At 41.8% G+C, this 115,343-nt stretch carries 100 protein-coding genes and 1 tRNA gene (2 of these 101 only partly in view); 80 read left to right on the top strand and 21 right to left on the bottom strand.

The window, feature by feature from the left end; all coding sequences use genetic code 11:
• The 3 genes in view from EHS13_RS27035 to EHS13_RS27025 are tightly spaced (at most 50 nt apart) and all read left to right on the top strand, a layout consistent with a single transcriptional unit that may run on beyond the window.
• A protein-coding gene (locus tag EHS13_RS27035; protein WP_155703362.1) for an L-fucose isomerase crosses the window boundary here: on the top strand, positions 1 to 1,614 show its 3' portion. 174 nt of this gene lie to the left of the window's left edge; only the last 1,614 of its 1,788 coding nucleotides appear in the window; its start codon lies beyond the left edge, outside the window; its stop codon occupies positions 1,612 to 1,614.
• Between the two features lie 23 nt (positions 1,615 to 1,637).
• Entirely contained in the window at positions 1,638 to 2,297 is a 660-nt protein-coding gene (locus tag EHS13_RS27030) for a class II aldolase/adducin family protein (RefSeq protein WP_155703361.1), read from the top strand.
• A gap of 50 nt (positions 2,298 to 2,347) precedes the next feature.
• Positions 2,348 to 3,838: a rhamnulokinase gene (locus tag EHS13_RS27025; RefSeq protein WP_155703360.1), complete on the top strand. Its 1,491-nt coding sequence runs from the start codon at positions 2,348 to 2,350 to the stop codon at positions 3,836 to 3,838.
• A gap of 70 nt (positions 3,839 to 3,908) precedes the next feature.
• On the opposite strand, the gene EHS13_RS27020 is transcribed toward EHS13_RS27025, so the two are convergent.
• Entirely contained in the window at positions 3,909 to 4,700 is a 792-nt protein-coding gene (locus EHS13_RS27020) for an alpha/beta hydrolase (RefSeq protein ID WP_155703359.1), read from the bottom strand.
• Positions 4,701 to 4,758: 58 nt separating this feature from the next.
• Positions 4,759 to 5,175 carry a hypothetical protein gene (locus EHS13_RS27015; RefSeq protein WP_155703358.1) on the bottom strand — a complete coding sequence of 139 codons (417 nt, stop codon included), beginning with the start codon at positions 5,173 to 5,175 and terminating at the stop codon, positions 4,759 to 4,761.
• A gap of 286 nt (positions 5,176 to 5,461) precedes the next feature.
• On the opposite strand from EHS13_RS27015, the gene EHS13_RS27010 reads away from it, so the two are divergent.
• The 8 genes from EHS13_RS27010 (at position 5,462) to ndk (ending at position 14,864) form a co-directional block, all read left to right on the top strand.
• Positions 5,462 to 7,531 (top strand): bifunctional aldolase/short-chain dehydrogenase, encoded by a 2,070-nt coding sequence (locus EHS13_RS27010; protein WP_155703357.1) that lies wholly within the window; start codon positions 5,462 to 5,464, stop codon positions 7,529 to 7,531.
• Positions 7,532 to 7,651: 120 nt separating this feature from the next.
• Complete coding sequence (gene rhaB / locus EHS13_RS27005; protein WP_155705525.1) at positions 7,652 to 9,124, top strand: rhamnulokinase; 1,473 nt, start codon at positions 7,652 to 7,654, stop codon at positions 9,122 to 9,124.
• A gap of 271 nt (positions 9,125 to 9,395) precedes the next feature.
• Positions 9,396 to 10,193, top strand: a complete 798-nt coding sequence (locus tag EHS13_RS27000; protein WP_155703356.1) for a DeoR/GlpR family DNA-binding transcription regulator — start codon at positions 9,396 to 9,398, stop codon at positions 10,191 to 10,193.
• A gap of 2 nt (positions 10,194 to 10,195) precedes the next feature.
• Positions 10,196 to 10,924, top strand: coding sequence for a (Fe-S)-binding protein (locus tag EHS13_RS26995; RefSeq protein ID WP_155703355.1), 729 nt, complete (start codon positions 10,196 to 10,198; stop codon positions 10,922 to 10,924).
• The gene (locus EHS13_RS26990; protein WP_155703354.1) at positions 10,921 to 12,375 is read left to right on the top strand and encodes a LutB/LldF family L-lactate oxidation iron-sulfur protein; all 1,455 of its coding nucleotides are present in this window, start codon (positions 10,921 to 10,923) and stop codon (positions 12,373 to 12,375) included. The genes EHS13_RS26995 and EHS13_RS26990 overlap by 4 nt, the downstream gene beginning before the upstream one ends.
• On the top strand, positions 12,372 to 13,151 hold the full coding sequence (locus tag EHS13_RS26985; protein ID WP_155703353.1) for a LutC/YkgG family protein: 780 nt from the start codon (positions 12,372 to 12,374) through the stop codon (positions 13,149 to 13,151). Before EHS13_RS26990 ends, EHS13_RS26985 begins: the two co-directional genes overlap by 4 nt.
• Positions 13,152 to 13,310: 159 nt before the next feature.
• The gene (glpX, locus tag EHS13_RS26980) at positions 13,311 to 14,276 is read left to right on the top strand and encodes a class II fructose-bisphosphatase (RefSeq protein WP_155703352.1); all 966 of its coding nucleotides are present in this window, start codon (positions 13,311 to 13,313) and stop codon (positions 14,274 to 14,276) included.
• 144 nt (positions 14,277 to 14,420) lie between these two features.
• Positions 14,421 to 14,864, top strand: a complete 444-nt coding sequence (gene ndk / locus EHS13_RS26975; protein WP_155703351.1) for a nucleoside-diphosphate kinase — start codon at positions 14,421 to 14,423, stop codon at positions 14,862 to 14,864.
• A gap of 71 nt (positions 14,865 to 14,935) precedes the next feature.
• On the opposite strand, the gene EHS13_RS26970 is transcribed toward ndk, so the two are convergent.
• The gene (locus tag EHS13_RS26970) at positions 14,936 to 16,186 is read right to left on the bottom strand and encodes a Stk1 family PASTA domain-containing Ser/Thr kinase (protein WP_155703350.1); all 1,251 of its coding nucleotides are present in this window, start codon (positions 16,184 to 16,186) and stop codon (positions 14,936 to 14,938) included.
• A 220-nt stretch (positions 16,187 to 16,406) separates the two neighbouring features.
• On the opposite strand from EHS13_RS26970, the gene EHS13_RS26965 reads away from it, so the two are divergent.
• A complete protein-coding gene (locus EHS13_RS26965) occupies positions 16,407 to 17,762 on the top strand; it encodes a hypothetical protein (protein WP_155703349.1) in 1,356 nt (451 codons plus the stop codon).
• 179 nt (positions 17,763 to 17,941) lie between these two features.
• Here EHS13_RS26965 and EHS13_RS26960 read toward each other — a convergent pair whose 3' ends face one another.
• On the bottom strand, positions 17,942 to 18,253 hold the full coding sequence (locus EHS13_RS26960; protein WP_155703348.1) for a Dabb family protein: 312 nt from the start codon (positions 18,251 to 18,253) through the stop codon (positions 17,942 to 17,944).
• Between the two features lie 63 nt (positions 18,254 to 18,316).
• Complete coding sequence (locus EHS13_RS26955; protein WP_155703347.1) at positions 18,317 to 19,195, bottom strand: AraC family transcriptional regulator; 879 nt, start codon at positions 19,193 to 19,195, stop codon at positions 18,317 to 18,319.
• A 133-nt stretch (positions 19,196 to 19,328) separates the two neighbouring features.
• Here EHS13_RS26955 and EHS13_RS26950 point away from each other — a divergent pair, with 133 nt between their 5' ends.
• From EHS13_RS26950 to EHS13_RS26940, 3 genes are read left to right on the top strand one after another with little or no spacing between them, the layout of a single operon-like run.
• Entirely contained in the window at positions 19,329 to 20,387 is a 1,059-nt protein-coding gene (locus EHS13_RS26950) for a Gfo/Idh/MocA family protein (RefSeq protein WP_155705524.1), read from the top strand.
• Positions 20,384 to 21,241: a sugar phosphate isomerase/epimerase family protein gene (locus tag EHS13_RS26945; protein ID WP_155703346.1), complete on the top strand. Its 858-nt coding sequence runs from the start codon at positions 20,384 to 20,386 to the stop codon at positions 21,239 to 21,241. Before EHS13_RS26950 ends, EHS13_RS26945 begins: the two co-directional genes overlap by 4 nt.
• Before the next feature lie 13 nt (positions 21,242 to 21,254).
• Positions 21,255 to 22,133 carry a sugar phosphate isomerase/epimerase family protein gene (locus EHS13_RS26940; RefSeq protein WP_193571447.1) on the top strand — a complete coding sequence of 293 codons (879 nt, stop codon included), beginning with the start codon at positions 21,255 to 21,257 and terminating at the stop codon, positions 22,131 to 22,133.
• Between the two features lie 653 nt (positions 22,134 to 22,786).
• Here the strand turns inward: EHS13_RS26940 and EHS13_RS26935 are convergent.
• Positions 22,787 to 22,859 (bottom strand) — tRNA-Lys (locus tag EHS13_RS26935).
• A 144-nt stretch (positions 22,860 to 23,003) separates the two neighbouring features.
• Here EHS13_RS26935 and EHS13_RS26930 point away from each other — a divergent pair.
• Positions 23,004 to 24,854 carry a glycoside hydrolase family 9 protein gene (locus EHS13_RS26930; RefSeq protein WP_155703344.1) on the top strand — a complete coding sequence of 617 codons (1,851 nt, stop codon included), beginning with the start codon at positions 23,004 to 23,006 and terminating at the stop codon, positions 24,852 to 24,854.
• Positions 24,855 to 24,859: 5 nt separating this feature from the next.
• Here EHS13_RS26930 and EHS13_RS26925 read toward each other — a convergent pair whose 3' ends face one another.
• Positions 24,860 to 25,744: a helix-turn-helix domain-containing protein gene (locus tag EHS13_RS26925; RefSeq protein WP_155703343.1), complete on the bottom strand. Its 885-nt coding sequence runs from the start codon at positions 25,742 to 25,744 to the stop codon at positions 24,860 to 24,862.
• Positions 25,745 to 25,862: 118 nt separating this feature from the next.
• Between EHS13_RS26925 and EHS13_RS26920 the strand changes: the two genes are divergently transcribed.
• A complete protein-coding gene (locus tag EHS13_RS26920; protein ID WP_155703342.1) occupies positions 25,863 to 27,365 on the top strand; it encodes an L-fucose/L-arabinose isomerase family protein in 1,503 nt (500 codons plus the stop codon).
• Positions 27,366 to 27,434: 69 nt separating this feature from the next.
• Here EHS13_RS26920 and EHS13_RS26915 read toward each other — a convergent pair whose 3' ends face one another.
• Positions 27,435 to 28,547 (bottom strand): glycoside hydrolase family 172 protein, encoded by a 1,113-nt coding sequence (locus EHS13_RS26915; protein ID WP_155703341.1) that lies wholly within the window; start codon positions 28,545 to 28,547, stop codon positions 27,435 to 27,437.
• 305 nt (positions 28,548 to 28,852) lie between these two features.
• On the opposite strand from EHS13_RS26915, the gene EHS13_RS26910 reads away from it, so the two are divergent.
• The 6 genes from EHS13_RS26910 to EHS13_RS26885 all read left to right on the top strand — a co-directional run bounded on the left by EHS13_RS26910 (position 28,853) and on the right by EHS13_RS26885 (position 35,419).
• Complete coding sequence (locus tag EHS13_RS26910; RefSeq protein ID WP_155703340.1) at positions 28,853 to 31,210, top strand: glycoside hydrolase family 95 protein; 2,358 nt, start codon at positions 28,853 to 28,855, stop codon at positions 31,208 to 31,210.
• A gap of 137 nt (positions 31,211 to 31,347) precedes the next feature.
• Positions 31,348 to 31,776 (top strand): L-fucose mutarotase, encoded by a 429-nt coding sequence (gene fucU, locus EHS13_RS26905; RefSeq protein WP_155703339.1) that lies wholly within the window; start codon positions 31,348 to 31,350, stop codon positions 31,774 to 31,776.
• Positions 31,773 to 32,429, top strand: a complete 657-nt coding sequence (locus EHS13_RS26900) for a bifunctional 4-hydroxy-2-oxoglutarate aldolase/2-dehydro-3-deoxy-phosphogluconate aldolase (RefSeq protein WP_227013533.1) — start codon at positions 31,773 to 31,775, stop codon at positions 32,427 to 32,429. Before fucU ends, EHS13_RS26900 begins: the two co-directional genes overlap by 4 nt.
• Positions 32,426 to 33,421 (top strand): sugar kinase, encoded by a 996-nt coding sequence (locus EHS13_RS26895; RefSeq protein WP_227013532.1) that lies wholly within the window; start codon positions 32,426 to 32,428, stop codon positions 33,419 to 33,421. Before EHS13_RS26900 ends, EHS13_RS26895 begins: the two co-directional genes overlap by 4 nt.
• A gap of 123 nt (positions 33,422 to 33,544) precedes the next feature.
• Positions 33,545 to 34,315 (top strand): sugar phosphate isomerase/epimerase family protein, encoded by a 771-nt coding sequence (locus EHS13_RS26890; protein ID WP_319633394.1) that lies wholly within the window; start codon positions 33,545 to 33,547, stop codon positions 34,313 to 34,315.
• 15 nt (positions 34,316 to 34,330) lie between these two features.
• Positions 34,331 to 35,419 carry a Gfo/Idh/MocA family protein gene (locus EHS13_RS26885; RefSeq protein ID WP_155703338.1) on the top strand — a complete coding sequence of 363 codons (1,089 nt, stop codon included), beginning with the start codon at positions 34,331 to 34,333 and terminating at the stop codon, positions 35,417 to 35,419.
• Between the two features lie 238 nt (positions 35,420 to 35,657).
• Here EHS13_RS26885 and EHS13_RS26880 read toward each other — a convergent pair whose 3' ends face one another.
• Both EHS13_RS26880 and EHS13_RS26875 read right to left on the bottom strand, forming a co-directional pair.
• A complete protein-coding gene (locus EHS13_RS26880; protein WP_193571446.1) occupies positions 35,658 to 36,512 on the bottom strand; it encodes a helix-turn-helix transcriptional regulator in 855 nt (284 codons plus the stop codon).
• 35 nt (positions 36,513 to 36,547) lie between these two features.
• The gene (locus EHS13_RS26875; protein ID WP_155703337.1) at positions 36,548 to 37,549 is read right to left on the bottom strand and encodes a DoxX family membrane protein; all 1,002 of its coding nucleotides are present in this window, start codon (positions 37,547 to 37,549) and stop codon (positions 36,548 to 36,550) included.
• A gap of 189 nt (positions 37,550 to 37,738) precedes the next feature.
• Between EHS13_RS26875 and EHS13_RS26870 the strand changes: the two genes are divergently transcribed.
• Positions 37,739 to 40,075 carry a sensor domain-containing protein gene (locus EHS13_RS26870; protein WP_155703336.1) on the top strand — a complete coding sequence of 779 codons (2,337 nt, stop codon included), beginning with the start codon at positions 37,739 to 37,741 and terminating at the stop codon, positions 40,073 to 40,075.
• A 51-nt stretch (positions 40,076 to 40,126) separates the two neighbouring features.
• Here the strand turns inward: EHS13_RS26870 and EHS13_RS26865 are convergent, their stop codons facing one another.
• Positions 40,127 to 40,561 carry a DUF2621 family protein gene (locus EHS13_RS26865; RefSeq protein WP_155703335.1) on the bottom strand — a complete coding sequence of 145 codons (435 nt, stop codon included), beginning with the start codon at positions 40,559 to 40,561 and terminating at the stop codon, positions 40,127 to 40,129.
• A 142-nt stretch (positions 40,562 to 40,703) separates the two neighbouring features.
• On the opposite strand from EHS13_RS26865, the gene EHS13_RS26860 reads away from it, so the two are divergent.
• From EHS13_RS26860 to ppnP, 4 genes are all read left to right on the top strand, one after another.
• Entirely contained in the window at positions 40,704 to 41,813 is a 1,110-nt protein-coding gene (locus tag EHS13_RS26860; protein WP_155703334.1) for a deoxyribonuclease IV, read from the top strand.
• Between the two features lie 39 nt (positions 41,814 to 41,852).
• Positions 41,853 to 42,725: a formyltetrahydrofolate deformylase gene (gene purU / locus EHS13_RS26855; protein WP_155703333.1), complete on the top strand. Its 873-nt coding sequence runs from the start codon at positions 41,853 to 41,855 to the stop codon at positions 42,723 to 42,725.
• Between the two features lie 95 nt (positions 42,726 to 42,820).
• Positions 42,821 to 44,842 carry a transketolase gene (gene tkt / locus EHS13_RS26850; protein WP_155703332.1) on the top strand — a complete coding sequence of 674 codons (2,022 nt, stop codon included), beginning with the start codon at positions 42,821 to 42,823 and terminating at the stop codon, positions 44,840 to 44,842.
• A gap of 54 nt (positions 44,843 to 44,896) precedes the next feature.
• A complete protein-coding gene (ppnP, locus tag EHS13_RS26845) occupies positions 44,897 to 45,214 on the top strand; it encodes a pyrimidine/purine nucleoside phosphorylase (protein WP_155703331.1) in 318 nt (105 codons plus the stop codon).
• A 516-nt stretch (positions 45,215 to 45,730) separates the two neighbouring features.
• Here the strand turns inward: ppnP and EHS13_RS26840 are convergent.
• The gene (locus EHS13_RS26840; RefSeq protein WP_155703330.1) at positions 45,731 to 46,948 is read right to left on the bottom strand and encodes a hypothetical protein; all 1,218 of its coding nucleotides are present in this window, start codon (positions 46,946 to 46,948) and stop codon (positions 45,731 to 45,733) included.
• 156 nt (positions 46,949 to 47,104) lie between these two features.
• Here EHS13_RS26840 and EHS13_RS26835 point away from each other — a divergent pair, with 156 nt between their 5' ends.
• The 6 genes from EHS13_RS26835 (at position 47,105) to EHS13_RS26810 (ending at position 51,129) form a co-directional block, all read left to right on the top strand.
• Positions 47,105 to 47,545, top strand: coding sequence for a MarR family transcriptional regulator (locus tag EHS13_RS26835; RefSeq protein ID WP_227013531.1), 441 nt, complete (start codon positions 47,105 to 47,107; stop codon positions 47,543 to 47,545).
• 3 nt (positions 47,546 to 47,548) lie between these two features.
• On the top strand, positions 47,549 to 47,986 hold the full coding sequence (locus EHS13_RS26830) for a pyridoxamine 5'-phosphate oxidase family protein (RefSeq protein ID WP_227013530.1): 438 nt from the start codon (positions 47,549 to 47,551) through the stop codon (positions 47,984 to 47,986).
• 13 nt (positions 47,987 to 47,999) lie between these two features.
• Entirely contained in the window at positions 48,000 to 48,752 is a 753-nt protein-coding gene (locus EHS13_RS26825) for an alpha/beta fold hydrolase (protein ID WP_155703329.1), read from the top strand.
• A gap of 22 nt (positions 48,753 to 48,774) precedes the next feature.
• Positions 48,775 to 49,815 (top strand): hypothetical protein, encoded by a 1,041-nt coding sequence (locus tag EHS13_RS26820; protein WP_155703328.1) that lies wholly within the window; start codon positions 48,775 to 48,777, stop codon positions 49,813 to 49,815.
• Positions 49,816 to 49,825: 10 nt separating this feature from the next.
• Complete coding sequence (locus EHS13_RS26815; RefSeq protein ID WP_155703327.1) at positions 49,826 to 50,629, top strand: helix-turn-helix domain-containing protein; 804 nt, start codon at positions 49,826 to 49,828, stop codon at positions 50,627 to 50,629.
• Positions 50,630 to 50,718: 89 nt separating this feature from the next.
• Positions 50,719 to 51,129, top strand: a complete 411-nt coding sequence (locus EHS13_RS26810; RefSeq protein ID WP_155703326.1) for a VOC family protein — start codon at positions 50,719 to 50,721, stop codon at positions 51,127 to 51,129.
• 77 nt (positions 51,130 to 51,206) lie between these two features.
• On the opposite strand, the gene EHS13_RS26805 is transcribed toward EHS13_RS26810, so the two are convergent.
• Positions 51,207 to 52,490, bottom strand: a complete 1,284-nt coding sequence (locus tag EHS13_RS26805) for an NAD(P)-binding domain-containing protein (protein ID WP_155703325.1) — start codon at positions 52,488 to 52,490, stop codon at positions 51,207 to 51,209.
• Positions 52,491 to 52,624: 134 nt separating this feature from the next.
• Between EHS13_RS26805 and EHS13_RS26800 the strand changes: the two genes are divergently transcribed.
• Genes EHS13_RS26800 through EHS13_RS26785 form a run of 4 tightly spaced genes read left to right on the top strand, consistent with a single transcriptional unit; the run spans position 52,625 to position 55,078 of the window.
• The gene (locus EHS13_RS26800) at positions 52,625 to 53,980 is read left to right on the top strand and encodes a glucose-6-phosphate isomerase (protein WP_155703324.1); all 1,356 of its coding nucleotides are present in this window, start codon (positions 52,625 to 52,627) and stop codon (positions 53,978 to 53,980) included.
• A gap of 1 nt (position 53,981) precedes the next feature.
• Entirely contained in the window at positions 53,982 to 54,623 is a 642-nt protein-coding gene (locus EHS13_RS26795; RefSeq protein WP_155703323.1) for a YigZ family protein, read from the top strand.
• Positions 54,624 to 54,628: 5 nt separating this feature from the next.
• Positions 54,629 to 54,859 (top strand): DUF1128 domain-containing protein, encoded by a 231-nt coding sequence (locus EHS13_RS26790; protein WP_155703322.1) that lies wholly within the window; start codon positions 54,629 to 54,631, stop codon positions 54,857 to 54,859.
• Positions 54,860 to 54,886: 27 nt separating this feature from the next.
• Positions 54,887 to 55,078, top strand: coding sequence for a YjfB family protein (locus tag EHS13_RS26785; protein WP_162463269.1), 192 nt, complete (start codon positions 54,887 to 54,889; stop codon positions 55,076 to 55,078).
• A gap of 6 nt (positions 55,079 to 55,084) precedes the next feature.
• Here EHS13_RS26785 and EHS13_RS26780 read toward each other — a convergent pair whose 3' ends face one another.
• Positions 55,085 to 55,954 carry an RluA family pseudouridine synthase gene (locus EHS13_RS26780; RefSeq protein ID WP_155703320.1) on the bottom strand — a complete coding sequence of 290 codons (870 nt, stop codon included), beginning with the start codon at positions 55,952 to 55,954 and terminating at the stop codon, positions 55,085 to 55,087.
• A gap of 146 nt (positions 55,955 to 56,100) precedes the next feature.
• On the opposite strand from EHS13_RS26780, the gene EHS13_RS26775 reads away from it, so the two are divergent.
• Genes EHS13_RS26775 through EHS13_RS26765 form a run of 3 tightly spaced genes read left to right on the top strand, consistent with a single transcriptional unit; the run spans position 56,101 to position 60,215 of the window.
• Positions 56,101 to 56,679, top strand: a complete 579-nt coding sequence (locus tag EHS13_RS26775) for a nitroreductase family protein (RefSeq protein ID WP_155703319.1) — start codon at positions 56,101 to 56,103, stop codon at positions 56,677 to 56,679.
• Between the two features lie 27 nt (positions 56,680 to 56,706).
• The gene (locus EHS13_RS26770; protein WP_227013529.1) at positions 56,707 to 58,461 is read left to right on the top strand and encodes an ABC transporter ATP-binding protein; all 1,755 of its coding nucleotides are present in this window, start codon (positions 56,707 to 56,709) and stop codon (positions 58,459 to 58,461) included.
• The gene (locus EHS13_RS26765) at positions 58,458 to 60,215 is read left to right on the top strand and encodes an ABC transporter ATP-binding protein (RefSeq protein ID WP_155703318.1); all 1,758 of its coding nucleotides are present in this window, start codon (positions 58,458 to 58,460) and stop codon (positions 60,213 to 60,215) included. The genes EHS13_RS26770 and EHS13_RS26765 overlap by 4 nt, the downstream gene beginning before the upstream one ends.
• 335 nt (positions 60,216 to 60,550) lie before the next feature.
• Here the strand turns inward: EHS13_RS26765 and EHS13_RS36935 are convergent, their stop codons facing one another.
• Positions 60,551 to 60,763, bottom strand: coding sequence for a hypothetical protein (locus EHS13_RS36935; RefSeq protein ID WP_155703317.1), 213 nt, complete (start codon positions 60,761 to 60,763; stop codon positions 60,551 to 60,553).
• Positions 60,764 to 61,207: 444 nt separating this feature from the next.
• Between EHS13_RS36935 and iolD the strand changes: the two genes are divergently transcribed.
• The 15 genes from iolD to EHS13_RS26685 all read left to right on the top strand — a co-directional run bounded on the left by iolD (position 61,208) and on the right by EHS13_RS26685 (position 79,891).
• Complete coding sequence (iolD, locus tag EHS13_RS26755; protein WP_155703316.1) at positions 61,208 to 63,070, top strand: 3D-(3,5/4)-trihydroxycyclohexane-1,2-dione acylhydrolase (decyclizing); 1,863 nt, start codon at positions 61,208 to 61,210, stop codon at positions 63,068 to 63,070.
• Positions 63,071 to 63,087: 17 nt separating this feature from the next.
• Positions 63,088 to 63,990: a myo-inosose-2 dehydratase gene (iolE, locus tag EHS13_RS26750; RefSeq protein WP_155703315.1), complete on the top strand. Its 903-nt coding sequence runs from the start codon at positions 63,088 to 63,090 to the stop codon at positions 63,988 to 63,990.
• A gap of 5 nt (positions 63,991 to 63,995) precedes the next feature.
• Positions 63,996 to 65,003: a 5-dehydro-2-deoxygluconokinase gene (gene iolC, locus EHS13_RS26745; RefSeq protein ID WP_155703314.1), complete on the top strand. Its 1,008-nt coding sequence runs from the start codon at positions 63,996 to 63,998 to the stop codon at positions 65,001 to 65,003.
• A 27-nt stretch (positions 65,004 to 65,030) separates the two neighbouring features.
• On the top strand, positions 65,031 to 66,485 hold the full coding sequence (locus tag EHS13_RS26740) for a CoA-acylating methylmalonate-semialdehyde dehydrogenase (RefSeq protein ID WP_155703313.1): 1,455 nt from the start codon (positions 65,031 to 65,033) through the stop codon (positions 66,483 to 66,485).
• Positions 66,486 to 66,500: 15 nt separating this feature from the next.
• A complete protein-coding gene (gene fba, locus EHS13_RS26735; protein WP_155703312.1) occupies positions 66,501 to 67,361 on the top strand; it encodes a class II fructose-1,6-bisphosphate aldolase in 861 nt (286 codons plus the stop codon).
• A gap of 14 nt (positions 67,362 to 67,375) precedes the next feature.
• Entirely contained in the window at positions 67,376 to 68,407 is a 1,032-nt protein-coding gene (iolG, locus tag EHS13_RS26730) for an inositol 2-dehydrogenase (RefSeq protein WP_155703311.1), read from the top strand.
• A gap of 4 nt (positions 68,408 to 68,411) precedes the next feature.
• The gene (gene iolB, locus EHS13_RS26725) at positions 68,412 to 69,230 is read left to right on the top strand and encodes a 5-deoxy-glucuronate isomerase (RefSeq protein WP_155703310.1); all 819 of its coding nucleotides are present in this window, start codon (positions 68,412 to 68,414) and stop codon (positions 69,228 to 69,230) included.
• 113 nt (positions 69,231 to 69,343) lie between these two features.
• Complete coding sequence (locus EHS13_RS26720) at positions 69,344 to 70,360, top strand: LacI family DNA-binding transcriptional regulator (protein WP_155703309.1); 1,017 nt, start codon at positions 69,344 to 69,346, stop codon at positions 70,358 to 70,360.
• Between the two features lie 18 nt (positions 70,361 to 70,378).
• Positions 70,379 to 72,166, top strand: a complete 1,788-nt coding sequence (locus EHS13_RS26715; RefSeq protein ID WP_155703308.1) for a sensor histidine kinase — start codon at positions 70,379 to 70,381, stop codon at positions 72,164 to 72,166.
• The gene (locus tag EHS13_RS26710; RefSeq protein WP_155703307.1) at positions 72,159 to 73,574 is read left to right on the top strand and encodes a response regulator; all 1,416 of its coding nucleotides are present in this window, start codon (positions 72,159 to 72,161) and stop codon (positions 73,572 to 73,574) included. The genes EHS13_RS26715 and EHS13_RS26710 overlap by 8 nt, the downstream gene beginning before the upstream one ends.
• Before the next feature lie 337 nt (positions 73,575 to 73,911).
• Positions 73,912 to 74,820 (top strand): ABC transporter permease, encoded by a 909-nt coding sequence (locus EHS13_RS26705; RefSeq protein ID WP_155703306.1) that lies wholly within the window; start codon positions 73,912 to 73,914, stop codon positions 74,818 to 74,820.
• Positions 74,820 to 75,749 (top strand): carbohydrate ABC transporter permease, encoded by a 930-nt coding sequence (locus EHS13_RS26700; RefSeq protein WP_155703305.1) that lies wholly within the window; start codon positions 74,820 to 74,822, stop codon positions 75,747 to 75,749. Before EHS13_RS26705 ends, EHS13_RS26700 begins: the two co-directional genes overlap by 1 nt.
• 103 nt (positions 75,750 to 75,852) lie before the next feature.
• A complete protein-coding gene (locus EHS13_RS26695; RefSeq protein WP_155703304.1) occupies positions 75,853 to 77,526 on the top strand; it encodes a type 2 periplasmic-binding domain-containing protein in 1,674 nt (557 codons plus the stop codon).
• Between the two features lie 83 nt (positions 77,527 to 77,609).
• On the top strand, positions 77,610 to 79,322 hold the full coding sequence (locus EHS13_RS26690; RefSeq protein WP_155703303.1) for an alpha-1,3-galactosidase-related protein: 1,713 nt from the start codon (positions 77,610 to 77,612) through the stop codon (positions 79,320 to 79,322).
• A gap of 26 nt (positions 79,323 to 79,348) precedes the next feature.
• Complete coding sequence (locus tag EHS13_RS26685; protein WP_227013528.1) at positions 79,349 to 79,891, top strand: HAD family hydrolase; 543 nt, start codon at positions 79,349 to 79,351, stop codon at positions 79,889 to 79,891.
• A gap of 64 nt (positions 79,892 to 79,955) precedes the next feature.
• Here EHS13_RS26685 and EHS13_RS26680 read toward each other — a convergent pair whose 3' ends face one another.
• Complete coding sequence (locus EHS13_RS26680; RefSeq protein WP_155703301.1) at positions 79,956 to 80,162, bottom strand: hypothetical protein; 207 nt, start codon at positions 80,160 to 80,162, stop codon at positions 79,956 to 79,958.
• A 55-nt stretch (positions 80,163 to 80,217) separates the two neighbouring features.
• Here EHS13_RS26680 and EHS13_RS26675 point away from each other — a divergent pair, with 55 nt between their 5' ends.
• Together EHS13_RS26675 and EHS13_RS26670 are read left to right on the top strand one after the other, a co-directional pair.
• Complete coding sequence (locus EHS13_RS26675; RefSeq protein WP_155703300.1) at positions 80,218 to 81,201, top strand: ABC transporter ATP-binding protein; 984 nt, start codon at positions 80,218 to 80,220, stop codon at positions 81,199 to 81,201.
• The gene (locus tag EHS13_RS26670) at positions 81,198 to 82,295 is read left to right on the top strand and encodes an ABC transporter permease (protein ID WP_155703299.1); all 1,098 of its coding nucleotides are present in this window, start codon (positions 81,198 to 81,200) and stop codon (positions 82,293 to 82,295) included. The genes EHS13_RS26675 and EHS13_RS26670 overlap by 4 nt, the downstream gene beginning before the upstream one ends.
• A 72-nt stretch (positions 82,296 to 82,367) precedes the next feature.
• On the opposite strand, the gene EHS13_RS26665 is transcribed toward EHS13_RS26670, so the two are convergent.
• On the bottom strand, positions 82,368 to 83,198 hold the full coding sequence (locus tag EHS13_RS26665; RefSeq protein WP_155703298.1) for a phytanoyl-CoA dioxygenase family protein: 831 nt from the start codon (positions 83,196 to 83,198) through the stop codon (positions 82,368 to 82,370).
• Positions 83,199 to 83,288: 90 nt separating this feature from the next.
• Between EHS13_RS26665 and EHS13_RS26660 the strand changes: the two genes are divergently transcribed.
• On the top strand, positions 83,289 to 84,185 hold the full coding sequence (locus EHS13_RS26660; RefSeq protein WP_227013527.1) for an AraC family transcriptional regulator: 897 nt from the start codon (positions 83,289 to 83,291) through the stop codon (positions 84,183 to 84,185).
• On the opposite strand, the gene EHS13_RS26655 is transcribed toward EHS13_RS26660, so the two are convergent.
• Positions 84,175 to 85,047, bottom strand: a complete 873-nt coding sequence (locus tag EHS13_RS26655) for an AraC family transcriptional regulator (protein ID WP_155703296.1) — start codon at positions 85,045 to 85,047, stop codon at positions 84,175 to 84,177. The genes EHS13_RS26660 and EHS13_RS26655 overlap by 11 nt on opposite strands.
• Before the next feature lie 173 nt (positions 85,048 to 85,220).
• On the opposite strand from EHS13_RS26655, the gene EHS13_RS26650 reads away from it, so the two are divergent.
• Positions 85,221 to 86,279: a glycoside hydrolase family 172 protein gene (locus tag EHS13_RS26650; protein ID WP_227013526.1), complete on the top strand. Its 1,059-nt coding sequence runs from the start codon at positions 85,221 to 85,223 to the stop codon at positions 86,277 to 86,279.
• Positions 86,280 to 86,345: 66 nt separating this feature from the next.
• Here the strand turns inward: EHS13_RS26650 and EHS13_RS26645 are convergent, their stop codons facing one another.
• On the bottom strand, positions 86,346 to 87,359 hold the full coding sequence (locus tag EHS13_RS26645) for a LacI family DNA-binding transcriptional regulator (RefSeq protein WP_155703294.1): 1,014 nt from the start codon (positions 87,357 to 87,359) through the stop codon (positions 86,346 to 86,348).
• Between the two features lie 359 nt (positions 87,360 to 87,718).
• Between EHS13_RS26645 and EHS13_RS26640 the strand changes: the two genes are divergently transcribed.
• The 16 genes from EHS13_RS26640 to EHS13_RS26565 all read left to right on the top strand — a co-directional run bounded on the left by EHS13_RS26640 (position 87,719) and on the right by EHS13_RS26565 (position 107,447).
• On the top strand, positions 87,719 to 88,777 hold the full coding sequence (locus EHS13_RS26640) for a glycoside hydrolase family 130 protein (protein WP_155703293.1): 1,059 nt from the start codon (positions 87,719 to 87,721) through the stop codon (positions 88,775 to 88,777).
• A 24-nt stretch (positions 88,778 to 88,801) separates the two neighbouring features.
• The gene (locus EHS13_RS26635) at positions 88,802 to 89,755 is read left to right on the top strand and encodes an ABC transporter permease (protein WP_155703292.1); all 954 of its coding nucleotides are present in this window, start codon (positions 88,802 to 88,804) and stop codon (positions 89,753 to 89,755) included.
• Between the two features lie 26 nt (positions 89,756 to 89,781).
• Entirely contained in the window at positions 89,782 to 90,675 is an 894-nt protein-coding gene (locus EHS13_RS26630) for a carbohydrate ABC transporter permease (protein WP_155703291.1), read from the top strand.
• Positions 90,676 to 90,753: 78 nt separating this feature from the next.
• Complete coding sequence (locus tag EHS13_RS26625; protein WP_155703290.1) at positions 90,754 to 92,439, top strand: DUF3502 domain-containing protein; 1,686 nt, start codon at positions 90,754 to 90,756, stop codon at positions 92,437 to 92,439.
• 117 nt (positions 92,440 to 92,556) lie between these two features.
• The gene (locus EHS13_RS26620) at positions 92,557 to 93,342 is read left to right on the top strand and encodes a phytanoyl-CoA dioxygenase family protein (protein ID WP_227013525.1); all 786 of its coding nucleotides are present in this window, start codon (positions 92,557 to 92,559) and stop codon (positions 93,340 to 93,342) included.
• Between the two features lie 13 nt (positions 93,343 to 93,355).
• Positions 93,356 to 94,357 carry a Gfo/Idh/MocA family protein gene (locus EHS13_RS26615; RefSeq protein ID WP_155703289.1) on the top strand — a complete coding sequence of 334 codons (1,002 nt, stop codon included), beginning with the start codon at positions 93,356 to 93,358 and terminating at the stop codon, positions 94,355 to 94,357.
• A gap of 44 nt (positions 94,358 to 94,401) precedes the next feature.
• Positions 94,402 to 95,346: a DUF1861 family protein gene (locus tag EHS13_RS26610; RefSeq protein ID WP_155703288.1), complete on the top strand. Its 945-nt coding sequence runs from the start codon at positions 94,402 to 94,404 to the stop codon at positions 95,344 to 95,346.
• A complete protein-coding gene (locus EHS13_RS26605; protein WP_155703287.1) occupies positions 95,343 to 96,206 on the top strand; it encodes a protein phosphatase 2C domain-containing protein in 864 nt (287 codons plus the stop codon). Before EHS13_RS26610 ends, EHS13_RS26605 begins: the two co-directional genes overlap by 4 nt.
• 125 nt (positions 96,207 to 96,331) lie before the next feature.
• Positions 96,332 to 98,116 (top strand): sensor histidine kinase, encoded by a 1,785-nt coding sequence (locus EHS13_RS26600; protein WP_155703286.1) that lies wholly within the window; start codon positions 96,332 to 96,334, stop codon positions 98,114 to 98,116.
• Complete coding sequence (locus EHS13_RS26595) at positions 98,109 to 99,683, top strand: response regulator (RefSeq protein WP_162463268.1); 1,575 nt, start codon at positions 98,109 to 98,111, stop codon at positions 99,681 to 99,683. Before EHS13_RS26600 ends, EHS13_RS26595 begins: the two co-directional genes overlap by 8 nt.
• On the top strand, positions 99,680 to 101,005 hold the full coding sequence (locus tag EHS13_RS26590; protein WP_155703284.1) for an ABC transporter substrate-binding protein: 1,326 nt from the start codon (positions 99,680 to 99,682) through the stop codon (positions 101,003 to 101,005). The genes EHS13_RS26595 and EHS13_RS26590 overlap by 4 nt, the downstream gene beginning before the upstream one ends.
• 84 nt (positions 101,006 to 101,089) lie before the next feature.
• Positions 101,090 to 102,406 (top strand): ABC transporter substrate-binding protein, encoded by a 1,317-nt coding sequence (locus tag EHS13_RS26585; protein WP_155703283.1) that lies wholly within the window; start codon positions 101,090 to 101,092, stop codon positions 102,404 to 102,406.
• Positions 102,407 to 102,492: 86 nt separating this feature from the next.
• The gene (locus EHS13_RS26580; protein ID WP_193571445.1) at positions 102,493 to 103,374 is read left to right on the top strand and encodes a carbohydrate ABC transporter permease; all 882 of its coding nucleotides are present in this window, start codon (positions 102,493 to 102,495) and stop codon (positions 103,372 to 103,374) included.
• Positions 103,375 to 103,390: 16 nt separating this feature from the next.
• The gene (locus tag EHS13_RS26575; RefSeq protein ID WP_193571444.1) at positions 103,391 to 104,206 is read left to right on the top strand and encodes a carbohydrate ABC transporter permease; all 816 of its coding nucleotides are present in this window, start codon (positions 103,391 to 103,393) and stop codon (positions 104,204 to 104,206) included.
• 20 nt (positions 104,207 to 104,226) lie between these two features.
• Positions 104,227 to 105,321 (top strand): glycoside hydrolase family 172 protein, encoded by a 1,095-nt coding sequence (locus EHS13_RS26570; RefSeq protein WP_155703282.1) that lies wholly within the window; start codon positions 104,227 to 104,229, stop codon positions 105,319 to 105,321.
• Positions 105,322 to 105,383: 62 nt separating this feature from the next.
• The gene (locus EHS13_RS26565; protein ID WP_155703281.1) at positions 105,384 to 107,447 is read left to right on the top strand and encodes a glycoside hydrolase family 183 protein; all 2,064 of its coding nucleotides are present in this window, start codon (positions 105,384 to 105,386) and stop codon (positions 107,445 to 107,447) included.
• 233 nt (positions 107,448 to 107,680) lie between these two features.
• Here EHS13_RS26565 and EHS13_RS26560 read toward each other — a convergent pair whose 3' ends face one another.
• Positions 107,681 to 109,912 carry a helix-turn-helix transcriptional regulator gene (locus EHS13_RS26560; RefSeq protein ID WP_155703280.1) on the bottom strand — a complete coding sequence of 744 codons (2,232 nt, stop codon included), beginning with the start codon at positions 109,910 to 109,912 and terminating at the stop codon, positions 107,681 to 107,683.
• 268 nt (positions 109,913 to 110,180) lie between these two features.
• On the opposite strand from EHS13_RS26560, the gene EHS13_RS26555 reads away from it, so the two are divergent.
• The 4 genes from EHS13_RS26555 (at position 110,181) to EHS13_RS26540 (ending at position 114,940) form a co-directional block, all read left to right on the top strand.
• Complete coding sequence (locus EHS13_RS26555; RefSeq protein WP_155703279.1) at positions 110,181 to 111,104, top strand: ABC transporter permease; 924 nt, start codon at positions 110,181 to 110,183, stop codon at positions 111,102 to 111,104.
• Positions 111,105 to 111,119: 15 nt separating this feature from the next.
• Entirely contained in the window at positions 111,120 to 112,010 is an 891-nt protein-coding gene (locus tag EHS13_RS26550; RefSeq protein WP_155703278.1) for a carbohydrate ABC transporter permease, read from the top strand.
• 62 nt (positions 112,011 to 112,072) lie between these two features.
• Positions 112,073 to 113,692, top strand: a complete 1,620-nt coding sequence (locus tag EHS13_RS26545) for an extracellular solute-binding protein (RefSeq protein ID WP_155703277.1) — start codon at positions 112,073 to 112,075, stop codon at positions 113,690 to 113,692.
• A 108-nt stretch (positions 113,693 to 113,800) separates the two neighbouring features.
• Complete coding sequence (locus tag EHS13_RS26540) at positions 113,801 to 114,940, top strand: DUF2264 domain-containing protein (RefSeq protein WP_155703276.1); 1,140 nt, start codon at positions 113,801 to 113,803, stop codon at positions 114,938 to 114,940.
• 22 nt (positions 114,941 to 114,962) lie between these two features.
• On the opposite strand, the gene EHS13_RS26535 is transcribed toward EHS13_RS26540, so the two are convergent.
• Positions 114,963 to 115,343 carry the 3' portion of an AraC family transcriptional regulator gene (locus EHS13_RS26535; RefSeq protein WP_162463267.1) on the bottom strand. 498 nt of this gene lie beyond the right edge of the window, so only the last 381 of its 879 coding nucleotides appear in the window; its start codon lies beyond the right edge, outside the window; its stop codon occupies positions 114,963 to 114,965.

The following is a 115,343-nucleotide window of genomic DNA, read 5'->3' as shown; positions in this document are numbered from 1 at the left end:
GAATGTGTAATCGCCGATACTTGTATTGGTGGTGTTGCTGAAGCAGCAGCGGCTGCGACTAAATTCAGGGCTTCCAATGTAGGCGTTTCCATTACGGTAACTTCATGTTGGTGTTATGGGACAGAAACCATGGATATGGATCCAGCTATACCTAAAGCCGTTTGGGGCTTTAACGGAACAGGGCGTCCTGGCGCTGTATACTTGGCTGCTGTATTATCCGGACATGCGCAAAAAGGCTTGCCTGCTTTTGGGATTTACGGTAAGGATGTTAAGGATGCAGGGGATGATTCAATCCCAGAGGATGTTCAAGAAAAGCTACTCCGCTTTACCAAAGCTGCTTTGGCTGCTGCTAATCTTCGCGGTAAATCTTACTTAGCAATGGGTTCAGTATCCATGGGTATCGCAGGCTCAAGTATTAACGAAGCATTCTTCCAAGAATATCTTGGCATGCGCAATGAATATATTGATATGACTGAATTTACACGCCGAATTGAAGAAGGTATTTATGATCATGTTGAATTCGACAAAGCGCTTGCATGGGTAAAAGAGAACTGTAAAGAAGGCGTCGACAACAATTCAGTACAAACTCAAACCTCACGTGAACAAAAAGATAAAGATTGGGAAACGGTTGTCAAAATGACGATCATCGCTAGAGATTTGATGATTGGCAACCCGCGTCTGGCTGAGCTAGGCTTTGGCGAAGAGGCACTTGGTCATAACGCGATTACTTCCGGTTTCCAAGGTCAACGTCAGTGGACCGATCATTTCCCTAATGGAGATTTCATGGAATCCATTCTGAATTCATCCTTTGACTGGAATGGGATTCGTTCTCCCTTCATGGTTGCTACGGAAAATGACAGCTTGAACGGGATAAGCATGTTGTTTGGTTACTTGTTGACTAATACTGCACAAATCTTTGCCGATGTTCGTACTTATTGGAGTCCGGATTCTGTAAAACGTGTAACGGATTATGAGCTTGAAGGAGTAGCAGCTAATGGCCTGCTGCATCTTATCAATTCAGGATCAGCTACACTTGATGGAACCGGTGAACAACAGCAAGATGGCAAGCCAGTTATGAAGCCTTATTGGGAAATTTCTGAAGCTGAAGCTCAAAGCTGTTTAGATGCTACTTCATGGAGACCTGCTTCGCTTGAATACTTCCGTGGAGGCGGCTATTCTTCAGACTTCCTAACTCGCGGCGGTATGCCAATGACCATGTCCCGAATTAACTTGGTTAAGGGGATTGGACCTGTTCTGCAAATTGCTGAAGGTTACTCCGTTGATCTTCCAGATCAAGTTCATGAGACCTTGGATCAGCGTACAGATCCAACCTGGCCGACAACTTGGTTTGCACCAACGATTACGGGAAAAGGCGCATTCAAAAGCGTTTATGATGTAATGGACAATTGGGGAGCGAATCATGGTGCTATCAGCTACGGACATATTGGATCCGACCTTATTACATTAGCTTCTATCCTGCGTATTCCAGTTAATATGCACAATGTACCTGATGAACAAATTTTCCGTCCGCGTGCTTGGGGACTTTTCGGTACAGAAAGCTTGGAGTCAGGCGACTATCGTGCTTGCGCAACTTTCGGACCGCTTTATAAATAAACAAAGAAAAGGAGGGGCTAGGCATGGAAAGTTTAGAAATTCGCAATGAGCTTTGTAAATATGCGCTTAAAACTGTTCGAGATGGACTTGTAGTTGGACCTGGTGGAAACATCAGTGCACGTTTCGGCGATAAAATGTATCTCTCACCAAGCGGCTTTGCCATTGAAGAAATTGCTCCAGAGCAATGGGTAGAAGTTGATATCCCAACTGGAGAAATTACCGATATTGGTTTGCGTCCATCATCTGAGGTGTTAATGCATCTTTTCTGCTATCGGAAGAACCCGAATATAGGTGCGATTGTGCACACGCATCCTTCTAACTGTATTGCCTTTACATTAGTGGCTACAGAGCTTCCTGTCATGTTCCCCGATCAGGCGGCACTTGTAGGAAAAACACTTTATATTCCTTATGTTTTGCCTACAACGGATTTGTTGGCTATTGCAGTTGCAGATAAGGTGAATGAGGCGAGCTCGCTTTTGTTAGGGAATCATGGGTTGGTAACTACTGGCCGCAATTTGCGTGAAGCTTATTACCGTACTCAGGTTGTTGAAGAAAGTGCGAAGGTTTATATGATCGCTAGCGCTGTCGGCAAGCTTAAGGTTCTAACCGATGAAGAGTATGCAGAGATCGCTTCGTTGGAAAGCGAAGATTATCGGATTAAGCTTCTACAGCAGATGAAATAAATTATATTAGCATAATGAAATTATTATAAAGATAAAGGCGGTAGGCTTGAGTGAATAAAACCGCGAGTGTTTTGGCGTTTGACTTAGGTGCTAGCAGTGGTAGAGCATTAATTGGCGAGTTGACTCCCGCCCAGGGCGGAAATCCAGAGCTGAAAATCACAGAAATCCATCGTTTTTCGAATGGACCTGTACACATCGGAAACCATCTGCATTGGGACATTTTGCTGCTTTTGCAAGAGGTGAAAGCGGGTATTCGAAAAGCTTTTCAAGCCGGGTTTCAACCGGAAAGCTTCAGTATTGATACTTGGGGAGTGGATTTTGGCTTGTTGGATCGCAATGGAGAATTAATGGGCAATCCCTACCATTACCGCGATTCACAAACAGAAGGTTTAATTGAAGAAGTGAACGATTTAATTGGAAAAGAAAAGCTCTTCCTGCAAAGTGGACTGCAATTTATGCCATTTAATACGCTTTATCAGCTTTATGCAATGGTAAAGGCTAAATCACCTAAGCTAGAACAAGCAGAAACATTGCTTTTGACACCTGATTTATTGATGTATTTTCTCACAGGTGAGAAGGTTTGCGAGTTCACGATGGCAACTACCACACAGCTGTTTGACCCTACAACTAGAAGCTGGAATACGGGACTAATGGATCAATTGGGAATTCCATCATCTATGTTACTGAAACCAATATTACCAGGAACACAATTTGGCCAATTGACGGATGCAGTATGTGAAGAGCTGGATGTACCTGCGATTAAAGCAGTTGCTGTAGGCTCACATGATACAGCATCTGCCATAGCAGCTGTGCCGACACGTTCTGCGACCTTTGTTTATTTAGCTTGTGGAACATGGTCATTACTAGGCACTGAACAACAGCAAGCTTCGTTAACGCTGGAAACCTTGGAGAATAACTACTCTAATGAGGGTGGCGTTGGCGATACTTATCAGATGCTTAAAAACATCATGGGACTATGGCTGTTGCAGGAGTGTAAACGGGAATGGGAAGCGAAGGGGAATAACAAATCATTCACTGAATTAGTTGAGCTTGCAAAGGGAGCAATAGCTTTCCGCAGCTTGATTGATCCAGATGATTTGCGGTTCATGAGTCCTAAAGATATGCCAGAAGAAATACGAGCTTACTGCAGAGAAACAAAGCAATTGATTCCGCAATCTGAAGGTGAAGTTGTAAGATGCATTCTTGAAAGCTTAGCTTTACGCTATCGGGCATCGGTTGAACAAGCTGAGAAAATAACGGAATCTGTTTATGAGGGGCTGCATATGGTAGGCGGCGGAATACAGAATGAGCTGCTCTGCCAATTCACCGCGAATGCAATTGGTCGTCCTGTTTGGGCAGGTCCTATTGAAGCTAGTGCAATTGGCAATATGCTGGTGCAATTCACAGCAATTGATCGTTTGGCTGACATGGGGGAAGCAAGGGAGTTAGTAAGGCGTTCATTCCCAGTATTGACTTACGAGCCAAAGGAATTGGCTGTTTGGGAAGAGGCTTATAACCGTTTTACGGCTTTAGCTAAGTAATACAATATAAAAACACGCAGTCGTTTTTCATAACCGGCTGCGTGTTTTTATGTTGTGATTTTGATAAATATTATCTAAATTCGTTCCGTTTTAACCAAATGGAGCAAAGATTAGTCCAAGTGCCGACGTGTTCATCATTCTCAGCCATGCCGAGACCATGACTACCTTTCTCATAAACATGCAAATCAAACGGGACTTTATGGCGACTAAGCGCAGCAGCGTAAAGCAGGCTATTCTCAACAAAGACAGGATCATCGGAAGTATGCCAAAGAAAAGTTGGTGGACTATCGGCAGTGACCTGCAGTTCATTGCTCATTAAGTTAATCAGCTCAGGCGTAGGTTTAGGTCCTAACAAATTTAAACGAGAACCCTCATGTGTGTAAGGGGAATTCATCGTAATCACAGGATAACAAAGGATAAGCAAGTCAGGACGGCTGGATTCCTGCTCAATTATATCAATTGCGTTCGGGTTACCTTGATCATAATGAGTGCTTGCGCTTGCAGCGAGATGACCACCAGCTGAGAACCCAAGAATCCCAATTTTCTCTGCGTTGATTCCAAAGGATGCAGCATTGGAGCGTACATATCGAATAGCTCTCTGTGCATCAAGCGAGGCGCATGGATAAGAATAAGGAGCAACACGATAGCGCAAGACAAATGCATTAATACCTAATGTATTCAACCATAGGGCAACATCGTCACCTTCATAACCACTTGCACGCATTCCATAACCCCCGCCAGGACAAACAATGACAGCAGCCTTATTATTTCCCTCGATTAAGAAGGGGGTTAAAGCTGGACAATCCTCATCACTAATTCCTTTTGCATATGGTGCACCATCGGGCCATAACAGATGTATCATTTCTCTAAATCCTCCTATAAAAAATAATAGCCCTGATTTCGCAGGGCTCATAAATCAACTATTCATAAGCATTTCTTTTTAGGCGGTCTAGTTCTAATTTGAATAAGGAGTTTTCTTTAACAGTGAATTCGATATCTTGACGAAGGCTGTCTATATCGGATTTCTTGGCGGTGTCTTCAAGCTTTTGGTCCATTAATCGTATTACCGAAACTATGTTTTCTTGTTGTGAAACTTCAATGCGATCAACCGATTCCTGGAGAGTTACGAGAGTAGCATCGACTTTCTCGAACCGTTCATTCATATCACTCCGAAGCAAGCCCACTTCACTCTGAAGTGACCCAACCTCACCCCGAAGTGACCCAACCTCACCCCGAAGTGACCCCACCTCACCGCCAAGCGAATTCAAACCGTGATCCACCTTCTGTTCCAATTGCTCAAGCTTGTCTAGAATTTTGTTTAAAATTTCATTTTCCATACTTCACCATCCTTAATATGTAATGTTCTAATCATACCAAACATACGTTCTAAAATACAGGTAAAATATTACAAATAATAATATATTTTGAGTTATCCCGCTTTAAAGTTGTCTGTTAATTATACATAAATTTAAGCTGAATAACCATTGAAATTTATGCTCTAATACAAGGCAGCAGCGCTTTAAACAAATTTACTCAAAAGTTATATTCAAAGAAAAACAAATGTGATATACTAAAATTCAAATAAAAACAAAAGTTAATCCAAAACAATACGGAGGTCATGACATGCCAAAAAGCTTATGGAACCAAGAAAAGGCACAAGCATTAACACCAGGATTAGATGAATTAGCGTACCGTTCAAACCTATTAGGAACAGATCGCGCAGTTTGTAATTGGGGTGGCGGTAACACTTCAATGAAAACTACGATTACAGATTTCCGTGGTCGCGAAGTTGAAGTTATGTGGGTTAAAGGCAGTGGTTCAGATCTAGGAACTATGCAAGCTAAGCATTTTACAGCATTGAGAATGGATGATGTACGTCCATTATTCGAACGCGATGTTATGCCTGATGAAGAAATGGTGCCATACTTGGTCAACTCCATGGTGGACGGTAAGCATCCTCGTGCCTCTATTGAAACTTTGCTTCATGCATTCTTACCATATAAACATGTTGATCACACACATCCTGATGCTATTATTTCAATTTGTTGCGCAGATAACGGTAAAGCAGTAGCCGATAAAATTTATGGCAATCGTTATGTTTGGGTGCCTTACATACGCCCTGGGTTCACATTATCCAAGATGATCGCAGAAGGCGTTCGCAACAATCCAAACGCTGAGCTTGTATTGATGGAGAAGCATGGTTTAGTAACTTGGGGTGAAACTTCAAAAGAAGCTTACGATAAAACAATCGCTATCATTCAAGAAGCGGAGTCTTATATTGAAACACAAGTAAACGAAGCTACTTTGTTCGGTGGCACTAAATATAGCGAGATTGCAGAAGATGTACGTAAAGAAATTGCTTCACAAATTATGCCAGTTCTTCGCGGCGCAGTAAGCAAACAAAAGAAAATGATTCTTACTCATGATGATAGTGCGGATGTATTGCAATTCGTTAACAGTGCTAATGCAACAAAATTGACATCAGTTGGCGCTGCTTGCCCCGATCATTTGGTTCATACTAAGATGCTGCCGCTTTTCATTGATTGGGATCCACAAACCAATGATGTTGATGCTTTGCTTGAAAAAATCCAAGCTGGAATTACACAATTCGAAACGGAATATAAAGCTTACTTTGAAGCTAATAAAACCGAAGGCGATGTAATGTTTGAAGCTGCGCCCCGCGTAATCCTAATTCCGGGAATTGGGATGATTAACACTGGTAAAAGCTGGACCATGTCCCAATTGAGCGGCGCGTTATATCACCGTGCGATTGCTGTTATGCGTGGAGCTACAGCACTAGGCGAATTCGTATCCTTAAGTGCAAATGAATCCTATAATGTTGAGTACTGGCCTTTGGAATTGTACAAATTGACTTTAGCACCAGCTGAAGCTGAATTTTCACGCAAAATTGCATTTGTAACAGGTGGAGCAGGCGGTATTGGGAGCGTGACTACACGTACATTGGTTTCCCAAGGAGCTCATGTAGTTATTGCCGATTTGAATTTGGAAGGCGCAGAAAAGGTTGCCCAAGAAATCAATGCACAATATGGCGAAAACCGCGTTATAGCTGTTAAAATGGATGTAACTAGCGAAGAAGCTGTAATAGCTGCATTTAAAGCAACTGCATTAGCTTATGGTGGTGTAGATATCGTAGTAAACAATGCAGGATTAGCTACTTCCTCACCTTTCGATAAGACTTCATTGAAAGAATGGAATCTGAACATGAATGTACTAAGCACAGGTTATTTCTTAGTCGCTCGTGAAGCCTTTATCGTCATGAAAAAACAAGCTATTGGTGGAAATATGGTATTTGTAGGCTCGAAAAACTCGGTTTATGCAGGTAAGAATGCATCAGCCTACAGCACGGCTAAAGCAGCGGAAATTCATTTGGCCCGTTGTATTGCAGCAGAAGGCGGAGAATTCGGAATTCGCGTTAACTCCGTACTTCCAGATGCGATTCTTCAAGGATCAGCGATTTGGAATTCTGGCTGGAGAAATGAAAGAGCAGCCGCTTACGGAATTGCTCCTGATCAATTGGAAGAATACTACCGCAAACGTACAACATTGCTTGTTAATATTTTCCCACAAGATATTGCAGATGCAATCACTTATTTCGCTTCCTCCAAATCGGAGAAAACAACAGGCTGTATGCTTACTGTTGACGGAGGAGTTCCAGCAGCTTTCACACGTTAATTAAATGGTTTGCCCCAAACGTCCTTCCTATTACCTAATAGGGAGGGCATTCCCTTAATTAGCTACAATCAGACAATATGGACTCTTCAAAAGGAGGGTAAACAGATGACATCAGCAGTGATAAGCGTTTTAGCATTTGATCTAGGGGCCTCTAGCGGCAGGGCGATGATCGGACAATGGGATGGAGAGCTTTTGAAATTGGAAGAAATCCATCGTTTTCCTAACGACCCTGTTCTAGTGGGCGAACGGCTGCAATGGGATATTTTGCGATTGTATCATGAAATTAAACAAGGGATATTAAAAGCCAAGATGAAGCAGATACCAATCCAAAGTCTAGGGATAGATTCATGGGCTGTGGATTTTGGAATTATTGGTGCACAAGGCGAGCTTATCGAGAATCCAACACATTACCGGGATAGACGAAATAATGGTGTGATGGAACAAGTAACACAACAGCTCGGAAAAGAAAGAATATTTACGCGGACGGGAATTCAATTCCAACCCTTTAATACGCTTTATCAGCTTGTTGCGATGAAGCAAACCGATTCCTTTGCGCTTAAATATGGCAAAAAACTTTTGATGATCCCTGATCTATTGCGATATTTTTTAACGGGTGAGATGCATAGTGAATTCACCAACGCAAGCACAACTCAAATGTACAATCCAATTTCAGGTAACTGGGATCGGGATTTATTGGATATTCTAGGTTTGCCCAGTGAATTATTAGTTGATATTGTTGCCCCAGGTTCCACCGTCGGTAAGCTGCAAGCATCGGTATGCGAAGAATTAGGTGTTAATTCTATCCCAGTAATTGCAGTTGGTGAGCATGATACCGCTTCCGCTGTTGCTGCAGTCCCTGCTTTAACCAAGGATTTTGCCTATTTAATTTGCGGAACCTGGTCCTTGCTTGGAACTGAGCTAGAGAAACCGGTACTGGAAGAATTGGCATTAAAACATAATTTCACCAATGAGGGTGGAGTAGAAAATACATTCCGCCTGCTCAAGAATATAATGGGCTTATGGCTCTTGCAGGAATGCAAGCGGACATGGGATAAGGCGGGAAATGTACATTCATTCGCTGATTTAGTTAAACAAGCTGAACAAGCTGAGCCTTTTTTGTGTCTGATCAATCCAGATGATGCGATGTTCTTGAATCCGACAGATATGCCTGCACAGATTAAGCAATATTGTAAGGCAAGCAATCAGTCAGTTCCACAAACGGAAGGTCAAATCATCCGTTGTATCCTAGAAAGCTTAGCCTTAAAATATAAAATGGATCTCGGTCTTACTGAAATCTTAGCCCAAAAATCTTTCACCGGCCTCCACATGACTGGCGGAGGAATCAATAATACTTTATTGTGCCAATTCACAGCGAATGCGATAGGCAAAACCGTTTGGGCCGGCCCAACAGAAGGCAGTGCAATCGGAAACGTCCTAATGCAGCTAATCGCTGCTGGTGCGTTTACTAATCTTTCCGAAGCCCGTGCAGCCGTCCGAAACTCCTTCCCAATCGAAACCTACGAGCCGGACGCTTCCACTCAGTCTGCGTGGAACGAAGCCTACGCGCGATTCTTGCAGTTATTCTCAGCTTGAGGATTTGATATATATAATTAAAGATTGGATGAATTGATTATATATCAAGAAAAGTGTAAGGGAGTGATGGGTGTGCCTGGAAAGTTTACGTGCCGCCTTTGAAGATTGCATCCTTACCACCTGATTTATTTCAATAAAAGAGGATGCAAATTCAAGAGTGGCTGGAAGGCACATCTATTGCGCACTGAAGCGCTATTCTATTAGAATTTCTGCAATTCATTAATATTTCAATTATAATTGTTTAAAAACCAAGCCAGAAAGAAGGGCAAGTATGCTCGTAGCGGAGAGACTGAAAAGAATCGAGCACCTAGTCAACCAAAGAGGCAGCATTCGTGTCACGGAACTGAGTCAATTATGTGAGGTTACGGAAGAAACCATCCGCAAGGATTTGGATCGACTGGAAAGCGAAGGCAGGCTGCTCCGTAATCATGGCGGTGCAGTTAGCGTCAAAACAGGTCAGCAGGAAATCCCTTTTTTCGAACGCGAATCGGAAAATAAGCAGCAAAAACAGAATATTGCGCTAGAAGCGGTTCGTCATATTCAAGAACGGGATACCATTGCTTTGGATGCAAGCACAACAGCTTGGTATATGGCTAAATATATGCCTGATATCCACATAACGGTATTAACCAACTCCATCAAGGTCGCTTTAGAATTGAATCAAAAACCCAACATTAAGGTTATTTCAACCGGCGGTGTACTTTCCTCCAACTCGTTTTCATTTGTTGGGCCTTTGGCTGAAAGCGCTTTGAGCCAATTCCATGTGAATAAAGCATTTGTTTCCTGCAAAGGTGTGCATATGGAGCGTGGAATCAGCGAATCTAATGAGCTGCAAGCCTTGGTTAAACAGAAAATGATTCATTCAGCAGATGAAGTTTATTTACTCTCGGATTATAGCAAGTTTGGTGCCCAAGCTTTTGCTTTGGTAGCGCCTTGGACACGAATTCATCATGTGATTACAGATGATAGAACAGATAATAGCTACTTAGATCGACTACGTGAGATGTCTGTGAAAGTAACTCAGCTAACACAATCATTGATTTCTCCGAGCGAGCAGAAAGAAGGTTGAGCATGAAGGTATCTTTATTCATTACTTGCTTAGCGGATCAAATGTATCCGGAGGTTGGTGAAAGTGTTGTGCGGATTTTGCATAAATATGGCTGTGAGGTTGACTTTCCCGCTTCTCAAACCTGCTGCGGCCAGCCAGCATTCAATAGCGGTTATCAAGATGAAGCACGAGAGGTTGCCCGTAATTTAATCCGTGCGTTTGAGCATAGTGATTATGTGGTTTCACCTTCAGGCTCCTGTACAGGGATGGTCCATCATTATTACCCGCATTTATTTAAAGATGAGCCCGATTGGTTGTTGAAAGCAGAAAATCTAGTTAATAAAACCTATGAATTTACGCAATTTGTCGTGAACATTCTGGGCATTACCGACATGGGTGCGGTTTTTAACGGCAAAGTTACCTATCATCCATCGTGTCATGCGATGCGTTTGTTGGGTGTCAAGGAAGAGCCTTTAACGCTGCTAGCTAATATCCAGGGATTAGAATATATTGATTTGCCCAAAAAAGAAGATTGCTGTGGTTTTGGCGGAACGTTTGCTGTAAAAATGGCAGATATGTCCGAAGCCATGGTTTGCGAGAAAGCAGCACATGTACTGGAAACAAATGCTGAGGTTTTGGTTGGCACGGATATGGGCTGTTTAATGAACATTGGCGGTCGTTTGAATAAAGAAGGCAAGCCTATCCGGGTGCTTCACTTATCGCAATTGCTGGAAGGCGGGCATGTCCGATGAATCCAACAGATGAATTAGCACTTATTGGTTCAGGCTTGAAAAGACGAACTGAGCTTGCTCTAGCAGATGAATTCTTGCGCAAAGCAGTAGCTTACACGACGGATAAACTAAAAAGCGGTAAACTAAAAGCAATGGAAGATTTTGGTGATTGGGAAGCTTGGCGTGAGCAAGGAAAAGCCATTAGAACCCATACGGTTTCAAATATAGATTATTATCTCAATCAATTCGCCGACAATGTAAGCAAAGCAGGCGGGCATGTGCATTTTTGTACCACTGGAGCGGAAGCTACTCAGGTATTCATGCGTATAGCTGAGGCAAAAAACGCTAAGCTAGTTGCTAAGGGCAAGTCGATGGTTTCGGAAGAAATTCACTTGAATCATCATCTAGAAGACGCTGGTATTGAAGCGATCGAGACGGATCTAGGGGAATATATTCTCCAGTTAGCTAAAGAAACACCATCTCATTTAATTATTCCTGCCATTCATAAAAACAAACAACAAATTGCCGATCTTTTTACAGCAGAATCAGGTGAGCATTTTGAGCCGAATACCAGAATACTCGCAGATTATGCTAAAAAGAAGCTGCGGAATTATTTTCTGGAAGCGGATATTGGTTTAACGGGCTGTAATTTTGCGATTGCTGAATCAGGTTCGATTACATTGGTTTCTAATGAAGGTAATGCACGTATGGTCTCGACGTTGCCGAAGACCCATGTTGTAATTATGGGTATGGAGCGGTTGGTTCCGAGCTTTGCTGACGTTGAGGTTATGCTTAACTTACTCGCTCGCAGTGCAACAGGGCAAAAGCTAACTACCTATACTTCGTTCATAACAGGACCGAAGCAGCAGGGGGATTTAGATGGTCCTGAAGAGCTGCATGTAATTGTTTTAGATAATGGCCGTTCATCGCAGCTGGGCGATCCTATTTTTCAAGATGTATTGAATTGTATTCGTTGTGCCGCCTGCTTGAATGTTTGCCCGGTTTATCGTCATGTAGGTGGGCATGCCTACGGCACCGTTTATAGCGGACCGATTGGCGCTGTGCTATCCCCTCTGCTCCAACAGGATATGAAGGAAGCCGGCCAGCTAGCGTATGCTTCAAGCTTATGCGGAGCATGCTATGAAGCCTGTCCTGTCAAGATTCCTTTACACGATATGCTGGTTCATCTTCGCCATCGCAAGGTAAAAATGAAAATGACACCGATGCTGGAACGAATCGCTTTTAAAAGCTTTGAATTGGGTTTTGGCAGTGTAACAGTGTACAAAATTGCAACGAAAACCGCTTATTATTTGCAAAAGCCATTTGTGAAAAACGGCAACATTCAAAAAGGCCCTGGACCATTAGCAGGCTGGACTCAATCGCGGTTTTTCCCAATGAAGCCAAAGCGTTCTTTCCGTGATAAATGGGAGGATTTGCAAAAGGAATTAAAGAAGGGGGATAAACAGCCATGAGTGTAAAACCAGGTGCCATTGTAGGAAGAGAAAGCTTTATTAGCCGCTTGTCGAAGAATTTAGGGCGAAGTGAGCTTGCTGCAACTCCCCCACTTAGAATCGAAAAAGGCGTGCCGGCGTTTTATGCGGATAGGCATTTGAATAAGCAAGAGATGCTGGACCTGTTCATCCAGCATTGGACAACCCTAACAGGCAAGGTTCTGTTGGTTAGTGAAGAAGATGCCGGGCCGGCAACTAGTGCTTATTTGGTTGAGGTTTGTAAAGAGCTTGAAGTCGGGGGTGTAGTGCGTTGGGAGCATGAAGGTCTGATCCAATTGGGCTTGGATGCATATTTGGAGGAGCATGGAATTCGTGTTGTACCGTGGAAAGCAGAATCAGAGCAAGCCGAAGCACCCATATCCAATGAAGATCCTGCTGCTTCCAACTGGAGTCAACGTAGTCCATTGCTGCAAGCTGCTGAGCAATGCCGACTTGGTGTGGTTTGGGCAGATTTTGCATTAGCTGAAACTGGATCCGTTGTACTTTGTGCCCAAGGTGGAAATGGCAGATCCGTTTCCTTGCTGCCGGAGGTTCTATTTGCCGTATTCCGTGCAGATCAATTAGTGCGGCGTATGGGGGAAGTTTTCTCAGCGATGGCAGCAAATGAACGTTACTCCAACAATTGGCCTTCTTCCGTTAATATCATTACAGGTCCAAGCCGAAGCGCCGATATCGAAAATGATTTGACGATTGGGATTCATGGTCCAGGCAAAGTATACGCTGTAATTATTGAATAATACGTACTAATAAACGCTAATAAAGCGTTTATTCTTATATATGTTACATTAAATGTTTGAAAATTAGTCATACTCTCTATGAGCCAAACCAAAAAACATGTTGTATACTAAAAGAGGTCGGTCTTTTTTGCAAGTTTTTTAATTAAGGGGGCGGGGATTCTGGAAAGAGAGCTAGCATTAGAGGTTGTACGTGTAACAGAATTAGCAGCATTGGCATCAGCACCTTGGATGGGTAGAGGCGATAAGATTAATGCAGATGATGCGGCAACGTCTGCGATGCGTGCGATGTTCGATTCCGTTTCCATTACAGGAACCGTAGTTATTGGCGAAGGCGAAATGGACGAGGCTCCGATGTTGTATATTGGAGAGAAGCTTGGAAACCGTCAAGGTCCAGAGGTGGATGTAGCGGTAGATCCACTTGAGGGTACAGCGCTGGTAGCAAACGGACTTAACAATGCATTATCCGTAATTGCTATTGCCAATAAAGGGAACTTGCTTCATGCTCCAGATATGTACATGGAAAAGCTGGCTGTTGGACCTGCACTTGCAGGAAAGCTAAGTCTGCTTGATCCTGTAGATGTAACTTTATTAAAAGCTGCAGAAATTCTCAACAAAAAAGTAGCAGATCTTACAGTAATGGTTTTGGATCGCGAGCGTCATCAAAACTTAATTCAAACCTTGCGGGATGTAGGCGTACGGATTAAATTTCTCTCAGATGGTGATGTAGCAGGAGCGATTGCACCTGCATTTCCAGAAACGGGAATTGATTTGTATGTAGGCTCTGGTGGAGCACCGGAGGGTGTTCTAGCTGCTGCAGCACTAAAATGTCTAGGTGGAGAATTCCAAGGAAGACTTATTCCAGAAGATCATTCCCAATTCCAACGTTGTATTGAGATGGGGATCTCTGATCCGTTGAAAGTACTAACGATGGAAGATTTAGTAGGCAATGAAGATGTTATTTTTGCAGCAACTGGTGTGACAGATGGGGAATTCCTAGGAGGTGTCCGCTATTTACCCAATCAACAAGCGGAAACACATTCCATGGTCATGCGCGCTAAGACGAGAACGATTCGTTTTATTCGCACGATTCATTATCTGCCTAACAAACCCTTTTTAAAACAATAAGAATGTATAAGTTTATTTACTTATACTGATCTTATTATTCTGGACAAACGCCCTGTCTTCTTTCAGAAGGACGACTCAGCCGTTTATCCTTGGGCAAAACTAATAAAGAAAATATCAGATAATAAGAAGGAGCGAGTATTTAAAATGGAAAAAACGTATATTATGATCAAACCTGATGGTGTTCAAAGAGGATTAATCGGTCAAATTCTGCAAAGATTTGAAGCAAAAGGCTTGAAATTGGTTGCAAGCAAATTAATGGTAGTAAGCAAAGCTCAAGCAGAAAAGCATTATCAAGAGCATGTGGAAAGATCATTTTTCCCGGAGCTATTGGGCTTCATTACTTCCGGTCCTGTGCTTGCTATGGTTTGGGAAGGCGATCAAGCTGTTGTTACTTGTCGCAACTTGATTGGTAAAACCAATCCAGTAGAAGCGGCTCCAGGAACGATTCGTGGAGATCTTGCCCTACATACAGGGATGAACTTAATCCATGGTTCAGATTCAGTTGAAAGCGCAGAAAGAGAAATCGCGATTTTCTTCGAACAGTCCGAAGTGCAGAGCTACACTAAAGCAGCAGATCAATGGGTTTAGAATAAAAGCAATACAAAAAAAGGCAGCCCCTTGGATTTCTTGGGGGCTGCTTTTATTATATTGCTATATCGTCATCTACTAATCCAAAATACAACCCTATCACCTTGAGCAGCTTTAGTTTCTGGAGGAATATCCTGCTTATAAATAATTCCGATTGGTGTCTCTTTATTAACTTCTTTATGAAAATCATAATGAAGCCTCAAGTGTATTAACACCTTATCTGCTTCTTCAAGCGTCAATCCAATAAGGTTGGGAATTACAATCTCTTCTCCTGGTTCGACCACCGAGTTATCCTCAGTTGGAGTAGGCTCTGGCGTTACAGTCGCTGTAGGCGCAATTGTAGCTGGGATACTAGGCGTTGGTTCAACTTTGCTTGGTTTGTTTGAAGAGTGTAAGGCAGGCCAAATCATCCATATTACGAATATCACGAGGATTACTCCTATGACCGCAAAAGTTTTTCTTTTGTAGAAAGGGACTCTAGTATCATCAAAGTCTTCATCCTCATCGTCATCCTCAGGAGGAACGATCTCAATATTGTAGGTTGCCGGAGGTTTTGGTTGAATTGGAGCTCTAGTTAAAGGCACAGCTGCAGGAATTGGCTCGGTAGTCGAGAATAAATCCTCCGTTTGTGGTTTAATATGCAATAAGCCTTGGAGTCCAATGACTAATGAAGATAAAGAAGCCTGTCCATGATAAGCTCGCCTGACTAGCTTAATCAGTACGCTCTTTTGCTCTGGAGATGCTGGAAGCTGATCAATTTGTAATAGATAGCTATCTAATGCTTTAAAAGGATCTGGAATCTGAGTGGAACCGGTAGAAAGCTGAATAATTAAACTGCACAAGCCCAATGGACCTGTGAATTGCGGTTCGCCATCCTCCCAGAAATTAATAAACGATAGCCGATCATCCTCGCTTAACCATAAATTATCAGCCGCGACTGAAAAACCAGTGATTTGTTCTTCCATCCCATCCAGCATGGATACTCCCAAATCAGAGATCATAGTAATAATCCGGTTAAATACCCAATCTTGGTTTTTTAAGTACTGCAGCAGTGGTTTGCCAGATTTATGTTCAAGCACAATAAAGATGGAATGATCTTCGATGGAAGTATCGAGAATATGTTGAAAGCCAGCATGAACGAAAGCGGAAGCCTTTTTAAACTTACGTATATATTCATTATAGTTATCGTTATTTAGATTATTAATCGTATATAGCATGACTTCTCGTTTTAAGGATAAATCGTCTCCATAGAATAATTGTTTTTTGGATAAGGTTTGAATTTGTGATGAAATCACATATCGTTCTTCCATGGATCGGTTCATTTTAGATTTCCTTCCTCTCCTGGATACGTTGCATCTAGTAAATTATAGTATACAACTGAAAAACAATGCAAATATAAAGTTCCTTTCATTAAGATGTCAAGAATTCACTCTATGATAAATTTCGGTTGACATGTTGGTTTTTAGGGTGTTATGATATTAAAAATTATATATCCGATTATACCAGTCGGAATTATATACAACATCATAGGAGGGATTTTTCATGACCAGATTACAAGCTTCATCTACAAAACTGATAGCTGCTTTGCTATTAACCCTAATTTTTGTGTTTACACAAACGGTAGCTCATGCGGCCCAACCAAACGCTCTTATTTCTCAAGAGGATAGTGCTGCAGAATATAAACAGTATATTAAAGAAAAGTTCAATGTTAGTTTTAATGGAGCGTCAACGAAAGGGCAATTCATTGAAGCCGTGGCTACTATACTCAGCTACAAACCATCAGGTAAAGATATTGCTTTTACAGATCTCAAAGCAGATAATAAGCTATTTCCAGCTGCTGCCTCCTTATATGAGAATGGAATTTTAGGAGGGCCTGGTGTCCAAGCTGAGCAGCCATTATCTAGTATTGTAGCCGTTTCTATTGCAGTAAGGGCAGCTGGATTAAAGGAACTTGCGTATACATATCCGACGGACAAGGTAGCTTTGGTGCTTAAGTCTATTAATCAAAAGAATAACAACTTAGCAATAAAAACGGCACAAGAGCTTGCGGCAGCAGCAGATGCCGGGTTGATCCCAGCTGAGTTGTTAAGCACCTTTCAACCTAATAAAGCAGCAGATGCACAGCTTATTAATACATTACTAGGCAAGATTCTAGTTACCAAAGGGCTTTACAAGCATTATATTGGTTATGTCAACGACGCAGATATCTTTGCAAAGCTTAGCAATGCCTTTGTAACCTCAGATATTATTCATGCCCCTAAGCTGCAATTACTTGTAAATACAGCACTTGAGCAGAATCTTATAACAGGCTACAGCTTGAAGGATTCTCGTTTTAATCCTAATTTTATAAGTTCCTTGTCGCTGATTTACGGACATTCTGATTTAAATCATGCTGTTCAGCTGATTGGACTATTACGTAGTGAGGGGCTTAATGCTAAGGTGCAATTTGAGCCTAAGACATCTGCTTTCATCTTCTTAAAAGAGTGGGGCGAGCCAGGACCGGATGTGGTACAGATTGCTAATGGTAATTTTATTTCCTACGCTAAGGAATTTGATCTTGAATTCGAATTCTCAAGTAAAGAACAAAAGGCTGCTTTTCAAGGAGCAATTCTGGCATATGCTAAGAAAAATGTTAAGGATCAATCTGGCCTGATTGCGAGCTCGTGGTTTCAGCCCTTATACTATTCTTCTACAGAATTAAAAGATTATGAGGTCATAACAAACAATTATATTACAGACAAAGATAGTACGTTCACGGTTAATCCTTTTTCTTTAAATGAAGATTCAGCCAAGGTTGTAGCTGGCTTTAAAGCTATTGATCCCAATGCGATAGTGACCCCGTATCAATTCTGGGTTGATAAGCCCTTCTTTAATTACCTGCATGGTGAACCTCTATAAGCTGTCGATTAAGCCTTCAATTTCACTAGAAATAGTGGAGCTGAAGGTTATTTTTTTTTGTAAATTTTTCAAGCGGCATAATGCTCGCAAAAACAGCCTGCGGCTATGCTCATGCCTTCTTTCTGCTTTAAGCAAAAAGGGATCTAGCATAAAAACACGCAGACTTGATTTGTGCTAAATCATTCGTGAGCAGCTTGAAAATCAATTTCTAGAAAACGAGAAACTTCCTTTAACCAACGATTTTCAACAAAATCCACATGCTTCGGATGCTCATTATAGAAATCATATGCGGCTTGGTCTGCGAAATCCATGGAAAAACCGTAGTCGTAATCATTCTTTGGACTCACTTGGTTAAAGGCTTGGAAATTTGCAACGGTTGGAATAGAGCTAAGAATATCACGGCCATCTTTTAAGAATTGTGCGGCTTCGGCAGAGCCTATCTCGTGCTTTAAACAAAAAATAACCATATGTTTGACTGCCTGTTTGCTCATATTAATCAGACTCCCTATATAGTAGTAAGTTAAACACCATTATAACAGTTTTTCACTAAAATGCTAAATCAGAGTGGATCGGTTCTTGCGCATATCCGTTGGAGTAACGTGTTTGTATTGTTTAAATATCCGGCTGAAATAATAAATATCATGAAAGCCTGAGGCAATCGCAATTTCGGAAACGGTCATAGCTGTGTTGTAGAGTAAGTATTCGGCGCGACCAATTCGGATTCCATTGACATATTCAGTTACCGTTTTGCCCGTTAATTCTTTGAATAATCGACTAAAATGAAAACGGCTTAGACCAGCCATATCAGCTAGTAAATCAATAGTTAATTCTTCTTGATAGGACTCTTCAATGCATTGGAGTATAGGGGCGAAGCGATTAAGATTCTTCATTCGAATGGTATGGTCATTTACGGTTAGAACCTGTGCCACATAATTACGCAGCAATAAGGTCAAGATTCTAAACAAGTAAGATTTAATCGATAGTTCATAGCCAAGCTGCTGGTCTTTGAGCTCTTTAACAATGGCAAGAAAACAGCTTTTGAGCTCCAAATCACAGGTGATTTTATGCGAAAACATAATTAAATTTTGCATGATGGGTGTAATGAATTTAGTTTCTGTAGCGTCAAAAAAAGGGCTATGTAGAATTTCGGGATCGAATATCAGCGCATAATAGAACAAATCTGTTGAGGCACTAACACCTGCATGCAGGTCATTGCTGTTTACAACGATAAGATCATCCGTTTCCATGGTAAAAGGTACTGAATTACATTCAATAATCGCTTTTCCAGAAAGGCAAAATAAAAATTCTATATGCTTGTGCCAATGATTCGGAAATAATAGTTTACCATATTCATCTATTGTGGTTCGATGTACTTTTACTGGGAAATGTGGATTTGGCATGTCCATAGGTTCGAGTAAAGCAGCAGGCTTCATAATTATCCCTCCCATTAAATAGCACATTTGTCCAAATTAATAGCATCCTGCTTCATGGTTATAATATCTGTACCTATTATAATACAAGAGAGAAGATTAGCCTATATGGAGTTGTACAAAGGAGCAGAAAATGATGAAGAAAATTAAAGTTGCTGTAATTGGTGTGGGATCTATTTCTAAAGAGCACTTAAGATCTTATACTAATCATCCAGAAGTTGAGCTTTATGCGGTATGTGACATAAACGAAGAGCGTGCTAATCGTATAGGTACGGAATACGGTGTTTCAAAAATATACTATAGTTATCAAGAGGCATTGACCGATCCGGAGATCGATGCAGTAAGTATTTGTACTTGGAATCAAACACATGCAGAGATTAGCATAGCCGCATTAGATGCTGGCAAGCATGTGCTGGTGGAAAAACCACTTTGCAAAACAGTTGAAGAAGCATTACGCATCCAGGAAGCCGTGAAGCGCAGCGGTAAAATACTGCAGGTTGGTTTTGTGCGGCGTTATGATAACAATGTGCAGATGCTGCGGACATTTGCGGAAGCTGGGGAGTTTGGCGAGATTTATTATGCTAAAGCTTCCGCTATTCGCCGACTTGGCAATCCAGGTGGATGGTTCGCTGATGTAGAACGTTCAGGCGGCGGGCCGCTAATCGATATTGGTGTTCATATGATTGATCTTTGTTGGTATATGATGGGTAAGCCTAAGGTGAAGTCCGTAAGCGGCAATACTTATCGCAAGCTTGGAAATCGTGCGCATATTGAGCATCTTTCCTTCTATAAAGCAGCAGATTGGGATCCAAGTTTAAATACCGTTGAAGATCTGGCAAACGCTATTATCCGTTTTGAGAATGGCGCTTCTTTAATGGTAGATGTTAGTTTTTCCCTTCATGCTAAAGAAGATGAAATGAAAGTTAAGTTATATGGAGATAAAGGCAGCTATGAGATCGATCCAGAGATTGCGATTGTAACGGAAAAACATAATACGATTTTGAATATCACACCGCAAATGGACCACAAAGGCTTTCACTTTGATTCTTCCTTCCAGAATGAAATCAATCACTTTGTTCAATGCGTCCAAACGGGTCAACAACCGCTTAGCCCAGTAGAAGATGGCTTAGAGATTATGAAAATTCTTTGTGCAATTTATGAATCTGCGGCCAAAGGTGTGGAGGTCAGCTTATGAAAATAGGGGTAAGCACGTATAGTTTATCGCGGGCTATTCAGTCTGGTGAGATGAGCGTAATAGAGGCGATTGCTTATATTGCTGAAATTGGTGGGGAGCATGTAGAGATTGTGCCAATCGGCTTCAATCTGACAAAGAATCCTGAATTAATCTCAGAGATTCGGCAAAAGGCAGTGGAGTCAGGGATTGAAATATCCAATTATGCAATTGGGGCTGAATTTTCCGGTCTAACAGAGGAAGCATTCGAGCTTGAGATAAGCCGAGTGAAGAAAGAAGTAGATATCGCTGCACAGCTCGGGATTAAGCTCATGCGTCATGATGTAGCCAGTACCGCTGACATATCCATTCAGAATTTTAATTTACAGCTTCCTAAGCTTGCAGAAGCATGCCGTCGAGTAGCTGAGTATGCAGCAACATTCGGAATAACGACCAGTATTGAAAATCATGGTTATTTCCTGCAAGCCAGTGATCGAGTTCAGGCATTAATCCATGCAACTGATAGAGCCAATTTTCGAACAACCTTAGACATTGGCAATTTTATGTGTGCAGATGAGAATTCAATAGTAGCCGTGAAGAAGAACATCTCCTACGCATCTATGGTTCATATTAAAGATTTCTATCTTCGATCATTCGCACAAGATCCAGGAGAAGGCTGGTTTCCAACAGCTCATGGCAATCATTTGCGTGGTGCGATAATTGGAAACGGTGATATTGATATGCGCAATGTGCTAAAAGTAGTCAAACAATCCGGTTTTGATGGCTTTTTATCAGTCGAGTTTGAAGGTATGGAAGAGTGTAAGCTAGGTACTAGAATTGGCTTAAATAACTTAAAGCAATTATGGAACGAAATATAAGGAGGCGTTGGACATGGTGCTTGTTCCTAATAAAATTGGTGTGATCGTAGATAGCTTTCGAGTTGGTGTGCGAGAAGGTTTAATAAAATCTAAAGAGGTTGGCGCGGATGGTGTACAAATTTATGCCGTTAATGGAGAATTTGCTCCGCAAAATCTTACTTCAGCAGCACGTAAGGAATGGAAGGAATTCATTGCTTCGCTTGGACTGGAAATCTCTGCACTTGTTGGCGATTTAGGGGGTCATGGCTTTCAAGATAAACTTGTCAATGCTGAGAAAATTGCTAAGTCCAAACAAATTCTCGATCTAGCTGTGGAGCTTGGAGTTAATGTAGTCACAACGCATATTGGGATAGTGCCAGAGGATAAGAACAGCGCTAATTATGAAGCGATGCATTTGGCTTGTGACGAGCTCAGTGCTTATGCTAATAGCCTGAATGCCTTTTTCGCTATTGAAACTGGACCCGAGACGGCAATAACCTTAAAAGGCTTTCTCGATGGGCTCAGCTCCAAAGGAGTCGCGGTTAACTTCGATCCAGCTAATATGGTTATGGTTACGGGCGATGATCCTGTTCAAGGTGTCTATACCTTGCGTGATTATATCGTGCATACCCATGCGAAAGATGGCATACGGCTGCGTGAAGTAGATCCACGTCTGGTTTATGGCTCACTTGGCTTTAATCCACTGGATCACGAAAAAATGGCAGAGGCTGCCGAATCAGGTGATATTTTTAGAGAGGTTCCCCTTGGTGAAGGCGGAGTAGACTGGAATGGCTATCTGCAAGCGCTGGTTGATATTGATTATAAGGGCTACTTAACTATTGAGCGTGAAGTAGGGACTAATCCTGAAGAAGATATCAGGAAAGCTGTACAGTTTTTGAAGGATTTTAGATAAGGGTTAGCTAAAATATGAAAAACCAGGCCGACACTAAGTGTTAGTCTGGTTTTTAGTGGTTCCTAAGTCTACATTATATAGAAATGTTGGTAATAGCGTCATTTTGGGCGGAATAGAGTCCGTGCCGCTTTAGATGGGGCGGTGTTTCCGCAAAAGAGAATAAAGCGTCCTCGCCGCTTTAGATGGGGCGGAGCCTCCGCAAAAGAGAATGTAAAGCGTCCTCGCCGCTTTAGATGGGGCGGAGCCTCCGCAAAAGAGAATGTAAAGCGTCCTCGCCGCTTTAGATGGGGCGGAGCCTCCGCAAAAGAGAATGTAAAGCGTCCTCGCCGCTTTAGATGGGGCGGAGCCTCCGCAAAAGAGAATGTAAAGCGTCCGCGCCGCTTTAGATGGGGCGGAGCCTCCGCAAAAGAGAATGTAAAGCGTCCGCGCCGCTTTAGATGGGGCGGAGCCTCCGCAAAAGAGAATGTAAAGCGTCCGTGCCGCTTTAGATGTTGCGGAGCCTCCGCAAAAGAGAATGTAAAGCGTCCGCGCCGCTTTAGATGGGGCGATGTTTCCAGCATATGTATAGAAATGCGGTCTAAAAGGTAGCTAACTAATCATAAACAAATAAAAAACCTCGCATCTCTGCGAGGTTTGAAGGTTATATAAGAGTATGGATCCGGGGGGGCTCGAACCCCCGACCAGATGATTAAGAGTCAACTGCTCTACCAGCTGAGCTACAGATCCATAAGACACAAAAAGTATTGTATCATCAATAAGATATAAAAGCAACAGAGAAAAGAAGATAAGTTAACACACACGGAAGGATGGACGATTAGTCCGATTAACTTTACAATAGAGGATGAGTCATATTTGAGGAGGCTTTCATCCATGAGCAAGTATAAGCGAGTTAGTCTGATAGCATTCTCAGCGATTGTATTAGTTGGTATAGGCATTATTATATTTAATAAAAAAGAAACAGTTGAAGTGATTACAAAACCCATTCAGACGCCAATAGCTACCACGGCAATTGTGACACCATCCCCTCAACCTCAACCAACTATAGTGAAAGATCTGAATGAGCCGGGTTCAAAAATCCGCATAGATCAGGTTGGTTATCTGACAACAGCTCCCAAAATCGGGTTGGTAATAGAAGGAACTACAGATGTATTCGAGGTATTCGATGTAAACACGAAGCAATCTGCTTTTACTGGTAAGCTATCCGCTCCAGTCCAGGATGTTAACTCTGGAGATACAGTGCGAAGTGCAGATTTCACCACAATTGATAAGCCTGGGACTTATATTCTACGTGTAGCGGGTGCAGGTGATTCTTATCCGTTTGCAATTGGCGATAATGTCTACAACAGTTCCTTACTAAATGCAGCACGTTCGTATACACTTGGGCGTTCGGGAGTTGCAATGGATGACCCCATAACGGGACTTAAGCATGCGGCTTCTCATACTCAAGATGCAAAAGCGACGATGTTCTTTAGTGACAGCTATCATAAAAAAGGTGACATACTTGATGTAAGCGGCGGCTGGTATGATGCTGGAGATTATGGGAAATATATACCTACAGCAGCAGTCAGCTCAGCACAGCTATTGCTTGCCTTCGAAATGAATCCCAATAAATTTACGGCTGGTCAAATGTCGATTCCAATAGATTTAATTGCAAAGGATGAGGTCAGCAAGCTGCCTGATCTATTAGCTGAAGTGAAGGTTGAGTTGGATTGGATGCAGAAGCTGCAACGGCAGGATGGAGCCATTTATCTAAAGGTCTCAGGTGCAGCTTGGACGAGCTTTGTGCTGCCTGAATCAGATACACAGGATCGGTATGTTTATGGGCTTTCAACTTACGGGACTGCACAATATGCAGCTACTTTGGCTATGGCCTCACGTATTTTTAAAGAATACGACCCTGCTTATGCAGATCAGCTATTAAAAAGCGCTTTAAAATCGCAAGCTTATCTGGAGAGGCATCCGGATCCGGAATTTCGCAAGGATGAGGGCCAGGACGCAGGTTCAGGACCCTATTTAAAAACAACAGATACAGAAGAGCGATATTGGGCAGCTGCGGAGTTATTAAAAACAACAGGTGATGCTCGTTTTGACTCCTATATCCAATCCGATTTAGCGGAGCAGCTGGTGAAGAAACCGGTTGCTGTATCCTGGTCCAATGCGATAATGCTTGGAGATTGGGCTTATTATACAAGTGAACAGGGAGATCCCCAAAGGAAAGAGGATGTGAAAGCGGCTGTTACAGGTTATGCGGATGATTTATTGAAGCTAATTGAAACAGATGGCTATCGAGTAGCGTTGCAAGCTGAGGATTATCAGTGGGCTTCGACTAAGGAAGATGTTTCACGCGGGCAGGTACTGATTTTTGCTAATGCGATGAATCCTAAACCAGAGTACGTTAACGCTGCGTTGGATCAAGTGCATTATCTGTTTGGCCGAAATACAACGGGTTATACTTATATGACGGGGGCAGGCACTCAAATGCCGCTCATGCCGCATAACCGTATTGCTGCGAGCACAGGAACCTATATACCTGGGCTGGTTGTAGGCGGACCAAATAAGAATGGCGGCGATCCGACAATAGATTTGATTATCAAGGAAGCTAAAAGCCCAATCCCACCAGCGAAAACGTATGTGGATAAATCAGACTCTTTTGCGACAAATGAATATGCGATTGATTATACGGCTCCTGTGTTGTTCGTGTTAGCTTATTTTAGTAAATAAGCCAATCATTTGGGACGCTGCCACACTTTGCGAAAGCTTAGTGGGGTAGCGTTTTCTTGTTTTTTAAATTGATTAATGAAATGGCTGACATTGTCAAAACCAACCTTGCTGGCAATTTCTTGCACAGGTATTTCCGAGTATTTGAGCAGCTCTTTGGCTTTGTTAATACGGAGATTGATTAAATATTCGTTGGGAGTTAGACCCGTATATTTTTTGAATTCACGGGCTAAGTGAAATTTACTGATTGAAAATTGAGCAGACAGTCGATCTAAAGATATTTTCTCATGCAGTTGATCTTTAAGGAAGAGCTGGGTCTGGAGAATAGAGTCCGGTAAAAATCGAGTTTGCGACTCTTGATTCCTATTTAAAGTATGCAGCAATAGGTCGGTTAGTATTTGAACAATGGCTTGCGAGCTTAGCAGCTCGGTTCGTGCATCTTGGTGGATTTGGAGCTCGAGCAGCTCATTTATAAGTGTGGGTACTGGTGAATGTGCGTTCAATGTAAGGATTGGGTCTCTAGCAAGATGAAACTGCTCATAGAAAGCTCTGCTGGAACCTCCGTCAAAATGCACCCACAGCAGCTCCCAGAGCTCATCTGAGTCCGTTTCATAGTATTGATAATCCATACAGGATATAAAAAAAACTTGTCCTTGCTGGAGAGTATGACGCTTCTCGTTATATTGCAGGTATCCTTTTCCGGAAATGGTATACACAATTAAATAAGAAGCTAAATTTGCTCGCTCTGTAAAATAAGAGGCAAGGCAACGATAATGCCCGATCTCTTGCACATAATGAAGATTAGCTTTTGCGGTAAGGCTTGGTGTGACCATAATGTCGTATGAGTCATCTGTCCAATCACGAGCAGCCCTTAAATAGAAATCTTTGTTCATGTTTTCACCTCAGCAAGATACTATTATTTATTGACACTATTCTTGGATGAAAGTAGAAATAGTAGCTGTTACAATTGTAACATGATTTGATTATTTATTCATTTGAGGGAGCGAATATATGAATGCACTTAGTCCGATAAAAGACACGAAAAAGGCTAGAGTAGGTTTTTATTCGATTGGTTTGCAGGCTTATTGGCCGCAATTTCCAGGATTACAGGAACGATTAACCGAATACGGCCAATTTATTGAACAGAAAATGAGTGCTTTTGGAGAAATATATAATTACGGAATTGTCGACTCAGAAGCAGCAGGCAGAAAAGCTGGTGAGTGGTTTAATGAAAGGAATGTCGATATCATCTTTTGTCATTCAGCCACTTACTCGACTAGCTCTAATGTTCTGCCTGTTCATCAAATTTGTAAGAAGCCAGTGATTATTCTCAATATGCAGCCTACGAATCGAATGAACTACGAACAAACGACTACAGGGGAGTGGCTGGCTCATTGCGGTGCTTGCCCAGTACCCGAGATATCTAATGCCTTTCAACGGGCAGGAATTGTTTTTCGGGTGATCAATGGTTTGCTTGGTTTGAGCTATACTCCTGCAATTTCATTAACAAACGAAATTACGGCAGATCGAAAAGAAGCCAAACGAGCGTGGAAATCAATTGAAGAATGGATTCGCGCAGCCGGAGTTGTTCGGACACTTCAGCATAGCCGATTTGGCTTTTTGGGTAACACTTATAGTGGCATGCTTGATATGTACAGTGATTTCACGATGATTCAAGCTCAGATGGGCATTCATGTTGAAGTACTTGAAATGTGCGATGTCCATGACTTGCTGAAGTCGGTGACTCCTGATGAAGTCGAGGCTAAGCTAGCCGAAGTTGGAGCTATGTTTGAAATTAGTGATCAAGCATCCTCCGATCCAATTGCTAAGAAACCAACGGATGAGCAGCTGCAATGGTCAGCGAAAATTGCGGTCGCTCAGGAGAAAATGGTGCGCAAATTTGATTTAGATGCCTTGACCTATTATTATCATGGAGCTCCTGGAAGTGAATATGAGCAATTGCAAGCAGGGTTTATTCTGGGACATTCGCTTTTAACGGCTAGAGGTATTCCTTGCTCAGGTGAAGGTGATCTGAAAACGGCTTTAGCGATGAAAATATGCGATATTCTTGGAACAGGGGGCAGCTTTTCGGAGATTGTTGTAGTTGATTATGAGGATGAGACTATCCTGCTAGGGCATGATGGACCCTTCCACACTGCGATCTCAGAAGGAAAGCCGATCCTACGCGGAATGGGTTTATATCATGGTAAACAGGGAACAGGAATTTCCGTAGAAGCCAAGGTAAAAAGAGGGCCGATCACAACGTTGAATGTAACCCAAACGTTTGAAGGCAAGCTAAAGCTGATCATTAGCGAAGGAGAGTCTACGGATGGACCCATAATGAGAATTGGCAATACGCAGACACCGGTTCGATTCAACAAACATCCGGATGATTATATGGAGATGTGGTTTGCTGAAGCCCCAACTCATCATTGCGCCATCTCGATTGGTCACAACGCATCACTATTTCAAAAGGTTGGAGAGCTGTTGAACTGTGCGCATGTGACATTATAAAAAAAGAAACGTAGATGTCCAAATGGGCATCTACGTTTCTTTTTGCGTTAAAATTATTTTATTACTACTTTATTCTTCGTTGCCCCAAAGTGTCCCACTATTGCCTCTGGCTTTGCGCCATTCATGCCGCCATTTATGGACATCTGCAACACCGATTTCTGGCATATTGCTGCGTTGCTCTTTGGCTGGCAGCTCTGGATAAGGCTGGTGAGGTTCAGTTTGATACCAATAGGCAACCGTAGATAAATCCAATGCCAGACTGTTATCGTGGCCGTGTTCAATACTGGCATGCAGCGATTTATCAAAATAGACCGGATCTTGCAGAAAGAAACGATAACAATGGGTACGGCCCATCCAGCCTAATTTATCTGGTACTCGAGCATAACCGAAAAATGGGTGAGCATAGAGCTCGTTGGGACACCAGGAGCTGTTAAAGAAATCTTCGGTTCCAGTGCCATGCAGAGAACCTGGCCAATCCTCGCCATCTATCAGCCACATGTCGTCTCCCTCTCCATACCACATGGGTCCAGGACTATCGACATAATAGTTGATGCCAACAAAATGTCCAGTTCCAACGATATCGGCGAACACATAGTTGTGCTCAACGCTTGGATTTGGCTCCTGCGGTGATATAGTCCCCCACTCGTTTTCTCCGGATTCTGGATGTACACCAGTAAGTTCACGTCTCCATGAAGCGTGGAACCGCCCCATCGATGCAGGCATTTCCGGATGGACTTCGTAATCAACATAATAATAAAAGCATCTTATAGGTGCCTCAGAGGATTGGTTTTCTATCGTAATTCTCGCGCCATTTCCATAAGGCATCGCAAAATAACTATTCAATGCTTTACCCTTTAGAGGGGCTGCTGCAAGCGGAAGTGAGATGAAGCTATATTCTTCACCCCAGCCTTGTCCAAAAAAATCGCCAATCGGAGATTCCACACTTGGATGCTCTTCACCATCCCAGTACATGCGAATAATGGCGTTGCGTCGAATGAATGTATCCTCACAGCTAATCGTAATCCAGATATGCTTAACAATACCGGCACCCTCCATAACAGCAATATCAGCGGTTTCCCCAATCCCAATGGTAATATAATCAGCATTTCTCCCAGTTCGATCATAACTGGATATTCGTTTGGTTTTTATTCCTGGTTGGATCCGGCAAATGTCATTCAGCATTTTCTTAGCTCCTTATTCAAATTTGTCTCTATTATAGCGAATGTCCTTACAGATAGATTTAGTCAAAACTGTTAAGTTTTTAACACTTATTGCTCTATATTTAGGAATTCAGCCGTGCATTTAAATCTGTAAAAGGTGTTTTGGCATCCCAATGTAGCATATTAGTTTTGACCTTATAATTCTTAATTTTGTGCTAGCCAATGATATTGAATGGTCTAACAAAAACATGCATAATAAAACTTGTGTTTGTTAGCCAGGTTAGTCTAGGTAGAGTTTAATATATTTAATTAGGGGGATAATTTACGATGAAGCTTCAATATAAAGCACCAGCTAATGAATGGACGGAAGCGCTCCCTATAGGGAACGGCCGCCTTGGAGCCATGGTTTTTGGAGGAGTGGAGAACGAACATCTTCAGCTCAATGAAGATACTTTGTGGTCCGGTCCACCGAAGGAATGGAATAATCCTCGAGCATTGGAAGTGCTGCCTGAGGTTCGCAGTCTGCTTGGTAAGGGAAAGTTTGCAGAAGCAGAGAATCTAGCGAGGGAAATGATGGGGCCTTATGGTCAATCCTATTTGCCATTAGGCGATCTTCATCTTCGATTTGATCATGGTAATATATTTAGTTCCTACAGCAGGGAGCTGCATATAGGAAATGCTTTAGCTTCAGTTAGCTATAAGATAGGGGAAGTAACCTACACTCGCGAAGTACTAGCTTCACAACCTGACCAGGTTATTGTCATCCGTTTAACGGCGAATAAACCGGGGATGCTGAGCTTTCATGCTAAATTGGATAGCCCGCTTCGTTATCAAACTGCCCAAGAAGGGGACTTTTTGGTCCTTAATGGCTTTGCACCTGAGAATGTAGATCCCAGCTATTTTTCAACTGATAATCCGATTGTATATGGTGACCCAGAAACAACGAAAGCAATTCGCTTTGAAGGACGTTTAGGGGCTACACTTGAGAATGGAAGCTTGCAGCTTGATCAGAATGGATTGCACATTATTGGAGCAACAAGTGCAACTCTGTTTTTTAGCGCTGCAACAAGCTTTTACGATCAACAAGATCCTGCAACCAAGCTGAATGAGACTTTAATCAGAGCAATGGGCAATACCTATGCTGAGCTTCGTGCTCGCCATATCACGGACTATCGTGCTCTTTTCGATCGAGTAGATTTACAGTTGGCTAGTGACGATAAGGTGCCTGTGGATTTGTCAACAGATCGCTGGATTGCAGAGCATGGTGCCAATGATCCAGGACTCGTAAAGCTGCTTTTCGACTACGGTCGTTACCTGATGATCGCAAGCTCACGTCCAGGAACGCAAGCAGCAAATTTGCAAGGAATTTGGAATAAAGAAACGCGAGCGCCTTGGAGCAGTAATTATACGATAAACATCAATACCGAAATGAACTATTGGCCTGCGGAAACATGTGGTCTTGCTGAATGCCATGAGCCATTTCTCGATTTAATTGAAAAGTTATCTGTTAATGGTAAAGAGACAGCTAGAATAAATTATGGAGCACGCGGATGGACGGCCCACCATAATACGGATTTATGGGGCCAAACTGCTCCTGTCGGTAATTTTGGCGATGGTGATCCGACCTGGGCGCTCTGGCCAATGGGTGGACCGTGGGTAACTCAGCATGTCTGGGAGCATTATGCTTTCGGGAAGAACGAAGCCTTTTTACGGGAGAAAGCCTATCCCATTATGCGGGATTCTGCACTCTTTGGTTTGGATTGGTTGTATGAGGATGCCAAAGGCAGATTAATTACTGCGCCATCCACTTCGCCAGAGCATAAATTCAGATCAGGTGACGGTAATGTGGTAACAGGAGTTAGTATTGCCTCAACGATGGATTTGGCGATTCTCTGGGACCTATTCACGAATACTATAGAAGCAACGGAAATTCTGGACCTTGATCAAGAGTTACGCAGACAGCTGACCGATGCACGCGCTAGTCTATTCCCGATGCAAATTGGTAAATACGGGCAGCTTCAAGAATGGTCGGAGGATTTCGAGGATGAGGATATCTATCATCGTCACGTTTCCCATCTATTCGGCGTATTCCCAGGCCGTCAATTGACGAAGCTGCAGACGCCAGAGCTGTTCGATGCTGCTAGAGCATCGCTGGAAAGACGCGGCGATGGCGGAACCGGATGGAGTCTTGGCTGGAAAGTAAGCTTATGGGCTCGCTTCGGGGACGGCAATCGGGCACTCCTCTTAATAAACAATTTATTGCAATTAGTGAGAGAGAATGAGCCGGAAAACTATCATAAAGGCGGGGTGTATCCGAATCTGTTTGATGCACATCCACCATTCCAGATCGATGGAAATTTCGCAGCTACTGCAGGAATTGCTGAGATGCTGCTGCAATCACACCAAGGCTTTATTGATTTGCTGCCGTCACTGCCAGATGCATGGTCGACAGGCTTGATTAAAGGATTGCGTGCACGTGGTGCGTTTGAAATAAATCTAAACTGGAAGGACGCTGTATTAACGCAGGCTCAGATCATTTCACATGCAGGCGGCAAATGTATAGTTCGTTCAGCTGCTCCAATAAGCGTACTCTTGAACGGTGAAATCATTCCGACGGATGCGTTAGAACAAGGCTTAATTAGTTTTGATACCGTCGAGGGCGGCCTTTATTTGCTTCAAGTATAAGACGATCTTTAAGCAGCTCAGTCATAACCTGATTGGGCTGTTTATTTTCTCCTAAAGCTTTTTTCAATAACCTAAAAAGTGGTATGATAAGAAAAGTGTTTTAACTATTTTTTCAATAGAGAGGAAGCTGGTTGATTATGTTAAAAGGAATATCCAAGCTAATTTCACCTGAATTAATTAAGATTTTGATGGAGATGGGGCATTCGGATGAAATCGTAATTGCAGATGGAAACTTCCCTGCTGCAAGCCATGCCCAAAGATTAGTACGCTGTGACGGCCTTAATGTACCTGAATTGCTTGAAGCGATTTTGCCGTTATTCCCTCTAGATACATATGTAGATCACCCTGTAGCTTTAATGGCAGTAACCCCTGGAGATCCAGTAGAAACCCCGATTTGGGATCAATATCGGTACACGATAGCTAAGCATTTTACTGCAGCCGATCCTATTGAAGAGGTAGAGCGTTTTGAGTTCTATGAACGGACTAAGAAAGCTTATGCCGTTATCTCTACTAGCGAGGCTGCACTTTACGCTAATATTATTCTTAAAAAAGGTGTCATATCATGACTATGAATAAGCAGGCTACCTTAATGGATCAATTGAAGATGACCCCGATTATTGCGATTCTCCGAGGGATTGCAGAAACGAAAGCAGACGCTACAGCACAAGCTTTGGCGGATGGCGGCATTGTGTTCCTTGAGGTAACGTTGAACACGGAGGGAGCTCTCCAAATGATTGCGCGCATTAAAGAAACTCAGGGCCAACGAATGCGTATTGGAGCAGGAACTGTATTGAATTTGGCGATGGCAAAAGAAGCAGCAGCAGCTGGAGCTGAATACTTTCTCTCGCCAAACTTAAATGAAGACGTTATCTATTACGGACTTGAACACGGAATTGATGTTTATCCAGGTGTCATGACTCCAACTGAAATTGTCCGAGCATTTGAAGCCGGAGCGCCTGCAGTCAAGGTATTCCCAATGGGCTCGTTAGGTCTTAATTATCTAAAAGAAATTCGAGCACCATTAAACCATATTCCAATGATTGCAACAGGAGGAGTTGATCTTAATAACATCAATGAATTTCTTGATGCAGGGGCGATTGCAGTTGGTTTAGGCAGTAATTTAATGGATAAAAAACATCTGCAAGCAGGTGACTTTGAGGCTATCGAGCAGCGTGCGCGTGCATTTGTAAACAAAGTCAAAGGAGTGAAGCTAGCTTGAATCCATCCCCACAAGTAGATGTTGTTACGATCGGTGAAAGCATGGTTTTGTTCCAGCCTATGACTGGCGGTTCTTTAACTTACGTCCCTTTATTTACAAAATCGATAGCTGGAGCTGAGTCCAATGTAGCTGTTGGGCTTACTCGTTTAGGCGTTAAGACTCGTTGGATAAGTCGATTAGGCACAGATCCTTTTGGTGATCAGGTGCTGTCTACTTTAGCGGGTGAAGGCGTGGATGTATCGGCAGTTACTAGAGATGCTGAATCACCTACGGGCATTTATTTTAAAGAGTTTAAAGGCTTAGGAGATCCCACTGTTTATTTCTACAGGAAGCTTTCAGCAGCTAGCCTTTTCACACCAGAATCACTAAACCCACAATGGTTTGCTGGAGCCAAGCATCTTCATATAACAGGTATACTTCCAGCTTTAGGCGCACATACTGCGGAAACAGCTCTAGAAGCGATGAGAATAGCTCGTAAGCAAGGCATGACTATATCCTTTGACCCGAATTTACGGCGAAAGCTGTGGAGTGAGGAGCGAGCACGTGAAGTCCTGCTTGCGATGATCCCGCTATGCGATTATTTTCTGCCTGGTTTGGAAGAAGCCGAGTTTCTAGTAGGTGAACATACTGAATCGGACTATGCAAAGATATTTCTGGATCAAGGTGTAAAGGTAGTGGCTATGAAGCTTGGAGAACGCGGTTCTATGGGCTTCTATGAGCAAGAGTGCATAAAAGCAGAACCTTATAAAATTTCTACAATTGTCGATACGGTTGGAGCGGGAGATGCCTTTGCAGCAGGCTTCCTATCTGTCATGCTAGACCAGAGCCTATCCGACAAATCGACAGCAATAGACACAAAGCTCAAGCTTGCTTTAGAAAGAGCCAATTTACTTGGTGCACTTGCTACGCAATTTAAAGGAGATTGGGAAGGTTTGCCTACGCTTGCTGAGGTTGAACGTATTCTATCTGGAGCTAAAAACATTACTAGGTAATCATGAATTCTTACTAGAATTTAAACTTAGCCAGATTGTTCATCTTTATACTAGATTGTTCATTTGCTCTGTAAGCGTTCTATGATATAACAGAGTTAGATAGGACAGGGGAAGTGAGGGTGGATGAAATTGGCAAAAATGAATGTTGGATTACAGATGTATACGTTGCGTGAAGAAACGGCTATTGATTTTGTTGGAACCTTACACAAAGTGGCTAAAATTGGCTATGAGGGTGTCGAATTTGCAGGCTATGGTGGATTAACGGCAGTTGAGCTTAAGGAATTATTAGAGCAGCTGAAAATAAAGGCTATAGCAAGCCATGTCAGTTTAGCGCAATTAACGACTCATCTTGACGAAGAAATTGATTATAATTTAACCATCGGGAGCCGTTATATAGTTTGTCCTTATGTAGCTGATGATGATCGTCAAACAGAAGCACAATGGCTAGCTATTATCCAGCAATTGCAAGTAATCGGTCAAAGATGCGCTGAACGCGGTATTGGCTTTGCGTATCACAACCATGATTTTGAATTGCTGCAGCAGGTTAATGGTGTTTTTGTATTGGATGCCATGATGAAAGAAGTGCCGGAAGCTGCATTACTGATGGAATTGGATTCATGTTGGGTGCATCATGCAGGGCAGAATCCTCAGGCTTATATTGCACAATATTCAGGCAGAATTCCATTGTTACATCTGAAGGATATGCAAAAGCTGCCAAGCGGGGAAACGCTAACAGTTGAGCTAGGCCGTGGAGAAGTAGATTTAATTGCAATTATAGAGGCATCTGCTAAGGCAGGCGTTGAGTGGCTTATAGTGGAACAAGATAAATGTACGAATCCACCGTTTGAGAGCATAGAAGAAAGCTATAACTGGGTTGTTAAAAATTATAAGTAGAGGGGTATTAGGAACATGTCTGAAACAAAAATTAAAGTAGGTATTATTGGTTGTGGTGGAATAGCAATGGGGAAGCATTTACCAAGCTTGTCTAAATTACTTCAAGTGGAGATAGGCGTGTTCTGTGATATTGATGAAAACAAAGCTCATATTGCTAAAGAGAAATATGGTAATGCAGCTTCTACAATAACGCTAGACTATCGTACTATATTGGAAGATGCTTCAATAGATGTTGTACATGTTTGTACGCCTAATTCTTCCCATGCTGAAATTACAATTGCTGCTTTAGAAGCAGGCAAGCATGTCATGTGTGAAAAGCCAATGGCTATTACTTCAGCGGATGCTAAAGCTATGGCAGATGCGGCTAAGCGAACAGGCAAGAAGCTTTCGATTGGTTACCAAAACAGATACCGTGCAGACAGCCAATATTTAAAGCAGCTTTGCGAAGATGGAGAATTTGGCGATATTTATTATGCTAAAGCTTTAGCTATTCGTCGTAGAGCCGTTCCTACATGGGGTGTATTCTTGGATTTGGAAAAACAAGGCGGCGGACCGCTAATTGATATTGGTACGCATGCTTTGGATTTAACGCTTTGGTTGATGGATAATTATAAGCCTGTTAGCGTTACAGGATCGGTTTTCTACAAGCTGGGAAGTCGTCCGAATTCAGCGAATGCATGGGGTCCTTGGGATCCAGAGAAGTTTAAAGTCGAGGATTCCGCAGTTGCTTTTATCAAAATGGAAAACGGGGCAACCATCGTTTTGGAATCAAGCTGGGCTATTAATCTTGTTAATATTGGTGAAGCTAAAACGATTCTTTGCGGAACTGAAGGCGGCGCAGATATGGAAGATGGCTTGCGTATCAATGGCGAGCACAAAAGCCGCTTATACGATAAGGTAATTGACCTTAAAGCGGGTGGAGTTGCTTTTAACGAAGGAAGCTCCAATGAGACCGATTCAGAGCTAGAAGCTCGTTTATGGATTGAAGCGATTCAAAACGATACAACACCTTTGGTAACTCCAGAGCAAGCTTTTGTTGTTTCGCAAATCCTAGAAGCCGTTTACGAATCCGCCCGCACTGGCCAAACGGTTTATTTTAACTAGTTTCGACTGTTAATAGGTTGTCTAATATGTTTTGAGAACCCAGAAGTGGAAGGTGTGTGTGTCGAGTGGAAAGTTTACGGGTTACATCAGGAGTTTGCGTTAGCAAGCTCACACTACTTGATATTGCATCCTTACCACATGTTTTATTTGATTTAAATAAGACAATTTCGAGTTGGCTGGAACTGATACACACACCTGTAACGTCCCAGGTTTCTCAATCGTCGTATTAGCTAACCTTTTACCGTTCCTGTAAACGATAATCCTTAGGCGATATGCCAAAATGCGATCGGAACATGCGATGAAAATAGGAATAGCTTGCGTAACCGCAGCTTTCAGCAATTTGCTCAAGTGTGAATGAGCTGTACAGAATGCGTTCCTTAGCGATAGCTAATCGAACTTCAATGGCATGCTGCATAATGCTCTGATCAAAAACAGACTTGAACAAATGAACGGCGCGTGAAACACTTAAATCCACGTGTCGTGCTACCTGTTCTAGAGTAAGAGCAGTTGTAGAATGCTCTTCAATAAAATGCTTCATCCGGTAAGCCAGATAAGAATTAGCCTCTAGCGGATGAGCAGTTTGCTCCATAATATGGCGATCAATATGCAAACAAAGGATGCGGAGATAATAATCCAGCATCTCTTTGTTTTGTTGACTGTGTTTGGCTAGCTCGATATTTAGCTGTCTCCAAATGGTTAGAATTCCTTCATGAAGCGGGATTCTAACTTTTGTAGGCTTCTTGGAGCGCCTCCACCAGTCATCTACCCATTCCCCTGTACAAAACAAATAATAATCCCCACTAGAGATAGCCTCTCCGTATAAAAGATAAGGTTGTTTGGAGGATGAAATGATCTTATCTGCCTTCAAATTAGCTTCAATTAATAGTTCATAAGCTTGGCCAGGCTGATATAAAAGGAGATCACCGGACTCAATCAATGACATTTTTCCTTCTACTAATGCTGAGCTTAGACCTTCAGTCTGTAAACGAAACAAATAATATTTCAAGCTTTCGTCACGACCGTAATGAAATTTTTTATTATGATAGGAGTAACCAGCGGATAGAATTTCGCTAGTTAATAAGTTTTCAGACATCAGTAAGGAGCCTCCATAAATTTAATTCCATTCTTTTAAGCAAATCGGTAATAAATGAGAACAAATGTCGATAGCACAAAAATGAAATTCAAGGAGATGAATACCATCTGGTTGAGCTTCGATTGATGCATCGAAAAGGGAGGTTTGTAGAAGCTGACCCCTTCAATGATAAAAATCAGCAGCACTATGTGAATCATGAAATGCCCAACAAGCTCGGTCATACCGAATAACATCGTCGTTGAAACAAAAATCCCAGTTAGAACAACAGCAAGCAAGCGATTAAGAATACCCACTACAAGTAAATAACCAACTACAAACTCAATGAATGCAGCCATCACGACAAAGCTTTCTGGAGCAAAGCCGAAGGTAGGTACATGATGCGTATGTACAACATCCAAAACCATATTCGGAAATACCCATTTTTCCACAGCTACCCAGCATAAAGATAATCCTGTACCTAAGTAAAGGAAAGGGAAGCCCCATACTGCTTTTTTCGTTTTTTCTAATAATAACACCCCAGCGATAGCCCAGTAAAATCCGTAATCCAGCATATGAAAGATGCCATAATGGATTGTTAAATGTATGAGCAGCCAGAGCATTATCACTGCTCCTGCTTTGGTAAACCAATGATTGGGAATGAGCATTAGAGCGACTGTAATCCAACCAAGAATAGTTTCGGTGGAGGAATCGATTTCAAATTCAGGTGCAAATAAAGTGCCGGCAAGCAATTGAATTACCAAGGCAAAAGCTGTTCCAAGCTTGAGTACGATAAAAGAATAGGGGCGAAGCTGATCTAGCTTCGAATCAATCGTTTGCGCAAGCTTCCAGCGAGATAAAGCAGGTAGAGCTTGTGTTAGGAATGCAAGGAGGACCGCAACAAACAAGGCAATAAAAATGAAAAACGGAGAAAGAATATTGGGAATGGTGGCTTTCTCTGGGACTATGCCGGTAAACCATTTTACATGTGCTTCAGCAATTGTTGGAACGATTAATAAGGAAGCCATAAAAATAAAAATACGAGTATACATATTCTTCATTGTTTTTTCTCCCTAATCTTAGATTATATAGTTCATTACTACTATATCACGGATGGATTTTACTGCACACCCAGTTATATTATAATATATATTAGTTCCTTTGTAGGATTTTAGCGATTTATGTCGAATTAAAAAGAAGTATTTAAACTCCTGATTCGCAGCCCGCTACCTACTAAATGGAGGTTCCAAATGGCATTGTTTTTGCTATCGATATTCTTATATGGTTTTCCAATTATAATGTTGGTATATATGGCATTAGAAATTTACTTTCGCAACAAAGCAAATCCGCTGAACAGGATTACAGCTTTATTATTGCTTATGCTAACTTTCTTGATTTTTGGTTTGTTCTTCTCCAAGCTGCTTCCAGATGAGTATATTGTGTCCTTAACCTTTTATATTAAATATGTACCGATGTTCATAGTCATGTCCATTGCGCTTCATTTTTTCTCTTTGCTCACCTCACGTTTTGTGAAAATTCCGAGTTACCTTCTTCTTTCCATTTGTTATGCACCGCTTTTAGCTATTATAATTCTAATTTACCAGCAAACATGGATAAAAAGCGAGTTTGTTATTAAAGGTTATTGGAAATATGAATATCCCTCTGAAATGCTAGTAGGGATTTCTTTTCTAGTCGCTTTTTATACAATTGTAGTGGGTAGCTGTTTTTTGGTTTTGGGACTCCGCCATGTTTCTCAGAAAGAGCATCTAGCTAAGAAAAAGAAGCAAATTCAATTTATTTTACTTGGGTTACTTTTGGCAGGATCATGGGCATTTAGTGGTAATTTTATCCCTCATTTAGATGTTGGTATTGGCCAGCTTAATTATCCGGAATTTAGCGCTTTTGGCATTGTTATTTTTGCATTTATTGTGCGCGTGGCTATGACGCGTTATGCATTTTTACCTTCCTTTGAACACAAATATCAAATTTTGCATGAGCTTTCCTCTCTATCTATTATTCTGTTAGATCATGATTTGGTGATTCAGGATGTTAATCCAGCTGCATTGAAATTATTTGGGTTAAAAGCAAGCGAGATTCGCAGACGGACGTTTAATTCATTATTGATCCAGCCGGAGCATGAGGGAAATGACTTTTCAGGCGAATATGCGATTATACAAGCTAATCAAGAGCGACGCTTGGTTTATGCGGAAAGCAAAAGCTTGTTGTTTAATGAAGAGAACTATCAATATATTATTTTAGAGGATATCACTGAGAGACGGGCCGCGGAGCAGCGGATAGCATTCTTAGCTTATAAGGATGAGCTTACAGGATTGTTAAATCGGGTTAAGTTTCAGGAAGTGGTTGCAGACGCATTAGAATGTGTACATATAGAAAATGAGAATCAAACGGCTGTAATTATTATAGACTTAGATCGTTTTAAAATGATTAATGAGTCGAAGGGGCGACACGTCGGTAATCTATTCTTGAAGCAAGCTGCAGATTTTTTGAGTGAACAAGCCTCGCAGTATTTAAAAGTGGCACGTATAGGAAGCGATGAGTTTGCTTTGCTGCTAACGGATTATACGGATGATGAGCATTTAGATCGGCTGTTAAAAACTATTTTAGAGCATTTTAGAATGCCATACATTTTTGAGAATACTCCCTTTTTCATAGCCGTAAGCATAGGTGTTAGCTTTGCTTCTCCATATGGCAATACTGCGGAGGAATTATTAAAAAATGCAGGAATAGCGATGAACCATGCTAAGAATAATGGCGGTGATCGTTATCAAAGATACGCCAAAGATATCAAACATCCCGACTTAGAGCGCCATGTTATGGAAAACCGCATGCGAAAAGCACTTGAGCTGGGAGAATTTGTGCTTCATTATCAACCGCAAATTGATATGAATAGGGGAACCATTACTGGAGTGGAAGCATTGATTCGTTGGAATTCCCCAGATTTAGGTCTGGTGAGTCCAGGCGAGTTCATTCCATTAGCAGAGAAGTCAGGGTTAATCATACCTATTGGGCATTGGGTATTGCAGCAGGCATGTAAAGACAGGAAAAGCTGGTTTGCACAGGGAATCGAGGAGCTAACTGTTTCAGTCAATATTTCGTTATTTCAATTTAAGAACGAAAATTTTATCGAGGAGCTTAAACTAATTTTGTTTGAAACTAAGCTTGATCCAAGACTGCTATGTTTAGAGATCACGGAAAGCACAGCTATGGAAAATCAAGCCTATACCATGAAGGTCTGCGATGAGCTTGTCGGTCTAGGAATTATACTTTCCATTGATGATTTTGGCACCGGATATTCATCGTTCTCTTTGTTAAAGAGCTTAAAATTTAAAGAGATCAAAATTGATCGTTATTTTATTCAGGGAATTGTGGACAATCCCTATGACCATATGATCATCAAAGCTATTATTGCTATGGCCCACGGTTTGAAGCTCAAAGTAGTTGCAGAAGGCGTGGAGGATGTTGAACAATTGGAGATTCTAAAAGATATGCTTTGCGATCAGATTCAGGGCTTTTATATCAGTAAAGCGTTGGCTGAGTCGGAGTTGATCCTGTTTCTACAAGGATAAAAAAATCAGCCCAATCCATTAGATGATGGACTAAGGCTGATTTTTTTATTTTCATTTGTTAGTCTGCAGCAAATGACTAAAAGGGCTATAATCAATTTGATGCTGTGTAAGAAATGTAATTAAACTGGGATAATCCCGTGGTGGAGTCGCGAGAATATAACCGTGAATACAATGGGATCTCGTTACTTCAGTTGCATTATTCTCTAAGGCGACTTGACCAATTTTGGCAGCTATCGAGTGGCGAGCAATATCTCGAAATGGTCCAGGAACAGGGCTGACAAGTGTTTCAAGAAATGATTTAGCATCGTCTGACCAGAGATGCCGCGAAGCATCCACATAATGATTCTGCCAATCCAGCTTGGATTTCCCATCTGCCATAGGGAGGACTTTCATAAACTTGCGGAACATAAAAAAACCGCCAACGGACATAAATGCTAAGAGCACGAATGCCCAAAACACGAGAAACCACATGAAAAAAGTATTCATAATCTTCACCTCTTATTGAAATTATACTGCATTCCTAGATTTATTTCGAGTTTGTTAGTAAAATAGATAGATACGGATAAAGGGGAGTAATAATCAGCATGCTGCCCATTCATTTTGATCCAAATCGGAAGGGGTTTACAGAATGGTGAAAATTGGTTCACACGTTTCATTTTCAGAAACTGGCTTATTAAATGCAGCAAAAGAAGCAGCAACCTATGGTTCGGGTACTTTTATGATTTATACAGGGGCACCGCAAAATACGCGAAGAAAGCCAATTGAAGAGCAATACATTGAAGAGGGCAAAGCGGTCATGGCCGAGCATGGTATGGAAGATATCGTCGTACATGCACCTTATATCATTAATTTAGCTTCCTATAAGAAGGATACCTTTGAATTAGCTACTCGTTTCCTTCAGGAGGAAATGCGCCGTACTGATTATATTGGAGTTCGTAATATCGTGCTTCATCCAGGTGCCTATACAGATAAAGATGCAGAATATGGGATAGCGAAAATTGCAGAGGGCTTAAACGAAGTGTTGCGTGGAGTTAAGGATACAAAAGTAAATATTGCTCTTGAAACGATGGCTGGAAAAGGCTCTGAGCTTGGCCGCAGCTTTGAAGAGCTAGCTGCTATTATTGAAAAAGTCGAGGATAATGCTCGGCTGAAGGTTTGTATGGATACCTGTCACATTCATGATGCAGGCTATGATATTGTCAATGATTTTGATGGGGTATTGGCTCACTTTGATCGAGTTGTTGGATTGGACCGTTTAGCAGTGCTTCATTTAAATGATAGTAAGAATATGCGAGGCGCAGGCAAGGATCGCCATGCTCCTATAGGTGCAGGGATGATCGGCTTTAAAGCGATACAAGCGATCGTTCAGCATGAGAAGCTCGGCCATATCCCAATGATTCTTGAAACACCTTGGATTGGCAAGAATGACAAAACACAGCGTCCGATGTATGAAACAGAAATTGCCTTATTGCGTGGAAATACAGAAGCGCGTTTTGGAGTTGAGTTTCTCGATCAAGTAGAGCGGTTGGATCATTTCTTTAGTAAACAATCTATCGATCATCGTGAGTTTGTATTAAATACTTGGGACCTGCTCAAAAATGACGAGAAAGCGAAAAAAGTGGACAAGCGTGAACCTATGGAACGTTTATATGATTTGATTGAAGCTGAGCAGTTATTCAAGGAATTGTCGGAAGAACAGATTAATCAACGATTGACGGCTTGGTTTGCAAGTAAATAAGCTTATAAATGAAGGATATATAGAGGAGCGTAGCAAAAAATGAGTCGAAATGAATGGGGAAACCGGGCCCGAATGCTCATAGCTTGTCCGGATCAGCCAGGGATTGTTGCAGCTGTTTCTAGATTTTTGCATGAGCATGGGGCCAACATTGTGCAATCGGACCAGTATACGATGGATCCGGAAGGCGGAATGTTTTTTATCCGAATTGAGTTTGACTTGAATGAACTAGAAAAGCGATTGGAATCACTAGAGATTGATTTTGCCCAGGTTGTTGCGGCTAAATTCCAAATGGAATGGAGTGTTTCGCGTGCGAGTCAAGTTAAACGATTAGCTGTAATGGTTTCCAAGGAAGATCATTGCATGCGAGAGCTTCTTTGGCAGTGGCAGGCAGGAGACTTAAATGCAGAAATTGCTATGGTTATAAGCAACCATCAGGACATGCGTCCCTTGGTGGAATCATTCGGCATCCCCTTTCACTATGTTCCCGTAACGGCCGATACTAAACAAGAAGCAGAGCATCAGCACATGGAGCTCATCAAGGATAAAGCGGATGTAATTGTTTTGGCGCGATACATGCAAATTATTTCACCACAATTTATTACGCATTTTGCTAATCGGATTATCAATATCCATCATTCCTTTCTACCGGCTTTTGTTGGCGGTAAACCTTATGCACAAGCCTATAATCGTGGTGTGAAAATTATTGGGGCTACCGCTCATTATGTCACTGAAGAATTGGATGGAGGACCGATTATTGAGCAGGATGTTCAACGCGTCAGCCACCGTGATAATGTCAATGATTTAAAGAGAATTGGTCGACACATTGAACGGATTGTATTAGCTCGTGCAGTTGCTTGGCATGCAGAGGATCGAATCTTGGTTCATCATAATAAAACGGTTGTTTTTAATTAAATTAGTTGAATGTGTTATGGCAATACATACTAGCTAATGGTAATATAAAAAAAGATATTAAATGTACTTGTATGTACAAGGAGGAGTTTTTCTTAATGACAGTCATTAACAAATCTATTGAACAGCTAGCTATTGACACTATCCGTACTTTATCGATCGATGCGATCGACAAAGCTAAATCAGGCCATCCTGGGATGCCAATGGGGAGTGCGCCGATGGCGTATGAGCTTTGGTCCCAATTTATGAATCACAGTCCTGCTAATCCCAAATGGATCAATCGTGATCGTTTTGTATTATCAGCAGGTCATGGCTCCATGCTGCTTTATAGCATGCTTCATTTGTCAGGCTATGATCTTCCTCTAGAGGAATTGAAAAAATTCCGTCAATGGGGCAGTTTAACTCCCGGTCATCCAGAGTATCACTGGACAGCTGGTGTAGATGCCACAACAGGTCCTTTGGGACAAGGTATTGGAATGGCAGTTGGTATGGCGATTGCTGAAGCTCATCTTGGAGCTACTTATAATCAAGCGAACTATTCAGTAATTGATCACTTTACTTACGCGATTTGCGGTGATGGTGATTTAATGGAAGGTATTTCTAGTGAAGCGGCTTCACTTGCTGGCCATCTTAAGCTGGGCAAATTAGTCTTGTTATATGATTCCAATAATATTTCCTTAGATGGTGATTTGGATATGTCCTTCTCAGAAAATATTCAGACTCGATTTGAAGGTTATCAATGGCATGTGCAAAAAGTATTGGACGGCAATAATTTGCAGGAGATCCACGCGGCAATAGCTGCAGCTCAAGCCGATCCTCGCCCTTCCTTAATTGAAGTGAAAACAACAATTGGTTATGGTAGCCCGAACAAGGGTGGTAAAGGCGGAGAGCATGGCTCACATGGTTCTCCATTGGGTCCGGATGAAACTATTTTAACTAAAGCATTTTACGGATGGTCAGCTGAATATCCTGCCTTCTATATCCCAGAAGAAGTTAAAGCACATTTTGCAGAATTGAAAGCTAAAGGAATAGCTAAGGAACAAGCTTGGCAAGAGCAATTAGCTCAATATATTAAAGCTTATCCTGAATTAGGCAAGCAATTTGAACAAGCTGTAGCTGGAGAACTTCCAGAAGGCTGGGATGCAGATTTACCTGTTTATTCGCCGGATGATAAACCACTTGCTTCACGTATCGCTTCCGAAAAGGCTTTAAATGGTATTGCGAAAAACTTTCCTTTCCTTATGGGCGGTTCTGCAGATTTGGAAACTTCCACTAAAACGAATATTGCTGTATCTACAAGACTTACACCTGAAAACTATGGCGGTCGTAATGTATTCTTCGGCGTACGTGAGTTCGCGATGGCTGCGGCTGGCAATGGCTTAATGCTGCATGGGGGATTGCGTCCATTTGTTTCAACATTCTTTGTATTCTCGGATTATATGAAGCCTGCTATTCGCTTGGCCAGTATAATGAGTCTTCCTTTGATTTATGTGTTTACACATGATTCTATTGGCGTCGGTGAAGATGGACCTACACATGAACCAATTGAACAACTGGCGGCACTTCGAATTATTCCACATATGACGGTTATTCGTCCGGCAGATGGCAATGAAACGAGTCAAGCTTGGCGTTATGCTGTAGAGCAAAAGGAAGGTCCAGTTGCCTTGATCTTCACAAGACAGAACCTGACAAATCTCGAAGGTACGGCAGAGCTTGCCAAAGAAAATCTTGCACGTGGTGCTTATGTACTTGTTGATGCGCCTGATGGTAAGCCGCAGGTTCAATTATTAGCGAGTGGTTCTGAAGTAGGGTTAGCGGTTGATGCTCAGAAGAAGCTAGCTGAAGAAGGCATTAATGCTCGTGTCATCAGCATGCCAAGCTGGGAGCTATTCGAGAAACAACCTAAGTCTTATAGAGACTCCGTTATTTTACCAGAAGTTAAGGCTCGTTTGGGGATTGAAATGGCCGTTTCCTTTGGGTGGGATCGTTATGTTGGTGAACAAGGTGATGTGTTAGCGATTGATCGTTTCGGCGCTTCTGCACCTGCACCTACTGTAATTAGAGAATATGGCTTTACAGTTGAGAACGTTGTTGCTAAAGTAAAAGCATTACTTCAATAAAAATTACGATGCTAGCTTTTTAAAGCGAGATCTACTAAGGAGATAATAAACAATATGTCACAATTTGATAATGTAAGCGTAGTGCGTCAAGCGAATGTGTATTTTGGCGGTAATGTAACCAGCCGTGTTGTATTGTTTGCAGATGGAACCAAAAAAACGCTTGGTATCATGATGCCTGGTGAATATGAATTCGGTGCAGATGATAAGGAAGTCATGGAGATTCTATCTGGGCATTTAAAAGTATTACTACCAGGTAAAACTGAATGGTTAGAAATTAATGGGATTGGCGTATTCACAGTTCCTGCCAACACCAAGTTTAAACTAGTTGTTACGACCGTAACGGATTATTGCTGCTCTTATATTGCGGAGTAAATGAATTTGTTTAGATAAAAATCAGGTTCTGTTCTCTTAGGAGGACAGAACCTGATTTTTTTGGAATGCCAAAAAGTAAATAATAATGGGTTTCGCAATTCGGAACCCGAGCATACACTCCTTGCACCCGAGCTACTTATTACTTTCACAAATCCATTCTCCAGAGCTATTTTGCGAATTATCGCTCATTTTTGTTGCTCTAACTGGAAAAGCTCCCGTTAATATTACATTATTCGAGCAAATTCAGTGAATAACTGGAAAAGCTCCATGTAAAACAGGCATTTAGCTGTTTCAAGTCTATTGCAGCTGAATTATCTGGAGGAAATCCATCTAAATTGTAAAAACCTATCTGAATCCATTTATTAACGTGAGAAAATCCAGATAAATCATCTGAGCGGTAGGAGTAATGATCCCTTTACAATAACTTTCTCAACAGCCTAAACACCATGAATTAATATGAGAAAAAGACCGCCTGCTAGAGTCTACTAGAGGCGATCTTTTGACAATTATGTGTAATTAAGTAGCAGATGTTGCAGTCGGGGCTGTTGTAGATGAAGTGCTGGAATCCGCAGGTGCTTGACCACTTGGTGCTTGACGGTTTTTCCCACCAGGTCCACCTTTTCCTCCACGGCCACCACGTTCACCAGGACCGCCTTGTCCATCGTGCTTATCATTGATTATGTTTGTAGCCTCAGTGACTGCGCCTGCTTTTTTCTTATCATATTCTGCTTGAGTGAGCTTGCTGCTTGCTAAATCTGCATCTAAGCTTTTTGTAATTTCTTTTACTTGTAAATCAATTAGGCTTTGTACAGTTACATTTTTAGCCGATGCCAAGTCAGCAATAGATTTACCAGAAGTTAATGCTGTTTTCAATTCAGCTGTCGTTGCATAACCCAAAGCTGTTGCTACGGAAGTTAAATCTGTTTTTACGGGACCGCCGCCAGGTCCACCTTGCCCACCAAATTCACCGCGGCCATTATGCTTGTCATTTAATTGATTAGTTGCGATGTTCGTGCTGTCTGCCTTTAGCTTATCATACTCGGTTTGGGTGATTTTGCCGTCGGCTAGCTGTTGATCTAGATTTTTGACAATTTGCACAACCTCTAAATCAATTAAGGTTTGGAGAGTCACTTTTTTCTCAGTTGCTAATTCTGCAATAGACTTGCCCGTTTCTAACGCAACTCTTAATTCGTCCTCAGTAGCGTAACCCAATGCTGTTGCTATTGTTGTCAGGTCGATTTTCGCTCCACCGTGCTTGTCGCCACCTCTATCGCCAGGTCCACCAAATCCACCTCCATGTCTGCCATCAGGACCAAATCCTTCTCCACCTCTACCTGCCGGTTGAACCGCATCAACTGTTTTATCAAGATTAAGCACGAAATCTGCTTTTTCCTTGTCTAAGCTGGCTGTTACTTCCTTGGTCAATTCAGCTTTAAGGGCATCGCGGGAAATACCTTGTTCTGTAGCAATTTCAGCTAACGTTTTGCCACTGGCGATTTTTTCTTGGTAGCTGCTCTTTTCTAATTTCAAAAAGGCGATCAATTCGTCGTTCACTCTTTTGACGATTCCAAAGGAGTTGTTGATCAGAGGTTTATCGGATGCTTTAGCATTATCTGTAGTTGTCGCTGTTGTTGCAGCGAAAGCATCTTGTCCCTTTAAGATGTAGCCTCCTCCGGCTACTAATGTTAATGCCATCGTTCCGAGGATGATTTGCTTTGCGAATGGTTTCTTCATTTGGATCACTTCTCTTTTCTATGTTTTATTTGGGTACATCCCTAATATAGTGAGTCAACCTGAATCCATCTTGAGTGTTTGCTTAAGGTTTGCTGAAAATTTTCCCAGCTTGATAATAGTACTATATGGTACTATACTATATAGTGAGGTGATCAATTGATTGAAAATACTTACGGCGGGTTTTACATTTCACAAATCAAACAACTCCAAAGTCGGATATTTGAAAAGCTTCTAAAAGTGAATGGGATAGCTGATTTTAATGGTGCTCAGGGTCGGATCTTGTACGTGCTGTGGCAAGAAGATAATTTAACGATAAGCGAGCTTGGGCAAAGAACCTCGCTAGCCAAAACAACCTTAACCAGCATGCTTGACCGAATGACGGAGCAGGGACATGTCCAGCGAAGCTATGATCCAACAGATCGAAGACAAATTAGAATTACATTGACCGAATCGGCCAAAGCTTTAAATGACAGCTATAAAGCTGTATCAGTACAGATGAACGAACTCTTTTATAAAGGGTTCTCAGATGATGAAATACTCCAGCTTGACGGCACACTTGAAAAAATCCTCAATAATCTAAAAGAATGCGAGGGGTAAGTCATGGCTGCTGCAGTTAAGCTCCAAGCTATTGATGATGAAACCATGCAACAAATAATGGCTCTAGTTGAGGATACCGTCGCGATTGTCGTGAATTCAATTGATGACCAAGGCTATCCCAATTCTAAGGCGATGTTTAAAATGGAGCACGATGGCCTACAGACCTTCTTATTCTCGACCAACACATCTTCTATGCGCGTTCAGCAATTTCTGGCTAATCCCAAAAGCAGTCTTTACTTTAAAGGACAGAACAGAGGACTAATGGTAGTTGGGAAAATGGAGGTTTGTCTGGATCAATTGAACAGAGAGAGGCTTTGGTTTGAGGGAGCAGAGAAATATTACCCGCTCGGGGTTAATGATCCTGATTACTGCGTACTTAAATTCACTTCAGAAACAGGCAATTATTATTTCAATTTGCAGAAGCACGTTTTTGAACTCTAAGAGGAGGCAGCACATGCCGTATATACAACTTAAGGATTTGGATATCTTCTATGAGAAGATGGGGGTAGGCGATCCAATTATATTTTTACATAGTGGCTACTCAAGAGGGATCTTAGCTTTTGCCAGTCAAATGCTTGATTTTCAGAGGAAGTTTACCTGCTACTTTCCAGATTTCAGAGGACATGGACGTACAAAATCGCAAAGTCTGGAATGGAGTACCTCGCAGCTAGCAGAAGACATTATTGGTTATATGGATGGTATGCAAATCTCAAAGGCTCATTTTATTGGCTATAGCCTTGGTGCAACAGTTGGGCTTTATTGTTCGATAAATCATCCGCATCGAGTAGCAACGCTAACTACTATTGGCACAAGCGGGTTTGCAGACCCATCGGGTGCTGATGAATTCGAACCGGAAAGGCTGATAGAAACCGGTAACCATGAGATGATCAACCAAATGATTGAAAGGCATCAGGATGCACACCAAGGAAATTGGCAAGAGTTCATGCGGCAGAGCGCTAAGGATTGGCGTTTGTATCCGCAGCTTACTGAAGAGCAGATTAGCAGGATTAGCTGTCCGTCTTTGTTTATTTCAGGTCAACATGATCCGTTTGTTGGTGAAGAAAAGGTGAAGTTTTTAAGCACTCTTGTTGATCGGGCGCAGTATCTTAGTGTGCCAGGTGGCAGTCATCGTCCGCATATGCTGAGAGAGAGTCCTGTTTATGTGAATGATTCAATTCTTGAGTTTTTAAATTCTAATTCTATCTGAATGATTAATTAAGGAGGCAATTATGTCGAAGCAAAGCTGGAGTCTATCAGATAATTTAGAGCTTTTTGAATTAAGTAATGCTCATGCGCATTCTGCTGTATGGAAAGATGAACAGGCGTTATACATAGATAGTGAAACTGGAATTGGTACATCTGTTTTATTACGGGATGAAGTCAGCTTTGAAAGCTTCCGTCTTGAGGTTGAAATCGCGACTCCTCACTCTTTCGCCTTTATTGGAATTGTTTTTGGAGCAACGGATATTAATAATTATGAACTGGTTTATGTTTCACCAGGCAGTGATTCAACTGCAGGAGAGATCCAATATGATCCCATTATGAATGGCTCTAGTACTTGGCAAATATACCACGGTCCCAAATATCAGGCACCAGCCCCCTTTTTCCCAGGTGAATGGACGAAGCTTGCCTTAGTTGTACACTCTAATTCGGTAGCTATCTATGTTGGAGATACAGATGTGCCTCAGCTCATAATTCCCAACCTACAAAGTGGATCGCTAGGCAAAATCGGAGTATGGGGTTACTTACCTAGTTACCTGCGTAATTTTTCAGTAGAGCAAATTCAACCTTCAATCTTTTCAAGCAGCCCAACAGATTTAAAACAGCTCGCTGAAGAAGGTTTTATAACGGAATGGGAAATATCACAGCCCTATTTAAAAAATGGACAGTCTGTTCCCAAGGATAATTGGAGCTATGCAGCTGTTGAAGAGAATGGTACGCTTAATCTCAATCGGCCTTTTACATCAACAAAGGATTCAGCTGTTCAAGTTCAATGCAAATTTACTTTAGCGGAGGAAAAAGAAACTTGGCTAACCTGGGGCTTTAGTGATCGACTGAAATTGTGGGTAAATGATATAGAAATATATCAAGGAGAGTGGAAGTGGGATCCACCACATAGTGATGGGCGGATACGGTTTGATTTTGCTAGCACCGCTGTATGTTGGAATGCTGGGCTGAACACAATTCAGGCTGAAGTTGCTAGAGATGAGGTGGCCTTTGGTTGGGGATTGAGCGTGAAAACAGGCTTGTCAGCTGACGAAAGGAGTTGAGTAGAAACTTATGCTGTTGCGTACTTATATACCCCGCGCTCCGTTATCCATGTTCGTCGACTATTTCTGGTACATCGAAGGTTATAATCCAGCTCATTCCAAGGAGTTGGCTTTACCGGATGGTTCGGTAGAGGTTGTCATAAATCTAATGGATGATTCCATCCGTTTGTATAATCTAGCTGGTAAAGAGCTGAATTATGGAAGCTCTGTGCTTTGTGGTCCACATTCCGAATATTTTCTAATAGATAATGGCAATGAATCCAAGGTGTTAGGCATACATTTTAAACCAGGCGGGCTCCGTCCTTTCATAAACGAGCCGCTTGATGAAATTCTAAATATACATGTTTCATTAGATTTACTTTGGGGATTAGAGGCTCACAGATTGCGTAATGAGCTGCTGGAAGCAAAGATTCCTGAAAGGATGTTCCCGGTGCTTGAACGAAGATTGATAGCTTTGGCAGTACAGCCTTTTGAACAGGAACCAGCAGTGCTTTATGCATTACATGAGCTGCATCACTTGCAGGTATCTGAGGTAATAGATAATACAGGCTGGAGTCATAGAAGATTTAATCAGCTTTTCAAAGAGAATGTCGGTATGCCACCTAAACGCTTAAGCCGTATTTATCGATTTCAGAATGCCTTACATTTCATCGACTCACGAGAGCATATTTCATGGTTAGATATTGCTATTGCGTGCAATTATTATGATCAAGCTCATTTCATTAAGGACTTTCAAGCTTTCTCCGGGTTAAACCCAAGCTTATATAAGCCTATTGACGGCAGACATCATAATCATGCGGAGCTGTCCATGTAAGGTCAGAAATTTACAATACATCTGGAGATGCTTTGTTTAGAATGAAGGTTATAGTTGTGCTAAACACTAGCTGAAGGAGGAATTTAAACATGACTGAAAAATATGCGCCACATGGTTATCAATCCGTAACTCCTCATTTTTCCTTAAATAATGCGAGCAGTTTAATCGAGTTTTTAAAGAAGGTATTTGGTGCAGAGGAATTAAATCGAGCTGTAAACGATCGGCTAGAAATCTCGCACGCTGAGGTTAGGATCGGGAATACCATTATTGAATTATCAGACGCTAACGAAAATTATCCGCCGAGGCCGGGTACAATGCATATTTTTGTCGGCGATGCAGATGAGTGTTACAATCGGGCGCTGGCAGCAGGGGCTAAATCTCTTTATGAACCGGCAGACATGCCCTATGGTGAGCGCAGTGGAGGGGTAGAAGACGCTTTCGGTAATCATTGGTATATCGCGACCTTTACTGGTGGAGCGGGGAAAGGATATTACTCATAAGGTATCGCTTGATTACGATCTAACTACAGCAAAGAGCTTTCCACAAGGGAAAGCTCTTTGCTGTATGTATGGAGAGATTAATCAAGATCGGCTTCAGCACGTTTCACATCAATATATTCCTCTAGCTTAATACGTACATAGGGAGGTAACCCGGAAAGCATGCAGCCATAGCGGAATTCATTTGTCTTCGGCTCGATCCGAATGATTTTTCCTGTAATTGGAGGCAGGTCTGCTTCCTGAGGAAAGTGAATGACGATGAACATTTCTTTGGCTAGCGGGAAGCTTGAGGCAATTTGCAAGCCATTCTCAGATAAATCATATAAGACACCTTTAATGTTCTGTCCAGAGAATGAACCTTCTTGCTCCCATTGATACACGGATAGCTGGAGACTGATATTCATCGGTACCCGATTATTACGTCTGCGGTTGCTTTCGGCTTCGGAGACCTTGCGATCAAAGTTAGGCTGAGTTGGACGCTTCTTCACTTCTTCATGCATCCAATCTTCATAACATTGAATGATCGCTGATAAATCCTGATCTCCAAATCCCTTGCTTAAACCAATTTGATAGAGATTGGTTGCTGCATTCAATAAGGGTGAAGGGAATTTAAAATCCTGTGATAGCTTGGAGGCTAATAATAAATCCTTAAGCATGAGCTTGAGTGAGAATTGATTGCTAAAGTCGCGTTCCAATATTTTGGTAGCTTTCAGTTCGGCTTGCTTGCTATTAGCACCACCGCTTTGCACGATTTCTAAGAATTGTGCAGGATCTAGTCCAGCCTTTACTGCAAGAGCTACACCTTCAGCCAAAGCAGCTGAGTTAATTCCGACAATCGTGTTATGAGCCAGCTTAGCATAAGAGCCAGAACCAGATGGACCCATATATAATGATTTGCTGCCTAAAGCTGCGAATAATTCCGCTTGGTCGGTAAAAACCTCTTGATCGCCGCCAACCATGAAAACCAAGCTGCCACTTTCAGCAGCAGGCTTACTGCCAGTAACTGGAGCATCTAGAAAGTCAGCATAATGAACGGCTAGCTCCTGAGCAATTTTACGGCTTGTCTCTGGAGAAACCGTACTGCAATCAATCACTGTTAATCCAGGGTGAATGCCTTCCAAAATGCCATCTACACCATAAAAAACATCTAATAAAGCTTGGTCATCACTTACATTTGTGAATAGAACATCAACAACCTTGGCTACTCTGGATGCGGAAGAAACAACTTCAGCACCTAAATTAATCAATTCATTTGCTTTAGCAGTTGTGCGATTGTAAATAGTAAGCGAATAGCCTTTTTTTAACAGGTTCATTGCCATTGGAGCACCCATAGTGCCAAGTCCGATAAATCCGATTGATTTCATCCTTCTCACCTCTATTATTATATTACCATGTTCTAAATACGCTGTGAATGGCTTGACTTGCATTTCCTGCCTTAAGTCAGTATCCTAAAGTTAATAAAGAGAAATTATAGGCTAAAAATGGAGGGAAATCGATAATGACTAATAAATTAAAGTTTGATTACAGCAAGGCTTTATCTTTTGTGCACCAACATGAAATTGATTATTTTGCAGAACCAATCCGCTTGGCACATGACCAGCTGCATAACAAAACAGGTACAGGCTCCGAATACTTGGGTTGGATTGATCTTCCGATTTCTTATGATAAAGATGAATTCGCTAGAATCCAAAAAGCAGCTAAACAGATCCAATCCGATTCAGATGTTCTAATTGTAATAGGAATTGGCGGGTCCTACTTAGGAGCTCGTGCAGCTCTTGAAATGCTTTCGCATTCATTCTATAACCTGCTTCCAAAAGAAAAACGGACAACACCAGAAATTTATTTTGTCGGCAATAATATCAGTTCTACCTATGTAACCCACTTACTACAATTAGTAGAGGGTAAAGATATCTCGGTTAATGTCATTTCGAAATCAGGAACAACTACTGAACCAGCGATTGCTTTTCGGATATTCCGTGAGCTGTTGGAGAAGAAGTACGGTAAAGAAGCTGCACGCAAACGGATTTATGCCACTACGGATCGTGAACAAGGTGCTTTGAAGAAGCTGGCTACAGAAGAAGGGTATGAATCCTTTATTATTCCTGACGATGTGGGTGGCCGGTATTCCGTGCTTACACCAGTTGGATTGCTGCCGATTGCTGCAGCGGGTATTGATATCGAGGCTATCATGCATGGAGCAGCGGAAGCGAGTATGGTTTATGCTAATCCCAATGTCCAAGATAATGAATGCTATCAATACGCTGCAGTGCGTAATGCGCTCTACCGTAAAGGCAAAGCAACGGAGATTCTAGTCAATTATGAACCATCTCTGCATTTTGTATCGGAATGGTGGAAGCAGCTTTTTGGTGAAAGCGAAGGCAAAGACAACAAAGGGATTTTCCCAGCTGCAGTAGATTTTTCAACAGACCTGCATTCTATGGGCCAATTTGTTCAAGAAGGCTCACGCAATTTGTTTGAAACGGTGATTCAAGTCGCAGAGGTTACCGAACAAATCGTCATTGGTACGGATGCTGACAACTTGGACGGACTTAATTTTCTGAGCGGCAAGACGATGGATTTTATTAATAAAAAAGCGTTCCAAGGTACCATGCTTGCCCATCTTGACGGTGGAGTACCTAATTTAATTGTCACCATTCCAGATATTTCAGCTTATTCTTTTGGCTACTTGGTCTATTTCTTTGAAAAAGCCTGTGGAATCAGCGGTTATTTGCTTGGAGTCAATCCTTTTGATCAGCCTGGAGTTGAAGCCTATAAGAAGAATATGTTTGCCTTATTAGGAAAACCTGGTTATGAGAAAGAAAAAGCGGAGCTTGAGGCAAGGTTAACGGAGTAAGATGCTGGCTGAATTTAAAACCGTTCAGCAGTATGGCAGCACTGAAATTGTCATCAGACGTTCAAGATTTATTGGGCATGCCATATCTATTGCTTCCGAGCAAGAAGCAATTGCCTTTATTGAGCGGATTAAAAAAGAAAATAGTACAGCCACTCATAATTGTTCAGCTTATATTTTCGGTGAAAGTGATGAGTTTCAGAAGCAGTCGGATGATGGTGAGCCAAGCGGTACAGCAGGCAAGCCAATTCTAGAAGTAATCAAGCATCAAGGATTGAAGAATATAGCTGTAGTGGTTACTCGATATTTTGGTGGAATCATGTTAGGTGCGGGTGGTTTAATTCGTGCTTATACGGATGGAGCGGTAGCGGGAATTGATGCTGCTTGCCCCATTCGGCAGGTTTTACATCAAGAGGTTTGGGTACATATCGATTATACCTGGCTTGGTAAAATCGAGAATGAGCTGCGAAATCGGCAAATCCTTATGGGTGAGACCCAATTTACCGATAAAGTAATTGTAAGCTGTTTACCGTTCTATACAGATAAGGATACTTTTGTTGCGTGGATGACCGATTTAACGCAGGGTCAAGCGTTGATTGATCTAGGCGATGCTCTCTACAAGGAGCACCCCATAACGAAAGGGTGAGCAGAATGGATTTAACAGAAAATACGCTTGAAAATGCGGACTATATTATCGATGCTATCAAAACTAAGCTGCGTATGGCTTCAGGAGCAGCGCTTTCAGCTAAGCAGTTTGATCTTGAAATGTATGAGGATTTAAAGGACATTTACGATTTGGTCAAAAGTAAGCCTTATTTTAGCGTAAGTGAAATGGATGCCATAGTATTAGAATTAGGCAGATTGCGTAAAGTGACTATCTAAATTACAACATGATTGGAGATGCTGAAGATGGAAGTGAGCAACAGTGTGTATGCTGCTGCAAGTGGTTCGGATGCGTTACAAGCTGCAGTAGGAATGAAGCTATTAAGTAACGTGAAGGATATTCAGACGGCACAGGCTGCAACCTTGCTGCAAGACTTTGCTAACTCGCAGCCGGCACCACATCCTCATTTGGGGAAAAGCCTCGATATCCGTGGATAAGAATTCTTAAAACATACGTGTGAATTTTTCAGGAGTCTTACTTTCAAAATGCATTTCTTTCCCAGTTCCTGGATGAGTAAATGCAAGTATACTGGCATGTAAACCGAGTCGTCCGAGTGTGTTGCGGGCGGCTCCATATTTTTTATCGCCCATTACAGGATGGCCAATATCCTCCATGTGGACACGAATCTGATTCTTACGACCCGTTTCCAAGCGAAGCTCAAGCAAGGAGCAGTTGGATGATGTTTTTAAGGTTTTATAGCGAGTGATCGCTTCCTGACCACCATTAGGTGTAGGGCTTGAATAGACTTTGAAGGTTTTACTCTCCGTTAACCACGATTTAATCATACCTTCGGGTTTACGGACCTTGCCTTCAACAACGGCAATATATACGCGGTCTGACACCGTTTCCTGCCAGGTGCTTTGCAGCTTTTCTTTAATTTCCTCTGTTTTGGCAAACATCATAACCCCAGAAGTATCGCGGTCTAACCGATGAACGACGAATATACGGTTTTTAGCATCTTTGCGTTTCACATGATCTGTCAGCTGACGGTAAGCGGTTTGTTCCTTTTCTTCCTCTGTTGCTACGGATAGTAGACCAGCTTGTTTTTCGATAATAATTAGGTCTGCATCTTCATAAATAATGGAGAGTCCAATCATGGGCGGAGCTTCTTCAACGCGTGTCCATTCAATTACGATCTCTTGGCCTTGCTTCAGAGGATGATTAAACTGCGTAATGGCCTTACCGTCGATGGAAATTTGTTTATGGGAAAGCAAGGCTTTGATTGCATTGCGTCCTTTTTCAGGGAATTCGGCGATCAGCCATTTCATTAACTCATTAGGTTCATTCACCGTAAATCGGGTTTGTTTGCTCATGGTAGTTCCTTTCGCTTGCTGTTTGTAATAAACATTAATCATACTATAAATTAGGCTTTAAATAAATTATCAAATGATTTTTTCTCTAGTTAAGGGCAATCTGTTATAATTTTAGAACAAATTGGTTTAAAACGGAGGCAATAATAATGAACTTAGAAGAAGCTATTCGTGGAAGAAGAAGTATTGGAATGGTTAAACCCGATGAGGTTGATCAAGCTCTAATTGAGAAGCTGCTAGAAGCGGCTGTCTATGCACCTAACCATCACATGACGGAGCCTTGGCGTTTTTATGTATTACAAGGGAATGGTCGAGCTATTTTGGGGCATGCTTATGCGGATATTGCGGGTGAGTTTTTAGATGAGCCATTTAGTGAAGTTAATATAGAGGCACTAAAAAAACATTATAATAAAGCATTTCGTGCACCAGTAATTATTGTTGCTGTCAGTGAAGCTACTGATTCACCTAAAGTCGATCGCCGTGAGGAAATTGCGGCTGTTCATGCTGCAGTGCAGAATTTGCTGCTGCAAGCGCATGCGTTGGGATTAGGAGCTGTTTGGCGGACTGGCGCTCCAGCTTATCATCCTTTTATGAAAAATGCGTTTAAGCTGAAAGACGAGCATGATATTGTAGGATTTATTTATGTAGGTCACCCAGTTCAATTGCCTACAGTCCGGACACCGGCTTCTTTTGCATCCAAAACGGTTTGGCTAAATGAAGAAGATTGAGTGAGTTGAAAGCTGGAGGGGCATGTTTTGAATACAACTAAAATTCCGATACGCCAATATACGCAATTGCTGCAAAACTATTTAAAGCCGCAGCGTAAAAGTATTGTCTGGTTAGTAGTATTGCTGTTGGCAGGAATTGCTATGCAGCTAATAAATCCGCAGATTATTCGTTATTTTCTGGACAGCGCTAAGACAGGGGAAGAAACCCGCTCTTTATGGATTGCCGCGGGTTTATTCATTGGCGTCACTTTACTGCAGCAAATTATTACTATTATCGCTACATACATCAGTGAAAATGTCGGCTGGATTGCTACTAATAAGCTGCGCGGCGATGTAGCTGAACATTGTATGAAGCTGGATATGTCATTTCATAAGTCGCATACGGCAGGCAGTATTATTGAACGGGTGGATGGAGATATCAACAATTTGGCCAATTTCTTTGCCAACTTTGCTGTAAGCTTACTCAGCAACATGGTGCTGATGTTCGGGATAATTGTCCTGCTCTTTTTTGAGGGCTGGCTCATTGGAACGGGCATGCTGCTTTTTACGATTTTTGCGATTTGGATGATCCAATACATACGTAAGTTTTCGGCTCCTTATTGGGTGAAAATGCGACAGATGAGCACTAAGTTTTATGGCTTTCTCGGAGAGCACTTGGAGGGTACGGAAGATACTCGGGCTAATGGGGCAACTAACTATGTCATGCATCGTTTCTATATACTGATGAGGGAATGGTTCCCGATTCGGATGAGGGCTTTTTTGGGGTTTGCCACGATGTGGAATACGACGCTGATCGTATTTGCCATTGGTAATGGTGTTGCTTTTGCGATTAGTGCGATTTTATGGAAAAATGGCACGATAACATTAGGTACGGTTTATATGATTTTCTATTATACCGAGCTGATGGTAAAGCCTATTGAAAAAATCCGCACGCAAATGGAAGATTTACAGAAAGCGGATGCGAGTATTACTCGTGTGCGGGAGCTGCTGCAAACCGAGTCTCGGATCAAGGATGGTCCAGGTATTGTGTTGTCGGATGGTGCATTGTCAGTCAGAGTAGACGGAGTTAGCTTTGGCTATGAAGAGAACGGCGACACCCTGGAGGAAATTAGCTTCCATTTGGAACGTGGAAAAGCGCTTGGATTGCTTGGAGCTACTGGTAGTGGTAAAACGACTTTAGCACACTTATTGCTGCGTTTCTATGATCCGCAAAATGGTGGGGTTTATCTGGATGGGGTTGATATTCGCCAGCTGACGCTGCATCAATTGCGGAGCAAGGTTGGTTTAGTGACCCAAAATATTGAGATTTTTCAAGGCAGTGTCCGTGACAATGTCACGATGTATGATGCTGAGGTATCGGATGAAAGAATTGTAGCAGTGATTGAGCAGCTTGGGCTCCTCCATTGGTTCCATTCCTTGCCGCTTGGGTTAGATACTCAGCTTGAATCTGGTGGTGGCGGGCTATCAGCAGGTGAAGCACAGCTGTTGTCCTTTGCGCGTGTCTTTCTAATGAATCCAGTGTTGGTCATCCTTGACGAAGCTTCTTCGCGTCTAGATCCAGCAACAGAGCATCATATTGAACAGGCAATTAGCCGCATGCTGCAAGGACGAACCTGTATCATTATTGCCCATCGCTTAACCACGATAGCTCGTGTGGACAAGGTGTTAGTTTTAGATCAAGGCCGCATCATCGAGTTCGGCAATCGGGGGGAGCTGGCTCTAGATACAAGCTCACGCTTTAATCGGATGCTGAATGTGGGAATGGAGGAAATCAGTCAATGACCTTTCGTTTATTCTGGCGACTATTTCGCTTTCGTCCCTGGTTGTATACGCTCAATGCTATAATGTGGACTTTAATTACTTTGGCACCGATATTAGGGGGGATGGTGACGAAGCTATTCTTCGATACACTGTCAGGGAACTCATCCTATAAATTTGGAATCACAGCAATAGTTGCTTTATTGCTCGCTGCTACTCTAGCACGGGTAATATTAATTTTCATAGGATTTATCACGGATGTTCACTTTCGTTTTCGGATTGCATCCTTAATGCGTCGTAATATGCTGCATCATATTCTTATGGAACCCGGAGCGCGTGCCATTCCTTGCTCACCGGGCGAGGCAATCAGTCATTTCCGCGATGATGTCGAGCATATAGAAGAAACGATCAGCTGGTCGGTTGACGCTTTTGCGATGACAATTTTTGCAGGGGTTTCTTTTACTATTCTTTATAAAATAAACCCGCAAATGACGCTTTGGGTTTTTCTGCCGCTTGTGATTGTCGTTTCTATAGCTCAATTATCAACTAGCTGGCTTCAGAAATATCGCTCGGCCAGCCGCGAAGCAACCACTCAAGTAACGGGTGCGATCGGCGAAATGTTCGGCAATGTGCAATCCATCCAGGTAGCGGGAGCCGAGGAGCGAGTCATTGATCGTTTCCGTAAGCTGAACGACACTCGCCGCCACGCAGAGATTAAAGACAAATTATTCTCGCAAATCCTAGATTCTATTTTCTCGAATGCTGTTAATCTTGGAACAGGCATGATTTTGCTGCTTGGTGCGGAAGCTATGCGCAATGGCAGCTTTACAGTTGGTGATTTTGCCCTGTTCGTTTATTATCTAACGTTCGTCACTCAGTTCATTCAGAATTTCGGTAAATTCATCACCTTATATAAACAAAGCACTGTAACTCAAGAACGGCTGAGCAAGCTGATACAAGGTGCGGATCCAAATCTGATTACAGAGCCGCAAGAGTTATATCTTAGGAGCTTACCGCCAGAGCCGGAAAATATGATGAAGCTGCCTGAGGATGAGCTTCAGCTCTTGGAGGCGCGTGGCTTATCATATCGTTATCCCGAAAGTGGACGGGGGATCGAGGATGTTACACTGCGGATTCCTAAGCATTCGTTTACCGTTGTTACTGGCAGGATTGGATCAGGCAAAACGACCCTGGTGCGCGCTTTGCTAGGGTTGCTGCCGCTGGATCGCGGCAATATTAGTTGGAACGGAGAGGCGGTGAGCGCACCGGGCGACTTTTTTGTTCCGCCGCGAAGCGCATATACGCCGCAGGTACCGCGGCTTTATAGTGATACGCTGCGGCAGAATATTTTGCTTGGCCTGCCGCAGGCAGATGCTCCTCTTGCGGAGGCGATTCACTCCGCCGTGCTGGGCACGGACATCGCACGCTTGCATGACGGTCTGGAGACCGTCATTGGTCCGCGCGGTGTCAAGCTCTCAGGCGGGCAAGCGCAGCGTGCAGCGGCCGCCCGCATGTTCGTCCGCGAAGCGGAGCTGCTCATCTTCGACGATCTCTCGAGCGCGCTCGACGTCGAAACGGAGCGGCAGCTCTGGGAGCGGATGTTTGCGCAGCGACAGGCAACCTGCCTGGTGATTTCGCACCGCAAAACGGCGCTTAGTCATGCCGACCACATCATCGTCCTCAAGGATGGACGAGTGGAAGCGGAAGGGACCCTGGAGCACCTCTTGAAAACGAGTGAAGAGATGCGTCTGCTCTGGGATCAGGAATTGGAGAAGTAGAGTCATTGTAACCGTTAGTTTAGCTCGACTCAATCAAGCGTATCGCAGCCGAACTTAGCGATCGCAGAGTCGCAAGCTACTCGATACGCTGAAAAACCATCTAACAGCAGGTTACTCCAACAAACTAAGTCACCATGCGCTGATATACAGCGTATCGCAGCCGAACTTAGCGATCGCAGAGCCGGAAAATTCTCGATACGCTGAAAAACCATCTAACAGCAGGTTACTCCAATAAACTAAGTCACCATGCGCTGAAATACAGCGGATCGCAGCTGAACTCAGCGATCACAGAACTGGAAGCTACTCGATACGCTGAAAAACCATCTAACAGCAGATTACTCCAACAAACTATACCACCATGCACTGAAATCCAGCGTATCGCAGCCGAACTTAGCGATCGCAGAGCCGGAAGCTATTCGATACGCTGAAAAACCATCTAACAGCAGGTTACTCCAATAAACTAAGTCACCATGCGCTGAAATACAGCGTATCGCAGCTGGGCATAGCGATCGCAGAGCCGGAAGATGCTCGATACGCTGAAAAACCATCTAACGATGAATTATTGCAAAGAGTTATTTTTTATCTAGGGTATGCGCTTAACCAAAAATAATTAAACTATTGATTATTTTTGAATCAAGATGCATAATAAAGTGAGGTTAAGCGCTTACCCTTACTTGTACGCATTTAATCCATATTGCACTAATTTCTCAAAATATGAGATAAACCTATATCGAGGTCTTTCGAAGATGCGCGACCGCGTTTATAGGTAGGTTTATTCGCCAATCAGAAAGTACCGTCCGCTTTTGCGCTTTGACGTAGTTAAACTTTCCGATGTGGTAAGAAAGTATAAGTTTCCCATTATACAAATCTTATATTTCCGGACAAACGTACCGTCTTCTTGCAATGCTAACGAGTAACAATATTTGTTGCTCGTTAGCATTGCAAGAAGACGTAGTCGTTTATCCTTGTAAATAATTTTAGGAGGACAGAGCATGCAAAAGATAAGACTAACAACCGCGCAAGCTTTATTGCGTTTTTTGGACAATCAATATGTAAGTGTTGACGGAGAAGAAACGAAATTTGTTAAAGGCGTGATGGGGATTTTTGGTCATGGTAATGTGACGGGCCTTGGCGAGGCTTTAGAATATAGCGCTGGAGATTTAACATTCATTCAAGGCAAGAATGAGCAAGGCATGGTTCACGCCGCTGCCGCATACGCCAAACAGAAAAATCGCAAACAGATCTATGCTTGTACAACATCAATCGGGCCTGGGGCATTGAATATGGTGACTGCAGCCGCTACGGCAACCGTTAATCACATTCCTGTTTTATTGCTGCCAGGAGATAATTTTGCTTGTAGACAGCCTGATCCCGTGCTTCAACAATTAGAAATTAAACATGACTATACCGTTTCCGCAACGGATGCTTTTAAGTCTGTGAGTAAGTTTTGGGATCGCATTGAGCGTCCGGAGCAGCTGATGAGCTCATTGCTGCAAGCGATGAGAGTGCTAACAGATCCAGCAGAAGCAGGAGCAGTTACACTCGCTCTTCCACAAGACGTGCAAGCAGAAGCCTATGATTATCCAGCAGCTTTCTTTGAGAAAAGAGTTCATTATATCGAAAGAAGACCGGCATCCTCTGAAGCTATACAAAGAGCGATCGCGCTCATCCTCGCAAAGAAGAAACCTTTGCTAATCGTAGGAGGCGGCGTTCATTATTCAGGAGCTATCATCGAGCTTCTTGCATTCGCAGAAGCTTTTCAAATTCCGCTTGCAGAAACACAAGCAGGGAAAAGCGCAGTTGCTTGGAATCATCCCTTATACGTAGGCGCAATTGGTGTAACAGGTGCTTTAGCGGCTAATCGCATTGCCAAAGAAGCTGATTTAATTATTGGCGTCGGAACCCGCTATTCTGACTTTACGACAGCTTCTAAATCAGCTTTCCAACATACAGATGTTCAGTTTTTAAACATAAATGTAAATGGTTTTGATGCGATTAAATTAAATGGGGTCTCCGTAGTAGCGGACGCCAAAGAAGCACTAGTTGCACTTCAAACCGCACTTACAAAAACCAACTATCAATCCGCTTACGAAGCTGCTCAAATCAGCGAGCTCAAAGCTGTATGGGACCAAGAAGTAGATCGATTATACGGTATGGAATTAGCTGATGGATTATCCCAAACTCGAGTGCTTGGTGAAATTAACAGGTTCCTAAGTCCACGGGATGTAGTTGTTTGTGCGGCAGGAAGCTTGCCAGGTGACTTACACCGATTATGGCGGAGCTCAGAGCCGAGAACTTATCATATGGAGTATGGATTTTCTTGTATGGGCTATGAGGTTAGTGGAGCATTTGGAGCTGCTTTAGCTGAACCTGATCGCGACGTTTACACTGTTGTAGGGGACGGCAGTTATTTGCTGCTACATTCGGAATTGCTTACTAGTCTGCAGGAGCGGACTAAAATTACCGTGCTGCTATTTGATAACCATGGTTTCCAATGCATACATAATTTGCAGCGTGGTCATGGTAGTCAGGGCTTTGGCAATGAGTTTCGCTATCGTTCAGAGGAAACAGGAAGATTATCAGATGGCTATATGCCAATCGATTTTGCAGCACATGCTCGCAGTCTTGGGGCAAAAGCTTATACCGCTACATCAGTCAGCGAGCTGCAGGAAGCATTAAAGCAAGCTAAGGAAGAAACAATTTCTACATTGATTCATATCCCCGTGATTCCCGGAACGAACTCAGACGGCTACGATTCATGGTGGAGAGTAGGGGTACCTGAGGTATCGAACAGCGAGGATGTACTCAAAGCTCATAACAAAATGGATGATGAAATTAAAGCCATAAAACTATAAACAAAGGAGGCAAGCAGGTGAGCAAATTACCGTTTAAATTAGGGATTCATCCGATTAATTGGGTCGGTGAAGATGTGAAAGAGCACGGGGATACCTGTACTTTTGAGCAGATTATGAACGAAATAGAAGCTTTGGGCTTGAAAGGCACGGAGATGGGGCGCAAATATCCAACCGATATTAACCTCCTCAAAAAGGAGCTTGCTGCAAGGGATATTCAACTAGTATCGCAGTGGAAATCGGTATTTTTCTCAGAGCCGTCACGGCGTGAAGCTGAATTAGAAGCTTATCGAGAGCATGTACTCTTTCTAAAAGAAATGGGAAGCAATGTTATCAGTACAGCGGAAATTGGCGGTTCTTTACATTGGGATCCTAGAAGATCAGCAAATGAAACGGAAGTAGCGAGATTGGATGAGGCTGGCTGGTTGAGCTTAGCAGAAGGCTTGAATCAAGCAGGTGCAATAGCCAAAGAGCATGGGCTAAAGCTGACTTATCATCATCATGGCGGGACCGTTGTAGAACGACCTGAAGAGATTGATCGTCTGATGGAGCTAACAGATCCTAGTCTGGTCTATCTGCTTTTTGACACAGGGCATGCTTACTATGGTGGAAGCGATCCTCTGACCGTACTTAAGAAACATTACGATCGTATTGCTTACGTTCATCTTAAGGACATCCGCCAAGAGGTACTGGATGAGGCGAGAGCAGAAGGTGTGGATTTTGCAACCTGCATTCGTAAAGGGGTTTTTACTGTACCGGGTGACGGCTGCCTTGATTTTAAACCGATATTCAATGAGCTTATCCAGAAAGGATATTCCGGCTGGGCTTTATTAGAAGGTGAGCAGGATCCAGCATTACACCCCGCATACGACTATGCCAAACGCTCGCTAGCATTTATAGAAGATTTAATAAAGGAGGGATAACCCAGATGAATGCCCTTAAATTTAACGAAACAAAAAGCATGGATTTTATCGCAATTGGCAGATTGTGCATCGATCTAAATGCTAACGAAATCAATCGACCGATGGAAGAAACAATGACTTTTACTAAATATGTAGGTGGATCACCAGCTAATATTACGATTGGAATGGCACGAATGGGCATGAAAGCAGGCTTTATTGGTAAAGTGGCCAATGACCAAATGGGTCGTTTTATCGTGGATTATTTGCAGAAAAATCAAATAGATACGAGCAATGTGGTAACTGATCAAACGGGCGCGTTAACAGGTCTTGCCTTCACGGAGATCAAGAGTCCAACGGATTGCAGCATCCTGATGTATCGTGAAAATGCAGCGGATCTTAAGCTAGCACCCTCTGAGGTTTTGGAAGAATATGTAGCTCAGTCTAAGGTTGTATTAATCTCAGGAACGGCATTGGCACAAAGTCCTTCACGCGAAGCTGTATTCCTTACTCTGGATTATGCACGCAAGCATGGTGCAATCATTGTTTTTGATATTGATTATCGGCCCTATACATGGACGTCGCGTGAAGAAACCGCGGTTTACTACAACCTTGCAGCAGAGAAATGCGATGTGATTATTGGCACACGTGAAGAATTCGATATGATGGAACGTTTCGAAGGAAATGTAACTAATGATGGAGCTACCGCAGGCAAATGGTTTGATTATCAGGCGCAAATTGTTGTGATTAAGCATGGGAAGGATGGCTCCATTGCTTATACCAAGGATGGAGAAAGCCATAAAGGCGCGATTTTTCCTGCCAAGGTAATTAAGACGTTTGGTGCAGGAGATTCTTATGCAGCTGGGTTTCTATATGGATTAATGCAAGGCTGGGAAATCTCGGAAAGTATGGCATTTGGCGGTGCAGCAGCTTCTATCGTAATATCCAGCCATAGCTGTTCGGATGCAATGCCGACAGTAGATCAAGTCAAAACATACATCGACAGGTGCAACAATGGGGAAATCGTCAGCTCATAAGTAATAAACAATAAGGAGAATAAACCTATGTCTAATGAAATCATAGCTTTGAAAAATTTTATCAACGGTGTTTGGGTGGAATCCAGCTCGAGCAAAACGGAGCCTGTTTATAATCCAGCAACAGAGGAAATTTTGGCTTATGTACCGTTATCCTCACGGGAAGATCTCGATTCAGCGGTAGACGCTGCGGCAGAAGCTTTTAAAACATGGAGCAAAACTCCTGTCCCGCGCAGAGCACGCATTTTATTTAAATATCAGCAATTGCTGGTCGAGCATTGGGAAGAACTAGCTGCAATTGTTACAGAAGAGAACGGAAAAAGCTATCATGAGGCGCATGGTGAAGTGCTTCGCGGTATTGAATGCGTCGAGTTTGCAGCCGGAGCGCCAAGCTTGATGATGGGCAGACAATTGCCTGATATAGCAACTAATGTGGAGTCGGGGATGTACCGTTTTCCGATTGGCGTTGTCGGTGGAATTACACCGTTTAACTTTCCAATGATGGTGCCTTGCTGGATGTTCCCGTTAGCGATTGCTTGCGGCAATACATTTGTGCTTAAGCCATCGGAACGTACACCTTTGCTGGCGAATCGATTGGCAGAGCTATTCCAGTTAGCGGGCTTGCCTAATGGAGTGCTTAATCTGGTGCATGGTGCACATGATGTTGTGAATGGTTTATTGGAGCATCCTCAGGTTAAAGCAATATCTTTTGTCGGGTCCCAACCGGTAGCGGAATACGTTTATAAAACAGGCACCTCATTCGGCAAAAGAGTGCAAGCACTGGCGGGAGCGAAGAATCACTCGATAGTTATGCCGGATGCTGATTTGGATAATACGGTGCAACAAATCTTCAATGCTGCGTTTGGATCAGCAGGAGAGCGCTGCATGGCTTGTGCGGTTGTAGTTGCTGTAGGTGATATTGCCGATAAATTAGTAGCCAAATTAATCGAAGCAAGCGATCAGATTAAAATCGGCAATGGTATGGAGCCTGATATTTTCTTAGGTCCAGTCATTCGTGGTTCTCAAAAAGAAAGAGCGATTAAATATATTGAAATTGGTGAAAATGAAGGCGCGATACTGGTGCGTGATGGTCGCAAAGACGCGGCAGCTGCAGAAAAAGGTTATTTTATCGGACCATCGATTTTCGATCATGTGCAGGTTGGCATGAAAATTTGGGAGGATGAAATTTTTGCTCCTGTGTTATCGATTATTAGAGTTGCTAGCTTAAACGAAGCAATTGAGCTAACTAATCAATCTGAATTTGCTAATGGCGCTTGCCTATTTACTCAGGATGGCAGTAATGTACGTCAGTTCAGAGATCAAATCGATGCAGGCATGCTAGGGATTAATTTGGGAGTACCTGCACCGATGGCATTCTTCCCTTTCTCAGGCTGGAAAAATTCGTTTTATGGCGATTTGCATGCAAACGGAACGGATGGCGTTGAATTCTATACTAGAAAGAAAATGGTTACTGCACGCTGGTAATCACGAGGGAAACCGATGGCACTTGTACCGATGAAGTCGATGCTTCAGCAAGCCGTAAAAGGCAAATATGCAGTTGGTCAATTCAATCTTAATAATCTTGAGTTTACCCAAGCGATTCTGCTTGGAGCTCAAGAGGAGCAAGCCCCAGTTATTCTTGGACTGAGCGAAGCCTACATTCCTTATATGGGAGGGTTACCTTGTGTAGCAGCTATCGTCAAAGAGCTTATCCTGCATAATAAAATCAATGTGCCTGTTGCCCTTCATTTAGATCATGGATCATCCTTTGAGATCTGTATGCAAGCGATTCATGCTGGATTTACTTCTGTGATGATCGATGCATCGCATCATTCACTTGAAAAAAACATCGAGCTTACTCGAAAAGTAGTGGATGCGGCACATGCTCTTGGCGTATCTGTAGAGGCAGAGCTTGGTAGAATTAGCGGCCGCGAGGATGATTTGGTCGTGGATGAGCTGGAAGCCATGTATGCCTTAACTGCGGATTGTGTAAAGCTGGCGGAAGAAACGGGAGTTGATTGTTTAGCTCCAGCTCTCGGCTCTGTCCATGGACCTTACAAAGGCGAGCCGCATATCGGCTTTGCCCGCATGGAAGAAATCCAGCAGCTTACAGGGCTGCCGTTAGTGCTTCACGGTGGAAGCGGTTTGCCTGATGAAATTATTCGTAAGGCGATTTCACTCGGTACTGCCAAAATTAATGTAAATACAGACAATCAAATCGCTTTTACCAATATAGTCAGAAAGTCTTTAGCGGAAATGCCCAATGAATGGGATCCGCGTAGATATTTAGGGCCGGCAAGAGAAGCGGTTAAGCAATCGGTTCGCCAAAAAATTCGCCTATTCGGTTGTTCGGGAAAATGAAAGGGAGCATGCATATGAAAACAATCCAAGTAGGTATTATCGGAGCAGGCAGAATTGGCAAAATCCATGCAGATAATTTAATGAAATTAGCAAATGTTGAAGTTAAAAGCATTGCTGATTTGTTTGCGGACGAAGACTTGAATGATTGGGCCGCAGCAAGAGGTATTCTAAACGTCACAAAGAATAATTTAGAGGTTATTCAGGATCCCGAGATTGATGCCGTCTTTATTTGCTCGATCACTGATACACATGTGCCACTTATTATGGAGGCTGCTAAAGCTGGCAAGCATATTTTCTGCGAGAAACCAGTCAGTATGGATATTACACAAACGATGCAAGCAGTGGAAGCTGCTCGAATAAATGGAGTAAAGCTGCAAATTGGCTTTAATCGTCGGTTTGACCATAATTTCAAGCGGATTGAGTCAGGCGTTAAAGCTGGAGAAATTGGCAATCCGCATATCATCAAAATTACTTCACGGGATCCAAACCCGCCACCGGAGTCATATATTAAGAGCTCTGGGGGGATTTTTATGGACATGGCGATTCATGATTTTGATATGGCACGGTTTATTTGTGGAAGTGATGTGGAAGAGGTTTATGCACGGGGAGCTGTGCTGATTGATCCGATTTTCGGCAAGTACGAGGATGTGGATACCGCATTGATTACTTTAACCTTTGCCAATGGTGCGCTAGGTATTATTGATAATAGCAGACAAGCGGTTTATGGCTATGATCAGCGAGTTGAGGTATTTGGCTCCAAGGGCAATATGGCTGCAAATAATGATTATCCGAATACGGTTGAAATCAGTACAAAAGATAGTGTTTATCGCGATAAGCCACTTCACTTTTTCTTGGAACGTTATAACGCGGCCTATATGGAGGAAACGTCTTTATTCATTCAAGCGATTCGAGAGGATAACCAGGTAGCAGTTGATGGGAATGATGCTATACAAGCTGAGCTTATTGCTTTAGCTGCCAAGCTTTCGATTAAATTAGGCAAGCCAGTGAAGCTGAGTGAAGCTTTAGGCTTAGCTGAAGGAGGATAAATAGATGCCGGATTTAATCGTCTCAGGGCAGAAAATTCCCGATGAGCAAGGCAATATAATTACGATAACACCTGAATCAGCAGGCTGGAAGTATGTTGGTTTTCAAACCTATTCGCTTAAAGCGGGTCAAGAGCTTAAGCTTGCTACATTAGCTCGCGAAGTCTGCATTGTACTGCTTACAGGAATAGGAAATGTCACCACTACTAAAACGGAGTGGAAGCAAATTGGCCGCAGAATGAGTGTTTTTGAAAAGATCCCTCCCTATGCAGTCTATGTGCCTTCGGATGATTCTTTCACCATTCAAGCCTCAACGGATATGAACGTGGCTATTTGCTGGGCTCCAGGCAAGAAAACTTATGAAGCACGACTAATCACGCCGGAGCAAATGAGTGTGGAAACGCGTGGTTATGGGAATTTGGAACGACAAATTCATAATATTCTGCCGGATACTGAGCCTGCGGATAGCTTGTTGGTGGTTGAGGTTTTCACTCCAAATGGGCACTGGTCCAGTTATCCTCCACACAAGCATGATCGAGACCAGCTTCCAGAGGAGTCCCTTTTAGAAGAAACCTACTATTACCAAATCCAACCGGAGCAAGGCTTCGCGGTGCAACGTGTGTACACAGATGATGAATCGTTGAATGAAACCTTGATCGTAAAAAACGGAGATGCCGTGCTTGTCCCGAGAGGTTATCATCCCGTTTGCGCCCCACCTGGATATGACGTTTATTACTTGAATGTCATGGCAGGCCCTGAAAGAGTCTGGAAATTTCAGAATGACCCCAAGCATGCATGGCTGATGACACCGCCTAAAGAAGTATAAATCGTACAAAGAGTTGCAACATCAAACCGTCACAAGCATAATGAAGATGCAGGTGGCGGTCTTTGGATATTACCCTGCTGCAAGCGAATCTATAAAGCAGAAGAGGAAACGGAATGAAAGCAACCATATATGATATTGCCAAAGAAGCTGGCGTATCGATCGCAACTGTTTCAAAAGTAATCAATGGCAAGGGGAGAATTAGCGCAGATACAAGAAGTGCCGTATTTGCGATTATGGAGCGGTTTGATTTTCAACCCAGTGTGATTGCTTCCGCATTAACAGGCAAGAAAACATTTACGCTAGGCTTATTGGTGCCGGATGTTTCTAACCCCTTTTTCGCAGAAATTGCCCGGGCTATTGAGGATCAAGGGCATCAGCTTGGCTATAGCGTCGTGATGTGCAATACGGATAATAAAGATGAGAAGATTGAAAGATATATCTCCTTGCTGCTGCAAAAAAGTGTCGATGGGATTATTATTGCGACAGGGATTGAGAAGAAGGAAATTCTTGAACAGCTTTTGGTTAAGAATCTCCCGATTGTGCTTATTGCGAGAGAGATGCCTTTAGTCGCTGTAGAAACAGTTGTAGTTGATGATTATGCTGGCGGTTGCTTGGCGGCGGCTCATTTACTCGAGCTGGGTCACAAGGAAATTGCCATTCTCGCCGAAAGTCAGAAGGTTAGCAGCAGCCGTGAACGGATGCGGGGCTTTAGACAAACTATGGAGGATGCAGGAGTAGCCTTCAATGAAAAATGGTTGAAAATTTGTGATTATAAAGTAGAGGATGGCCGCATTAATACGTTGGACCTTTTAAGTGAAGATAGTCGACCTACAGCTATTTTCTGCTGTAATGATTTATTAGCTGTAGGCTCATTGCAAGCTGCCAAAGAATTGCAAATAAATATCCCATCTGACCTTTCGATTATCAGCTTCGATAACACGATACTTGCTTCAGTCACTAATCCAACTTTAACAACCATTGCACAACCTATGGAGCAGATGGGAAAACTGGCCGTGGATTTAATTGTCGAGCATATTAAAGGTGATAAAAAGGCTAAGCAAAGAACCGTATTCCGCCCAGAACTAGTGATTCGTGAATCTACTGCTTTACATACGACAATCCTTCAATAAGAGTAAGGATGATTAGTAATGGCATTCTTAAGAAAATTATCCATCCGTTCTCAGCTGTTAATTCTGGCGACTTCAACGATCATTGTCATTTTGATTATTATTTTTCATACGTATTCTACGATGTCTGGAATGATCACGCGCAGCCATGAGGAATATGTCAACCAGACGGTCTCTGAAATTAAGAAAAATGTTACTTCCAATAAAGATGTTATTTATAGATTAATGAGGGATGTTTCCTATAATGAAGATGTGCAAAGCTTCCTTGTTGAGAATGATGCTTTAACACGCTACGACTTATATAAAAAAATCAATAAATTGTTAACCAGTCAAAAAGAGTTAAAAGAAGGCATTATGGATATTGTTATTTCGAGCACTAGATCTTCGGGGATTGATATTAATGGTGGTAACAGCTATGTTTCTCCGATGAAACAGCTTATCCCGCCTAAGGTGAACGCTTATTATGTCGGTATCCAAACCTTCGGTAATCTTTATAATTCGCAAAATGGTTTGATTTTTGCTACTACTATCTCCTATCTTAAGCAAGGTGACCTGTTCAACACGGATATTGGCACGGTTTTCTTTATTATTAGTCCGAAAGCTCTTGTGGGCGAAGAAGAATATAACTCGAAACAAACCAGCACCCAAATTTATTTACTGGATCGCGATCTTAAAGTCATTACGAGTAACTCACAGGTGAAAATCGGCACACAACTGCCTGGTATTACTTTGAAGGATAGTTTAGCTGGAGACAGAATGATTGAGTGGAAGAAAAAGCAATATGTCATGCAGTCAGAGAGTTTGCCGGATATCAATGGAAGTATTCTCAGCATGGCACCCAAGGACGAGTTGCTGCGGGATTTATTAGATATCCGCAGGCAGGAGCTGATAATCCTAACTTTATGTCTGCTGGGTCTAGCGATTCCATTCATGTTTATTATTAATAATATTTTGCGTCCTTTGAAAAAACTGATTTTTTTCATGACGATTCTCAAACGTGGGGATTTGCTTAAGTTCAAACGAAGGATATCGCTGCAAGGGTATATGGAAATCAGTATCATGGCTTCTGAGCTTAACAGCATGCTCGATGAGATTGATCAATTGACCCAAAGCTTGCTCGAGACGAATACAAGGTTGTATAGTACAGAGCTGGAAAAGAAAAAGTCAGAGCTCGCCTTTCTCAGAAGCCAAATTAACCCGCATTTTTTATATAACACTCTTGAAGCAATAACAGGTATTGCCGTAGTTGAAGGTCAAACTCAAATTAAAACCATGACTCGCGCCTTGTCGAGCATTTTTCGCTACAGTATCAAAGGTGCTGGTGTAGTTTCACTCGACCACGAGGTTAAGATTATTGAATCCTACTTGCAAATCCAGCAAATCCGCTTTGCGGACCGGTTTTCAGTTCATTATGATTTCACCCAAGAAGCTTTAGCTTATATTGTACCTAAAATGTTCTTACAGCCGATTGTGGAGAATGCGATTTATCACGGGTTTGAACCCACATTGAAATTCGGAGAATTGTGGATAAAAGGATATGTCGATGTGCAAGGTACACTTATTGTTACCGTTGTAGATAATGGATTAGGGATAGTTGCTGATCGTCTTGAAGAAATTCGCACTAGTTTGTCTGCTCCACCTTCGGGAATATTGGAGGAAGTGGAACAGAAAAGTATTGGTCTTGTAAATGTAAATAATCGGATTAAATTGATGTTTGGCGAAGAATGCGGCATTCAGATTGAGAGCACCCTTGACAGTGGAACCCAAGTTCAATTGACCATTGCAGAAAAGAGGGGACAAGATGCATAAAGTACTAATTGTGGATGATGAAAGCTGGGTCGTCGAAAGCCTGAAGGATTTAGTCGATTGGAATAGTTATGGCTTCGAGGTAGTGGGTCAAGCCTATAATGGAGTCGATGCATTGGAAGCAATGCGGGTGCATCAGCCTGATGTCGTATTTACTGATATTCGGATGCCGGAAATGAACGGCTTGGAGCTGCTGCAGAGAGGGAAATCATTACCCTTCCCGATCCATTTTGTGGTGGTAAGCGGATATGCGGAGTTTGCTTATGCTCAGAAAGCGATATCTTACGGAGCTATTGCTTATTGCTTAAAGCCGTTTGATGAAATGGAAATATCCGGTATTCTCTTAAAATTAAACAAAACGCTCAACGCTGCAAAACCTTCATTAGATTCTTCTTTAATTCACTTATTGGAAGATCCGAATGCAGAGAATCAGCTTAAGCTGCAGGATGAATTGAAAAAGTATGATATTAAAGATTGGAACACAGCTGGGATCGTTGTGGTCGTTTCCGTTGGTTCTGAGTCGTTGCCAGATATATATGAACGCGTGATTAAACTCAAAATCGGTACTTCGAAAACCGCCTACCTCTTAAACAGCAGACAATCGGAAGCATTGCGTAGAAAATGGACAGATGAGCTTCCGATTGGAGTCATGGGAATAGGAGTTAGCGAGAAAATTACCGATCTTAAGGAAATCAAGATTGCCATTGCTAATGCTGATTTACTTGCGCATCAATTTTTTGTGACTAGAGAAACCGGTGCATATTATCCACAGGCTTTTAAATATAACGAATTGAATCAACAAATGATGGAAATGAGCCATGCGGTTCGAGATAGAGACAATAAAGCCGTTAACCGGATATTTGAGCATATTGAAGTATTATTTAAAGAGAAAGCATTAACCATTCAGCACGCTTTTCAGGTCTATAATATGACCGTATCCTTTCTGTTCAAGCTGGGACAAACCGAGAATATTCTCTACAGCTATGAGCAGCTGCTGCAATCATATAAGCATGTATTCGATATGCTTGATGAATTGAGGTCGCTGGCCAAACGTTATTTGCAAGCCTCCGATTCTCATTCCTTAGAAACCAAGAATCAAGCGTTCAATTCGATTCTGCAATTTGTTACTTTAAATTTTCGTGAGGATATTTCGCTGCAGAACTTATCCGATCAATTTTTTATGAACCCCAGCTATATTAGTCAGCTCTTCAAGAAAGAGGTAGGCGAAACCTTTACAGCCTATATTGCAAAGCTGCGGATTAATTATGCCTGTGAGTTATTGGATAAAGACGAAAGCTCGGTGCATGAAATCGCTGAGAAAATCGGTTATCATGATTATTTTTATTTCACGCGGCTGTTCAAGAAAATTACAGGTAAAACACCAAGCCAATACCGTAATGATGAGCATTAATGTAACTCTTTTTTAAATTCTAAGAATGTATAAGTTTTCACATATACGGCTCTTAGAATTCCGGACAAACGCCGTCCTACTACTAACAAACTACAATCATTGTTGTTTGTTAGTAGTAGGACGCCATAGCCGTTTATCCTTGGAGCAAATGTATATGGATTATTTTTAGAAATACTATGGATTATCTTTAGAAAACTTTCCTCGGAGGTTTTCTTTTTTTTATCTGTATACGTTTTCAGTTGAAATCATAAATTGCGTGCATGTTCGCTCAGATAGCAATAAGAGATAATAAAACCAAGGAAATAAAGCGTTTAAGAAAAATCTTAGGAGGTTTCAAATGGAAAAGCTATTGGGGAAGGGAATTTTCAAGCATCGCTATTTATACATCCTGCTCCTTCCTACGGTATTATATTATCTGTTTTTTCAATATCTGCCGATGTACGGGGTTGTCCTTGCTTTCAAGGAATTTCATATTAAAAAAGGTATCCTGCGCAGCCCGTGGATAGGGTTTGATAATTTCAAAGAGCTGCTGCATCAGGTCGATTTTTGGCAAGCATTTAATAACACGATTATCATCAGCTTGGGACGGATTATCATTGAGTTTCCGGTTGCGATTATTCTTGCCTTACTTATCAATGAAGTGACCAAAACGAAATTTAAACGTTTTTATCAAACGGTATATACGTTTCCACACTTTATCTCATGGGTTATCATCAGCGGAATTATGTTTAATTTTTTAGGCGAATCAGGTGTGCTTAATCAGATAATCTCTTCCTTTGGTTTTGATAAATATCAATTTTTGACTGACCCTGGATTGTTTCGCCCCATCATATTTCTGTCCAATATGTGGAAAGAGGTAGGCTGGAGCGCAATTATATATTTAGCTGCTATTGCTGGCATCAACCCTGAGCTTTATGAAGCTGCTCATGTGGATGGTGCAAATCGATTTCAACAGCTTAAGGCTATTACTTGGCCTTCCATTCGAGGCACAGCAGCAATCCTGTTAATTCTTGCAGTTGGGAAAGCGATGGATGGCGGTTTCGAGCAAATATTCAATCTTTATAATCCTGGCGTGTATAAAACCGGTGATATTATCGATACCTATGTGTATCGTTCAGCGTTCCGCGATGGCTTAAGCTTTGGTGTTACTACAGCAGTTGGGCTATTCAAGGCCGTCATTAATTTCACGTTGTTATATTCGGCCAACTATATGGTGAAAAAAATGGGTGAGGAGGGGTTAGTGTAATGGGACAAGATAGCAACCCAGATTTAACAGTGAATGAGCAGAAAATCACCGTCCGAGCACGAAAGCTAAATTTGCCGGATGTGTTGATTCATTGTGTTCTCATGGTATTGACTCTTTGCACGATATTACCGTTTTATAATGTTATCTTATTATCCTTTAGTGATTCAGTTGCCGTTGCCAAGCAGACCATTTACTTAATTCCGACGACCTTTGACTTCTCGGCGTACCGCTATATTTTACATGAACCGCGTTTCCTCCATGCTTTCTATGTAACTTTTTTTGTAACAGTAGTGGGTACTTCGATCAATTTGATTGTTACCTTAACAGGAGCTTATGCATTGTCTAAAACCGGATATCCTGGACGAAAATTTATTATGTCAGCGATTATTTTCACCATGTTCTTCAATGGTGGACTGATTCCCTTATACTTGACCATGAAAAATCTCGGTTTGATCAACAACTTGTTTGTTATGGTGCTTCCAGTCGCTGTAAACACTTTCTATCTGATTATATGTCTCGCCTTTTTCCGTTCTTTACCTGCTGGGTTAGAGGAATCAGCTAAAATTGACGGTGCTAATGATATTCGCGTGCTTTACTCGATTGTATTGCCTATTGCGAAGCCGATGATTGCGACAATTGCGTTATTCTATGCAGTGGATCGTTGGAACGAGTGGTGGTACGGCGTGCTGTTTATGACCAATGTTAATTTACTTCCTTTACAAGCACTGTTGCGAGAGCTTTTGACTAATTATGCACAGCTGCTAAAAGGAATAGATATTAGCTCTGTTACTACACTGAATACAAGCTTGCGCCCTGAAATGTTAAAAATGGCGGTATTGGTTGTCAGCGCGTTGCCGATTCTATGCTTATATCCATTCCTGCAGCAGTATTTCTCCAAAGGCGTTATGATCGGCTCGATCAAAGGTTAGTAGAAGCGCAAGCTTTTATTATATATAAACCCGTATCGATGTCATTCAATGATGTGCGACCGCGTTTATAGGTAGAAAAAAATTAGCTAAGGGGATATGAAAAATGAAAAAGGTTAAGTTACTTGTCACATTATCCGCAGTCACCGTTTTACTCGCCTCACTCCTTGCAGGCTGTAGCAAGAAAGCAGATGAAAGTCAGCCTTCCTCATCTATAGCAGCAACAGCTGCAGCAACTGCAGCGGTAGGAGATGCTGTAACTCCTGCACCTGCGACTGACGACTCATTGAAGGAGCATTTGGACATATCTGTTTCCTGGTGGGGAATCGGTGTAGCTTTTGAGAAGCATGACGAAATTATCCAAAAGCTCGAGAAAGACTTTAACATTACACTTAAAGCTATGGATATTGGTTGGGATAATTATAAAGAAAAATCTCAGGTATGGGCTGCAGCAGGTGAATTGCCTGATATTATTACACATAGCCTTGTAAATGATAATCCGGCTACTTATAATGAGTGGGTAAAACAAGATTTAATTCATGCGCTACCGCAGGATCTAAGTAAATACCCTAATGTTGAAAAGGTAGCAAAAGCAACAGATGTTCAAGGCTTGTACCGCGATGGCAAGCTTTATGCCATCCCGCGTTTGACTTATCCGAACACGGATATGTGGGCAGTGGATCGTGCGATTTATGTTCGCAAGGACTGGATGGATAAATTAGGCATCAAGGATCCACAAAATTTTGCTGAATTTAATGCTATGCTGAAAGCGTTTGTAGAAAAAGATCCTGACGGTAACAATAAGAAAGATACAGCTGGTATAGTCATGAATACAATGGGATATTTCAACTCTGTATTTGTGCCGACCTTCCCGCAATTCGGGAATAAAAGCTGGTTGAAGGAAGATGGTAAATGGATACCATTCTATGCTTCGAAACAAATGGATGCAGTAGTTGTTCAGGCTCGTCAGTTGTATGCAGAGGGTGGGCTGGATCAGGATTTTGCAGTTGAAAAATCTGGAGAAGGCAACCAAAAGTTCTACCAGAGTAAAGCAGGAGCTTTTGCACTAAATGTAAACGCAGTACAAGGATCAACTGGAGTTAAAGCAGAGTGGGAGAAGGGTAACCCAGGTCAGAACTTCTATGATCATGTGAAACTTATTCACTTATGGCCTGCTGCTGACAGTAATGTCTATCGCCATACTACAACATCATTCTGGTCTGAGACTATGATCAATGCAGATGTAAACGATGCTAAGCTTGATCGGATTCTGAAGCTGTACGATTGGTTGCTTTCTCCTGCAGGCAAAGAAATGTTTGACTTTGGGATTGAAGGCAAGGATTATACTAAAGATGGCGACAAAATTACAGTAACACGTGAAAAAGATGAAAAAGGTCAGCTTATCGATCTTAAAAAGAAATACCCATCTATGGATACTATTTCTCAGCTGGCAATGTGGAGAAATGCAAGCTCACTTGAAGACAGTGATGCCAACAAAGCAGCTTTTGGTGAAGAAAACGTGAAATTTATCCAAGATGAATTAAACTGGCAGATGACGAACGCTAAGGCAATTCCTACAGAGTTTACAATTGCTACACTATCGACACCAGCTAAAGATAAACTATCTGCAATTACTTTTGATGATGATTTCGTAAGAGTGATTTTAAGCAAAGAAGATCCAGTCAAAATGTGGCATGATATTCTAAAAAGCTACGATAGCAAGGGATTGCAAGCTGCTATTACAGAAGTAACGGCTGAAATGGCCAAACAAGGTAAATAAATAAAAAGCTTAAATAAAGGAAATGTTCTGCAGCCTCGCTGTGGAGCATTTCCTTGTTCAGCACTCAAAGGACGGTTTATTCCATGCAGCCAACAGATTCAGCTAACTTTTCCAATTATACGATTATCCGTTTAACAGACTATGGGGTCAAACCGGATTCAGGTGAAGATGCAACACCTGCAATGAAGCGAGCTATTGAAGCAGCTTTGCAGCTGAGGTGTCCGATTATATTGGAATGCCCAGCTGGGCGTTATGATTTCTATCCAGAGCAAGCGACACGATTGCCTTATTATATTACCAATACCGCAAGTGAAAGCGAGAATCCAGATGTAACTAAAACAATCGGCATATTGCTTAAAGGCGTAAAAAAGCTTGTGCTTGAAGGGAATGGCTCGCTTTTTATATTTCATGGCAAACAAACCATGTTCGTAATCGACGCTTGTGATGATATACTTATACGCAACTTACATACTGATTTTGCTCAGCCGACTGTTGTAGAAATGACTGTCGAAGGGCATGGGACTGATTATCTCGATGTTAGGGTACATGCCGATTCTCATTATGAGATTGCTGAAGGTCAATTAAATTGGGTTGGCAAGGGTTGGAACTTTCTGGAAGGGCCAATGCAAGAGTTTAATCCGGATAATAATACAACCTGGCGGATTGATAATTTGCTGGAGACAGCTGTAAAAACGGTAGAGTTGGAGCCACGATTGCTGCGTATTTATTTCGAATTCACTCCAGACAAGATTCGGGGTCGAATTCTACAAACACGCGATGGAGTACGTGACCAGGTAGGGGCATTCGTACACAGAAGCCGCAATATTTCATGGGATAATGTTGGGATGCACTTTATGCATGGGCTGGGAATTGTCGGTCAGTTTAGTGAGGATTTGAGCTTCAATGCCATGGAAATGGCGCCGCGTCCAGAAACAGGACGAACGGTTACGGCTTTCGCTGATTTTATTCATTTGATGGGATGCCGTGGGAAAATCAAAGTTAACCAAAGCCGGTTCATTGGCGGCCATGATGATCCAATCAATGTGCATGGCACTTATCTGGGTATTATCAGCAATCCAGCGCTTAATCAGTTGTTAGTGCGGTTTATGCATCACCAAAGCTATGGCTTCGAAGCGTTCATCCCGGGGGATGAGCTTGATTTTGTACGAGGAGACTCCTTAATTCCTTATGAGAGCAATAAGGTTAAATCAGCTGAATTTGTTAATCCTCGCGAAATCCTTCTGACGCTGGAACAACCTATCCCAGAGGGGGTTAAACCAGGTGATGTAGTAGAAAATGTAACCTGGATACCTGAGGTTGAGATTTCAGATAATTATTTTGCGAGCATTCCTACTCGAGGTGTATTAATAACTACACGCGGTAAAGTTGTAATTGAACATAATTTGTTTGAACATATGACAATGAGTGCGATATCAGTTGCCGATGATGCTGCTAGCTGGTATGAGTCTGGCTGTGTCAAGGATCTAACCATCCGCAGCAACCGATTTATTGAATGTGGAAATAGTGAGCATCCAGTAATTTACATTGCACCAGAGAATACATCAGTGAATATAGCTGAGCCGGTCCATCACAATATCTTTATTGAGGGCAATTTCATTCAAACGTCTGATGCGCTTGTACTCCATGCCAAAAGCACAAATTCTATTAGCTTTAAGCATAATGAGGTTGTTTTAATAGGTGATTCTGCTAGATTGAAGTCTATGGATGATTTAATCCATTTAACAGCATGCTCGGCTGTGGTTATTGCAGACAACTCGATTACTTTGAAATTGTAAATAATAAACAAAGGGAGTTTTTTAGTGTGAATGAGAAGAAACTTGTCATATTCCTAGATAGCGGCGATACGATTATTGATGAAACAACAGAGGTTAGAGACAGCGAGGGGATTGTGCTTAGCGCGAGTGTTATTCCAGATGCGGATGTCATGGTAAAGACACTTTATAATAGAGGGTATACGTTAGTCCTTGTCGCTGATGGCGATGCACAATCGTTTAAGAATGTGTTTAAACAGCAGGGATTATATGATTATTTTACGGCTATGATTATTTCGGAGAATATTAAGGCGACTAAGCCAAGCCCAAGAATGTTTAAAGCGGCAGCTGGTGCGATCGAATTAAATGAGGCGGATTACTCGCGAATTGTGATGGTGGGAAACAACTTAAGCAGAGACATTAAAGGAGCAAATGCGCTTGGCATTACCAGCGTTTTTCTAAGCTGGACTTCGAGGTATCCTCATACTCCTGCAGATGAGAGTGAGCGTCCGGATTATACGATTGCAGAACCGTTGGAGCTATTGGAATTGGTTGAGAAATTAAATGCTGCTTTACTGAATAATGTAAGCTAAAGATAAAGAGCCATGTGCGAGAGAATTTCTCAGCCGTGGCTCATTTTCATAGTGAGATCTATATTTATTGAGTTGAAGCACGTAAATTCGCTAGCAGCATTTTTAGGCGACCAGGGATTTCAGAACGAGAAGTGGAATGTGCAGAATCTTCAAAAATAGTAACACCAACACGAATTGGCAAAAAGGGTTCATTTGAATCTAAGTAGAGCAATGGTGCAGCACGTAATGCGGTTTCCCAATGCTTAGTTTGAATGATGGAGTATTTTGACATATAATCGGCGCTCCTTGATGTTAGTGGTACTATTATTATATCATTAAATAGAGTGATGGCAGTAGGGGAGGTATTATTTCAAGTGGCAGAAAACCAAGCTATTATTGCAGTAGATGGGCTTGTTAAGCGTTACGGTACGCATACCGCAGTTAATGGAATTAGCTTTGAGGTTATGCAAGGTGAGGTTTTCGGGCTGTTGGGACCAAATGGCGCTGGGAAAACAACAACGATGGAAATGATCGAAGGACTGCGTCTGCCGGATGGTGGAACTGCTAAGGTTGCAGGCTTTGATACACGCAAGGATCTCAAAAAGATCAAGGAAGTCATCGGAGTTCAGCTGCAATCGACCTCATTATTTGATTTATTAAAGGTTAGTGAAATTGCACAAATGTATGCCAGCTTTTATACAAAAACGGTACCAATTGGGCCATTATTAGAAGATGTTTTACTTAAAGAAAAACTCAATGATCGAGTCAAGAATTTATCTGGCGGGCAAAAGCAACGCCTAGCAATCGCATTAGCTCTAGTGAATGATCCGCAAATCATTTTTCTCGATGAGCCTACTACTGGATTAGATCCACAGGCTCGCCGTACGCTATGGGACATTATATTGCGCTTAAAGGAACGTGGGAAGACGATTGTTCTCTCAACACATTACATGGATGAAGCGCATATTCTTTGTGACCGCATCTGTCTGATGGATCGTGGAGAAATTGTAGCGTTGGATACTCCACGCAATTTAGTGCTTAATTTGCAATCCGATAGCGCAATTGAGTTTCGAGTGCCTGCTCAGGAAACGGGGTCAACTATTGAGAAGCAAAATCTGTTAAAGCAATTGCGTGCGATTAATGATGTGAAACAAGTCGATATCCGCAAGGATGTTTTTGTGCTTTATACGGATAATCTCCAGAATGCATTGCTTGGTTTAATCCAAGAGGCTGCTGCACAATCGATTCAATTTGCTGATTTACAAACGCGGACAGCTACTTTAGAGGATGTTTTCATACATATGACTGGAAGGAGCTTGAGAGAAGAATGAGTGCGTATGTTCAATTAACCTTAGCGCAGCTGCGCTTATTCTCCCGCAATCGCCAGGTTCTGGCTTGGTCCTTGATTTTTCCATTGATATTTATGATTATGCTGGGCAGCTTTTTTGGCAAAGGCAATACGAATACGGTTAAGCTGTATTTAGTGGATCAGGATCAGACTACGGCCTCCAAAGCTTTTATTTCTTCACTTGACGCAACTAAAGCAGCCAAGATTATTATTGGGACTGAAACCGAACAAGCACTTAAGGATTTAAAGCATGGTGAGAATGAGCTGATCGTTGTCATACCTAAGGGTTATGAAGCAGCACTTTCAATAGCGACAAGTGAAGCAAATGCTCACGTTCAGCTATTCTATGACGAAACCAATCAAGCTACCAAACAGACCGGTGAATTTCTGCTGAATCAGGTTGCGGATGATATTAGCAAGACAATCATGGATTATAAGCCGGTAGTAACTGTTAAAGCGGAAGGTGTGCAGTCGCTAAACCTTAAGTATATGGATTTCTTAGTGCCTGGGATAGTTGCGATGATGATTATGTCCAATAACTTGAATGGTGTTGCGGGTCAAATCTCCTCATGGCGGGAGCGGGGGATTTTGCGTCGCATGCAGAGCACTCCATTGCATGCATCATCATTTATTGCTGCACAAATTACAGCGCGTTTGATTATGAATGCTTCGCAGGCAACGATTGTATTGTTAGTGGCGAACCTCGTTTTTCATACTCAGGTTCGCGGCTCGTGGCTGCTGCTCTTGATGTTCGTTATTCTCGGGACGCTGACTTTTATGTCGATTGGTTTTATTGTCGCATCGCTGGCAAAAACACCTGAGAGTGCGGGTCCAATTGCTGGATTAATCTCGTTTCCAATGCTGTTTCTCGGTGGGCTATTCTTTCCAATAAACAATATGCCCAGTTGGGTGCAAACGATTATCAAGCTATTTCCCATTGCCCATCTTTCGACAGCTATGCGGCAGGTGATGAATGTAGGAGAAGGCTTGGCGGTTCTCTGGCCGCAAACTTTGATTTTACTCGGTTGGGTTCTGGTTACTTTTGTGATTTCTAGTCTAACGTTTAAGTGGGAATAAACGAAAGCGACTGGCTTCAAAGTAGGTTTCTACTTGGAAGCAGTCGCTTTTTGTATAGGTTAGAGTTTAGCTTTACGGTCGTGAGTAAACCAAAGGGAAAAAATCATTATCAAACTTCTGGCCCTCAACTGGACGAGGTCCTAGAAACTTAACATTATCGTGATTCATCACTCTAGCATGATATCCGGTACCACCAGGCATTAAATGAGCTACTGTAGATAATCGGGGTACGGTTGTAAGATTGGGACCACTGCCATGAAAAGTAAGCGCATGATGGAAGCTCGCTTGGCCTGCTTTAAGAATACAAGGCTCCTCAATCCATTCGTGTCCTTCTGCACTATATTTTTCACGTAAAATATCGAGATTCTGATCAAAAAAGGTATTGCTATCAGGGATAAGTCCCCATTTGTGCGAGCCGAGAATGGTCATCATTCCGCCATTGGTTAAATCGGTATCTTGGAGTGCAATCCAAACGGTCATCATATTCATATTATCCGAGCATTGCCAATAACCAAAATCCTGATGCCAGCCAACATTCCCCACATTTGAAACCTCTCCCCCTAAGCCTGGCTTATAGATCATCTGATCATGCCATAGCCGAATGCTGTCTACCTCTAACAAATCTGCAGCAAGCTCACCTATATAGGGATCGGTTACTGTATTTCTCACATCATTATTAATCCACCAGCCATTGTCTTGCTTGCGTAAACGCTTGGGATCTGGATTCAGATTTACTGGATGCATGGGATAACCATCTCCATCAAAATCACCTGACCATATGCGGTCATGTGCCGCTCTTAGCTTCTCAATTTGGTCATCCGTTATCAGCTTTGGGCTAATCCAATAACCATCGCGGTTAAACTTTGCTTTATCTTCCTGCGTAATCTTAATTTTCTCAATCATAGCTGAATGCTCCTTCGCGTTATAATACTAGAAGCATAAATCATCTTAAAACAATTGACGTTCATTAAATGTGAGAGTAAGATTATGTACATGAAAACAAAAAATGAACAGTTGAAGTCAAATGGAAGAACACAAATAAATAATCTTAAGCGTTGGACTTTTGATGGGATTGATTATGGTGTACCAGAAATCGTTTTGTTTGGCTTCGATGATGCTCGCAAAGCAATTCCATTAGTGGAACATCATCATGTAAGTTCCTTTGAATTTGTTTATATTGAAAAAGGCAAGGCGAGCTGGGAGACGGAGCAAGGGAAATTCGAAACAAGAGCGGGGGAAGTATTCTATACACTTCCGGATGAAATACACCGAGGGAGCTTGAATATAATCGAGCCATGCCGTTTTTGGTGGATAGTTCTGCAAATCCCGACCGTTCATGCTGATAAACGCTGGCTTGGAATAGAAGCGACGGAGGCGGCTCAATTATTAGAGATCTTATATGCATTGCCAAGAGTTAGTAAACCGCAAACCCCTAGCTTGCGCAGCCTCCAAAGAATTCGTGCGGCTATCGAACGGAGTGATCCATTGGTTTCCGTAGAGGTTCGCATATCAGTGCTGGACTTTTTACTAAGCTTAAAATTACCTAAGCCATTGGATTATATTTCGGCTGAATTAATCAGTAGTATGGAAAAAATTAAAGCTGAGATTTCAACTAGACTGGATTGGAATCCTCGCTTAGAAGAATTAGCAGCAATTGCTCATGTAAGTCCTTCCTATTACCATAAAGTGTTTCAATCTTATACGGGGCTTACCCCAAAATCATATTTAGACCATGTGAAAATTGCAGAAGCAACCAGATTGCTTAAAGAAACCAAGCTTTCGGTAACGGAGATTACTTTTATGCTGGGCTATAGCTCTACACAGCATTTTGCTACTGCTTTCCGTCGACTCATGGGGCAAACACCTACACAATTAAGACTTAATTCTTAACTTTTCTAAAAGATGATGGTGAAACACCTTCCAGCTTGCGAAAAGCGCGACTGAAAGCATGGATGCTATGAAAGCCAAACTCTTCCGCAATATAGGTTAAGGAATGCGATGAGAATTGAATCATTTGCTTGGCTTTTTCCATTCGGACCTGCAAATGATATTGAATCGGGCTCATTCCAAAGCCGCTTTTAAACAGTCTACATAAATAATATTTGCTTAGATTCGCAAAGCTGGATAACTCGTTGAGTGTGAGCTCTTTATTAGCATTATGGCTTATATAGTTTTTAATCCGGTCCAATTGCTCCCAATTAGACAAAAGATATTTATGCGTATTCCAATCATGCTCGCGCAGCAGTTGGATCCATAACGAAGTAAATAAACCTTTGGCTGAGGCTTCGTAATAGGGGAACTTCCGCTCAAGCTCAAAGATAATATCGTAAATTAATTTCTCGATCACAGCTGGCTTGGTTAGACGGATATGGTTGGGCAGCGGGTTCATCTCAAATTGAGTGACATCCTCGCGAAACCATTGTTTTTCTTGCTCGTTCATAGCCTGTAGCGGCTTGAAGGATACGTTCACTTCAGGACTATCCGATTGATAATAAAGATCAAAATGAATATGTGGCTGATGCAAGGTTTTGTTGTTTAGAAGATAAATGGAATGGGATTGCATCGGCTTAAATAGAAATATATCTCCAGGAAGCCCAAGATAAGTTTTGTTCTCCACGGTAACTTTTATCTCGCCAGCCTTCACAAAAAGCAATTCATAATCAAAAATAACGCGTTCCTTAATAAAGTAAGGCGACTCAATGTAATCATCCAAGGCAACTCGTATGTAGGGTGATAAGTTGTTTAAATCCATCTGATCTATGCCTCCTTTACCTATATTATAAACGAAAGCGCTTAATAATAGAGCAATAATTGTTAAATAATAGTCCAATATAGCTAAATATTAATTCTGGAATTAGGATTACAATTTTATAGTGAGTAAACATTTAGGAGGCGAAGGACATAGATTCTTTTAATGGGTTAGACATGGGTTTGGGAAGCTTGCCGCGTATATCCAATGCTAAAAGCAGATCGATCAGCGCAGAGAACTTTACGGGTGAAAAAGGTAAAGCGGGTATGGCTACAGAAGGAACAGGCATGAATCAGGCGCGGGACTTAGGGCAAGGCTGGAAAGTCTCTCCTTCTGTTCTGATTCCCGGGAATAGTACATTTACAATGGCAGAGATTACTGGGCCTGGAGCGATTCAGCATATTTGGCTCACTTGTGATCCTAAGAATTGGCGTCGTTTTATCATTCGGATTTATTGGGATGGCGAAGCAACACCATCTGTTGAAGCTCCATTAGGTGATTTCTTCTGCAATGGTTGGTGCGAACGGAGTAATGTGAATTCAATGCCGGTTGCGGTTAATCCTGCTGGTGGAATGAACAGCTATTGGTCCATGCCTTTCCGCAAGACTGCAAAAATAACCATTGAGAATCTCTCCTCTGAACAAGAAGTACTCTACTATCAGGTCGATTATACGTTAACCGAAGTGCCTGATGATGTTGCTTACTTTCACGCTCAATGGCGGAGAAGCAATCCCTTAGAGTACAAAGAAGTACATACAATATTGGATGGTGTAACAGGAAAAGGCCATTATGTCGGAACTTATCTCGCATGGCAAGTTAATAATACGGGTTGGTGGGGCGAAGGAGAAATCAAGTTCTTCATGGATGGTGATCAAGAGTTTCCAACCATTTGTGGCACTGGAACGGAAGACTATTTTGGCGGGGCTTGGAATTTTGAGCATCCCATTGGAGAGTACGGTGTGTTCTCAACTGCTTTTCTCGGACTCCACCAAGTGATTAAACCTGATGGGCTCTATCGCAGCCAACAAAGATTCGGCATGTATCGCTGGCATATTATGGACCCAATTCGCTTTGATGCTGATTTGAAAGTAACCATTCAGGCATTGGGGTGGAGATCAGGCGGCAGATATTTACCGCTTCAGGACGACATTGCATCGGTAGCTTTCTGGTATCAAACGGAGCCGCATGCTAGCTACAAACCACTTCCAGATATCGATGGGCTTGAGGTTATTTAACTAAAGCGTACCAAAAAGACTATTGCGGATCATGCAATAGTCTTTTTGGTTGTTCCGTAGTGCTAGTTACTTCACTTGACTAACAGAATCCCGTTCGATCAGGCGGCTTTTTACATAGATATTTTTGGGTTGTTCGCCAATGTGTTGGATACGCCAGAGCATGAGGTTAACGGACTCGCTTGCGAAATCATGCTTGCTGATATTCATCGAAGTTAATGCCGGAACAACCGTTTGACTTAAATCAGTATTATCGAAGCTAATAATAGATACCTGATTAGGTACGGAATAGCCTTCACCTTGTAATTTAAGCTGCAGCTTATAGGCTGCCATGTCGCAATGGCAAACAAATGCTGTTGGGAGCTGCTTAGGGAGTGAGAAATCAATTAAATAGGATCCATTTTCATCATTGTTTACGATGTGCCAATCCTTGTTCAATACTAACTGGTGGGCAGTTAATGCTTTAATATAACCACAATAGCGATCCATGATACTGGTTGTATAATGTGGATTTCCGACAAAACCAATATTCGTATGTCCTTTATCGATCAGGTGCTTGGTAACCGTATAGCCGGATTGATAATTGTCAGATACGATACAGTCTAGTGTTAATTCGGGTTTGTAGAAATCAATAGCAATAACTGCAAAACGGTAGGAAATCAGTGATCTTACATAAGTTTCGTTGACTTCGCCAACAATAAATATGCCATTTAATTCAGCTTGATCTTGAACGAGAGAGAGAGGGATCGTATTATTCTGCTCTTGTTCGGGATTTAAGATGTAGAGGGAAAGGCTGATGTCTCGTTTCGCACATTCTTGATTCATATAATAGTAGATTTTTGTATAAAAATTATCGGTGTCAAGGAAAAAGCGCTTAGGGACCAATATGCCTAGCTTTGAAACAGTCTTAGCTAGCTTAGCAGCATTCTTAGTTGTATATCCCACTTCAATTGAGGTCTGGATGATCCGTTTCTTCAACTCATCACTAACGCCCGGTTGGTTGTTTAAAGCTTTGGAGACGGTAACTTTCGTTACTCCAAGCTTGTTCGCGATAGTATCTAAGGTTACTTTGCCTTTTTGCATGGGTTATCTCCTCTATACAAGTTAGATAAATACTTAAGTAAATATTAACCAAAGTAACTTAACAAGTCAATAGTAACCTAAAGTAAACAAAAATAAACTAACAAATTAATAAGCTATCATATGATCGATAATATTAAAATAATTAGGTTTAATAACGGTTTTTTTGAAATGAAATCTGTTAACTAAAAGGGAGGGAAACGAATTAATGTAAATTTGTTTAAAGAGTTACAAGTTAAAAGTTATAAATTGTAACTTTAGTTTTTAAAATTGACAAAGTAATAATATTAAATTATAATCGCTTACATAAGGTAACAAACAGAAAAGCGGCCAGAATGGTGCGAGAATGAGAGGAATACAACATGACTATCCTACGTTCAAATAATAATCCGATTATTTCCCCAATTAGTGTTACTGCTTCCGAGTCGAATATGGAAGTCATTGGAGTGTTTAATGCTGGAGTCGCTAGATATAACGATGAAATTGTTCTATTGCTGCGCGTTGCAGAAAGACCAATTAATCATGACACCGAAGTGATGCTGGTACCTGTTTACGATCCTGCATCTAAGCAAATTAGAATTGAAACTATTCTGAAGCATCCTGATCATGATATGTCTGATGTTAGAGTTATTAAAACACCTAAACGCAATTATTTAACATCTATGTCTCATTTGAGAGTGGCACGCAGTAAAGATGGAATTAATTTTACGATTGATGCAGAACCTACTATTATGCCGGACACGATTTATGAAAGCTATGGAATAGAAGACCCGCGGATTACTCAAATAGGCGATACCTATTATATTACCTATTCTGCAATTTCGGAGTACGGCATCTGTACAGGACTAATTACGACTACGGACTTTCTCGACTTCGAGCGTAAAGGCAATGTTTTTCACCCGGATAATAAAGATGTGGTTATTTTCCCAAGAAAGATTGGGGATAAATATTATGCTTTACATCGTCCTTCTTGTTCCCATTATGGAAATCCTGAGATGTGGATTGCCGAATCGAGCGATTTATTGCAGTGGGGTAATCATCAACACTTGATTGGCGTACGTGAAGGAAGCTGGGATGGCGGTCGGATTGGCGCAAGTGCAATTCCTTTTGAAATTGAAGAGGGTTGGCTGGAAATCTACCATGGTGCAGACAGCAATAATCGGTATTGCCTAGGCGCACTGCTATTAGATAAGAACGAGCCTTGGAAAGTGCTGGCTCGAAGCGAGATCCCTTTTATGGAACCTGAGCGTGACTATGAAGTGGAAGGTTTCTTCGGAAATGTAATCTTTCCTTGCGGCGTCTTGTATGAAGATGGATTAATTAAAATTTATTATGGTGCTGGCGATACCTGCGTGGGTTACGCAGAAACAACACTTGAATTCATTAAAGAGAATCTTAGCCAGGGTTCGCTAACTCGCTAAATTAAGGATGAAGGAGATGTTGGTATGGAAGCATCACAGCCCATTCGTAAGAAGAAGAAAGACACCTTCATGCGAGAAATTAGTAAGAATAAGTATCTCTACTTATTAACTTTACCGGGTATACTATTTTTTCTTATCTTCAACTATTTGCCCATAGTCGGTTTATATATCGCCTTTGTGGATTATAATCCGCTGGCTGGCTTATATGGGATGAAAAGCGCATTTGTTGGATTGGAGAATTTCAAATTCTTCTTTACCTCCAACGATTGGATAACGGTGACCGTTAATACTATTTACCTGAATGCCTTATTCATCATTACTGGACTTGTCGTCCAAATTTTCATGGCTATCGGCTTAAATGAGCTGGGGAGTAAAATTTTCAGTAAATTTGCACAATCCTTTATGTTCCTGCCTAATTTTCTGTCATGGACAGTTGTCTCAGTATTCTCAGTTGCGCTTTTTTCCACAGATGCTGGTGTTTTCAATCATGTGTGGACGGGATTAGGCTTTGATCCGATTAATTTTTATCAAAATCCGGATGTATGGCCCGTTTTACTTGTACTCTTGAAGCTTTGGAAGGGTGTCGGTTTTGGAACTGTTATCTATCTAGCTACAATAGCGGGGATGGATCAGGAAGTATTCGAAGCTGCGAAGATTGATGGAGCAACCCGTTTCCAATCTATCATCCACATCACCTTGCCCATGCTAAAAACGACAACGATTATGCTGCTTATTTTATCAATTGGCGGGATATTCTATGGTGATTTTGGAATGATCTTCGCTTTAATCGGAGATAATCCGTTATTAAGACCAACAACAGATGTAATTGATACATTTGTGTATCGAGCCCTAAGAGTAAATAATGATATCGGGATGTCTTCAGCAATCGGTCTTTTCCAAGCAGTGGTTGGTTTTATTATGGTAATCTCTGCGAATGGTTTAGCCAAAAGATACTCGAAGGATTCCAATTTATTCTAATTCTAAGGTAGTGAGGAGGATGCATCATGTTTCAAAAAACCATGGGTGATCGAGTTATGCTGCTATTTTTCTATTGCAGTGCAGGTATATTCGCACTTTTATGTATGCTGCCGCTATGGATTGGTTTAGTAGCCTCGTTTACGAATGAGCTTTCCTTAATCCGTGATGGATACGGGTTATGGTTTAACCATTTTGATACGACAGCCTATAAGCTTATCTTTACAGGCACATCTACGGTATATAGGGCTTATGGAGTTACCATATTTTCATCCATAGCGGGTGTAGCACTAACACTTATACTAACTAGTTCCTTTGCTTATCCGTTGACAGTTACTTCTGTTAAGTATCGCAATAAAATATCGCTTTTTGCCTATATTACTTTAATTTTCAGTGGTGGTTTAGTCCCTACTTATATAATGACAACCAAGTTATTACATATGCATAACAGCATATGGGTGTTGATTATTCCAGCTGCATTAAATGGATATAATATGTTCCTCATGAAAAACTTTTTCAATACAATACCGGAAGCCTTGGCCGAATCAGCGAAAATAGATGGAGCCACTGACATTTATATATTCTATAAAATCATCCTCCCGCTATCCAAGCCTATTCTAGCTACTATTGGACTGTTCGCAGCACTTACCTACTGGAATGAATGGTTCCGAGTCTTACTATTTATTGATGATTCCAAATTGTTCTCGCTGCAATTCCTGATTATCCGTTTACAGCAGCAGTCGGAGTTCCTTAACTCTTCTTTAAGTGCTGGTGCACGTGCTGCGCTCGGGGGTCTGACCATTCCAACAATAGGAATCAAGCTGGCAACAGCTATGATTTCGATCGGACCTATTATCTTGTTGTATCCATTTCTACAAAAATATTTTATTAAAGGGCTCACGATTGGTGCAGTAAAAGGCTAGTTTCAAGAAAATCTTAGGATTGGCTATTGCCGGGTGCGCAACCGGTTAGCATATAAAATAACTTCAGGAGGGTACACAATGAATAAGAAGCTTATTATCAAAAGCATGGCAATTGCAATTACTGCAATTATGTTACTTACCTTTATGGCTGCTTGCAGCAAAAAAACGACTGAGCCTACAGGATCAACAGGGGCGTCAACTGCTCCCGGAGAAACAACAGCGGGAACAAAAACACCAGACGAGGTTACTTTGGAATTTTATATGCCTTCACCTGTTGCTAACGTTAATGATATAGATGCCGTACTAGAGCAGTTTTACAAAGAAACAAAAGCTACTTTGAATACCAAGATCCATTTTAACTTTACGACGTTTGATGATATTGGCCAAAAAGTATCCTTAAAGCTTGCGGCTGGAGAACAAGTAGATGGCGTGTTTACTGCTCCTTGGACCAACCCAAGCATTGCGCAAATGATTTCCAAGAAACAAATCGCAAATTTAGATTCATACTTCAATAATGATAAATACCCGGGATTAAAGAAAGCCTTTACACCGGAATACTTAAAGAATAATAGCTTTATCGATGCTACTAATGAAGCTCATATTTATGGAATTCCTTTTACACATGGCTTTGATGCCGGCGGCGCGATCTATTATAGACTTGATTTAGCTGAAAAATATGGAGTTGGCGAAGTTAAAACGTATGCTGATTTGACTAAATATTACGATGCTATTCTTGCGAATGAAAAAGGTACGATTCCATTGACTTGGAATGGAAGTCAGGATTTACTTTCAGATACTCTGCAAAAGATTGATCAACCTATAACAACTACACATAATTATGATACAGAGGTTGTTGTTGGGTCAGGTGTGGCTATTAAAGCAGATGGCACAGCTTATGTTTCGAAAACAGCTAATCGCTGGAGTGACCCTGAGTATTTGAAATTGCTTCCAGCTCCATTAAATGCGATTGATCCATTGGTTGGTTTTAAAATGGCTAGAGAATTTTATACAAAAGGTTATATTGAAAAGGATATTTTAGCGCAAAAGGATCCTGATGGACAATTTATGTCCGGTAAAGCTGCATCTGTTTTCAGAACATTGGATGTATATTCCGCACAATCGCAACAATTGGAAGCAGCTATTCCAGGCGCGAAGCTTGGTTACTTTATCGTAGATCCAGGCTATCGTTCAGGAACTGCCAAAGCGGTAGGAAGCGACTTTAAAGCTTGGAATTTTACAGCTATTCCAACTAATTCAAAGAATATTGAGAGAACGATGCAATTCTATGATTGGTTGTTCACTAATCTTAAAAATCATGATTTGTTTGAGTTCGGGATTGAAGGCAAGCATTGGACAGCTGAAGGAGATACCAAATATTCCATACCAACAACTGCAGATGCAAAAAATAATTATAATTTCCCCGGCTTCGTGCTTTCATGGAACCCAACAATGGTTCGTTATGATTCGAAAACACCGGATGATATTGTAAAGGTCTTAAATAATTTGGGAGATACGAATTTCTTCTATAAAAAACCAACGGCAGGCTTCAGTTTCGTAGCGGAAAGCTTGAAATCAGAAACAGCCAAAATTAATGACCTAAGAGGCTTGCTAAGATCCATTGGAGACGGAGTAATTGAAGATATTCCAGGAACTTTAGCCAAAATTCAAAAGCAATATGATAAAGCGGGCTTTCAAAAGATTCAAACAGAGCTTGAAAAGCAATATAATGATTACTTGAAAAAGAATCCATACGAGGGTCAATAAAATAATTGATTAACCCTAGCTTTGGTTTAAAGGAGATTAGGTTTCCAGAACGTTGGGAACCTATTTTTCATTAATTCATGCGGTTATAACACATTCTAAGATCAGGAGTTGTTCATTATGCAGCCTATAGTAAAACCAGGAGAGTTTACGGCCTTGGATCAGTTTATTTTTGATTCTTGGGGATATTTTGTTATTCCCAATGTATTAAATCCAGACGAAGTAGTGGAGTGTCTTGCAGCTTCACAACGTCTTCATGAAGGAAAACCCAAGAAAGTTTCTTATCAAGTAGGGAATGGATACGCAACCGAGCCTTCATTGGAACGATTGATTGACCATCCTGCCGCACTGCCTAAGGTTCGTGGTTTATATGGTTCGGATAATGTTATTCTGCAATCAGGATGGTGTACGGTGCAGCCTGCTCACAGCCCGCATGGCGGCTGGCATCAGGATGGATCAAGCGCGTTTGACTTCAAGCTATTAGGGCATCCTATTCCATTGTTGCAGCTGCGAGTCTCTTATATACTGACAGACCAAAGCCAACCAGGAATGGGTAATATGGAAATGATCCCAGGCAGCCATCGCAGTCGGTATGAAATGCCGCTGAGCGCGAGAAAAGGTGAAGAGGATTGTCCCATTCGCCATATCGTTTGTGCACCGGCAGGGTCTGCTCTAGTATTCCACAACGCCGTTTGGCATCGATCGCATGAGCATCTGTTGGATTACGATCGCTATATTATGCATTATATCTATAGTCCACCATGGGCTCGCTATTCAGATCGCTTTGAGAATGATAAAGTATTCATGGAGCAAACAACACCTGTTCGCCGTGCTATGTTAGGTGAATTTGAAAAACCAGATTCGACCTATGCAGGGGGATATAAAACTCCACTTTACGAGAAATAAAGGAGTGAGGACAATGAATAACAAAGTGCGTTGGGGTATTCTAGGTGCAGCAGGGATTGCTTACAAGGCAATTCTTCCTGCTTTAAAGGTAAGTGAATTTGCTGAAGCAGCAGCCATTGCTAGTAGAAACTCTAATAAAGCTGTAACTATTGCAGAAGAGTTTGGAGTTTCTCAAGTTTATGAGGACTATGCAAGTTTATTGAAGGATCCTAATATTGATGCAGTTTATATACCGTTGCCGAATACCTTGCATGCGGAGTGGACGATCATAGCAGCGGAGCATGGTAAGCATGTGCTTTGTGAAAAGCCAGCAGCTTTAACTGCTACAGAAGTTAGACGCATGACAGAAGCATGTGAGCGCAATGGCGTGCTTTTTGCGGAAGCATTCATGTATCAGCATCATCCTCGATATGAGCGTATACGCGAGATCTTGGCTAACCAGGAAATCGGTGTGATTCGCAGCATACAAGCTAGATTCACTTATAATAAGACAGGGCAAACGGACAATATTCGCTTTCAGTCGGAAGTGGGCGGTGGAGCCTTATATGACGTTGGTTGTTATCCAATTCACGCTGCTCGGTTGTTATTAGGTACGGAACCTGTTGCTGTAACCTGTAATTCTAGCTTTTTTGCTGAGGATAGTGGTGTTGATATTATGACAAGTGGACTAATTGAGTTTCCAGACGGTATTTCCTTAACTTTTGATTGCGGAATGCTGGCAGAGCCAAGAAATCACTTGGAAATTGTCGGAGACAAAGGGAGAATAGAAATCCCAGATGCCTTTAATTGCAGCCCGCACTCTTCTGAAATAAGAATTAGGCTAAACAAGGAGCTAGAGCTGGAATCGTTTGGTCCAGCTGATCATTACGAGCTGCAAATAAATGATTTCTCTAAGAAAATATTATCGGGGAATCCGCTAGAATACCAAACAAATGACGCTATGTTAAATGCAGCTGTGGTTGAAGCCTGTGCTATCTCTATGAAGTCGGGACTGAAAACATTTGTTCAGAGCTAGTTGAAATATACTAAACATATCAAGTTTTAAATAGGAGGAAAGACATGCTATTACAACAGACAACTACACAATCATCTGCGGAATTGTTAGCTCAATTCGATGGTTCCAGTCTGCCATTGGGTCAGATTATTCGTTTTGAGGGAGTAGGCAACAGAGATGTATATAACATTACAGCTGCTTTTATCGATCAAGGCGAGCTGATTATTGCTGGACGTGTGGAGGACCGTGAGACCGAATTTTCAGAGGTTGTATTTTTTCGACAGAGTGAGGACGTTTGGACGCCTCATCCCGACTACCCAGCTTATGCGATGCAGGATCCTTTTTTTACTTGGATTAAAGGTGAGCTTGTTCTTGGTGGTGTGCGCGTCATTGCAGATCCGCAGCATCCAGAGAATATTGTTGCCTGGGTGACTGAGTATTATCGCGGCAAGGATATTGCCAGTCTTGAGTTATTCTTTATGGGTCCCTACCATATGAAGGATTTGCGTTTGATTGAATTGGCTAGCGGCGAAATTGGCGTCATTACAAGACCACAAGGCTACAAAGGCGGAAGAGGCAAAATTGGCTTCTATAAAGTGGGTTCTTTAAATGAGATTACGGTAAAAGATATCTATAATGCTCCCTTATTCCTTGATCAGTTTCTTGACGTGGAGTGGGGTGGCGCTAATGAACCTCATTTGCTTAGCAATGGTCTTATAGGTGTGCTTGGTCACATTGCTTGCTACGATGCAACAGGCGCTCGCCATTATCAAGCAATGGCTTTTGCTTTTAATCCAGATACGATGGAAAAAACTCAGATGAAGCTCATTGCACAACGCAGCAATTTCCCAGAGGGTCCTTATAAACATAAAGATCTGGTTGATGTTATATTCAGTGGCGGGTTAGTCCGCAAGGAAGGTGGCCTTGCTGATCTTTACGTAGGGGCCAGCGATGCAGAAGCTTATGTGATTGAAATTCCAGATCCATTCCTAGAGTACGAAGCATTATGAAGATAACTTCTCTTTCAGTAAAAGGCAGCAGTCCATGGAATGAAGATGCAGCTGTAAGGAATGAAGATATTCGATTATTTGGTGTCATAGATGGTGCTACCTCATTAGTTCCTTTTATCGGTAGGAAAGGTGAAACGGGCGGGGTTTTGGCTGCTAGAGTCATTGAGGAATACCTCAATCGTGTTGGACTAGATGCAGACACCTCAGCTCAAGGATTACTGCAGCTCCTCCTAGAAGCTAATGAATTATTGCAGAAAGAAATGGAGCTTAACGGTATTGCATTGGAGCAAAAGGAAGAGCTATGGAATGCCTGTGCAGTCATAGTCCATATCACCGATCATTGGATCGATTATGCACAAGCTGGCGACTGTATGCTTATTGCTTTTTATGAGGATAATACAATCCGTGTGGTGACACATGATCAGCTTGAGCAAATAGATCAATTGACTTTTGACAAGTGGGCTGAAGGAATAGCTAGTGGAATAGTCCAACGTGATGAATTGTGGGCTTATACGAAGCCGCAAATCATCCGCGGTCGTCAGCTTGCTAACACCCCTGGTGGAAATGGTGTATTAAATGGTGACCCTGCTCTAGCGAACTACGCAGAATACGGAAGAATAAGCAGAGTAGGTGTTAAGGCAGTGCTGCTGGTAAGTGATGGTTTGTATAAACCGAAGGCAGCAGGTGCGGTTAAAACGGATGGCGCTGTCGAGTTAGCTTTGGGTGTAAGAGATATGGGATTGAAGTCATATGTCGATTGGCTGATTGATCTGGAAGAAAGCGACCCAGAGTGTGTGCAATATCCACGTGTGAAAAAGTCGGATGATAAGACAGCAATTTATATAGATTTGGTTGAATAATATTGCATAAATTCTAAAAGAGGTCTGTTCTTTTCCTGATTAAAGGAAAGAAGCAGGCTTCTTTTGTTTAAATATGGTGCTATAATGAAAAAGTTGCTACTACATCATAATAAAGGGATGGGATTATGCGCTTCTTGTCCGTTAAGCATATGGGTCTTCGTGAGAAGCTATTGCTTTTTTTTACGCTTTTTATCCTAGCGCCAATTATAACTGCAGGTATCTTCATTTATATTAGCTCAGAGCAATATGTGGAAGAGAGAATTCACAAGGAAACTCTTCAAACCCTTTCGCTGCTGAACCAGAATGTGAATAGATTGCTTGCCGGTTATGAAAGCCAACTGAATTACGTCTACGATCACGAAGATATTATTAAACAGCTGGCTGAAGAACGAGGAGCATCAAGTATGCCGGATGATAGTATCAATCGGTATCTTCGTGACTCAGTGAGAGGTAAGGACGACATTGAGTCGATTTATCTATTTCCGTTAAACAAGCCCAGCTTTTATTTCTATGATAACAAAGGCTCGGGTTTATTTAAAGAAATGTATGATCAGAATCTAGATTGGAAGCGTTCTCTCGATGCGCATGCCAAAGGAGTGATCTGGTTTCCTACGTATCGTATGCTGCCCAACCAATACTATACTGCTAATTCCTATTATTTTATGGTTGGCTTACAAATTCGCAATGTGTTTGATGTGCTGCAGCCTATTGGCTCCGTTATGATGAATTTAAAAATAGGAGCATTGGATCATATTGCAGAGGATATACGCGCAAGCAATAATGGATTCCTATTGATTGCAGATGCATCCGGAAACGTGATTTGGCATCACAATCCAGACAGCATGGGTGAGAATATTCAGCAAACTGCTTTTTTTCAAAATGTACAAAAGCATAAAGCAAATTTTAATTCGCAAGAATTGAACGGAAAGCAATATAAAATATCTTATGTGCAATCGGAATACAATCAATGGTATTATATTTCCTTCGTGCCTTATGTTGATATATTAGCGGAAACGGCCTACTTGAAGAAGTTTATAGTGCTTACTGTTGTTATAAGCGGGTTTATTTTCTTACTATTAGCGGGGCTTACAACCATCTATATTGCAAAGCCTTTACGTCGTATGGTGCTTGCTATGAAGAATATCAATAAGGATAATTTGCAGATCCAATTTAATCCTGACTCTCGCGACGAAATCGGTGTATTGCAGCATGCCTATAATAACATGAACAATAAAATTGTTCGTTTGGTCGAAGAAGTGAGAATGGTGACACTTAAGGAAAAAGAGGCGGAGCTGCGAGCGATTCGTGCCCAGATTAATCCTCATTTTGTTTATAACACATTGGATACAATCAACTGGATGGCTATTGAGAAGCAAGAAAATGATATCAGCAGCATGATTACTTCTTTAAGCGATATTATGCGTTATGCGATCAAGCCAGGTGAGACAACGGCTACCATTGAAGAAGAGCTTATTTGGGTAAAAAATTATTTATATGTGCAAAAAACGCGGTATGAGGATCGCTTTAATGTAAGCTTTGAAGTGGATGAACGTGTTCTGAAATGTTGGATTCCCCGACTATTGCTCCAGCCCTATATGGAGAATGCTATTTTGCATGGCTTAGAGGATGTAGAAGAGGGGGGAGAAATTGCTGTGGTCATTCGCTTGAATGAAGAGGAATCGATGATCGTCTTTGAAATTCGCGATAACGGCAAAGGGATGGATGAAGCTACTCTGCAGCATGTTCGCGAACGAAGAAGTGAGAGTATCGGAATCTACAATATGGATGACCGGCTAAAGCTGGAATTTGGAGCAGGGTTTGGCGTTTCCATTGAATCTATTGCTGGAACTGGTACCCGAGTGGCTATTATCGTACCATATGTCAAAACACAGGGGCAATCCGATGTATAATGTCATAATTATTGATGATGAGCCAAAGGTAAGAAAAGGCTTAGGCAATTTGATCCCTATGCTGGATGCCGAATGGAGCGTTATAGGCGAAGCGAAGAATGGTCTGGAAGGGATTGAACTAGTTAAAAGCCTGTCCCCCGATCTTGTCATTACAGATATTCGGATGCCAAAAATGAATGGGCTTGATCTTTTAAATCAATTGCGAGGGTATCCTGTGTTAGTCGTTATTCTCAGTGGGTATGGCTATTTTGAATATGCGCAAACTGCGATTAAATTCGGTGCGTTTGAATATTTACTGAAGCCCATTAAGCCAATGGAAATTCAAGATATGCTGCTGCGAATTAAACAGTCGATTCGAATGCAACGGGGGTCTAAGCAGCTTTCGGAATTGAAATTGGATTGCTCCACTTTATGGAAAGAATGGCTGTTAGAAGAACCGATTGCCGCAGAGCCATCGCAGCGATTGGAGGAGCTTTATCAGGTTAAAGCTTCTTTTCGAATATTAATTATTGAAATTGATGAAATAGATGAGCTGATATTGAAAGACCGTTGGGGTGATCGCAGGCTTGTATTCTTCGCAGTTCGCAATATTGTTGAGGATATTATCCGCGAAGAGCAAGCCAGCGAATGCAGCTTTATGTTCCAGCATGGAGCTCAGCTAAGTTATTTTTTCATGGATTACCCTAATGAACAAGAGATCTCTCTGAAAATCATCGCAGCCATTAAAAGCTGGCTGAAATTTTCTGTTTCTATTGGGATTAGCGAGGTACATACTAGATTACGAGATACACCGCTTGCATGGAAACAGGCGCAAGAAGCCACGCAGAATAAGTGGATACACGGTCAAGGCAGTGTTTGTTTATACTCGCATTTTCAGGTGGAAGAATTAATTGCTATTGGATATCCGCTTGCTTTAGAGCAAGCACTTGTTGGTGCTGTAATAAGCGGACAAGAAGAGCAAGCATTAGAGCGGCTTTATACCTTTTTAGATGAGATTTCCACTGCGCCTGCTATGACCTTTCGTTTGTTTCGCCGCTTTAGCCTTCAGCTTGCCGCTGCTATTCTGCGTCTGCTCTATGAGCATAAGGTAAGCGATCTTGTGATGAGAGAGCTGAGCCAGCCGGCAGATTTTCTCGAGTCAGGCTCAACTATTCCTAAGCTAAGAGTGGGTTTAACCGGGCTGATTCGTTCATCAGTAAATTCATTGCGTTGGCTTAAGGAGCAGAAGAATCATCAAACGCTGGAGCCTGTTTTGGAGTACGTGCAAAGAAATTATATGAAGGATATTTCACTAGAAGAAGCGGTGCAAATTGCACAAATGAGCACGAGTTATTTTTGTGCATTTTTCCGCCAGGAGGTTGGAGTTACTTTTGTGGAGCATTTAACTCGGGTGCGTATGGAGAAATCAAGACAGCTGATGATTCATGAGGATTTGAAGCTATACGAGATAGCGAAAATGGTTGGCTATCAGGATGTGAAATATTTTTCAAGAGTCTTTAAACGTTCGCATAATATTTCTCCTGCAGAATACAGGCAATTCTTCTTCCAAAAAGAGGTGGAAGCTTGATTAAATATTTGAACTCGCTTTGGCTCGTCCTCTTGATGCTTAGTTTTCTCACTGCGTGTGGCTCTTCAACAAAAATGGAGAATGATACCGGAGATGTTATTGATAAGTTAACTCAGCCCGTAACGTATGCAATACCTAAAGGGGATATCATTCAGCTGCGGTTTTGGACGTTTCACCTTGCCAAGGAATTGGAGTTTATGAAATCTCTTGCCGAACAGTATCAAGCCATTCATCCTGAAGTGGAAATTAAGGTGGAATACGTTCCTTCCGATGAATATTTTCATGGCACCCGTTTGATTTCAGCATTTGCTTCTGGGCAAGGGCCTGATATATTTTTTGTTTCATCGGGAAATATCAATAAATTCATTGATGCCCAGATTATTCAACCGTTGACTAGCAAATTTTCACCAGCTATAAAAAAAGATTTTAGCAGCAACTCGCTTGACAGCGTAACCGTAGATCGTGAAATTTATGCTGTCCCGTTTGAAGTTGAATTGTTAGGTCTCTATTATAACGAGGCCATGTTTCGCAAACATGGTTTAACCGCGCCGAAAACTTGGAATGAAATGATAATGGCTGCGCGAGAATTACGTACAGATACCGTTTCGGGGTTGACGGTTGAAACACTGGATAGTGTCTATCAGACCTTTACCTGGCTGCCTTTTCTCTGGCAAACGGGAGCTGACTTATTGGTTGATAATGGTCTTAAATCGGGGCTTCATCAAGCAGGGACAGTGAAAATGTATGATTACTTCAAGCAAATGCGCGATGAGAAGCTATTGAATTTATATCCATCGCGACCAACCAATGACATAGGTATCCTTGCCAATGGGGAAACGGCGATGCAGGTCAGCGGTTCATGGAACGTGAGCACCATCGAACAACAATACAGCAAGGTGCCAATTAATGTAGTACCTTTGCCGATCCCAGAGGGCGGCAGCCAAGCAAACATTGGTGGAGGCTGGAAAATAGCTGCGAGCCGCAATAATAAAAATGCAGATGAGGCAGCTAAATTTGTGATGTGGGCATTCGCTGAAGGAACAGCCAATCCGCTTAAGTGGGTTAGCAATGTAAAATTTGCTTATTCTCCGCGAAGCTCGGTTATGCAAGAGGGGAAGGACTTTTATACGAAGGGTCTTCGCTCCGTCTTCACAGAGCAAATATACGGTAAAGAGCGGCCTGAGCCACGACTTCCAAGTGAAATTACCCAGATATTCAATGACTCTATTCAAGATATCCTCTTTCATTCCGGTTCCTCTGCAGATGTGCTGCAAAAGGAAAATGAGCAAATAACCACCTACCTTTCCACTAGAAGAAAATAGTCCACCCCAAATAAATATTTCCCGTTACGCCAACTCCTTGCCGCATTCTATACTAGCTATAGAAACGGAAGGGAGTTTTTTACATTGAGAAAATTAAAATTATTAACGGGGCTTAGTATTGTAACGGTCTTGCTGCTTCAAACAGCTTGCGGCAGTGCAAAAACGAGTACAGCTACAATTGCACCAAGCGGAGACGCAGGCACAGGGAAGTCAACAGACAGTGCCAAGGTAGAAAAAGTGAAATTAAGCTTATGGGATTTTCATGCTGACGCTGAAAAAAAATATTTTGAAGACCTTGCCGCTGAGTATAACAAGGCAAATCCAAATGTAGAAATTGCGATTTCAATTTCCGATCAAGGCGACTATACAACGACTAAGCTGCCTACAGCTTTTGCCAATGATGCGGGTCCGGATCTCTTTTTTATCAGTCCAGGCGATTTTGTGAAATTCGCCAAATCTGGCACGATGTTGGATTTAAATCCTTACTTTGAGCCAGGAATTAAAGATGATTTTCTTCCATCCGCTTTGGATGCAGTAACCTATGACGGAAAAGTCATGGCGATGCCATTCGAGCTTGAATTGCTGGGACTCTATTACAACAAAGAAATGCTAGAAAAAGCTAATGTTGCTGTTCCTAAAACCTGGGATGAGCTGCGCGCAGCAGCTAAAAAGCTGACAACGGATACAGTTGCTGGGCTTGTGATTCCACCCGATAAAGGGCCCTATTTTAACTTCATTTGGTATCCATTTCTATGGCAGCAAGGCGGAAATGTATTAAGTGCAGACGGTACTCAATCGACCTTTAATACACCAGAAGCTGCTAAAGCATTAGATGTATGGGGTTCATTCTTTAAAGACAGATCTTCACCAGCTAAGCTGCAGCTTGGACCTTGGGAAATTGCCAATTTAGGCAATAAAACAGCTGCGATGCAAATTATCGGTACTTGGGCTGTAAACGCATTAGAAACAACATTTAAAGATGTTCCAATTGGGCTTGCGCCAATACCGATTCCAAGCGGCGGAAAAGCAGCAACCGATGCCGGCGGCTGGAAGCTTGCGGCAAATGCACGTGGTAAGCATGTGGACGAAGCAGCCAAATTCATTATGTGGGCATTTGGCGGCAAAGATACTTCCCATGCTTTGAAATGGGGCACAGAAGTTAAGTTTGCTTATTCACCAAGAAAGTCAGTTGTAGAAGCAGGTAAAGAGATTTACAGCAAAGGTCTTCGTAAAGTATTTACGGACGAAATATATAGCTCAGCAATCCCAGAGCCGCGTTATCCATCCGAAGTCTTGGATATCGTTGGAGACGCGATGCAAAACGTAATGTTTAAAAATGTTTCAGGTGCTGATGCGGCCAAAGAAGCCGATGCAAAAATCGCTGCATTCCTTAAAAAGTAAAATTTGAAAAGCTCGCCCTCCGACAATCTCCTACTTACAGAGAACCGGGGGGCGAAATTGAATGCTATTGATAGGAGGCATCTAAGATGATACGCACGAATCGACGCAAGTATAATGAATGGATCACGGCTTACCTTTTTCTGTTACCTGATGTGGCAGGATTGACACTGTTCGTTTTTGTTCCGATTCTTTATGCTTTATACATCAGCTTGTTTGATTGGAATTTATTAAGCCCTAAGGTTTTTATTGGCTTTGATAACTATGCCCAGATGTTCAAAGATAATCAATGGTGGAAATCTCTAGAAATAACTTTTATATATGCTATTATCTATGTCCCGCTATTATTTATCAGCTCTTTGTTTTTCGCTGTACTGCTCTCCAATTTCAAAGGCAAATTCATGAATACCGTACGTACACTTTATTTAATGCCATTTGCGATAACCTCAGTAATTTCTGCTGTTATCTGGATATTCTTGTTAGACCCGCGCAGTGGATTTGTGAACAAAGCTTTGGCACTGGTTGGGATTCCACATCAACCGTTTTTAGGCTCTATTACGCAAGCTTTGCCTACGATTATTCTGGTGCTGATATGGATCAATTTAGGCTATAATATGACGATTTTTCTAGCGAGCATTAAAGATATACCAGCTGATTACTATGAAGCAGCGCGCATGGATGGTGCTAATCGTTGGGATGCTTTTCGTTATATTACCTTTCCATTACTACGTGGCATTAGTGTTTTTATTCTCGTTGTTAGCACCATTGGTTCCTTTCAGGTCTTCGATCAGATTAAGGTAATGACGGGCGGCGGGCCAGCTAATGCTACAGAAGTCAGTGTTTTGTATTTATACAAACAAGGCTTTCAGCTTTTGAATATGGGCTATACCTCGGCTTTAGCGACCATGCTTTTTTTGATCATTTTCATTCTTTCCATCGCACAGCTTAAGATTTTTTCCAATAAAGAATAGGAGGTTATATTCCATTATGTCAGAAACCAACAAAATGAGTATACCTTTGCTGATCATTGCCGTGGTTTTTGGAGTTCTGATGATCTTTCCGGTTTATCTGCTAGTGATTAGCTCATTGCGTATGCCAAAAGATATCTTTTCCGCTAATCTCTGGCCGTCTGTTATTACCTTGGATAACTTTCGTGTAGTGCTCAAAAGCGGATTTTTGCGTTCCATTGGGAATTCAGTGTTCATTTCCTCGGTAGTTACTCTAGTGGCCTTACTATTTCATGCGATGTCTGGTTATGCGTTGGCGAAGCTGCAGTTTCCGGGGAAATCTTTTATTTTCTCGTGGGTGCTAAGCACGTTAATGGTCCCATTTTCAGTCATCATGATTCCGTTGTTTATGATTACAAAAAATATGGGTATGGCTAATAATTATTGGGGATTGATCATTCCTTCGATTTTTAATGCTTATGGTATTTTTTTGTTCCGCCAATTTTATCGGGAGTTCCCTAAAGAATTAGAGGAAGCTGCAAGCATGGAAGGCTACTCAATTGCCGGCACCTTTTTTAGAATTGTTATGCCGCTTTCTTTACCGATGATTGTTCCTTTGACGATTGGCTTTTTTCTAGCGAATTATAATTCCTATCTGTGGCCGTCCATAATAACACAAAAAGAAAACCTATGGGTTGTGCAGGTTGCTTTAGCAAGCTTGGTTGGCGGAGGATATACCACACCATGGAATGTTGTGTTGGCTGCTGCTGTGCTTGCCTGCATCCCGACATTTCTGATGTTTTTCTTAATGCAAAAATACCTGGTCAATGGAATTAAAATGACCGGAATTAAATGAACAGAATAGGAGAATGAAATATGCTAGGGACTTCACTAAGAGATTTATACAGATTGCGTAAAGGAAAAAGAAAACGGGTGTCCAGCTATGATCCAACAGGCGGCAACCGAGATTTTGTTAAATTGGAGCCAGGCCAAAAGCTCGATATTGGCGAGATAATCGGCTCTGGCTGTATTACACATATTTGGATGACCATGGCGCCGATGGATGATGGATTGGAGGAATTTCTACATCGTAAAATAGTATTAAGGATGTATTGGGATGATGAAACAAACCCAAGTGTTCAAGCACCGATTGGGGATTTTTTCGGTATGGGACATGGAATAACGAAGAATTATTCTTCTGCTCCGCTGGCTATGAGTCCAGAAGACGGCAGAGCGCTAAATTGCTTTTTCGCCATGCCATTTGGGCAAGGAGCTCGTTTCGAGGTCGAAAGTGAAGCACAGCGTGCTATAAAGCTATATTATTATATCGATTATGAGCAATATGAGGAGCCAATAGATAGTCCTTTGCGCTTTCATGCAATTTGGCAGAGAGAATTAACTCAAGGAATTACCGATGCCAGCGTCTCTAATACCTTATTTCAATTCGGCGGTAAGAATGTTACAGGAGCGAACAATTATGTTTTGCTTGATGCCATAGGCCAAGGTCATTATGTGGGCTGCAACCTGAATATTCATAATTTGCGAATGACACGTGAATGGAATTGGTATGGAGAAGGAGATGATATGATTTTTATTGACGGTGAGTCGTGGCCGCCAGCTTTGCATGGTACGGGCATGGAGGATTATTTTAACACCGCATGGTGTCCAACTCAGCCCTACCACTCTCCTTACCATGGAATAATTCTCGGTGGAGATCCAAATTGGGCAGGGAAAGTATCTGCATACCGTTATCATATCGAAGATCCAGTTATGTTTGAAACATCGATTAAAGTAACTATTGAGCATGGCCATAACAATAACCGCAGCGACGATTACTCAAGTACAGCTTATTGGTATCAGACGGAGCCTCATAAGGATCACCCGATAATTATACCCGTTGTTCAAAGACTGCCATTGCCAGATGCGCTTGGATTTGATGAAACAGATTTTAAAGAATGCTTCGATTATTGATTAAGGAGCTTTATGGCGAACAATTGGATTTATCAAATTGAATAAAGAGGAGAGTCGTAATTATGTATGATCAAGGTACTCATTCTAGACATCATTTTGTATTATTGGTTGTTTGCTTTAGCTTAGCCTTAATCTTTTTTGTACTGCCTGTTTCAAAAACATACGCTATTGTTCCGCAGGAAAGCACCTTTTTCTCATCTACGTCGGTGGATGAGCATCAGGTCTACAGCTCCGCAAGCGATGGTGATTTATGGGCGTCTTGTTGGGCGGACGATGATAATTTATATGCCTCTAATGGTGACGGGAAAGGATTTTCTATAGGAGGTCCCTTTGTTGATATTGCCATGAATCGCATCAGTGGATCGCCAGGCAGTCTTACAGGAACAACCATCAATGCAGGAAGCATCAGCCAAACATGGGGTTCCACTGCAACGTATAACCGAAAACCAACTGGCATGGTTTGTGTAGATAACAATTTGTATGTTGCTGTTCAGGACTTAAACAAGAACTTCAACGATGCACCAGCTGCTACGATTGCTAAATCGACTAATCATGGCACGACTTGGACATGGAATACAACAGCTCCAATGTTTAATAATCTTTTCACTACAATTATGTTCTTGGATTATGGAAAGAACAATATCAATGCTCCGGACAGTTATATTTATGCCTATGGGCTTGATTACAACTGGCGGGATTCCTTTAACAATAGTGTTACGGACCCAACGAAGCTTTTTTTGGCGAGAGTGCCGAAGACTAGTATTCAGAATCGCTCGACCTGGGAATTCTATACGGGAGATTTGAACGGCAATGCTACTTGGTCAACGAATATTAGCTTGAAAACACCAGTATTGCAGGACGACCACTTAATTTACCAAAGTACACGTGATCCTGCCAACCCCAGCAATATGACGGTGCTGTCACAAGGCAGCGTAGTGTATGACAGTCCCTTGAATCGCTATATTTATACGTCTTGGACAGAATATACTTACGAGTTTTATGAATCTCCCACTCCGTTTGGCCCATGGAAGCATTTTTACACCAAAGATTACGGTGGTTATCCTTGGACTACATCGAAGAATGCTGGATATTCCACAACTATTCCTTCTAAATTTATTAGTTCAGATGGTAAATCGATGTGGATTCAATCGAATACCTTCATGGGAGGTGTTTCGAATTATAATTTCTCGTTAAGAAAGCTCACTGTAGTTCCCTATGTAGCTAGCACAGCATCGAATACCAAAAACGATACGAATTTAGCAAGGCAAACAGGTGTTGTTCCATTTGAGAAATCAGCACACAACGGTAACAATACGTTCTACAATGATGGTATTTATAATCAATCGGAGGACAGCTGGGATCAAGAAAATAAAACGATGGATTTCTGGGGCTACAGCTTTAATAAAAACATCAATATGAATAAGGTTGTTTATACGACTGGTAATATTTATAGCGATGGCGGTTGGTTCAGCGGCGGTCTTAAAGTTCAGGTGCGTCAAAACTTCAACTGGGTTGATGTTGCAGGCACAGTGGTTGGGCCTATTTATCCCAACAACAATTCGGCTGGACCGAATAAGAAGTATACCTTTACATTTAATGATATCTCAGGAGATGCGGTAAGAATTATCGGTACAGCTGGCGGAACGGCGCATTTCACCTCTATCGGCGAATTATCCGTGTACTTTGCTGGAGGCAATAAAGTGGTAGATCCTGGATTTGAAAGCCAAACAACGGCTGTTATAGCAGCACCTTGGGTTGGAGTGGGTACGGATTCAAAAGGAATTGACATCAATAATGGGCATGCACATACAGGAACTCATAGCTCCTATATTCGCTCTTCCAGTACGAATTGGAATCAAATTGGGCAGACCGTAGCGGTAACACCGAATACAGATTATGTGGTTACAGGGTGGATGTTTGCAACAGCTAATATTACAGCAGGATATTTCGGAGTTAGCACGACAAGCACAGCTGTTATTAAGGATATGCAATTTGGAAACACTGCTTATGCACCGCTGACATTTTCCTTTAATTCTGGCGCGAATACATCTGTAATTATTTATGGCGGATATTTTGGACCAGGTGCGGATTCCTGGATCAATTTTGACGATGTAAGTTTAAGATAATTTAGATGATGAGAAAGAAAAAAGCCTAATGATGCTAATCATCATAGGCTTAGGCTGTTGAGAAACCAAAAGTGGAGGATTTGTATATCGAGTGGAGAGTTTACGTGCCGCCTTTGAAAATTGCATCCTTACCACTGTCTAATAAGAGGATGCAATTTCAAGAGCGGCCGCAACCGATATGCAGATTCGTAACACTCTTAGTTTCTCAACAGCCTTTTTTCTAATTACTTCCTTCAAATCAGCTGCTTGCGAAAATCATTAGGTGTAACCCCATTACATTTTTTGAACATTCTATAGAAATAGGAGCTGCTCGTAAAGCCTGTTTTCTCAGCAATATCGGCAACGGATAGGTTGGTTTCCTTAAGCATATTTTTTGACTTATTCATTCTTACTTCCTGAATCACATCGGATAAAGCAATCAAGGTTTGCTGCTTGTATAATCGGCTGATGTAGATTGGGGACATATCCATTTCTTCGGCAATTGAATTTAAGCAAAGGTTCGGATTGGAGTAATCTCGTTCAATGATTTCATTCATCCGCTTAATCATATCCTCGTGTTTATTGCTGCGTTTTTCCTCAAGCTTGCGCTTCAATTCATCGAATAATCCGTAAAACTGTTGATTGATTTCTTCAATGGATTCAACTTGATTTAAAGGTAGAATGGTTGAGTCAAAATCAGGCTGCAGGATCAACGCATTGTTCTTTTTAATCGTATTGATCACACTATCTGTCGTTAGCATTAAATGAGAAATGGCCAGCTGCACTACACTATAAGGGTAATCCTCCGTTTCACTGACAATTTCACTGTATATTTTTTGAGCCTCAGCTGATTTTCCTGTCATCAGACATTCTACTAAGTGTTTCTCCTTTTGTGCGGGATAGATATATTCTTTCACTTTATAATTCATAATTTGTTCGGAAAAGATCAAACTGCTAGGACCTTTAAACAAGCGATGAAAGGAAGCTTCCATTACCTGCTTATAGAGCAGAATGCTTTGTTCAGCCGTTTCTTTGACAGGACTTATGGTAATCGAAACGGATAGCTTTAGATAATCTAATATGGCGCTGCTCATGCCTTGAATCATTTCCGAGAATATAGCTTCATTTGGCACTTGTGTGTTGTCACGGGCTGTAAGCAGCAGCAGGACTTGATCATCACCCATATCGATGGCTTCTACATTAAAATAGGGGAATCCAATTTCCGTAGTGATATTCATCATCGCGTAGCGAATTAGTTTAATTTCTTCTTTATATTTCTCGACCGCTTCTGAAAAATGATCGATTTTTATAAGGACAAGCTGAGAGCTGTTAAGAATGTTAATTTTAGAACCAAAATAGTTTAATTTACCCTGCAATGCTTTCGAGCTATAGCTTTCCTTGCCAAGAATGATATTACGAAGGAAATCCTGCCTGAGAATTTGCAGACTGTTTCTTTGCTCTATTTCTAATGCTCGGATCCGATTTAACACTTTATCAATCGGTGTATAAAGCTTTTTGGAGGTATAGAAGGAAAAAAACAAACCAATCAGCAGAATAGCCAAGCTAATATAAATGGTCTTCAAGCGCATACTTCTGATTTCCTGGGTAATATCCGCATAGGGGGTGACTCGAATATAGCGCCAGCCTAGTGTGTCTGGTTTAGTATATGAGATTAATGATTTGGTGCGATTGACCAAATCTACTATATAGCCCGAGGAATCACTATCTGCCAAAATCTTTTTCATGTATTTCTTTGTGGAATAGTCGGTCATGATGGGATCGCTTTCATTGTTAGAGAATAATAATCCCGCCGAATTTATGATAAATTCATTACTCGTATTATAAGTCTTTCCTGCACTTCGATTGATCCATGATTCAGAAATATTGACAACAACAGCAGAGTTTAAAGTATGATTCGAATTTATCGCGTCATAACACAAGAAGGAATAGCTGCTAATCTCTTTCTGATCTATTGTACCTTGGATATATGTTCTGGGAATGGGTTGGAAGGGAATGTAGTCTTGAAAATGGCCTAGGATGCCAACCATGCTTGGATCTCCAAGATCCGTTTTTGTCTGCAGCCCGCTTTGAGAATTATTAGAGCTCACATAAAAAATATCCGATATTCCACTATACACATAGATGGAATCAATAAACGGCATCGCTAAGCGATAGCTAATCAACTGGTCCATGGCAAACGTAACGTCATAAATATTGGGCTTCTCATAATAAAACAGCTTGGTAATAGAATAATCACGATAAATCTGAAAAGAAAGCTTCGAGACTATCTCCGTTATTGTGGAAATGGTTTGGCTAGTTTCCATTAAGCTTTTGGAATCGGATTGATATACCTGCTTCAAAGCAATCGCGTTGAAACTAATATATAGGATTGTGGAGGAGATAAGTAAAGTAATAACTATACATAAGATGATGCTCATTAAAATATTGCGATACACTTTTTGATTTCCACGAGTGCGCAGCAACATTGTATCTTCCTCCAATCTTAATACTGGAAATTATACCGTACACCAAATCTGCTTACAATGGAGCCGCTTTGTCAAAAGCGGAAAAACAGTTGAAAAAGTATGGATTGTTCATGAAAGTCGAAAATGTGCATCTTTTACAAGGCAATTATTCGGATGGTTGTTCACGATTATGATTATAAGTGCAGTATATTTAGCGAGCAGAAACGGTTTACAATACGAGCATATCGAAGAAGTACACACATTAATTTAACGAGGAGGGAATATTGCAATGATTAAAAAACAAGGGTTTTTACATGAGTTAAATAAGAATAAGATTTTGTTTCTTATGATAGCGCCAACGCTAGTCTATTTTCTGATTAATTCATACGCTCCCATGATCGGTATTTACTACGCATTCACAACCTTTGATTTTGGTGGGGGATTATTTGGGAGTCCTTTTGTAGGCTTAGAAAATTTTAAGTTTTTATTTAAATCAGGGGTCCTAATGAAGCTTGCAAGAAACACAATTGGCTATAACTTCGCCTTTATTGTAATGGTGAACTCCTTTTCTATTTTTTGTGCAATCATGTTAAGTGAAATAAGGGGAAGAATGTTTAAAAAGATTACGCAATCCGTGTTGTTTTTGCCTTACTTTATTTCATTCGTTCTATTAAATGCAATCGCATACAACCTATTTAATTATGAAACGGGGTTTCTAAACTCGACACTTAAGATGTTTGAAGCAACTCCTAAAGATATATACAACACGCCAAATGCATGGATTTTTCTATTGATTGCCTTCTATGTTTGGAAAAACTTAGGTTATTACATGATTATTTATCTGGCAACCATTACAGGAATAAGCGATGAGTATTATGAAGCAGCGAAAATCGATGGGGCTAATATATTCCAGCGTGTTTGGTATATTACAATTCCCATGCTGAAGCCAACCTTTATGATCCTATTCTTGTTTTCACTTGGAAGCATCATGAAAGGTCAATTTGATCTGTTTTACCAGCTGATTGGAGATAACGGATTGTTATTTAACACGACAGATATTCTCGATACTTATGTTTACCGTTCACTCAAGGTGACTTTTGACATTGGAATGGCAACAGCGGCAGGATTGTTTCAATCCGCTTTCGGGTTTATCTTGATTATCACGGTAAACTACTTAATTAAAAAATCGAATGAGGAATACGCATTATTCTAATAAGGAGGAATTCACTTGGAGGCAAAAACTACCGATTCATCGCTATTTAATATTATTGGCTATACCATTCTTATTCTTTTTTCGATAGTTTGTATCTTTCCTTTCTTACTCCTTCTCTCAGGTTCATTCACTTCGAACGAATCGATTATCGTAGATGGCTATCATCTTATTCCAAAGGTCTTTTCTTGGAGAGCTTATGATGCTGTGCTCGTGTTCCCTGGAAGAGTTATTAAGGCCTATATGGTAACAACTTCAGTTACGGTTATCGGAAGCTTTACTGGATTGCTTTTGATGACAATGGCAGGGTATGTGCTGCAAAGAAAAGATTTTAAGTACCGCAATAAACTATCGTTTTTTATTTATTTCACTACTTTATTTGGTGGCGGCTTAGTCCCGTGGTACATCCTAATGACTAAATACCTGCATTTAACAAACTCGTATTTGGCACTTATTATTCCGGGATTAATGACTCCCTTTTTGATTATTTTGATGAGAAGCTTCATTAAAGCAGCTGTTCCGGAGGAATTATCAGAATCGGCAAAGATTGATGGTGCCAATGATTTTAGAATCTATTATCGGATTGTGCTCCCATTGTCTATGCCTGGCATTGCGACTGTTGGCTTATTCCTAGCCTTGCAATATTGGAACAGTTGGTTTTTGTCATCGATGTTTATCACTGAGCAAGCGAAATATGAACTGCAATATTTCTTGTACAACATTATCAACGCAGCATCGTTTGCAAACGGATTAGGTGTAAGTACGGGCGTAACGCTAGGTTATGATATGCCCACGGAATCAATGAAATTGGCGATGGCGATGATAACTACCGGACCGATCCTCTTGTTATATCCGTTTATCCAAAGGTATTTTGTAAAAGGTTTAACGATTGGTGCCGTCAAGGGTTAGAACTGTTGTGGGAAATGCCCACCAGCTGACATATAATTTAATTAAACTAAGGGAGGATTTACATGACAAAGAGCTCAAAAAAATTTTTCAACGTAACAATGGCCTTCACTTTAGCAATTACCTTATTAGCCGGGTGCAGCAGCTCGAAAACGAGTGAACCAACCGCAGCACCAGATGCAGCTGCAACAGCGGCGCCAGCAGTAGACGCAACAAAGGCACCTGAAGCAACAAAGGCACCTGATGCAACGGATATTCCCAAAGCTGGTCTAGATATTTCGAAGAAAGTTGAATTGCAATTTTATATGCTTGGCGATGCTCCGAAGGATCTAGCTATAATTCAAGATAAAGTTAATGAAATGGCATTAAAGGATCTTAACGCAACGGTGAAATTCAATTACACGACTTGGACGGATTGGGATCAGAAGTATAAGCTGTTATTGTCTTCAGGCCAACCCGTTGATTTGATTTTCACAGCGGAATGGGCACAGTTCCAACAGTATGCTAATAAAGGAGCCTTCATTGAATTAAATGAAATGCTGCCTGTAGCCGCTCCAAAATTATATAGCTTTGTACCTCAAGATATGTGGGATGCTATTAAGATTAATGGTAAAATTTTTACGATGCCAGCAACCTTTAAAGAATACGTCACAACTGGTTTTGTATATCGGGATGATCTAAGAGAAAAGTATAATTTACCTGTACCGACATCTTTGGAAACCTTCGAAGCTTATCTGGAAGGAATTAAAAAAAATGTACCGACTCTTACTCCGCTTGGTGTAAACTCAAATGTCAGAGAAAGTATTTCGGATACAGTTAAGAATATAACGGATGATCCAGTTGGAGGACCGCTTCCTTATGGAGTGGGCATTAAATATAAAACACCTTCTGAAGTCACTTCTTATTGGGGATCTGAGGAAAATTTAGCTGATTTGAAATTGTTTAAAAGATGGGCAGATAAAGGGTTTTGGTCAAAGAATATTCTAAACCTCAAGGATACCGATCTGCTTGTCAACGGAAAAGCCGCTGCTCTTATTGGCGACAATCCCAATCGCTTCAATGATCAAAAATTAAGAATGACCGCAGGACATCCGGATTGGAAGCTTGCTTATTATCCAGCTCCGTACATTAAAGGACATGCGGAACCGGTTCACCCGATGCATAACGCATTTGCTGTTCCAAAAAGCAGTAAAAACCCGGAAAGAGCGATTGCTTTCTACGAAAAATTAGTTACAGATAAGAATTACAATCTATTAACTCAATATGGAATTGAAGGCGTAAACTATACGGTAGAAGACGGATATTATAAAATGATTGGTGATGCAACATCTAACGGTTTCCCAAGAGAAGCAATGAATAGCTGGGCATGGAGAAATCCAGAATATATGCTGTTCGACAAAGGCTTTGATGGCGTAAAGGAAATTTTCAAGAAGCTGGATGAGATTAAACAACCGGATATCTTTACCGGATTTGCCGAGGATTATTCCTCTTATCAGGCTGAAAGAGCTGCACTAGAGCAAGTAGAGAAACAATATATGTACCCGCTAATTGCAGGACTTGTGCCTGATGTTGAAAAGGGCTTAAAAACATTTATGGAAAAAGCCAAAGCGGCTGGCTTAGATAAAGTTCAAGAAGAATATAAAAAACAATGGCTTGCTTATCTACAGAGCGCAGGAATTAAATAATGGTTTAATAAAAAATGCGGAGGTATTCGCAGACGTTGTCTTTTTTAAGGCGTAGTCTGCGGATTCCTTTTTTGTTATGATTAAAATAAAGTGGATGGAGTGATGCAGATGAATCCAGGCTTGCAAGATCGAGTCTACTGGCTGGAGCAGTTGGATACAATAGCGCGTCCTGTTTTAAGTACATTAGCAGCTAGACAGCTAAAAGCAACCATGCCGATAAGTGGTCCAGGACAAGATAGAAGTCCATATATGCATCTCGAAGCAATGGGAAGATTGTTAAGCGGAATAGCTCCGTGGCTTGAATTAGAGGGTGGCGAGGAGCAGGAGTGCGTTTTTCGCGAGGAATTTAGACTTCTGGCTCGTGAATCAATGGACGCTGGGACAGATCCGAAATCACCTGACTATATGAATTTCTCAGAGGGATATCAACCGATTGTCGATGCGGCTTTTTTGGCTCATGCCATTCTCAGAGCGCCAGATCAGCTGTGGAATAAGCTTGAGAAACGAGTCCAACTGAATGTCGTTACATGCTTAAAAGCCACGCACAGCCGTAAGCCTGCTTATAGCAATTGGCTGCTATTTAGTGCAATCATTGAAGTGGCACTTTACAGAATGGGAGAAGATTGGGACCCTATGAGGATAGATTATGCCTTGCGTCAGCATGAGCAATGGTATTTAGGTGATGGTATCTATGGAGATGGACCTCAGTATCACAATGACTACTATAATAGCTTTGTAATTCAGCCCATGCTGCTCGATATTAGCGAAACTATGCTAGGCTTACATATGGAGTGGGATTTAATGAAGCCAACTTTCATTACAAGAGCAAAACGGTATGCTTCTACATTGGAGAGAATGATATCGCCTGAAGGCAGCTTTCCTCCTATTGGCAGATCGCTTGCCTATCGTTTTGGTGCCTTTCAGCTTTTGGCACAGATGGCATTGCGTAATGAACTGGATGAGGCCATAAAGCCAGCCCAAGTCAGGTGCGGACTTACTGCTGTAATGAGAAGAACTATGGAAATACCGGGAACGTTTGATGATAAAGGCTGGCTGCGTGTAGGATTTAGCGGCTATCAGCCGGATATTGGTGAGAGTTATATTTCCACTGGGAGCTTATATCTTTGTGCGGCGGTTTTTCTGCCATTAGGATTAGCGGCAACGGCTTCCTTCTGGCAAGGGGAAGAAGCTTGGACCGCTAAGAAAGCATGGTTTGGCGAAGGCTTCCCAATTGATCGTGCATTGTAAAAAGCGAGATTCACAGCACTTATTATGACCGACGCAGACTCCCAGGGGTTTGCGCGGTTATTTTTTTGAACACACGGGAGAAGTGATGGATATTGGAGAATCCACAATATTCAGCGATATCTGCTAAGGCATATTCTGTTGTGGTCAAAAGCTTATAGGCGTGCTGCACGCGAAGCTGCAACAGATAACGATGTGGGGAAACACGATAGTACTGCCGGAAAACGGCACTGAATCGGGAAGGAGATAGCTTGGCCCTATCCGCCATGTCTTTAACTGAAAGCGGCTGAGCTAAATGCAATGCTAAGAAGGAAGGAATCCAATCAAGCGAGGGAGAAACTGTGAAGTTGGACGGTTTCATACTGCCGAATTGGCGTAATAAGCTGAGAAATAGCTCCATGCCTAG

Origin of the sequence: Paenibacillus psychroresistens, from assembly GCF_009728935.1 — a bacterium.
Taxonomy (GTDB): Bacteria; Bacillota; Bacilli; order Paenibacillales; family NBRC-103111; genus Paenibacillus_AC; species Paenibacillus_AC psychroresistens.
Note: the sequence above shows the minus strand (reverse complement) of the source record. Positions and strands in the feature narration are given on the sequence as shown.

What these genes read in the sequence shown, in the direction of transcription:
- EHS13_RS26675 (WP_155703300.1), top strand. Translation starts at nt 80,218, where the DNA reads ATGGCAGTAGGGGAGGTATTATTTCAAGTGGCAGAAAACCAAGCTATT.
- EHS13_RS26540 (WP_155703276.1), top strand. Translation starts at nt 113,801, where the DNA reads ATGAATCCAGGCTTGCAAGATCGAGTCTACTGGCTGGAGCAGTTGGAT.
- EHS13_RS26680 (WP_155703301.1), bottom strand. Translation starts at nt 80,162, where the DNA reads ATGTCAAAATACTCCATCATTCAAACTAAGCATTGGGAAACCGCATTA.
- EHS13_RS36935 (WP_155703317.1), bottom strand. Translation starts at nt 60,763, where the DNA reads ATGGTTTTTCAGCGTATCGAGCATCTTCCGGCTCTGCGATCGCTATGC.
- EHS13_RS26665 (WP_155703298.1), bottom strand. Translation starts at nt 83,198, where the DNA reads ATGATTGAGAAAATTAAGATTACGCAGGAAGATAAAGCAAAGTTTAAC.
- EHS13_RS26880 (WP_193571446.1), bottom strand. Translation starts at nt 36,512, where the DNA reads ATGTCTGAAAACTTATTAACTAGCGAAATTCTATCCGCTGGTTACTCC.
- EHS13_RS26595 (WP_162463268.1), top strand. Translation starts at nt 98,109, where the DNA reads ATGTATAATGTCATAATTATTGATGATGAGCCAAAGGTAAGAAAAGGC.
- EHS13_RS26575 (WP_193571444.1), top strand. Translation starts at nt 103,391, where the DNA reads ATGTCAGAAACCAACAAAATGAGTATACCTTTGCTGATCATTGCCGTG.
- EHS13_RS26790 (WP_155703322.1), top strand. Translation starts at nt 54,629, where the DNA reads ATGGATTTAACAGAAAATACGCTTGAAAATGCGGACTATATTATCGAT.
- EHS13_RS26580 (WP_193571445.1), top strand. Translation starts at nt 102,493, where the DNA reads ATGATACGCACGAATCGACGCAAGTATAATGAATGGATCACGGCTTAC.
- iolB (WP_155703310.1), top strand. Translation starts at nt 68,412, where the DNA reads ATGCCGGATTTAATCGTCTCAGGGCAGAAAATTCCCGATGAGCAAGGC.
- EHS13_RS26950 (WP_155705524.1), top strand. Translation starts at nt 19,329, where the DNA reads ATGAAGAAAATTAAAGTTGCTGTAATTGGTGTGGGATCTATTTCTAAA.
- EHS13_RS26830 (WP_227013530.1), top strand. Translation starts at nt 47,549, where the DNA reads ATGGCTGCTGCAGTTAAGCTCCAAGCTATTGATGATGAAACCATGCAA.
- EHS13_RS26605 (WP_155703287.1), top strand. Translation starts at nt 95,343, where the DNA reads ATGAAGATAACTTCTCTTTCAGTAAAAGGCAGCAGTCCATGGAATGAA.
- EHS13_RS27010 (WP_155703357.1), top strand. Translation starts at nt 5,462, where the DNA reads ATGCCAAAAAGCTTATGGAACCAAGAAAAGGCACAAGCATTAACACCA.
- EHS13_RS26970 (WP_155703350.1), bottom strand. Translation starts at nt 16,186, where the DNA reads ATGAACCGATCCATGGAAGAACGATATGTGATTTCATCACAAATTCAA.
- EHS13_RS26650 (WP_227013526.1), top strand. Translation starts at nt 85,221, where the DNA reads ATGGGTTTGGGAAGCTTGCCGCGTATATCCAATGCTAAAAGCAGATCG.
- EHS13_RS26645 (WP_155703294.1), bottom strand. Translation starts at nt 87,359, where the DNA reads ATGCAAAAAGGCAAAGTAACCTTAGATACTATCGCGAACAAGCTTGGA.
- EHS13_RS26840 (WP_155703330.1), bottom strand. Translation starts at nt 46,948, where the DNA reads ATGAAGAAACCATTCGCAAAGCAAATCATCCTCGGAACGATGGCATTA.
- purU (WP_155703333.1), top strand. Translation starts at nt 41,853, where the DNA reads ATGAGTCGAAATGAATGGGGAAACCGGGCCCGAATGCTCATAGCTTGT.
- EHS13_RS26655 (WP_155703296.1), bottom strand. Translation starts at nt 85,047, where the DNA reads ATGGATTTAAACAACTTATCACCCTACATACGAGTTGCCTTGGATGAT.
- EHS13_RS26555 (WP_155703279.1), top strand. Translation starts at nt 110,181, where the DNA reads ATGATTAAAAAACAAGGGTTTTTACATGAGTTAAATAAGAATAAGATT.
- EHS13_RS26640 (WP_155703293.1), top strand. Translation starts at nt 87,719, where the DNA reads ATGACTATCCTACGTTCAAATAATAATCCGATTATTTCCCCAATTAGT.
- EHS13_RS26805 (WP_155703325.1), bottom strand. Translation starts at nt 52,490, where the DNA reads ATGAAATCAATCGGATTTATCGGACTTGGCACTATGGGTGCTCCAATG.
- EHS13_RS26780 (WP_155703320.1), bottom strand. Translation starts at nt 55,954, where the DNA reads ATGAGCAAACAAACCCGATTTACGGTGAATGAACCTAATGAGTTAATG.
- iolG (WP_155703311.1), top strand. Translation starts at nt 67,376, where the DNA reads ATGAAAACAATCCAAGTAGGTATTATCGGAGCAGGCAGAATTGGCAAA.
- EHS13_RS27015 (WP_155703358.1), bottom strand. Translation starts at nt 5,175, where the DNA reads ATGGAAAATGAAATTTTAAACAAAATTCTAGACAAGCTTGAGCAATTG.
- EHS13_RS26740 (WP_155703313.1), top strand. Translation starts at nt 65,031, where the DNA reads ATGTCTAATGAAATCATAGCTTTGAAAAATTTTATCAACGGTGTTTGG.
- fba (WP_155703312.1), top strand. Translation starts at nt 66,501, where the DNA reads ATGGCACTTGTACCGATGAAGTCGATGCTTCAGCAAGCCGTAAAAGGC.
- ndk (WP_155703351.1), top strand. Translation starts at nt 14,421, where the DNA reads ATGGAAAAAACGTATATTATGATCAAACCTGATGGTGTTCAAAGAGGA.
- EHS13_RS26860 (WP_155703334.1), top strand. Translation starts at nt 40,704, where the DNA reads ATGGTGAAAATTGGTTCACACGTTTCATTTTCAGAAACTGGCTTATTA.
- EHS13_RS26610 (WP_155703288.1), top strand. Translation starts at nt 94,402, where the DNA reads ATGCTATTACAACAGACAACTACACAATCATCTGCGGAATTGTTAGCT.
- EHS13_RS26695 (WP_155703304.1), top strand. Translation starts at nt 75,853, where the DNA reads ATGAAAAAGGTTAAGTTACTTGTCACATTATCCGCAGTCACCGTTTTA.
- fucU (WP_155703339.1), top strand. Translation starts at nt 31,348, where the DNA reads ATGTTAAAAGGAATATCCAAGCTAATTTCACCTGAATTAATTAAGATT.
- EHS13_RS26565 (WP_155703281.1), top strand. Translation starts at nt 105,384, where the DNA reads ATGTATGATCAAGGTACTCATTCTAGACATCATTTTGTATTATTGGTT.
- EHS13_RS26885 (WP_155703338.1), top strand. Translation starts at nt 34,331, where the DNA reads ATGTCTGAAACAAAAATTAAAGTAGGTATTATTGGTTGTGGTGGAATA.
- EHS13_RS26930 (WP_155703344.1), top strand. Translation starts at nt 23,004, where the DNA reads ATGAGCAAGTATAAGCGAGTTAGTCTGATAGCATTCTCAGCGATTGTA.
- EHS13_RS26545 (WP_155703277.1), top strand. Translation starts at nt 112,073, where the DNA reads ATGACAAAGAGCTCAAAAAAATTTTTCAACGTAACAATGGCCTTCACT.
- EHS13_RS26865 (WP_155703335.1), bottom strand. Translation starts at nt 40,561, where the DNA reads ATGAATACTTTTTTCATGTGGTTTCTCGTGTTTTGGGCATTCGTGCTC.
- EHS13_RS26995 (WP_155703355.1), top strand. Translation starts at nt 10,196, where the DNA reads ATGAAGGTATCTTTATTCATTACTTGCTTAGCGGATCAAATGTATCCG.
- EHS13_RS26630 (WP_155703291.1), top strand. Translation starts at nt 89,782, where the DNA reads ATGTTTCAAAAAACCATGGGTGATCGAGTTATGCTGCTATTTTTCTAT.
- EHS13_RS26795 (WP_155703323.1), top strand. Translation starts at nt 53,982, where the DNA reads ATGCTGGCTGAATTTAAAACCGTTCAGCAGTATGGCAGCACTGAAATT.
- EHS13_RS26635 (WP_155703292.1), top strand. Translation starts at nt 88,802, where the DNA reads ATGGAAGCATCACAGCCCATTCGTAAGAAGAAGAAAGACACCTTCATG.
- tkt (WP_155703332.1), top strand. Translation starts at nt 42,821, where the DNA reads ATGACAGTCATTAACAAATCTATTGAACAGCTAGCTATTGACACTATC.
- EHS13_RS27000 (WP_155703356.1), top strand. Translation starts at nt 9,396, where the DNA reads ATGCTCGTAGCGGAGAGACTGAAAAGAATCGAGCACCTAGTCAACCAA.
- EHS13_RS26920 (WP_155703342.1), top strand. Translation starts at nt 25,863, where the DNA reads ATGAATGCACTTAGTCCGATAAAAGACACGAAAAAGGCTAGAGTAGGT.
- EHS13_RS26670 (WP_155703299.1), top strand. Translation starts at nt 81,198, where the DNA reads ATGAGTGCGTATGTTCAATTAACCTTAGCGCAGCTGCGCTTATTCTCC.
- EHS13_RS26870 (WP_155703336.1), top strand. Translation starts at nt 37,739, where the DNA reads ATGGCATTGTTTTTGCTATCGATATTCTTATATGGTTTTCCAATTATA.
- EHS13_RS26660 (WP_227013527.1), top strand. Translation starts at nt 83,289, where the DNA reads ATGAAAACAAAAAATGAACAGTTGAAGTCAAATGGAAGAACACAAATA.
- EHS13_RS26820 (WP_155703328.1), top strand. Translation starts at nt 48,775, where the DNA reads ATGTCGAAGCAAAGCTGGAGTCTATCAGATAATTTAGAGCTTTTTGAA.
- iolD (WP_155703316.1), top strand. Translation starts at nt 61,208, where the DNA reads ATGCAAAAGATAAGACTAACAACCGCGCAAGCTTTATTGCGTTTTTTG.
- EHS13_RS26945 (WP_155703346.1), top strand. Translation starts at nt 20,384, where the DNA reads ATGAAAATAGGGGTAAGCACGTATAGTTTATCGCGGGCTATTCAGTCT.
- EHS13_RS26925 (WP_155703343.1), bottom strand. Translation starts at nt 25,744, where the DNA reads ATGAACAAAGATTTCTATTTAAGGGCTGCTCGTGATTGGACAGATGAC.
- EHS13_RS26875 (WP_155703337.1), bottom strand. Translation starts at nt 37,549, where the DNA reads ATGAAGAATATGTATACTCGTATTTTTATTTTTATGGCTTCCTTATTA.
- EHS13_RS26940 (WP_193571447.1), top strand. Translation starts at nt 21,255, where the DNA reads ATGGTGCTTGTTCCTAATAAAATTGGTGTGATCGTAGATAGCTTTCGA.
- EHS13_RS26825 (WP_155703329.1), top strand. Translation starts at nt 48,000, where the DNA reads ATGCCGTATATACAACTTAAGGATTTGGATATCTTCTATGAGAAGATG.
- EHS13_RS26715 (WP_155703308.1), top strand. Translation starts at nt 70,379, where the DNA reads ATGGCATTCTTAAGAAAATTATCCATCCGTTCTCAGCTGTTAATTCTG.
- EHS13_RS26900 (WP_227013533.1), top strand. Translation starts at nt 31,773, where the DNA reads ATGACTATGAATAAGCAGGCTACCTTAATGGATCAATTGAAGATGACC.
- EHS13_RS26765 (WP_155703318.1), top strand. Translation starts at nt 58,458, where the DNA reads ATGACCTTTCGTTTATTCTGGCGACTATTTCGCTTTCGTCCCTGGTTG.
- EHS13_RS26810 (WP_155703326.1), top strand. Translation starts at nt 50,719, where the DNA reads ATGACTGAAAAATATGCGCCACATGGTTATCAATCCGTAACTCCTCAT.
- EHS13_RS26955 (WP_155703347.1), bottom strand. Translation starts at nt 19,195, where the DNA reads ATGAAGCCTGCTGCTTTACTCGAACCTATGGACATGCCAAATCCACAT.
- EHS13_RS26705 (WP_155703306.1), top strand. Translation starts at nt 73,912, where the DNA reads ATGGAAAAGCTATTGGGGAAGGGAATTTTCAAGCATCGCTATTTATAC.
- EHS13_RS26615 (WP_155703289.1), top strand. Translation starts at nt 93,356, where the DNA reads ATGAATAACAAAGTGCGTTGGGGTATTCTAGGTGCAGCAGGGATTGCT.
- EHS13_RS26620 (WP_227013525.1), top strand. Translation starts at nt 92,557, where the DNA reads ATGCAGCCTATAGTAAAACCAGGAGAGTTTACGGCCTTGGATCAGTTT.
- EHS13_RS26720 (WP_155703309.1), top strand. Translation starts at nt 69,344, where the DNA reads ATGAAAGCAACCATATATGATATTGCCAAAGAAGCTGGCGTATCGATC.
- EHS13_RS26785 (WP_162463269.1), top strand. Translation starts at nt 54,887, where the DNA reads ATGGAAGTGAGCAACAGTGTGTATGCTGCTGCAAGTGGTTCGGATGCG.
- iolC (WP_155703314.1), top strand. Translation starts at nt 63,996, where the DNA reads ATGAATGCCCTTAAATTTAACGAAACAAAAAGCATGGATTTTATCGCA.
- EHS13_RS26960 (WP_155703348.1), bottom strand. Translation starts at nt 18,253, where the DNA reads ATGAGCAAACAGGCAGTCAAACATATGGTTATTTTTTGTTTAAAGCAC.
- EHS13_RS26690 (WP_155703303.1), top strand. Translation starts at nt 77,610, where the DNA reads ATGCAGCCAACAGATTCAGCTAACTTTTCCAATTATACGATTATCCGT.
- EHS13_RS27020 (WP_155703359.1), bottom strand. Translation starts at nt 4,700, where the DNA reads ATGATACATCTGTTATGGCCCGATGGTGCACCATATGCAAAAGGAATT.
- EHS13_RS26570 (WP_155703282.1), top strand. Translation starts at nt 104,227, where the DNA reads ATGCTAGGGACTTCACTAAGAGATTTATACAGATTGCGTAAAGGAAAA.
- EHS13_RS26915 (WP_155703341.1), bottom strand. Translation starts at nt 28,547, where the DNA reads ATGCTGAATGACATTTGCCGGATCCAACCAGGAATAAAAACCAAACGA.
- EHS13_RS26600 (WP_155703286.1), top strand. Translation starts at nt 96,332, where the DNA reads ATGCGCTTCTTGTCCGTTAAGCATATGGGTCTTCGTGAGAAGCTATTG.
- EHS13_RS26990 (WP_155703354.1), top strand. Translation starts at nt 10,921, where the DNA reads ATGAATCCAACAGATGAATTAGCACTTATTGGTTCAGGCTTGAAAAGA.
- EHS13_RS26910 (WP_155703340.1), top strand. Translation starts at nt 28,853, where the DNA reads ATGAAGCTTCAATATAAAGCACCAGCTAATGAATGGACGGAAGCGCTC.
- EHS13_RS26710 (WP_155703307.1), top strand. Translation starts at nt 72,159, where the DNA reads ATGCATAAAGTACTAATTGTGGATGATGAAAGCTGGGTCGTCGAAAGC.
- EHS13_RS26965 (WP_155703349.1), top strand. Translation starts at nt 16,407, where the DNA reads ATGACCAGATTACAAGCTTCATCTACAAAACTGATAGCTGCTTTGCTA.
- EHS13_RS26560 (WP_155703280.1), bottom strand. Translation starts at nt 109,912, where the DNA reads ATGTTGCTGCGCACTCGTGGAAATCAAAAAGTGTATCGCAATATTTTA.
- EHS13_RS26815 (WP_155703327.1), top strand. Translation starts at nt 49,826, where the DNA reads ATGCTGTTGCGTACTTATATACCCCGCGCTCCGTTATCCATGTTCGTC.
- ppnP (WP_155703331.1), top strand. Translation starts at nt 44,897, where the DNA reads ATGTCACAATTTGATAATGTAAGCGTAGTGCGTCAAGCGAATGTGTAT.
- EHS13_RS26800 (WP_155703324.1), top strand. Translation starts at nt 52,625, where the DNA reads ATGACTAATAAATTAAAGTTTGATTACAGCAAGGCTTTATCTTTTGTG.
- EHS13_RS26775 (WP_155703319.1), top strand. Translation starts at nt 56,101, where the DNA reads ATGAACTTAGAAGAAGCTATTCGTGGAAGAAGAAGTATTGGAATGGTT.
- EHS13_RS26700 (WP_155703305.1), top strand. Translation starts at nt 74,820, where the DNA reads ATGGGACAAGATAGCAACCCAGATTTAACAGTGAATGAGCAGAAAATC.
- EHS13_RS27030 (WP_155703361.1), top strand. Translation starts at nt 1,638, where the DNA reads ATGGAAAGTTTAGAAATTCGCAATGAGCTTTGTAAATATGCGCTTAAA.
- EHS13_RS26985 (WP_155703353.1), top strand. Translation starts at nt 12,372, where the DNA reads ATGAGTGTAAAACCAGGTGCCATTGTAGGAAGAGAAAGCTTTATTAGC.
- EHS13_RS26890 (WP_319633394.1), top strand. Translation starts at nt 33,545, where the DNA reads ATGAAATTGGCAAAAATGAATGTTGGATTACAGATGTATACGTTGCGT.
- EHS13_RS26625 (WP_155703290.1), top strand. Translation starts at nt 90,754, where the DNA reads ATGAATAAGAAGCTTATTATCAAAAGCATGGCAATTGCAATTACTGCA.